The organism is Erythrobacter sp. A6_0 (genome assembly GCF_017744235.1).
Taxonomy (GTDB): Bacteria; Pseudomonadota; Alphaproteobacteria; order Sphingomonadales; family Sphingomonadaceae; genus Qipengyuania.
Window position 1 is genome coordinate 168,494 of sequence record NZ_JAGHQR010000002.1, and the last position, 111,293, is coordinate 279,786.

The window sequence follows — 111,293 nt, forward strand, 5'->3', positions numbered from 1 at the left end:
CTGTTCGGCATAGCTGCTGCGCAGATCCATGAGCCCCGACCCGCCGTTCCAGCGCTGATCGCCATAGACATTATCCCCGATCAGCATGAACAGCTGAGGATTTTTCGCCGCGATCTTCGCCCACATATGTTGGCTGCGCGACTGGTGATTGCAGCTTCCAAAGGCGAATCGGGTCAGTGTGGCGCTCTCGTCCAAAGCCACGCCCTGCGGTGCGCGCGGCAGCGCGGTCTCGCCCGCCATCGCGGAATTATAGGGGGCAAAGGGCGCGCTGGTCGGCGCGTCGGCAGCAGCGGTGGTGCAGGCAGCGGCGCTCAGCGCGAGGAGGCTGGCGGAAAGCAGGCGGCGGATCATGGTATCACTCCTGAAATCTTGGCCTAAGCCATGATGGGCAAAGATTACGCTGGCAAGTCGCCGAAATCGGTCAGCGCCGCATCGCGCAGGCCGCGCCAGACATTGCGGGCCTGCACGGTTTCGAACACGTCGTGGACACGCACCAATTGAACGCCCGCGCGCATACCTTCCAGCGCCAGCGCCACGCTGCCGCCTAGCCGCTTATCCACCGGCGCCTCGTTCGACAAGGCGCCGATCGTGCGCTTGCGGCTCGCCCCCAACAATAGCGGCTGCCCCAGCGCGTGGAACAGCGGCAGCGCATTGATGAGCGCGAGATTGTCGGCAAGCGACTTGCCGAAGCCGATGCCTGGATCGAGCACAATACGTTCGCGCGCGATCCCCGCCGCCAGCGCCGCATCGCGCCGTTCGCGCAAAGCGTCGAACACGTCGAACACCACGTTGGCGTAATCGGCGCCACCATGCAGATCTTCACCCGAAGCGCCCGGCGCATGCATCAGCACGACGGGGCAGGCTGCTTCGGCAACGACTTCCAGACTGCGCCGGTCGTGCGCGAGGCCGGAAACGTCGTTCACCATCCCCGCCCCCGCCTCGATCGCGGCTTCCATCACGGCCGCCTTTCGCGTGTCGATACTGACCGCGGCGCCCATGGCGGCGCAGGCGCGGATCGCGGGGACGACCCGCTCGATCTCGTCGCCTTCCCACAGGCGCTCGGCCCCTGGGCGAGTGCTTTCCCCGCCGATATCGATGATCGCCGCGCCCGCTTCCAGCATCGCCGCCGCGTGGTCCCGGCCCGCCTCCGCATCGTCGAGGAAGCGTCCGCCATCGGAAAAGCTGTCGGGCGTGACGTTGAGGATTCCCATCACCTGCGTCTGGTCGAGCCGGACGGTCCGCGATCCAATGGTGAGCGGCGCGTGCGCGAGCGTCAAATTCGCCCATTGCGCCTCCCCCTCCGCAGCGACACTGTCGGGCAGGCGCGCCAGCGTTTCCGCCATCGTGTCGGGCGCGGCCAGCCAGCGTTCGATGACCCGATCATCGCGCCGCAGGATCACGGCAAAGCGGCTGGCATAGACCATGCCGCCCGCCAGCCGGATCGCATTGCCATGTTCGGCCTGCGGACCGGGGGCGAAACCGATGGGGCGGATATAGACGCGGTCGGTCATGTCGCGGGCCCGGTGTTGACACTTGCGACACGGTTCGCGGTCCGATCCGTGCGATGGCGAGGGGTACGGCGGCAAGGCAATGCGGCGATAGGCATGGCTGCATCGCTAGCGAAAACCGACCGTGTAGGACAGCGCCTTACGTCCGGCGATAATCCTTCAACCCTCTCGCACGGGAACCAGCCACCGAGGCCGATGCTTTTTCCATCGAACCCTCCGCCCCCGATTCCAGGAAATCCATGCCGCACACTCTCACGCTTCAATCCATCCGCCCGATCACGCATGACGTGAACGAGCTGACCTTCATCCGGCCCGAAGGCTACGAATTTCAGCCCGGCCAGGCGACCGATTTCGCCCTCGATCGGGACGGTTGGCGGGACGAGAAGCGGCCCTTCACCTTCACCTCGCTCCCCGAGGCGGAGCATCTCCAGTTCACGATCAAATCCTACCCCTCGCATGACGGAGTCACCGAACAGATCGGCAAGCTGGAAGGCGGCGAGGACGTTCTGATCGAAGACGCCTGGGGTGCGATTTCGGATCATGGGCCGGGCACTATCATCGCGGGCGGCGCAGGGATCACGCCCTTCCTTTCGATCCTGCGCGCGCGGCAGGCCGAGCATGGCGATCTCGACGGCTATCGCCTGATCTTCGCCAATTCCTGCGAGAAGGACATCATCCTGCGCGAAGAGCTGGAGCGGATGACCGGCCTCAAGCTCGACCTCGTGCTCAGCGACGAAAATGTCGACGGAATATATCACGGCCAGGTCGACAGCGACTATCTCGACCAGGCCGATCTCGATTTCGGCGGCACCTTCTACCTGTGCGGCCCGCCGCCGATGCAGGAGGATGTCAGCACGCTGTTGAAAGCCCGCGGCGTTGCCGACGAGCGGCTGGTGCACGAAGACTGGTGACAAAGCACCCGAAACGGGATCGGGCTTCTATCCCGGCTCGCTGGCAAAGGCGCTGCGATCGAGGCCGTAGATAGCGACATCGCACACGCCCTTGTGCGTTTCCTCATAGGCGGGATGGAACGCTTCGCGCGTGAAGCCCAGCCTTTCGAGCGTGCGGATCGAGGCCACGTTCTCGATATCCACTTCGGCCACCGCCTTGCGGGCGCCGCCATCGGCAAACAGGTGCCGAAGCAGCGCCTCGCTACACTCTACCGCGATGCCCTCCCTCTGCCGGTGCGCGCAGACAATATAGCCGAGGTCCCAAACGCCCGCTTCCTCCACCGGCACCGCGACGAAGCGGCCGACGACCTCCTCGTCCGCATCCACGGCGATCCAGGTCAAGCCGGGCCATGAGGGATCGGCCAGCCAGCCCCATAATTCCTGCTCCGATTCGAAGGCTTCGCGCGTGAGATAAAGGCATTGCGCCTCGTCACCCAAAGTCGGCAACAGCGCAGCCGCATCGCCGCGCTCGAGGGCGCGCATCGTGAAGCGCGCGGTCTCGAGTAAGGGCACGCCCGGTTCGGTAGGAAGGCGCGACCGGTCCGTCATCGTTCCGCCGCGCCCGGTTCTCAGTCCTCAGCCGCCAGCAGGTAGAGCTTGCGCGCCGCGTCGATCGGCTTGATCGCGCCGTCCTGTTCGAAATGCCAGAAGGTCCAGCCATTGCAGCTGGGCGCATTCTGCAAGTCCTTGCCGAGGCCGTGGATGCTGCCCGTCTGTTTTTCGTGAGCCAGCGATCCGTCGGCACGCACCGTCGCGGTCCAGCGGCGCTGCTTGTCGAACACCTGCGTGCCCGGCGGGATCAGCCCGTTTTCGACCAGAGCGCCGAACGCCACCTTGGGCGCGGCGCGGCCCGCCTGCATGGTGGTGAGCGCGCTTTCGTCGAGCGGCAGTTCCCGCGCGATCCGTTTCCGCGCGGCGTCGCGATAGAGCCCCTCGCGCTCGCACCCGATCCACTCGCGGCCCAATCTCTTTGCGACCGCGCCCGTCGTGCCGGTGCCGAAGAACGGATCGAGCACCACGTCGCCCCGCTCGGTCGTCGCCAGCAGCACGCGATAGAGCAGCGCTTCGGGCTTTTGGGTCGGATGGACCTTGTGCCCGTTCTCCTTCAGCCGTTCGCCGCCGTTGCAGATCGGGAGCACCCAGTCGCTGCGCATCTGAAGCTCGTCGTTCAGCGTCTTCATCGCGCGGTAGTTGAAATGGTATTTCGCCTTCTCGCCCTGCGAACACCACAGCAGGGTTTCATGCGCATTCGTGAAGCGCGTGCCGCGAAAGTTCGGCATCGGATTGGATTTGCGCCAGACGATGTCGTTCAGGATCCAGAAGCCGAGATCCTGCAGGATCGCACCGACGCGATAGATGTTGTGATAGCTGCCGATCACCCACAATCCGCCGTCGGGCTTCAGAACGCGCTTGCACTCCGTCAGCCAGGCCCTTGTGAAGTCGTCGTAAGTAAGGAAACTTTCGAAGCGGTCCCACTCGTCCGTAACGGCATCGACATGACTGCCGTCGGGCCGGTTGAGGTCGCCGCCGAGCTGGAGATTGTAGGGCGGATCGGCAAAGACGAGATCGATGCTGGCATCGGGCAGCTGGCGCAGCCGCTCCACGCAGTCACCATCGAGAATTTGTCCAAGAGGCAGGGAAACCGTCTGTTTTCCCGCCGTTTTTTCCTTTTCGCGCGCGATTGTGCGCGGCTTCGTGGTCTCCAAGACCCCCATACCGAATGCCCCTGTCCTTCGTACTTATCCACAGGGTGAGTCCAATCGGAGTCGAGGTCAAGCGCGAAGCGACGGGCGGTTGGCGAAGGAGCGCAGCGCCCTCGCACGGAACGAAAGGAGTCCGCGACTAGATGTTGAGTCCCCTAGTCTTTTCGCGCCACACCATGCTGCGAGTGTGGCGCGAAGGACTCGCTGCCGGAGCGATCGAGATCGGTGAGGTCAGGCAGGCGCGAGGTCCGGATCGACGCCGGTCAGTTCGACCGAGCGATCCCACAACCGCTTCGCCAGCGCTTCGTCCCTGGCCTTGGTGCTGGCGATGGCGCGGCCCGATCGCTTGCCGCTCATTTCGCGCAAGCCATAGGGTCCGTAATACTCGCCGCCTTCGGCAGCAGGGTCGGTTGCGGCCTGGAGCGCGGGCAGAGCGCCATCGGCGGCGCTGTTGAGCGCGAGCCCGACGACCGATCCGAACACGCTGCCGAGCGGTCCGAAATGGCGCGTGATCTCCGTCTGCGCGATCCCCGGATGACACGCCATGGCGCTGACCGAGGAACCGGATGCGCGCAGCCGCCGGTCCAGTTCCTTGGCGAAAAGGAGGTTCGCAAGTTTGCTCTGCCCGTAGAATTGGGTTTTCGAATACCCCTTCGCCGCGTCGAGATTGTCGAAATCGATTCCCGCGCCGCGATGGGCCAGGCTGGACTGGACGACCACGCGCCCGCCACCGTCCTGCTCCAGCTTGTGCAGCAGGAGGCTGGTGAAGGCGAAATGGCCGAGGTGGTTGACCGCGAACTGCAATTCGCACCCGGCGGTCGCATGGTCGAGCGGCGGCATCATCACGCCCGCATTGTCGATCAGAAGGTCGATCCGTTCCTCATGCGAAGCTTCCTCCGCCGCCTGCCGCACGGATGCGATATTGGCGAGGTCGAGATGGAGGAAGGCGAGATCGGCGCGTTCGGGGCCGCTTCTGATATCCTCGATGGCTTCGTTGGCCTTGTCGGCATCGCGGCAGGCGAGGAGCACGCGTGCGCCCTTTCTGGCCAGCCCGCGGGCGATTTCGAGGCCGATGCCGGTATTCGCGCCGGTGACGATCGCGGTCCTTCCGGTCTGTTCGGGGATATCGGAATAGGCGAAAGTCATGCAAACATCTCCAATTGCGCTACCGGAGCGAAGCTGCGCCGGTGGTGGGGCGTGGGCCCGTATGTTCGCAATGCCTCGACATGCTCGCGTGTTCCGTACCCCATATTGCGCTCCCACCCGTAATGGGGGTGCGCCAGCGCCGCCTCGCGCATGATCCGGTCGCGATATTCCTTGGCGAGGATCGAGGCGGCGGAGATGCAGCGCTCCTTCGCATCGCCTTTTACAATGGCGCGCGCGGGCCAGCGCCAGCCGGGCGATCGGCCCTGCGGCGTCAGATTTCCGTCGATCAGGGCCTCTGCAACCGTCTGCCCCAGCGCCGCTTCGGCCCGCTCGACCGCCAGCGTCATCGCCAGCATGGTGGCGCCGAAGATGTTGAGCCGATCGATCGCTTCGACATCGACCACGGCGATCCCATAGACGCAGCGCGCGCGGATGCTCGCTTCGAGCTTGGCGCGCGCTGCCGCGCTCAGCACCTTGGAATCGGCGAGGCCACCCGGACATGGCTTGCATAGCACCACGGCGGCGGCCACAACCGGCCCGGCGAGGGGGCCACGTCCGGCCTCGTCCACGCCAGCGACCAGCGGCGCGGAGCCAATTCCGCCTTCAGGAGTTCCCGATAGCATGACGACAAAACCTTTCCTTGCCGCCCTTCTATCCTCCAGCGCCCTGCTCGCAAGTTGCGGCAGCCCGGCAGGCGGGGAAACCGCCGCCCAATCGACGCCCGCGCCGACGACCGGAACCGCTACCAATGCGCCGATGGGCGAGCCGCAGGTCACGGCATTCGGCACGTATAACGAGCCTTGGGCCGCGGCTTTCGCGCCCGGCACTTCGATGCTGTTCATCACCGAAAAACCCGGCACGATGAAATTCATCGACACCGAAACCCGCCGCACCGGCACGGTCAGCGGGATGCCGCGCGTCGATTACGGCGGCCAGGGCGGCCTCGGCGAGATCGCGTTTCTGCCCAGCCAGCGCGCCGCCAATGTCGGCAGCCGGACGATCTATCTCAGCTGGGTCGAAGCCGGTGACGGCGACACGCGCGGCGCGGTCGTCGGGCGCGGTACGCTCAATTGCGGGACGCAGGATGCGAGCTGTAAGGTGGAAGGGCTGGAGACGATCTGGCGCCAGACGCCCAAGGTCAGCGGCCGCGGCCATTATTCGCACCGCATCGTGTTCAGCCCGGACGAGCGCTACGTGTTCGTCTCCAGTGGAGAGAGGCAGAAGAAAGACCCCGCGCAGGATATTTCGAACACGCTCGGCACGATCGTGCGGCTCAATCTCGACGGGACGCCCGCCGCTGGCAATCCGCTCGCCGATCGCGGATCGCCCAGCGACGAGATCTGGAGCTGGGGCCACCGCAACATCCTCGCCATGGACTTCGATGCCGATGGCCGCTTGTGGGAGATCGAGCATGGTCCGGCAGGCGGCGACGAGCTGAACCTCGTCCAGAAAGGCGGCAATTATGGCTGGCCCACGCGCTCCAACGGCGAAAACTACAACGGCACGCCGATCCCGAACCACAGCCCCGACGATGGCTTCATCAAGCCGGTCATCAGCTGGACCCCGGTGATCGCCTCGGGCAATTTCTTCATCTACGATGGCGACTTGTTCGCGCCCTGGCGCGGTCAGGGAATCGTCGCGGGTCTCAAGACCGAAGCGCTGATCCGCATCGCCTTCGACGGCGACACCGCGCGCGAGGTCGGACGCGTGCCGATGGGTGAGCGTATCCGTCAGGTGGTGCAGGGCCCCGACGGCGCGATCTGGGCGCTGGAGGATGGCGACAACGGGCGGCTGCTCAAGCTGACGCCTGGCTAAAGGCGCTGCAAGGCGAGCGCGGCTTGGCCCGACGATAGCGCTATTTCATCGACAGGCCGGGGCCGCGCCCCTAATCCGCGCGGCCCATGGCGACTGCATTGCCCACCATCGTGCCGCTTTCGGCGATCGATTCCGACCTGATCGAGGATCTGCTCGACGCGGCTTTCGGCGAACAGCGCCGGGCGCGTACGGCCTATCGCATCCGCGAAGGCATGGAATGGCTGCCCGGCCTCAGCTTCGCAGCGCTCGACGATGAGGATTATCTGGTCGCCACGATCCAGCTCTGGCCCGTCGCCCTGACCGATCCCGACGGGCGGGCGCATCCGCTGCTGATGGTCGGCCCGGTCGCGGTGATGCCGGGGCGGCAGGGCGAAGGGTATGGCAAGGCGCTGATGGCCGCCTCGCTCGCGGCTGTCGATAGGCTCGGCGAAGGCTCGTCCGCCGCGCTGCCGCAGGTCCTGATCGGCGATGTCGACTATTACGGGAAATGGGACTTCAGCCCTGCGCATACCGGCGGCTGGCATTGCCCCGGCCCGTACGAACAGGGCCGCCTGCTCGCCCGCACGAACAACGCCGCCATCCTGCCGCGCGAAGGCATGCTGGGCCCCTGGATGGGCTGAGGCCTTTCGCCGGTTCGGGGAGGATTGTCTCGCCCGCCCGCATCTGCCAACGCCACACCTATGGTCTACACTCCGCCCCCCGAGCTCGCCGGTCTCAGCCTCGCGCAGATCGCCGAACAGGTCGAAGCCCGCAAGCTGCCCCCGGTCGAACGCTGGACGCCGCAGGAAGAAGGCGACAGCGGCATGCGCATCGCCGCCGACGGGACCTGGTATCACGATGGCAGCCCGATCAGGCGCGAAGCGATGGTGCGCGCGTTTTCGGGCCTGCTGACGCGTGACGAGAACGGCGCCTACTGGCTGGTCACGCCGTTCCAGAAGCTTTCGATCGAAGTGGAGGATGCCTGCTTCATCGCCACCGATTGCCGCCTGGTCGAAGATGGAATCGCCTTCCGCCTCAATACGGATGATCTGGTGGTCGCCGGGCCGGACCATGCGATCCGCGCCGCCGGAGATGCCGAAGCGCCCGCGCTCTACGTCCATGTCCGGCGCGGCTGCGAGGCACGCCTGAACCGCTCGACCTACGAACAGCTTGCCGAAATCGCGCTGGCGCGGGGGCAGGACTGGACGGTTATGAGCGGCGGCGAAACCTATTCGCTGCTGCCCCCCGCCCCGGAATGAGCGACCTGTTCGACCGGCTGGTCCGCCTGTTCGAAGCGGGCCATGCGCGCGACATACCCGACCTGATGACCGATGCGCGTTTCGCCGATGCCGAGCGGACTGCCGATGCCGCCGTGCTGATCGCGGTGACGGATCGGCCTGACGGTGAGGGTGAGCCGGGTGTCATTCTTACCCAGCGCCCCACGACCATGCGCGATCATCCCGGCCAGGTTGCCTTTCCCGGTGGCAAGCTGGAACCGGGCGAGGACGCGGTCACTGCCGCCTTGCGCGAAGCGGAAGAGGAACTGGCGCTCGATCGCGATCAGGTGCGCCTGATCGGCACCACCGATCGCTATCAGACCGGGACCGGCTTCGACATCACCCCCGTGCTCGGCGTGATCGCCCCCGACCTGCCGCTGCGCGCCGATCCGCGCGAGGTCGAAAGCTGGTTCGAAGCGCCCCTGTCGCTGGTGATGAATGCGGACAATTGGACGCGCAACGAAGTGTTCTGGAAAGGTGCGATGCGGCAATATCTCGAACTCGATTATCGGGGCTATCGCATCTGGGGCGTGACGGCGGCGATCTGTTACAATCTGTCCCGCCGCCTCGAATGGATGGAAGCGACACAGTGACCGATCTCCCCCCCGCCCCCTGGACCAAGCGCGCCGATCTGGCGCAGCTTGCCGCGACGCTGGGGCCCGACGCGATGCGCTGGGTCGGCGGCGCGGTGCGCGACACGCTGCTCGATATCCCCGTGGCCGATGTCGATTGCGCGACTCTGCATAGGCCCGAACAGGTGATCGATCTGTGCCGCGACGCCGGTATCCGCACCGTGCCGACCGGGATCGACCACGGCACCGTCACGGCGATTCTCGAAACCGGCCCGGTCGAGATCACCACGCTGCGCCGCGACGTCAGCACCGATGGACGCCGCGCGACGGTGGCGTTCGCCGACGACTGGCGCGAGGATGCGGCACGGCGCGATTTCACCATCAACGCGCTCTATGCCCATCCAGAAACGCGGGAGATTACCGATTTCTTCGGCGGGCTGGCCGATCTGGAAGCGCGCAGAGTTCGCTTTATCGGCGATGCGCGCCAACGCATTCGCGAAGATCACTTGCGCATCCTGCGCTATTTCCGCTTCCAGGCGCGCTTCGGACGCGAGACGGAAGACGAGGCATTGGCGGCCTGTGCGGACCTCGCCGAAACGCTGAAAGGCATCAGCCGCGAACGCGTGGCGATGGAATTGCTCGGCATACTCGCGCTGCCCGATCCGGTGCCCAGCATCCGCCTGATGGAGAATGCAGGCGTGCTGTGCGTGATCCTGCCCGAAGCGCGCGCCAGCGAGATCGCGGCGCTGGCGCGTCTGATCGAAACCGAGCGCGAACACGATGCCGAACCGGAGGCGATCCGCCGCCTCGCCGCGCTGCTGCCCTCAGTGCCCAGCCTCGCAGAGACCGTGGCGGCGCGGCTGCGGCTGTCGAAGCAACAGCGCGGACGCCTCGCCTGCGCGGCGGCGCGCACGTCGAACGACGCGCAATTGCCCCGTGCGCTCGCCTATCACGAAGGGATGGGATGCGCGCGCGACCGGCTGTTGCTGACCGGCGCCTCGCCCGCCTCGCTCGACGATTGGACGCCGCCCCATTTTCCGTTGAAGGGTGGGACGATCGTGGCGCGCGGTATCGCCGCCGGGCCGGACGTCGCGCGGATCATGCGCGCCGTCGAAGCGCGCTGGATCGCGGAAGACTTTCCCGGCGAGGCCCGGATCGAGGCGCTGCTGACGGAAGAACTGGCCGAACGTTAAAGGCCACCGCACGCGCGGCAACCGCGGCTTCAGGCCAGCTTAATCGCGAAACCCTATAACCGGACCCACGGTTGCATTGCAGCGCAGCATCCGTTTAGAAAGCCCTCTCCCGCCATCGCGGCGGACCGTCCGGCGGTAGCGGATTGGCGTTTCGCGTCTCGTGCCGCCCCTCATTCCCGATCCCGCTTCCGGCGCGTCTTTCGCGTCTGGGGGATCGCGTAGAAAAACACCAATCGGAGTTTCCTTTATGAAGACCCTCGCATCCGCCCTCGCTCTCGCAGTCGCGACGATCGCCACTCCGGCGCTCGCCAACGATCAGGTCGTCGCCGGTGCGACGGTCTACGGGCCCGAAGGCAATCAGGTCGGTACGATCACGCAGGTCGAAAACGGCCAGACCTTGCTCGACACGGGCACCCATCAGATTCCGCTCGCCGTCGACATGTATGGCGTGGGCGAAACCGGCCCGACCATCACCGTGACCAAAGTCCAGCTCGACACCATGATCGAACAGCAGATGGCCGCCGCCAATGCCGCGCTCGACGCAGCGCTGGTCGAAGGCGCCACGATCATGACCGCCGACAGCCAGACGCTGGGCACCGTCGGAACGGTCGAAGGCGACAACGTTCTCGTGGTTCGCGCCGAGGATGCGGGCGAATTCACCGTTCCGCGCAACTACTTCGTCGCGACCGAGGGCCAGCTGATCGCGCGCCTGACCATGGCGCAGGTCGATGCCGCGCTGGCGGATATGGAAGCCAACGCCGAAGCGGCCGCCGATATGTAAAATCCGATCCTTTCGGGATCGCATAAGGCCGGGAGCGCTGGGGGGCGCTTCCGGCCTTTTTCATGCCCCCACCGGGGAAGGAACTGCGCCCTATTCGAACCGGTTGTCGCGCGGGAAACCCTGCGGCGGCATCCGGCCCGCGCCGCCGCGCGCGACCTTCCATTGCCACATCTCGTTCTCGGTTCGCGTGCGGCCTTCCTTGCCGCCCATGGTCCAGCTGAGCCCGTCTTCCAGCTTGAAGGTGATCGCGTCCGATAGGCCGCCGTCGCGATAGCGCTGCAATTGCACGCCCTGTCCGCGCGCGAGTTCGGGCAGCTCTTCGAGGTTGAAGACGACGAGCTTGCGATTGTCGCCGACCACCGCGACGTGGTCGTCCTCCGCCGCGATCGGGCGCACGACCTGCAATTTCGCCTCGCCCTTCAGATTCACCACCTGGCGGCCCTTGCGGGTCTCGGCCAGCAGGTCGTCCGTGTTCGCGGCGAAGCCCTTGCCCGTATCGGCGGCGAGCAGCAGGCGCTGTTTGGGCCGATGGACGATCGCTGCCACGATCTGCGAACCCGTATCGATGTCGAGCGTGTTCCGAACCGGTTCCCCGAACCCGCGCGCGCCGGGCAATTTGTCCGCGCCCAGTGTGAAGAAGCGCCCCGTATCGGTGACGAGCAGCAATTTGTCCGTCGTCTGCGCATGCAGCACGAACCCTTGGGCATCGCCTTCCTTGTATTTGAACTCCTGATCGAGCGGCAGATGCCCCTTGGCACCGCGCACCCAGCCCTTTTGCGAGAGGATCACCGTCACCGGCTCCTTCTCGATCATGGCTTCCATGCTGAATTCGACCGTGGGTTCGGCTTCCGCGATCAGCGTGCGGCGCGCGCCGAGTGCGGTGTCCGGCCCGTATTCCTTGCGCAATTTTGTAAGATCGCGCTTCAGCCGCGTGCGCTGGCGGGCGGGCGAGCCGAGCAGCTTTTCGAGCTCGTCCTGCTCTTTCAGGAGATCGTCCTTCTCCTGCCGCAGCTCCATCTCTTCCAGCTTGCGCAAACTGCGCAGCCGCATGTTCAGGATCGCTTCGACCTGCCGTTCGGTGAGAGAGAATTCCTCCATCATCACCGCCTTGGGATCGTCCTCGTAGCGGATGATCTCGATCACGCGGTCGAGATTGAGGAAGGCGACGATATAGCCTTCGACCAGCTCCAGCCTTCTCGCGATCTGACCGAGCCGGTGGCGGCTGCGGCGCTGGAGGATGTCGATCTGGCTGGAGACCCAGTTCGACAGCAATTCCTTCAGCCCCATCACCATCGGCGTGCGCGTGGCGTCGAGGACATTCAGATTAAGGCCGAACCGCGTTTCGAGGTCGGTGAGCTTGTAGAGGCTTTCCTTCAACAGCTCGGGATCGACATTGCGGCTGCGGGGGACGAAGACGATGCGGATGTTCTCGTCGCTCTCGTCGCGCACGTCTTCCAGGATCGGCAGCTTGCGATCGGCGATGGCCGCGGCAATCTGTTCGATCAGCTTGCCCTTCTGCACCTGGTAGGGGATCTGATCGACCACGAGCTGCCACTGGCCCCCGCCCAGCCGTTCGATCCCCGCCTCGCGATCCTTCTCCGTGCCCGCCTCCGCCGCATGGAAGCGCGCACGCAGGCGGAAACTGCCGCGCCCGGTCTCGTAGGCGGCAGCGATCGTTTCCGGGCTGTCCACCACCAGCGCGCCGGTCGCGAAATCGGGCCCGTGGAACAGCTCCATCAACCGGGCATGTTCGACCTGCGGATTGTCGATCAGTTCCAGCGTCGCATCGACCACCTCGGCGACATTGTGGCTCGGGATATTGGTCGCCATGCCCACCGCGATCCCGCTCGATCCGTTGGCGAGCAGATTGGGGAACAGGCCGGGAAAGATCTCCGGCTCACGCTCTTCGCCGTTATAGGTCGGGATGAAATCGACCGTGCCCTCGTCCAGCCCCTCCATCAGGTTCAGCGCGGTTTTGGTCAGGCGCGCTTCGGTATAGCGATAGGCGGCGGCGTTATCGCCGTCGATATTGCCGAAATTCCCCTGCCCCTCGACCAGCGGATATCGCAGCGCGAAATCCTGCGCGAGGCGGACCATCGCATCGTAGACGCTCGCATCGCCATGCGGGTGATACTTGCCGATCACGTCGCCGACGACGCGGGCGGATTTCTTGAACGCGTCGGTCGGGTTCAGCTTCAGCTGGCGCATCGCCCATAACAGGCGGCGATGGACCGGCTTCAGCCCGTCGCGAAGATCGGGGAGCGAGCGCGCGGTGATCGTGCTCAGCGCATACACCAGATACCGTTCGCTCAGCGCGCTGTCGAAGGGGGCATCGACGATCGCGTCGAAGGGATCGGGTTCGTCCATCACGGTGGTATTGTCGGCAGCCATGCCATTCACCCTATCACCGCCCCGGCTCGGCTAGAAGCGCGGAACGCCATGCTTTCCCCATGCGTAAGTCCGGTAACACGAACTCAATGGAGATACTCTCATGGCAAAACGCGTCCTCATCCTCGCCACCAACGGTTTCGAACAGTCCGAACTGATGAAGCCCAAGGCCAATCTGGAAAAGGCGGGCATCGAAACCACCGTCGTCAGCCTCGAAAGCGGCGAGATCAAGGGCTGGGATACCGACGATTGGGGCGACAGCGTCAAGGTCGACAAGACTCTGGACGAAGTCAGCAGCTGCGAAGGCTATGACGCGCTCCTGCTGCCCGGCGGCCAGATCAATCCCGACCTTCTGCGCGTGGAAGACCGCGCCGTCGCCCTCGTCAAGGATTTCGCCATGTCCGGCAAGCCGATCGCCGCGATCTGCCACGCCCCCTGGCTGCTGATCGAAGCGGACATCGTGAAGGGTAAGACCGCGACCTCCTACAAATCGATCCGCACCGACCTCAAGAATGCGGGCGCGAACGTGGTCGACCAGGAAGTCGCGATCGACGGCAATCTCATCACCAGCCGCAATCCGAACGACATCCCCGCCTTCAGCAAGGCGCTGATCGAAGCGGTCGGCGAGACTGTGGACGAGAAGGCTCTCGAAACCGCCTGATCACACGCACAGTCCGATTTTTTTGAGAACCCCGTCGCAGCGATGCGGCGGGGTTTTTCATATGATTTGAACGCCTTCCGCAGCGTTTCGGAAACATAGGCCGTATCGTTCATTGCTTTCCAGAGGGAGAAAGATGTCGGCTTTACGCACATACCTGTTCGCCTTTCTGACGGCACTGACAGCCGCGCTCGGCGCCGTCCCGCTCGGGGCCCAATCCCAGCGCGACATCGCGCAGAGTTCCGAACCGTTCGTCTACGAAGTCGACCAGCTCGAGAACGGCGGCGGCGCGGGCACGCCGCTCGAACTCGACACGCCGATGGGTCTGGTCGAAACCTTCATGGCGGCAGGCGAGGCGCGCGACTGGACGCGTGCATCCGCTGCACTCGATTTTGCCAATCTCGATGGCACCGACGCATCGCGGCGCGAGGTCACGGCCGCGCTTTACGACCTGCTCGAACGATCGGTCGCAATCGATTGGGCCGTTCTTCCCGACCGGCCCGATGCCGTCGACACCGAGACGAGCAGCAAGGATCCGATGGCGGGCACGCCGCGGCGCTCGATCACTCTTGCCGAGATCGAGATGGACGGTCGGTCCGTGCCGATCCGCATCGCAAGGGTGCAGGCGCCGGGCGGAGAACCGGTCTGGGTGTTCAGCAGGCAGACGGTCGCCAACGTGCCCGCGCTTTACGAGACCTATGGCCCGACCCGGTTCGAGAAAGCCTTGCCCCCATTCCTGCGCGAACAGGCGTTCTGGACATTGGCCTGGTGGGAGGTCATCGCCCTCCCGCTGATACTGATCGTGGCCGCGTTTGCCGCCTTCTTCACCTATCTCGGCATCCGTCGCTTCCGCAGCCGTTTTCAGCATGACGATACGATCCATGGCGTGCTGCGCGCGGTCCACCTGCCCGCCGTCCTGCTGGCCTTCGCCGGAACGTTCGCGCTGGTGCGCGAGACGTTTTTCCGCCTCTCCGGCCCGGTCAAGGATCTGCTCGATCCGCTGCAACTGGTCCTGATCATCGCGGCGGTTCTCGGCATCGGTCTGTCGATCATCGAAGCCATGTTCGAGATCGCGACCGACAAGCGGACCGACGCGCTCGAAGATCCGGACAATGGCAACGACCGGGACTATTACACTAAACTGAGCGCGATCAGGCGGATCGTGACGGCGCTGGTGATGCTGGCCGCAGTCGGTTTCCTCCTCGTCGCCAGCGATGTTTCGAGCACGCTCGGCTTTTCGATCCTGGCTTCTGCCGGCGTGCTCGGTCTCGTGCTGGTGTTTGCGGGGCGCAAATTGCTGGGCGACATCATGTCGAGCGTGCAGATCGCTTTCGCGCAGACCGCCCGGATCGGCGATGCGGTGCAGTACGAGGGCCAGTGGTGCTATGTGGAGAAGATCGGCTTCACCCATCTACGCCTGCGGACATGGGACGAACGCCGCGTAATCGCGCCGCTCAGCGATTTCACGAACAAGAGCTTCGAGAACTGGACCAAGCGCGATGCCAGCTTGATGATGCATGTCGAGCTCGAACTCGACAATCGCTCCGATGTCGAGAAACTACGTGGCCCGTTCCGCGAATTCGTCGAGCAGGACGAGGATGTGGTCGATCCCGACGACGCGATCTGCGAAGTCGTCGGCCAAAACGCGCAGGCGATGGTCGTGCGCTTCATGGCCCGGTCGAGCGATCCCAAATGCGGATGGAAGATGCATTGCCGCCTGCGCGAACGGATGCTGGCGGTCGCAGCCGGTCTCGACGCGGCTGCGTCGAACGAACCTGCCCCGGCCTTCCTTCCCCGCGAGCGCGAGGTGCGTATGGACCTCGCTGGAAAGGACGAAAGCGAGTAGGAACGAGCCGGAGGTCTTGGCGTTACCGCGATCGGTGCTCGACCCTCGCACCGAAATCCCGCTTGCTACGGCGCGAGGATTGCTGAATGGGCGCCCGCCTTGCAAACGGTGCCGCTGTGGTCGGACATCGAGAATCTGGAGTTAGAGCCCATGCGCCGCCGGCCCCTATCGTGCGCCCTTGCCCTTCTCGCCTGCTCGGCTCCGCTCGCGGCGGCCGAGGGGCAGCCTGCCAATGACGGTGCCCAGCCCGAGCAGACCGGTCCGCAAACCGTGGCCGACGCGACGCCGCCGGAGACCGTGCCGCTGGCCGAAGAAGCGCCGGGCCGCGTGTCGGTCTCGTTCGGGGCGAGCGTGGTGGGCCAGTATATCTCGCGCGGCGTCGCCTTCGCCGATGCGACGAGCTATCAACCCTATGCCACGCTCACCGTCGCGCTACCGGAATTGACCGGCGGGGCGATTACCGATGCGAGCGTGTTCGTCGGTAACTGGAACAGCATGCAGAGCGGCAGTCCCGGCCTTGGTCAGCCGAACACCGGCTCCACGCCCGGATGGTACGAAGCCGACATCTATATCGGCGGGGCAGTCCAGATCGCGGAGCGTGTGGGCGTCAGCGCGACCTATTTCCGCTATCTCTCCCCTGGCAATTCGTTCGACGAATACGACGATTTCGACCTCACCCTGACCTTCGACGACAGCGGATTATGGGGCGAGGCGGCAGAGGCGCGCGGCTTCTCCGTCCAGCCTGCCCTGCGCATGGTGCAGGAGATCGGCCAGCCCAATCGCCCCGACGCGCTGTATATCCAGCCGTCCATCGCGCCGAGCGTGCTGCTGGGCTCTGGGGACGGCGGCGTCACCGTGTCGATACCGATGGCGATCGGCCTGTCCGACAGTTTCTACAGCGGCGTCGATGGCGGCACGCCGACCTTCGGGTTTTTCCGAGTGGGCGCTGGCGTGGCGGCCAATCCGTTCAAGGGTGCGGCGAGCGCGGTCAGGCTGACGGCGGGGCTCGATTACTGGATGCTCAACGACCGGGTGGCCAATGGGCTCGACGATACCGAGCTGGTCTGGCGAGTCGGGTTTTCGACTGGATTCTAAAAGCGAAACCCCGCCCGACTGGTTGAGGCGTCAGAACCGCCGCGCGTCGTGGCTTTCGGTCGGAACGTCCACGCTCAGCCCGTCCAGCGTCTCGTCCAGCACGATCTGGCAGGAAAGGCGGCTGGTGCGGCGCACGCCTGTGGCGAGGTCGAGCATGTCCTCTTCCTCCTCGCTCGCGGCCTCCAGCCGGTCGAACCATTCGGGATCGACCACGACATGGCAGGTCGAACACGCCATCTGCCCCTCGCACGTCCCCTCCAGGGGAAGCCCGGCGGCCTGCGCGGCGCGCAGCAGCGTATCGCCGATGGCCCCACGCGCTTCGACGATGTCGCCCTTGGGCGTACGCAGGCGCAATCCGATCGTCTCACTCATACGCCCTGCTCCTTCGCCGCCGCGTTGATCTTGGCTGCCGCCGTCTCGATTTCGTCCATCGTGGTATAGCGGCCCCAGCCCAGCCGGATCGAGGCCTTGGCCTTTTTCTGCGACAGGCCGATCGCTTCCAGAACATGGCTGGTCCGGCCCGATCCGCTGGCACAGGCGCTTCCGGCGCTGAACATCACGTCGCGGCATTCGCTCATCAGCCGGTTCACGTCGAGCCCGCCGGCGTTCTTGCCCGCCGGGCGGATGTTCATGTTTCCATGCCAGCGCGCCTCAGCGCTGCCGTTCAATTCCCAGTCCGAGAAAAGCTCGCAGGCGCGGGTCCAGAGCTTGTCGACATGATCGGCGTCCTGCTCCATCCGCTCCTTCGCTTCCTTCGCCGCGACGCCCATGCCCGCGATCAGGGCCGGTGACAGCGTGCCCGAGCGGATGCCGAATTCCTGTCCGCCGCCGGTCTGGACCTCGGCGATGTCCAATCCTTCGCGCAGCCACAAGGCGCCGACGCCCTTAGGGCCGTGAAACTTGTGCGCGCTGATCGCGACCATGTCCGCACCGGTCACTTCCATGCGGCCATACGCCTGCACCGCATCGCACAGATAGAGAGCGTTCGCGGATTTGGCCTTGCGGTGCCATTCGACCGTGGGCTGAATCGTGCCGATCTCGTTATTGACCTGCATCACGCAGACCAGCCGCGTGTCGGAGGGCAGGTCCTGCTTGGTGTTGCACTGGCCGTTCTTGGCCACGTTCAGTTCGTGGCAGTTCCCGACCGCGCGCGCCGTGTCGAGCACGGCGGCGTGTTCGATCGCAGAGACGGAGACCGTGCCGCCCGTGCCGCTGCCCCTGATGGCGAGATTGATCGCCTCGGTCGCGCCGCTGGTGAAGATCACGCGGCCGCCGGCGGGGAACAGTTCCGCCACCCGCTCGCGCGCGACTTCGATCGCGGCCTTGGCCTGGCGGCCCATGCGGTGGGGGCTGTGCGGATTGCCGAAGCCGGAACCGCCCGGCCCGTCGAGCCAGCGCAGCATTTCGTCCCGTGCCTCGGGCGCGAGCGGGGTGGTGGCTTGGTAATCGAGATAGATCATGGTCGCGCCATCTCTAACCATGTTTCGGCGAAACGTTCCACCTCGGCGCGCGTGGTGTTCCAGCCGAGGCTCACACGGATCGTGTTCGCTGCGATATCCGGTTCGACGCCCATCGCATCGAGCACGCGGCTGGTCTTCATCGTCCCGCTCGAACAGGCGGAGCCTTGCGATACCGCGATCCCCGCCATGTCGAACCGCATCACCTGCGCGGTGGCGGACAGGTTCGGCATGGCGATGGCGCGGATATAGGGGGTGGGATCGGACAGGCGATCCGACAGCGGCGTACCGCCAGCCGAGCGGCATTCGCGTTCGAACGCGTCGAACGCCCGCAGCACGTCTTCGTCGAGATAGGATTCGGAACAAGCCTCCAGCGCCGCCGCCATGCCGAGCGCGCCGGGCAGGTTTTCGGTCCCGCGCCGATAGCCGCGTTCGTGCCCGCCGGAAGGCTCCAGCATGGCGAAGTCGCGAACCAGCAGCGCGCCGATCCCGATCGGTCCGCCGAACTTATGCGCCGCGATCATCGCCATGTCGCATGGGGGCATCGTCATCTTTCCCGCCGCCTGCGCACAGTCCGCGATCAGCAATCCCCCGGCATCGGAAACCCGCTCGTGGATCGGCTCGATCGCCTGCCGGTTGCCGGTTTCGGAATTGATTTGCTGCACCGCGACGACAGGACGATCGGCCCCGATCGCCTCCGCGAGTGCCGCCAGATCGAGCTGCCCGTCGGCAAGAACCGGCAAAAGGTCAGCATCGGGCGCAGCCTGCGGCACGCAATCGTGTTCGACCGCGCTGACGAACCTCCTGCCACCCTTCGCCCGGCCCAGGGCCAATGCCGCCGCCTCGCTCGCGCCGCTGGTGAAGATCAGCTCACCCGTCCAGCCCAGCGCCGTCTTGATCCGCTCGCGCGCGTCTTCCAGCGCGGCGCGGGCCTTGCGGCCTTCACCATGCGGGCTCGATGGATTGGCCCAGAGCCCGAACCCCTCCTCCATCGCGGCGCGCGCCTGCGGGCGCAGCGGCGTGGTGGCGGCGTGATCGAGATAGATGCGGTCGGAGTTCGGGGTCGGAATGGGACGTGCTCGAAACAATTGCGAATTTGCGGGAAAACCCTATATAGCGCGCCACTTCCAGCTTGCTACCGGGCGCCCGCCACGCGCGATGCGCCGCAACCCTTTCGCACAGGTACCCCACCCGATGCCGACCGTGATCTTTCCCGGCCCCGAAGGCCGCCTCGAAGGCCGTTTCTCTCCCGCCCCGCGCCCGCGTGCGCCCGTGGCGATGATCCTGCATCCGCACCCCCAGGGCGGCGGCACCATGAACGAACAGATCACGCAGAAACTCTACAAGACCTTCGTCGATCGCGGGTTCGCCGTTTTGCGGTTCAATTTTCGCGGCGTCGGGCGCAGCCAGGGCAGTTTCGACAACGGGATCGGCGAATTGTCCGATGCCGCCAGCGCGCTCGACTGGGTTCAGCAGATCCATCCCGAAGCGCAGACCACCTGGGTCGCAGGCGTCAGCTTCGGCGCGCTGATCGGGATGCAGTTGCTGATGCGCCGTCCGGAAATCCGCGGCTGGATCAGCGTCGGCGCCCCGGCGAGCATGTACGATTTCACGTTCCTTGCCCCCTGCCCCGCCAGCGGCATCTTCATCCACGGCGCGCAGGATACGGTGGTGCAGCCCCAGGCGGTTACCAAGCTGGTGGAAAAGCTGCGCACGCAAAAGCATATCACCGTGCATCACGAAGAAATTCCGCGCGCCAATCACTTCTTCGAAAACGAGCAGAAGGAATTGATGGCCTCGGTCGACAATTATCTCGACTTCCGCCTCGACCCGAGCTGCCCGATCAAGTGAGACCGGGCGGCCATTCGGCCCGACCGTTTCGAGCGATCTACTGAACACATGAGCCCTCCCTTCACCGGGAGGGCTTTTCGCATCTGCCCCAGACCGGTTGCAACGCCGACGCAAGACGGTTGCAAACAGCAACGCGAAAGTGCTTGTCATTGACGTTACGTTGTAACATCCTCCTACCGGAAGCCTGCCACAGCATGTCGCAAATCGAGCAGGCCGCGAAAGGAAGAGGATTTTGCATATGGCTTATCTCGACCAGACCCGCCGCCCTTCTCCCGCCAGCATGGCCGGTGTGATCGCCATCCACGCCGCGGTCGGCGTGGCGATCGTCACCGGGCTGACCGTTTCGGGCACGATCGCGCCACCCGACGAAATTATCGGCGCCTTCGAGATCAAGGACATCCCGCCGCCTCCGCCCGAGCCCACTCCGGAGCCGACCACGGATACGACCGAAATCCGTCAGGTGGACCCGCCAATGGTCATCCCCAGACCGCCGCTCGACCTCCCGGTGCCCGCGCCGCGCTTCGATTCGACCGACATCATCCTTCCGCCCACACCGCCCCTTCCCACGCCCGGCCCAACGCTCGGCCTCGATCCGGTGCCGACTCCGCGCGTCACGCCGACCCAGCCTCCGGTCGGCCCTTCGGTCGGCGCGAAGCCGCGCAACGATCCTTCCGCCTGGATCAGCACGGACGATTACCGTTCGTCATGGATCAACCGCGAGATGACCGGCACGGCGCGCTTCCGGCTCGAAATCGCCGCCAATGGCCGCGTGACCAATTGCACGATCACCGGTTCTACCGGCCATTCCGCACTCGATCAGGCGACCTGCCAATTGCTGGAGCGGCGCGCGAAGTTCCAGCCGGCGCGCACCGGTTCGGGCGAGCCGATCGCTGGCAGTTACGAAAGCGCGGTGCGCTGGGTGCTGCCGGACTGATCCGCCAGCCGAAGCGGCCTCAGCGGCCCCGCTCGATCCGGTCGAGCGGGGCTTCGCCCGCTTCGTTCGGCACGGTCCAGATCGCCACGTTCATCCCCGCGACCAGCGCCAGCATCACCATCAACACCGCCTGCCGTCGATACCCGCCACGATAGGCGAACACCGCGCCCACGATCAGGGCGATGGCCAGCAGGACGACGATCGAAAGCACGGCATCGGTCATGCCCCGTATCCTAGCCGCGACGGCACGGCGAAAGGAAGCGCAAAGCTGCGGAACGCGTCCCGCCGACACCCGTTCTTCCCTCAAATGCGCCGCGATCATGCGCGCGCCACCGAAAGGCTTGCGATATGGGTATCTTCAGTTCGATCAAGGACGCGATCTTCGGCAAGGACGAGCCTGCTGAGAAGGCTCCACCCGTTGCCAAGCCCGGCACGGCTCCCGCAGGCACGCCCGCACCAAAAACCGGCAATGCCTGGGCCGACGCGCCGGTGGTCGAACGGCAATCGATCGACACCGTCGACGTCGAAAACCACCTCGATTCGATGCCCGGCGCCGATCGCCTCAATTGGCGCACTTCGATCGTCGACCTGCTCAAGCTGATCAATGTCGATTCTGATTATGCCAGCCGCAAGGCGCTCGCCAGCGAGCTGGGGCGCGAGGATTACGAAGGCTCGGCGGAAGACAATGTCTGGCTGCACAGGCGCACGATGCGCGAACTGGCGGCGCATGGCGGGAAGGTGCCGCCCGAATATCTCGACTGACGATCGGCCGGGTATTTTCGATTAATTGACAGGTCAGGGCGCGGCGCGCACACCCGCGCCCATGACATCCAAAAGCTTCGATATCACCCGTCGCCAGGCCCTCGCAGGCCTCGGCGCGACGACCGCGCTCACTCTCGGCGGATGCGCCGCCACCGCTCGTCCCGAGGCCATCGCCCAGGCACAGGCGATCGGCGCCGAACGCCTGCTGGAAGTGGTGGCGTACAATCTCCTCGAACACGAACCCGAACGCGCCACTTCGCTCGGCGTCGATACCGGGCGATACGCCGAGTTGCGCGCCCGGCTGGAAGACCAGTCCCAAACCGGCCAGAATCTCTACGCCGCCACGCTGCGCCGCGATCTTGATCGGGTCCGCGCCTTCCCGCGCGAAGGGCTGGATGCGGACACGGTAACCAATCTGGATGTCGTCCAGAGCGCCTATTCCACCGCGCTCGACGGGTTTGCCCTGCCCTATGGCGATGTCGCCGTGGGGAGCTGGCGCAACGCACCCTATGTCGTGATCCAGAATGTCGGCAGCTATCTCGATCTGCCGCGTTTCATGGATTCGACTCATCCGCTGAAGGACGGCAGCGATGCCGATGCCTATATCGAGCGGATGGAAGCCATGCCCGCCGTATTCGCGGGCGAGCTGGAACGGATGCGAGCGGCCCGCGCCATGGGCATGGTTCCGCCCGATTTCCTGATCGAGAAAGCGACCACCCAGCTATCCGAGACGATCAAGTCGGCGACGGCGGGCGATCTGTTCGCCGCCCCGCTGCGCGCCAGGCTGATCGAGGCAGGCATGCCCGAAAGCCACGCCAATCGTGCCCGCACGCTTGAAACCGGCCCGATCGCCGCCGCGCTGGAAGCGCAGCTCGCCGAATTGCGCCTGGAAATGGCGGAGGCCGATTCCGATCCCGGCATGTGGAGCCAGCCGCGGGGCGACGAATGGTATGACTGGGCCCTGCGCGCCAGCACCACCACCACGCTCTCGCCCAACGAGGTGCACGAGCAGGGGCTGGAAGAACTCGCATCGCTGCATGCGCGCATGGACCCGATCCTGAAAGAGATCGGCTATACCACCGGCACGGTGGGCGAGCGGATGCAGGCGCTCTCGCAGGATCCGCGCTACAAATTCGCCGAAGGCGATCCCGGCCGGGCCGAGATCATGGCCTTTATCAAGGACCGCATCGAATGGATCACCGCGCAGATGCCGCGCGCCTTCGACACGCTGGTCGATCCCAATCTCGAAGTCCGCCGCCTGCCCCTGGCGGAAGAACCCGGCGCGCCGGGAGCCTATGGCGGCGCGGGCAGCAAGGACGGGACGATTCCGGGCCGGATGTGGATCAATCTGAGAACCACCGACCTGCACCGCAAATACGATCTGGCCGACCTGACCTATCACGAGACCATTCCCGGCCATGTGTGGGAGGGGGAATATTCCAATCGCCTGCCGCTGATCCGGTCGATCCTGGCGTTCAACGCCTTTTCCGAAGGCTGGGCCCTCTATGGCGAACAGATCGCCGACGAGCTCGGCGCCTATGACGACTTCAAGGTCGGGCAATTGGGCTATCTTCAAAGCCTCGCCTTTCGCGCCTGCCGGATGGTGGTCGACACCGGCCTTCACCACAAACGCTGGAGCCGCGATCGGGCGCGTCGGTTCTTCGTCGAGGAAAACGGCTCGAAATACGACGAGGTGGTAAGCGAGGTGGACCGCTATTGCAGCTGGCCCGGTCAGGCCACGGGCTACAAGCTGGGCCATAGCGAGATCGTAAGGCAGCGCGGTCGGGCCGAAACGGCCCTGGGCGATGCTTACGACTTCAAGGCGTTCAACGATGCCGTCGTGCTCGGCGGGAATGCGCCGCTCGACGTGATGGCGAAGAACGTGGACCGCTACATCGCGCGGGCGCGAAGTTAGGCGGCTTCGGGCGCCGTATTGGCGAGCGCTGCGGCCTCTTCGGCCAGGCGCTTCGCTTCGCGTTCGACCAGGGCCCGTTCGCGGTCGATCTTCACCTTGCGCGCCTGTTCGGCAAGGCCGCGCCAGGTCTTTTCCGCACGCAGGCTGCGCTGGCGTACATTTTCCAGCGTCGCATCGCGCGCCTCCTTGGCGGCTTCGCGGGCGCGGCTGTCATAGAATTCGAATGTCTGGCTCATCGGCTTTGTCCTTCGGTGCACGCGCGCGAAATAGAGGCGGGAAACGGCCCGCCGATCGCGAGGGATCGACGGGCCGTTCTTTAGAAAATCAGTCCGCGGAGGAGAGATTCACCGCGCTCGCCTTGCCGTTACGGCCGGTTTCGACTTCGAAATTGAGGCGCTGGTCCTTGTCGAGCGTCTGCATGCCCGCCGCCTGAACGGCGGAGATGTGGACGAAGCTGTCATCCGAACCATCGTCGGGCTGGATGAAGCCATAACCCTTGTCGGAATTGAAGAATTTGACTGTGCCGGTCTTGGCCATGAGGTGTTCCTTTCAAGAACGAGGTATTGCCCCGCCGCGGCATGCGGCGCGGTCGTGCGTCAGGTCGTCCGAAGAAAGGAAGTCGTCGTCTAAAAAGCGCTCGGCGATAACAAAGCCGACCGGTGATCAAAAGCCGAAGTCCGTCGCAAATTTCGACGTCAGCCCGGATGGTCTAGCAGGCTTTCGCCCGTTTCCCTAACGATCATATCGGCGGGCGGAAAAACGGGTCCCCGGTCCGCGATTGCTCGCGGCCGGGGACTCTCCTCTCCAACTCGTGCGGCCGTAAGGGCGAAACCGGTCAGGCGGCGGCGGGGGCCGCGTCTCTCACGCCCTGGTCGACATGGTCCGCGAAGGGCGTGAAATTGTCGACGAAGAGCTGCACCAGCTTCTGCGCGGTGCGATCGTATTCGTCCGCATCATTCCAGGTCGAGCGCGGATCGAGGATGCCGCTGTCGACGCCCGGAACGGCGACTGGAACTTCGAAGCCGAAATTGGGATCCTTGCGGAATTCCGCCTCGTTGAGCGAGCCGTCGAGCGCGGCGTTGAGCAACGCGCGGGTTGCCTTGATCGGCATACGATTGCCGACCCCGTATTTGCCTCCGGTCCAGCCGGTATTGACCAGCCAGCAGGCCACGTCGCCCTTGGCGATCCGCTCTTTCAGGAGGTTGCCGTAGACGCTGGGATGGCGCGGCATGAAGGGCGCGCCGAAGCATGTGCTGAAGGTTGCCTCGGGCTCGGTCACGCCGATTTCGGTGCCCGCGACCTTGGCGGTGTAGCCCGACAGGAAGTGATACATCGCCTGGTCCGGCGTCAGCCGCGCGATCGGGGGCAGGACGCCGAACGCATCGGCGGTCAGCATGATCACGTTCGAGGGCGGCGGGCCCATATTCTCGTCCGACGTATTCGGGATCGATTCGAGCGGATAGGCGCCGCGCGTATTTTCCGCGAGTGTGTTGTCGTCGAGGTCGATCTCGCCATTCTCGTCCATGACCACGTTTTCGAGGACGGTGCCTTCCATCTTCGTCGTCGCGAAGATCTCGGGCTCGGCTTCCGGGTTCAGGCGGATCATCTTGGCGTAGCAGCCGCCTTCGAAATTGAAGACCGCCGTGTCCGACCAGCCATGCTCGTCATCCCCGATCAGCGTACGGCTGGCATCGGCGCTGAGCGTGGTCTTGCCCGTGCCGGAAAGGCCGAAGAACACCGCGCTCTTGCCGTCCGGGCCGATATTGGCCGAACAGTGCATCGGCATCACGCCCTGGGGCGGAAGAAGGTAATTGAGCACGCCGAACACGCTCTTCTTCATCTCGCCCGCATAGCGCGTGCCGCCGATCAGGATCAGCTTTTCACTGAGATTGACCGCGATGACCGTCTCGCTGCGGCAGCCATGCCGTTCGGGATCAGCCTTGAAGCTGGGCAGATCGATGATCGTGTATTCGGGCACGAAGCCTTCGAGCTCGTCTGCCGTCGGGCGCACCATCAGAGTGCGGATGAACTGGTTATGCCAGGCAAGTTCGTTGATGACGCGCACATTGACGCGGTATTCGGGCTGCGACCCACCGAACAGGTCGGCGACATAGAGCGCGTCCCTGTCCTTCAGGGCAGCGAGGAAATCGTCCTTCAGCGCGGCGAAATGTTCGGGCGTCATCGACGCGTTATTGTCCCACCACACCGTCTCTTCGGTTTCGGCATCGCGGACGATGAACTTGTCCTTCGCGCTACGGCCGGTGTGCTTGCCGGTTTCGACCACCAGCGGCCCATGCTTGGCGCGGCGCCCTTCGCCGTTTTCGAGAGCCGCTGCGGTCAGCTGCGCCGAATCGAGATTGGCGTGGATCGCGGCATCGGTGGCGATACCCTGGTCGGCAAGCGTGTGGGAAAGCGAAGCGGTCACTGCGTGTCTCCGGGCGGGAGTTTCGATGTCTGGGACGGACCGGCATGCGAAGAAGTGCGGGCGGCACTTGCATACGAATGCGCAGACCTTTCGCTGGCCCATAAAGCGCGCACAGGCGTCCGTCAAATTCCCCTCGGCAGGTCTGCCCCGGTTTGCGACAGATGGATGAAACGCTGCGCTTTTCACCCATTTTGACATCCTCGGCGGTCGATCCGGCAGGGCCTCGCGATTGTCTTGCCGCGCCAAAGCGATTAGCTGTGCCCTGTGACTCAGGACGCACCTCTCGAAACCGCTCAACCGGCGCCCCAGCGCACCGCCTCGCAGGCCGTGATCGCGCTGGTGGACGATGATCGCAACATTCTCACCTCGGTATCGATCGCGTTGCAGGCCGAAGGCTTCGCCACCCGCGTCTATTCCGAAGGGGAGGCGGCGCTGAAGGCGCTGCTCGAAAATCCGCCGCACCTCGCCGTCTTCGACATCAAGATGCCAGGCATGGACGGAATGGAATTGCTGCGCCGCCTGCGCGAACATTCCGCCCTCCCCGTGATCTTCCTCACCAGCAAGGACGACGAGCAGGACGAGGAAGCGGGCTTCGCCATGGGGGCGGACGATTACATTTCGAAGCCCTTCAGCCTGCGCCTTCTCCTCGCCCGCGTGCGCGCCATCCTGCGCCGCAGCGATATCGACCTGCCGGACGAGCCGGGAAGCCCTTCCGAAGCGCCCCGCCCCAGCGAAGTGCTGGAACGCGGGCGGCTGGTGATGGACCCGGCACGCCACAAGGTGACGTGGGACGGCCGCGCGGTATCCCTGACGGTGACTGAATTTCTCCTCCTCGAAGCGCTTGCGGTGCGCCCCGGCGTCATCAAGAGCCGCAATCAGCTGATGGACGCCGCCTATCCGGACGACGTCTTCGTCGATGACCGGACGGTGGACAGCCATATCAAGCGCATGCGGCGCAAGTTCCGCAGCGTCGATTCACAGTTTTCCGCCATCGATACGCTTTACGGCGCGGGCTATAGCTTCGCCGAAAGCTGACCGACCCATGGCCGATCCGGCGCGCAGCAATGTCCTGAGGGACGGGCCGGGCCCCAATCCGGCGGCGGAAAAACCGCGCTGGTCGCGGCGCCTCTCGCTTACCAGCCGCATCCTGTTCGTGAACGTGTTGCCGCTGGTGCTGCTGGGCGGCGGGGTCATTTATCTCGACTTCTATCGCAAGCAATTGCTCGACGAGCGCTTCAAACTTGCCCTGGTCGAAGCGCAGATCACGGCAGAAGCGCTGGCCGGGGCGACCGATGCGCGCCAGGAAGCCCTGTTGATCCAGATCGGCAAGGAACAGCGCCTGCGCATCCGGCTCTACGATGCGGATGGCGAGCTGGAGGGCGACAGTTTCGCCCTGTCCGCGCCGACATTCTCGATCGATGCCGTGCCCGAGGACAATCGCGACTTCGCCCTGACGCTCGATCGCTGGTTCGACCGGGTGGTGGGCGCACCGCCCCTGCCCGATTACCGCGAACCGCAGGTGGATAACGCCAATGCCTGGCCCGAACTCGACCGAGCGCGCAGCGAAAGCCTGACTCAGATCGTGCTGCGCGATGCGGCGGACGGAACGCATGTCATCAACGCCGCCGCGCCCGTCGGCCTCGACGGCGAGACGCTGCTGATCACCCGCAATCCGATCGACATCACCGAACGCGTACGCGAAGCGCGATCGACCGTGGCGCTGGTGACGCTGCTGGCTCTGTTCGTATCGACCATGCTGTCGCTGTTCCTCGCTCAGACCATCGTTAGACCGTTGCGCGAACTGGTGCAGGCTGCCGTCCGCGTGCGGCAGGGGCGCGATCGCCAGGTCGAAGTGCCCCGCCTGCCCGACCGGCGCGACGAGATCGGCATGCTGGCGCGTGCGATCTCCGACATGACATATGCGCTGCGCATGCGGATCGATGCGGTCGAAAGCTTCGCCGCCGACGTGGCGCACGAAATCAAGAATCCGCTCGCCAGCCTCAGAAGCGCGACCGAATCGCTTAACCGGGTCGACGATCCGGACCTGCGGGCCCAATTGCTCGACATCGCTACGCACGATGTGCGCCGCATCGATCGGCTCGTTACCGAAATCAGCGAGGCCAGCCGGATCGATGCCGAATTGTCGCGCGCCACCTTCGAGACGGTCGATCTCGCCAGCCTGGTCACCAACATCATCGGATCGCGCGAGAATCGCTCGGAAAACGAAGGGCGCCACGTCCTCTTCGATGCCGAGCCCGGCCGCTTTCGGGTTCATGGCGAGCCTTCGCGGCTGGAGCGGGTCATCTCCAACCTGCTCGACAATTCGGTGTCGTTCTCGCCCCCCGATGGCGCCATCACCATCGACCTTGCGCGTGCGGACAACTGGATCACTCTGAGCGTGTGCGACGAAGGGCCGGGCATCCCCGAAGCGCGGCGCGAACAGGTGTTTCAGCGTTTCCATTCGCACCGCCCGCAGGCCGAAGATTTCGGCAACCATTCCGGCCTCGGCCTCGCCATCGCGCGGTCGATCGCCGAAGCGCATGACGGAACCTTGATGGCGGAAAGCCGCCCCGACGGGAAAAACGGCGCCTGCCTCGTCCTCAACCTGCCCGCACTGCGCGAAGGATGAGCGGCGCGCGCTTCGAGCCGCTAGCCAATGTCACCTGCGTCGCGCTGGGCGATCGGGGACTGATGATCGAAGGGCCGCCGGGGAGCGGAAAATCCACGCTCGCGCTGCTGCTGATCGATCGCGGCGCGCAGCTCGTGGGCGATGACGGCGTCATGCTGGAGCGGCGCGGAGGGGACATATGGACCCATCCGCCCGATGCGATCCGGGGCCTGATCGAGATACGCGGAGCCGGGATCGTGGAGTTTCCCGCCGTTTCGGCGCGACTGACCCTGATCCTTCGGCTCGATCCGAATGCATCGCGCGTTCCCGAAATCGAGAAGCGCAGCCTGCTCGATATCGCGCTGCCTGCGATCGCCTTCCGTACGGGCGATGCCGCACAGGCGCTGCGCGCGGAACATGCCCTGCGGCTGCACGGATTGGGATGACCGCATCTAACCGCTTCCCTTTTTCGGGCGCGGCTTCGATATTCGCGCGATGACCGCCGAATCGTCCGCTCCGCAGCAGATCCTGCTCGTCACCGGCATGTCCGGGGCGGGCAAAAGCACGGCGCTGGAAACCCTCGAAGATCTGGGGTGGGAAGCGATCGACAATTTCCCGATCCGCATGCTGCCCGACCTGCTTGCCCGCAGCGAGGGCCATTGCGCGCCGCTCGCGATCGGCGTCGATGCCCGCACCCGCGGCTTCGTGCCCAGCGAGATCAGGGCGCAGTTCGAAGATCTTACCGAGCGATCCGATCTGTCGGTCGGCACGCTGTTCCTCGATTGTGTCAGTCCCGAAATCGAGCGCCGCTATAACGAAACCCGGCGACGCCACCCGCTGGCCCAGGGACGACCGGTGAGCGAGGGAATCCGCGCCGAACGTGAATTGCTCGCCCCCTTGCGCGAATGGGCGCAAATGGTGATCGACACGACGGGCTATGGCCGCAACCATCTGCAACAGGCAGTGCGGGAACGGTTTGCGCAGGATCCTTCCGGCGCCTTGACGATCACCGTCACCAGTTTCGGCTTTGCGCGCGGCATGCCGCCGATCGCGGATCTCGTCTTCGACATGCGCTTCCTCGACAATCCGCACTGGATCGACGAACTGCGCGAACAGACCGGACGCGATCCGGCGGTGGCCGCGCATATTCAAGCCGATCCCGCCTTCGACACCGCTTTCGAGAAGATCGCCGGTCTCGTCCAGTCGCTGATCCCCCTCTATGCGGCGCAAGGCCGTGCCTATCTGACGGTCGCCTTCGGCTGCACGGGCGGGCGGCACCGCTCGGTCTTTTCTGCAGAATCCCTCTTCAAGCGCCTGCTGGACGGGGGGTACGAGCCGACTCTGCTCCACCGCGATCTCGCCGCGCGGGCCGCCGATACGGTCGAAGGACCGGTTCCCTGAGCAGGCCCTTTCGGTTGACTCAGCATCCAGTCATCATCATGGGCGCAGTCTCGCTGCGAAGCTTGAACCAGAAACGGAAGTCAGCACGGTTCGCATGATTGGCATGATCCTCGTCACCCACGGCAATCTCGCCGAACATTTCATCGATGCGATGGAACACGTCGTGGGCGAGCAGGACCAGATCGCCACGGTCTGCATCGGGCCGAGCGACGATATGGAGCTGCGCCGCCGCGAAATCGCAGAGGCGATCGCGCGCACCGATACCGGCGAAGGCGTTATCGTTCTGACCGACCTGTTCGGCGGCACGCCGTCCAATCTGGCGATCTCCCTGCTCGAAGCGGGCCGCGTCGAAGTGATCGCCGGGATCAATCTGCCGATGCTCATCCGGCTGGCCGGTGCGCGCAAGACGCTCGGCGTGACCGAAGCGGTGCATGCCGCGCGCGAGGCGGGGCGCAATTACATCACGGTCGCGTCGGAATTTCTCGGCCAGCACGAAGCGCCGCCAGCGGTCGAGCGGAAGCAGGCCCAGTGAGCGGCGACGCCAGCGTCGGCGAAGAACGGCGCACGCTCACCATCGTCAACCAGCGCGGCCTGCATGCGCGGGCGAGCGCGAAATTCGTGGCTGCCGTCGCTGCCCTGCCCGAGGGGACTCAGGTCCATGTGGCGAAGGACGGGACGAAGGCTGCCGGCGGATCGATCCTGGGGCTGATGATGCTGGGAGCTGCGAAAGGCGATACGGTCGAACTGATCGTCGCCGGGCCGAATGCGCCCCGCATTGCCGAAGACCTCGCCGCGATGATCGAAGACGGTTTCGGCGAGAGCTGAGGCGTCCTCGCGAGAGATCCGCTCGATGACACGTCGCCAGATCACCGGTTTTTCCAATCCCACTGTCAAAGCCTTGCGCGCCCTGCGCGAGAAGAAGCACCGCAAGGCGGCCGGGCGTTTCCTGGCGGAGGGCCTGCGCCTTCTGACCGATGCGCGCGAATGCGGCCACATCCCCGAAACGCTGGTGCTGTCGAGCGCGCGCGATGCGCACCCGCTGCTGGACGCGCTCGAACGCGAGGTCGTAGCGGCGGGCGGCGAAGTGATCGAAACCGCGCCGGATATCCTTGCGAAAATCACGGGTAAGGACAATCCGCAGGCCGTTGCGGGTGTGTTCACGGAATTCGACACGTCGCTCGACCGGATCGAAAGATCGTCCGCCGATATCTGGCTGGTGGCACAGGCGCTGCGGGATCCGGGCAATCTGGGGACCATGTTGCGCACGGGCGATGCGATCGGTGCCGGTGGCCTGATCCTGATCGACGATTGCGCCGATCCCTTCTCGGTCGAAGCGGTGCGGGCCAGCATGGGCGCGATCTTCACTCAGCGTATCGCGCAGGCACCATGGGAGGCATTCGAAGAATGGCTTCGCGGGCCGGACGGCGGTGCTGCGGGACAATTGGTGGCCGCCAGCCTGCGCGATGCGCAACCCTATCGTGGTGCACCTTACAGCGCGCCGTGTTTCATCATGGTCGGGAACGAAAGCCGGGGCCTGCCGCAAGCGTATGAAGACGCCTGCGATCTGAGAGTCACTATGCCGATGATGGGCCGTGCGGACAGTCTCAACGCCGCGATCGCTGCGGCTGTGCTGGGATACGAGGTTCTGGAAACGATAAACGCCCGGCCTTGAAGGGCCGGGCGTTCAATGTTTTTCGAATGTCCTTAGCGCTTAGGCGCTGATCGGAGCATCGTCATCATCGTCGTCGGTCAGAAGCAGAACGCCGATACCGATCGCGCCGATGGCGAGAACGATGAATGCGGGCGTGATACTTTCGCCGCCGAGTTCCGATTCACCGGTGACGGGGGCGGTCTGCGCGACGACCGGGGCCGCGATGAGCGAAGCAGCGGCAGTGCCGATTGCCAGTTTCTTGATAAGCATAAAAACCTTTCCTTGTCTCTCACCGCAATGACGGGCGAAAGGACTGTATGTTCCGAACGATGTGGGCATTTCTGTTCTAAATCGCCGAGGCGTGCCTTGGTCACGTTCGATTGCGACTTGTCCTTAAATACGGGATGCGTCCTTCAAAGGCAAGCCGACGCAAAACGATTGGGACCGATCCGGGTACGATTTCCTATGGTTATTCGAAGATTAAAAGGCCGAACAGGACAAGCCCGTTAAAACGACGGGCTCCAAGCCTCTTATCGATCCAATCACCGGAGACATCGCTAGGCGTCTGTATCGCTCACCTTTTCCAGACGCGGTGCATCGTTTTCCGCTTCGACATCCTTGGCCGTATAGCGCGGCGTGCCTTCGACCAGCGGAATATCCTCGATCTCTCGCTTGCCGATTTCAATGCCCTTTTCCGACAGACGCCTTCCGGCGGACAGGACATTGCGTTCGAAGCTGCCGACGAATTTGTTATAGTTCGTGACTGCGGTTTCGAGCCCGCCGCCGACACGTTTCATATGCTCCGCAGCGATCGCCAGACGGTCGTACAATTCCGCCCCCGCCTTACCGATCTCGACCGCCTCGCGCGCGATCGTATCCTGGCGCCAGACCTGCGCGACCGTGCGTGCGATGGCGACGAGATTGGTCGGCGTCGCCAGCAAGACTTTGTTGCGAAAGGCAAAATCCCACAATTCAGGATCGTGTTCAAGCGCGGCGGCGACGAAATGCTCGCCCGGCACGAACATGACGACATAATCCGGCGCATCGTCGAACTGGCTCTGATAACTCTTGGAGCCGAGCGTCTGCACATGGCCCCGCATGGACCGCGCATGCTGGTCGAGATGGCGACGCCGCTCGTCCTCGTCATCCGCCTCGAACGCGGCCTGATAGGCGTTGAGCGACACCTTCGCGTCGATCACCAGCTTCTTCTGCCCCGGCACGTTGACGATCGCGTCGGGCCGCAAACGGCCCTCATCCGTGTCGATCGAGTGTTCGAGATGGAAATCGGTGTGTTCGGCAAGGCCCGACTGCTCGAGCACGTTCTGCAGCGCCCGCTCGCCCCAGCGGCCGCGCGCCTTGGGCGCGTTGGTCAGAGAATTGCCGAGCCGCTGCGCTTCGCGCCGCACTTCCTCCTGGCCCAGCCGCATCTGTTCGATCTGGCTGGCGAGCGAGGAAAAGGCGTTGGTGCGCTTTTCCTCCAGCGCGGCGACCTGATCCTCGTATTTCTTCAAGCGATCGCCGACCGGCTGAAGCAGCGCGCGAATCTTCTCTTCCGAAGACCGCTCCGAATGGCCGAAGCGTTCGGCCGCGCGCTCCAGAAACGCCTCCTGCGCTTTGCCGAGTACGGCCGAACCGGTGTTCTGGAATTCCTTCAATAATTCCTCGCGCGCTTCGACCAGCAGGCGCTTCTGCTCGTCGAAATTGGCGGTCTTTTCGCGAAGGGTCGCAAGTTCGGACGACAGCGCGCCATTGGTGCGCCGCAGATCCTCCAGCGCCCCCTCATGCGAAACCCGCGTTTCCCGCAGCTCCTCCGCAAGCGCGTCAGCCCGCCCCGCCCGCTCGCGCGCGGCTTCCAGATCGGCGAAGGTGCGCAGATATTTCGCATCCAGCTCGCGCGCTTCGGAATCGCGCGCGGCATGGCGGGCCTTCCATTCCGCCACCGGGCGCGAGCCGAAGAAGAAACCGAGCCCCAGGCCGATGAGAAGGGCGGCCAGAACGAAGACGATCGCAATACTATCCATACCCGGAACATAGCTGGAACGCTTTGATTAGGAAAGTCCGGCGACGCATCGGCACGGAACAATCCCCAGCCCCGTCCGCTCAATAGGGAAAGGAGATTTAAAATATGTCGATCAAGGAAATGATCCAGGACCACCCGCAAGTGGGCGAAGGCTATACCGACGAGCTCGGCCAGGCGGTCAAGCACACCATGTATGGTGCGGCCATCATGAACAGCTGCGCCGATGCCTGCCTCGCCGAACCCAATGCGGGCGAGCGCGCGGAATGCATCCGCCGCTGTCTCGATGCGTCCGACGCCTGCACCGCCTTCTACCGCATGGGCAGCCGCCGTACGGGCGGCAACGTGCCCGCGATCAAGGCGATGGGCGATGCGGTTCTGGTAGCGGTGAAGGCCTGCCACGAATTGTGCAGCATGCATGACGATGCGCACTGCAAGCGCTGTGCGAAAATGTGCGAGGAAATCCTGGCGGACGTGCGCAAGGCGCTCGACACGATGGACCGGTAATCAAGGCTTCCGAGAACCTTGCGGGGCTGGACTAGCGTCCGGCCCCGCGATGTTTGAGCCACAGATTGATCAAAAGGCGAAAGCCGACCGTAAACACGACGAAATAGATCGCGAAGCGGATCGCCAATTCGTCGAAACCCGTACCTTCGTCGATCCGCTTCCAGGTGCACATCAGCAAAGCGTAGAGCAGCCCCGCGACGGAGGCCGTGTGCCAGCCCATGGCGGGCGCAGGCGAAGTCCCGTCGGGCTCGTTCAAGCGGCTTCGCGCAGCTTCTTGAGCTTCTTCAGCGCCATGTTCCGCTTCAGGCGCGAAAGGTGGTCGATGAAGAGAATGCCTTCGAGATGGTCCATCTCGTGCTGGATGCAGGTGGCCATGAGCCCATCCAGATCCTCTTCGTGGGTTTCCCCTTCGAGATCCTGATAGCGTACGCGGCAATGCGCCGGGCGATCGACATCGGCGAAGATGTCGGGCACCGACAGGCAGCCTTCCTGATAGCTCGCCAACTCCTCCGCCGGATCGAGGATTACAGGGTTCACGAACACCCGCGGCTCCCTCTTGGTCGGATAGTGCATGTGCTCGTGGCCGTTATGGTGGCACACCTCGCCCTCCGCCTCCGTATCTTCGGGCTGGAGGTCGATCACGAGCACGCGCTTGGGCACGCCGACCTGGATCGCGGCGAGGCCGATGCCGGGCGCATCGTACATCGTGTCGAACATGTCGGAGACGAGCGTCTTCAACTCGTCGTCGAATTCGGTGACGGGAGTCGAGACGGTCTTGAGCCGGGGGTCCGGCACTTCGAGGATTTCACGGATAGCCATCGGCGTCAGATAAGCGCGACCCGCGCGATTCTCAAGAGACGGGTCGCCGCGCGCGCAAAGCCTGCGCCAGAGTGCCCTCGTCGAGATAGTCCAGCTCGCCCCCGACGGGCAGGCCGTGCGCCAATTGGGTGATTCGCAGCGGAAAATCCTCCAGCCGTTCGGCGAGGTAATGCGCGGTGGTCTGCCCCTCCAGCGTGGCATTCATGGCGAGGACCACTTCGTCCACCCCGCCCGCTTCGATCCGCTGCATCAGCGCGGCGATGTTGAGATCTTCGGGCCGCACACCGTCGAGCGCGGACAGGCGCCCGCCCAGCACGTGATAGGTCCCGGTGAACAGCTTCGCCCGGTCGAGCGCCCAAAGGTCCGCCACATCCTCCACCACGCAGAGCGATTTCGCATCGCGGCGCGGATCGGAGCAGATGCCGCAGGGATTGCGCGTATCGACATTGCCGCAGATGTCGCATTCGACCAGCGCCTCGCCGACCTGCGCCAAGGCCTCAAGCAGGGCCGGCAGCGCGCTTTCGCGCCGCTTGACCAGCCACAGAACGGCGCGGCGCGCGCTGCGCGGCCCAAGACCCGGCAGGCGCGCCAGCGCCGTGGCGAGCGTTTCGATTTCTTGCGATGCCATGGCCCTGTAGATAGGGGCCCGGAACGAACAGAGAAAGGCTCCGCCCTCCGCCATGCGCATAATCTTCATGGGAACGCCCGATTTCGCGGTGCCGACATTGCAGGCGCTGGTCGATGCCGCGCACGATGTGGTGTGCGTCTACACCCAGCCGCCCCGCCCCGGCGGACGGCGCGGGCGCGAATTGACGCCTTCGCCGGTCCAAAGCCGCGCGGAGGATCTGGGGATCGAGGTGCGCCATCCGACCTCGCTCAAATCCGCCGAGGAACAGGCACACTTCGCCGAACTGGACGCGGATGTGGCCGTAGTCGCGGCCTATGGGTTGATCCTGCCGAAGGCGGTGCTCGACGCGCCCGAACACGGCTGCCTCAACGTCCACGCCTCGATCCTGCCGAAATGGCGCGGCGCCGCGCCGATCCACCGCGCGATCATGGCTGGCGATCCGGTGACCGGCGTCACCATCATGCAGATGGAAGCGGGCCTCGACACCGGGCCGATGCTGGCCTTTGCCAGGACGCCGGTCGAGGACAAGACGACCGGCGAGCTGACCGAGGAACTGGCCGAGATCGGCGCGCAATTGATGGTCGGCACGCTGATCGATCTCGCCGCGCTGCATCCGCTGGAGCAGGACGACGACAAGGCGACCTATGCCGCGAAGATCGACAAGAGCGAGGCGCGGATCCACTGGTCGCGCCCGGCGGAAGAAGTGGTGCGGCAGATCCACGGATTGTCGCCCTTCCCCGGCGCGTGGTTCGAACTGGACGGCGACCGGGTGAAGGTGCTGCGTGCCGAAAAGGTCGATGGCGAGGGATCGCCGGGCGAGGTGCTGGACGCGCAGCTGACGATCGCATGCGGCGAAGGGGCGATCCGCCCCCTCGAATTGCAGCGCGCGGGCAAGCCGAAGATGGATCTCGAGACTTTCCTGCGAGGAAACAAAGTGGCCGCGGGGACCATTTTCGACTGACCGCATGACCCGCTTCGCTCTCACTCTCGAATTCGACGGAACACCCTTCTTCGGGCTCCAGCGCCAGAAGGATGGGCCGAGCGTCCAGCGGGCCGTCGAAGAAGCCGCAATGCGCGTGACAGGCGAGGAAGTGCGGATGCACAGCGCGGGCCGCACCGATGCAGGCGTCCACGCGCTCGCCATGCGCAGCCATGTCGATATCGCGAAGGACATCACGCCCTTCCGCCTGATGGAGGCGCTGAACGCACATCTACGCCCCGATCCGATCGCAGTGACGCACTGCGAAGTGGTGCCCGACGATTGGCATGCCCGCTTTTCCTGTACGGGCCGCGCCTATGTCTATCGCATCGCCAACCGGCGCGCGCCGCTAACGCTGGAGAAGGACCGTCTGTGGCAGGTGCCGCAGGATCTCGACGCGGCAGCCATGCACCGCGCCGCACAGACGCTGGTCGGCTTGCACGATTTCACCACCTTCCGATCAGTCCATTGCCAGTCGGACAGTCCGGTCAAGACGCTCGACCGGCTGGCTGTCGAGCGGGACGGAGAGGAAGTTCGCATCCATGCCGAGGCGCGCAGCTTCCTGCATCACCAGGTACGCTCGATGGTGGGATGCCTCGCTCTCGTCGGCATGGGGCGGTGGGACGAAGCCCGCGTCGGCGAGGCGCTGGCGGCGCGCGATCGCCAGGCGCTGGGGCTGAACGCTCCGCCGCACGGGCTCTATTTCGTGCGGGCGGATTATCCCGCTCCGCTTGTGTCACCGGATACGGCACCCTAGGCGAGGGGCAAAAGGAGACCCAAGGATGACCACGACAGGCAAGCAACTCTTCACCACGCTCGAAGCGGACGGCACGCTCACGCTCGAAATCGCGGAAAGCACATTCCCCGAACCCAAGGACAATCAGGTCCTCGTCAAGATGGAGGCCGCACCGATCAATCCGTCGGACCTCGCCATCCTGACCGGCGCTGCCGATTTCGAGAATGCGGACTATTCGCCCGGCAAGGTCGTGGCCAAAATGCCCGAACCGTTCAATTCGGGAAGCAAGGCGCGCCATGGCCAGCGGCTGCCGGCCGGCAATGAAGGCGCGGGCACCGTGGTCGCCACGGGCGATGGCGACATGGCGAAGGCGCTGATGGGCCAACGGGTCGCCTGCGTCCCCGGCACCGCCTTCAGCGAATACGCGATCGCGGATGCTACGATGTGCCTGCCGCTGGGCGATCACAGCGCGGAAGAAGGCGCGTCGAGCTTCGTCAATCCGATGACGGCCCTTGGCTTCGCCGAGAATGCCAAGATGGATGGGCAGAACGCCATCCTCCACACCGTCGGCGCGTCCAATCTCGGCCAGATGCTCAACCGCATCTGCCAGGAAGACGGCATCAAGCTCGTCAATATCGTGCGCAAGCCCGATCAGGCGCAGATGCTGAAAGACCAGGGCGCCGAATACGTCGTCGATTCCTCGGAAGGCGATTTCGCCGCTCAGCTGCGCGACGCGATCGACGCGACGGATGCCTTCTACGGCTTCGATCCCATCGGCGGCGGCAAGATGGTCGATCAGTGCTTCAAGGCGATGGAGCAGGTCGCGGTCGCCAAGATGACCGAATATTCGCGCTACGGGTCGAACCAGCAGAAGCGGATGTTCATCTACGGTCGTCTCGACATGGGGCCTACCACGCTGACGCCGAGCTATGGTTTCGGTTGGACGCTGTCGGGCTGGCTGCTGACTCCGTTCCTCCAGAATGCGGGCATGGAGCGCGTGATGCGGATGCGCCAGCGCGTGCTCGACAATCTGACGACGACCTTCGCCAGCTCCTACAAGAAAAAGGTCTCGCTCGAAGATATGCTGACGAAGGACGCGATCCTCGATTATCGCCAGATGAAGACCGGCGAGAAATATCTGGTCACGCCGCAGGCCTGATCGGGGGCCTGAACCCGATCGGTCAATTCCCGTCGAAAGCGCGCTGGATCGCGACGAGGTCGGTGACCTCGTTCGCGATCAGCACCTGCAAGAGCAGGCGCGCTTTCTGCGGGTTGAGCGCGCGCGCGGCGACGAAGCCGTTGCTATCGTCGTCCGGCTCGCGGTCCACCAGCCCCTCTTCCGCGCGACTGGCGCGCACCACGAACACGCCGCAATCCCGCATCCGGCGTAAGGCCGCGCGCACGGCTTCGGGGAAGTTCCCCTCGCCAACGCCCGCCATCACCACGCCGCGGGCCGCCGTGCCCACCATCCGCTCGACCGCTTCGCCCGTCAGCCCGGCATGAGCATGGATCACCGCCACTTCGGGTAATTCGTCCACCCAGGCGAAGCGCGCCGCCGCGCCGGGGCGCCAGGGCGCGCCGAACCATTCGAGCGCGGAGGGGCTGACCAGGCCGAGCGATTCGCGCGGGAAGCCGCGGAACGCTTCCGAACCGCGCGTCCTCACCTTGCGCACGTCGCGCGCGGCGAAGACGCGATCCCCCATAACCACCAGCACACCGCGCCCCGCAGCCTGCGGATCGCTCGCCACCCGCACCGCATTGGCGAAATTGCGCAAGCCGTCATACCCCACCGCATCGGCAGGCCGCATCGCGCCGACCAAAACGACGGGCTTGGTCGCAGGCAGCGTCAGGTCGAGCAGGAAGGCGGTCTCTTCCAGCGTGTCGGTCCCATGCGTCACGATCACGCCCTGGCATGTCTCGCTGGCGAGCGCTTCGAGAATGGCCTCGTGAAGCGGGATCCAGACATCGGGTCCGATATCCGCCGAATCGATATTCGCGATCTGGCGTCCGGACAGGTCCGCTTCCAATCCCAGGGCACCGACATCTTCGAGATAGGCGTCGATTCCGATTTCGCCTGCGCGATAATCCTTGGCAATCGCGGAGCCCGCGATCCCGGCAATGGTGCCGCCGGTGGCGAGGACGGTGAGCCTGGTCGTCATGTCTGTGCCCTAAAATTCGGTGCCCGAACCGGGCAATTGCATTTCATGTCCGCCGCGCTATGTGCACGGCACGCTTCCGATCGGAAAGCGGGCGCTTAGCTCAGTTGGTAGAGCATCTCGTTTACACCGAGAGGGTCGGCGGTTCGAACCCGTCAGCGCCCACCATATCCCCTCAGGTCAGTTCTCTCCACCGTTCGCCCCAGAGATCGCATCATCGATCGCAGCGCGTACTTCGGGATCCGCCCAGTCGAGATCGCCGGTCACACGCCATATCTCGCGCCCGTTCGCATCGTAGAGCACCGTGGTCGGCAGATTGCCCGACAGCGCGAAGCTCAAGGCGGTTTCGGTGTCGAGCCACGGTTCGAGATAAGCGAAATTCCGTTCGGCGAAGAACGGCTCGACGACTTCGGCGCCTTGCAAATCCTGGCTCGCGACGAGGACGCGCAGATCGCCGTCGTAATCGCTCGCCAGATCATCAAGCAGGGGCATCTCCTTGACGCAGGGCGCGCACCAGGTCGCCCACAGGTTCAGCAGAACGGGCTGGCCTTGAAGCGCGCCCAGATTGAGCGTGCGGCCATCAGGGTGCGTCAGATTGACCGCAGGCATCAGCTGCCCCGCCTGGCTGCGGTCGATTTCTCCGCTCGGCGCGGCGGACGTGGTGGCGGGAGTTTCTTGCGCCGGTTCGGCGCTATCCCTATCGCAACCGCCCAGACCGGCTAACAGAACGAGAGCGAGTGTGAGCGAGGACGAACGCGAAAAAGCGGACAAGGCGGGCTCCAATGCGATGTGGGGCGGCAGGTTCGCTGCCGGGCCTAGCGCGATCATGCGCGAAATCAACGCTTCGATCCCGTTCGACAAGGCACTCTGGCGGCAGGACATCGCGGGCAGCCGCGCCCATGTCGCCATGCTGGCGGATCAGGGCATCGTCTCGCGCGAGGACGCCGGGACGATCGATGCAGGCCTGGTCCGGATAGCCGAGGAATACGAGCGCGACGGGGTGCCCGAGGATTGGGATCTCGAGGATATCCACATGACGGTGGAATCGCGCCTGTCGGACCTCATCGGGCCTGCCGCCGGGCGGCTCCACACTGCGCGCAGCCGCAACGATCAGGTTGCGACCGATTTCCGCCTCTGGGTGCGCGAAGCGTGCGCGCGGGCCGAGGCGGGGCTCGAGGCGCTCCAGCGTGCGCTGGTCACGCGCGCCAATGAACACGCCGCCAGCATCATGCCCGGCTTCACCCATTTGCAGACCGCGCAACCCGTCACGCTCGGCCACCATCTGATGGCGTATTACGAGATGGCGCGGCGCGATCGCAGCCGCTTTGCGGACGCGCGGGCGCGGATGGACGAATGCCCGCTGGGCAGTGCGGCTCTGGCCGGAACGGGCTTTCCGATCGATCGCGATGCGACTGCGCAGGCGCTCGATTTCGCAAAGCCCACGCGCAACAGCCTCGACGCGGTATCGGACCGCGATTTCGCGATGGATTACCTCGCCGCCGCCAGCCAGTGCGCGATCCACCTCTCGCGCCTCGCCGAAGAGCTGATCCTGTGGGCCAGCCAGCCCTTCGGCTTCGTGCGCCTGCCCGATACGCTTTCGACAGGTAGCTCGATCATGCCGCAGAAAAAGAATCCCGACGCGGCCGAGCTGGTGCGCGGCCATGCCGGGCGGATCATCGGCTGCGCGACATCGCTGATGGTGACGATGAAGGGCCTTCCGCTCGCCTATTCCAAGGACATGCAGGACGACAAGCCGCCCGTGTTCGAAGCGGCGGGCCTGCTCGACCTGTGCCTTGCCGCCACGGCGGGGATGATCGCCGACAGCGAGTTCAAGACCGAACGGATGCGGCAGGCGGCGGAAATGGGCTTTGCCACCGCCACCGATCTTGCCGACTGGCTGGTGCGCGAGGCGGACATTCCGTTCCGCGAAGCGCACCACATCACAGGCGCCGCCGTGAAGCTGGCCGAAAGCCGTGGGGTGGCGCTGGATGCTCTCCCCCTCGCGGATTTGCAGGATATCGATAGGCGCATCGATGCCCGCGTGTTCGATGCCCTGTCGGTCGATGCTTCGGTCGCCGCGCGCGCATCCTATGGCGGTACCGCGCCCGATCAGGTACGGGCACGGGTCGCCGAAGCGCGCTCGGATCTGGGGATGGAGACATGATGCGCAGCCTGTTCGTCCTTGCCGGAGCCGGATTGCTCGCCGCGTGCGGCCAGCAGGCCGCGCTCGAACCGCCGCCGGGCGAAAGCCTGCCGCCCGCCCCTTACGGGACGGCGGAACGGCCCGAGGCCGAGGATCTGCTCGAACTCGATCCGCAGGCGGCACCGGAACGCAGCGTGGAGCTGCGCCGTCGCAGCGAAGAGCGCGAGGACGATCCCTTCGACCTGCCGCCGGAATGATGCTCACCACCATTTTGTAGCGAGGGGATTTCCCGGGGCGAAGCAAGGCTTGCTCGACAGCGGCGCGAAGCTTCGCCAGAGGCGCCGAATATGGATCACTTTCAGCTTCGCGACGGCATCCTCCACGCCGAGGACGTACCGCTCCCCAGGATCGCCGAAGAGGTCGGCACCCCCGTCTATGTCTATTCGCGCGCCACTCTGGTCCGCCACGCCCGCGTGTTCCGCGACGGGCTGAGCGCGCTCGACAATCCGCACATCGCATTCGCCGTCAAATCGAACCCCAATCTCGCCGTCCTGCGCGTCCTCGCGAACGAGGGCTACGGAGCGGACGTGGTCTCCGGCGGCGAATTGGCGCGCGCTCTGGCGGCGGGCATGAAGCCGGAAGATATCGTCTTCAGCGGTGTCGGAAAGACGCACGCCGAACTGCTCCAGGGACTCGAAGCCGGGATCGGGCAATTCAACATCGAAAGCGAGGAAGAGGGGTACGAGCTCGCCGCGATCGCGCGCCGCCAGGGCGTGACGGCGCGTTGCGCGCTGCGCGTCAATCCGGATGTCGATGCCGGTACGCACGAAAAGATCTCCACCGGCAAAAGCGAGAACAAGTTCGGCGTTCCCTATGACCGTGCCGCCCAGCTCTATGCCGCGCTCGCCGGGGAAGACGGGCTCGATATGCGCGGTATCGCCGTCCATATCGGCAGCCAGTTGCAGAGCCTCGAACCGCTCGAAATCGCCTTCGTCAAACTGGGTGCGCTCATCGCCGATCTTCGCGCCCGCGGCTGTTCGGTCACGCACGCCGATCTCGGCGGAGGCCTCGGCGTCAGCTATCGTGCGGAGGAAACGCCGCCCAGCCCCGCCGAATACGGCGCAATGGTGGCGCGCGTGACGAAGGATTGGGACGTGCGGCTGATGTTCGAACCAGGCCGGGTGATCGCGGCCAATGCGGGCGTGCTGCTGACCCGCGTGATCCGATCGAAGCGCAGCGGCAACGGCCCGCCCTTCGTGGTGGTCGACGCCGCGATGAACGATCTCGCCCGCCCCGCCATGTACGGCGCGTGGCACGATTTCGACGCGGTCGCCCCCGACGGGACGCGCACCACCGCCCATATCGTCGGCCCGATCTGCGAGACCGGTGACACTTTCGCGATGGACCGCGACTGCGACGCGTTGGCGGCGGGCGATCTCGCCGTGTTCCGCAGCGCAGGCGCCTATGGGGCGACCATGGCGTCGAGTTACAATTCGCGCGGCTTCGTGCCAGAAGTGCTGGTGGACGGCGATCGCTACGCCGTGGTGGCCGACCGGATCGCACCCGCCGCGATCATGGAAGCCGAGCGCGTGCCGGACTGGCTGACGTGAACGGATTGCCGCTGCTGCACCGGCTCGAAAGCGCCCGGATCGTCCTGGTGGGCGCGGGCGCGATGGCGGATGCGAAGCGGCGGCTGGTTGAACGCGCGGGCGGAACCTGCGTGAGCGAGGCGGAAGCGCATCAGGCGCGGCTGGGCTTCGTGGCGCTGGAGGACGAACGCGAGGCGGAGGCGGCGACGCTGCGGCTGAAGCGGCTGGGCCTGCTGGTGAATGTCGCAGACAGGCCGGATCTGTGCGATTTCACGCTTCCCAGCGTGCTCGAACGAGGTCCGATAACGATTGCGGTGGCGACGGGCGGCGCGTCAGCAGGCCTCGCCAAGCAATTGCGGCTGGCGCTCGAACGGATGCTGCCCGCCTCGCTCGGCGATCTGGCCACGCGGCTCGGCGAAGCGAAGCAGGCGATGCGCGATCGCTGGCCCGATGGCGGCGAGCGGCGGCGATCGCTCGACAAGGCCCTGGCAAGCGGCGGTGTGCTCGATCCGATGGATGCAGGATCCGCCGAACGCGTTGCAAGCTGGCTGTCGGAAGAAGGCGGCGCGGGCGCAGTCGGAACGGTGGACATCGCGTTGACGAGCACCGATCCCGACGACCTTACCTTGCGCCAGGCACGCCTGCTCGGCACCGCAGACCGCGTGGTGCATCCGCGAGATATACCCGAAGCGATCCTCGTCAGAGCACGTGCCGACGCGGAGCGTGTGCTATCGGATGACTGGTCGGAGGCGCAGGACGGGGACGGTCTGACGGTCGTTCTGCATTTTCAGGCATCCGACGCCTGAGCCGATCCAGCCCTTTGCCTCAGCTAAGCTGACTGCCCTCGCCTTCCAGCGCGTCGAAATAGCGCGCCATGGCTGCGGCACCTTCCTCGCTCAGGTCGATGAAGGCACGGCGGCGGTCCTGATCGTCCTGTTCGCGCACCAGCAGGCCGCTATCGATCATCTGACCGATCCAGCGCAGAGCCGTTGTCGGCGGAACGCCTGCGGCGATGCACAGGGATGTCACCGAAACGCGGCGATGTTCGACCCGCGCGGCAGTAAGGTCGAGCAGGATATCCCACGCCGGATCGGCGAAGAGATCGGCGCCCAGGAATTTCTCGCGCAGGCGGCGCTGGTGCATGATGCGGTGCACCAGCCGCGCATCGGGCAGCGCCGGGCGCGTTCGGCGGCGGGCATCGCCGCTTTCACCACGGAAGCCCAGCGCGGGCGATTCGAGCCGCGCGGCGCCGCTTTCGAAGCGGTCCAGCCGGTCGGACAGGCGCCCCAATTGTTCGGTAAGCTTGAGGAAGGCCAGCCGGTCCTCCTCGTCCATTTCGCGCACACGGCGACCGGGAAGCCGCGCCAGCGCCGCGCCCAGGGCGATCAGCCCTTCCGACTGGCGACCGCCGATCACGATCTGCGGATGCGAGCGTTCGAGGCAGCCGAAAACGTCCTCCAGCGCCGCCTCGCTCGTCAACACGATCAACTGCGCGCCCGCCCTTGCGACCCGCTCGTCCAGCCGGACCAGAGCGGCCATCTCCGCTGCGGATAGAACCGGCGCATCGACCGCCACGATATCGCCCAGTAGGCCGCCTGTATCGTCGTTCAGGCATGACAGCGCGCGCATGGCCTGAACCGCCAGCCCGGCGAGCCGCGCATCCTCCGCGATCCGACGCAGCCGCGCGGTATCGGAACCGAACAGCGACAGGCTACGCGCGGCCAATGGCGCACGGCCCGAACCACCCGGCGAATCGGATTCCGCATCGATCAGATAGGCCAGTTGCGCCATGCATTGCTCTCCGTTCAACGACGAAACGGAAGTAGAACAAAACCGGGTTATGTCAAGAATGGAGGAGGTCCATTCTGGACCTATCGGCTCCTCACGGCCTGATATGGATCGGCGTCCCGTCGGGCACCAGGCTCCAGATCTCGGCGATCTCGCGGTTCGAGAGTGCAATGCACCCGTCGGTCCAGTCGCCCTCCACCCTCTCGTCGAAGGGCATGCCGTTGGGCTGGCCGTGAATGAAGATATCGCCGCCGGGTGAACGCCCGCGCGCCTGCGCATAGGCGCGATCCTGCGCATTGGGGTATGAGACGTGGAGGCTGAGATAATAGCTCGACTGGGGATTGGCGTAATCGAGCGTGTAGCGGCCCTCGGGCGTCTTTTCGTCACCCTGGAAACGCTTGTGCCCCCGTGGCGCGTCGCCGAACTGGAGGCCGCGATAGGTACGGATCGCCTTGCCATCCTGATAGACCCACAGAGTGCGTTCCGACTTGTCGACCACGACCAGATCGGCCTTTTCTCCCGCTCGCGCCTGCTGGGCCAAAGTCGGAGCGCCAGCGAGGACTGCAAGCAGCAACGAAAGAGGGGCGAGGAAGCGCATGATTCCGTCCTAGCCCCTCATGCTTGCAATGTCGTCAATCCCGAAGGTTTCAATCCTCGAACGGGTCACGCATCAGGATCGTGTCGTCGCGTTCCGGGCTGGTCGAAACCAGCGCAACCGGCGTTTCGATCAGTTCCTGGATACGCTGGATATATTTGATCGCATTGGCAGGCAGATCGGCGAAGCTGCGCGCGCCCGCGGTGCTTTCCTTCCAGCCTTCCATCGTTTCGTAGATCGGCTGCACCGCCGCCTGATCCGCCGCATGGCTCGGCAGGTAATCGTAGACCTGTCCGCGCAGGCGATAGCCGGTGCAGATCTTCACTTCGTCCAGCCCGTCGAGCACGTCGATCTTGGTGAGCGCGATGCCGGTCACGCCGCTGATCGAACAGCTCTGGCGCACGATCACCGCATCGAACCAGCCCACCCGGCGCTGGCGACCGGTGACGGTGCCGAATTCATGGCCCCGATCGCCCAGACGCTGGCCGATCTCGTCGGTCAATTCGGTCGGGAACGGGCCGCTGCCGACGCGTGTGGTGTAGGCCTTGACGATCCCCAGCACGAAGCCGGTCGCGTTCGGTCCAAGGCCGCTGCCCGCCGCCGCCGTGCCGCTGACGGTGTTGGAGCTGGTGACGAAGGGATAGGTGCCGTGGTCGATATCGAGAAGCACGCCCTGCGCGCCTTCGAACAGGATTTTCGCGCCCGCTTTCCTCACCTTCTTCAGCCGCTTCCACACCGGCTGCGCGTATTGCAGCACGAAGGGGGCGATTTCGCGCAGTTCGGCGAGCAGAGCGGCGCGGTCGATCGGTTCCTGATCGAATCCGGCGCGCAAGGCATCGTGATGGGCGCACAGGCGATCGAGCTGCGGCTCCAGATCGTCCAGATGCGCCAGATCGCACACACGGATCGCCCGGCGGCCGACCTTGTCTTCGTAAGCCGGGCCGATCCCGCGCCCGGTCGTCCCGATCTTGCCCTTGCCCGCAGCGGTTTCGCGCAGCCCGTCCAGATCGCGGTGCAGCGGCAGGATCAGCGCGCAATTGTCGGCGATCGCGAAATTGTCGTCCGTGATGGTGACGCCCTGGCCTTCGAGCTTCTCGATCTCGGACTTAAGCGCCCACGGATCGAGCACGACGCCATTGCCGATCACGCTCAACGTGCCGGAAACGATCCCGCTGGGCAGGAGCGACAGCTTGTAGGTCGTCCCGTCGATCACCAGCGTGTGGCCGGCATTGTGGCCGCCCTGAAAACGCACCACGGCATCGGCGCGGCTCGCCAGCCAGTCGACGATCTTGCCCTTGCCCTCGTCGCCCCACTGGGCACCGATCACGGTAACATTGGCCATATGCGCTCGCTCGTTCCTTCAGGTGCTCAAACGCGTGCGGCGTTAGGCGCTGGGGCAGAGCGGGGCAAGTGGCGGTGGCGGCAAGAGCGCGGGAAACAACCGGGCGGCCCGGCCATTGATGGGGAAAGGAGACAGAATTTGACCGACTATCCCACTCTCACTCTCAACGACGAGCGCCAGATTCCCCAACTCGGCTTTGGTACGTATAAGATCGACGAAGGCGACGCGCCCGAAATCGTGAAGACCGCGCTCGATGTCGGCTACTGGCTGATCGATACGGCGGCGATCTACGAAAACGAAAAGGGCGTCGGCAAGGGCATCGGCGACTGGTCCGACATCTTCCTGCAGACCAAGATCTGGAACGAAAGCCAGGGGTACGAGCGGACCAAGAAGGCCGCGCAGAAATGCCTTGATCGTCTGGGGCGCGAGCATGTCGACATGCTGCTGATCCACTGGCCCTGCCCCGATAACGGCCTGTTCGTCGAAACCTGGAAGGCGCTGATCGAGCTGCGCGACGAAGGCAAGGCAAAGTCCATCGGCGTGTCGAACTTCCGCGAGGAAGATCTGCGCACAATCATCGGCGAGACCGGCGTCACTCCGGCGCTCAACCAGATCGAACTGCATCCCAGCTTCCAGCAGCGCGAACTGCGCAAGGTGCATGAAGAGCTCGGCATCGTCACGCAGAGCTGGTCGCCGCTCGGCCAGGGCGAAGGCCTCGACAATGACGCGATCGCCAAGATCGCCGAAGAGACCGGCCGTCCGAACAGCGCGGTCATCCTGCGCTGGCATCTCCAGCACGGACTGGTGCCGATCCCCAAGGCATCGAGCCGCAAGCATATCGAAGCCAATTTCGAAGCGCTCGACTTCGAACTGAGCGACGATCAGATGAGCCGCATCGACGCACTCGACAGCGATGATGGGCGCATGGGTCCGCACCCCGCAGAATTGAACTGATCCCTTCCAATTCTGGACGCCGACGCACCCGTCTCCTTCGCCACACGCGATGAGATCGGGTGTGGCGGCGGCAGAAAGACCGGCTGAGAGCTAGAGCGCTACCGGTTCGCTTCCATCGAGACGATGCGTGCAACCGAGCGCAAGCGCGTCATTACCATCGTCGATCGCCGCCACGGTGCGCCAGCCGATCGCGCGCAACCGCGCCGCCACCGAAGGATCGTGGTCGGTCGGCAGGAATAGTGTGTCGCGCGGCGCACCCTCCGCGCTCCCCAACGCTTCCAGCAAGGGCTCGGCATAGAGCGAGAAGCCTGTGGCCGCCTCGTCGCTGCCACGGATCGTATAAGTGCCGCCGCGCCCGATCGCGTTGCGTGCGCCCGCCGCATAGATCGTGAAACCGAACCAGCTCTGATATTCGAAACCGTGCCGCTCGGTCGGGTCCAACGTGATCCGGGCGCGCGATCCGATCCGTTCGACAATCGCCTCCAACCCCTCGATCCGGCTGGCAAGTTCGCCGCCCGCATCGAGTGCCTTGAGCTTGTCCGCCGCTTCCGAAAACGGCCCGGTCGCGTAGAGAAGCGGCAGATAGTCGTGGCCGCCCGCCGCAGCGAGTCCACCCGCATCCTTGGTGTCCAGTTCACGCCGCACCGCCTCGCGCGCCGAGGGATCGAGCGGGAATGCGCCGTCGGCCAGCACATCCACCAGATCGGGCAGCGTGAAATCGACCGATATGTCGGCGAGGCCTGCCGCCTCGAGACTTGCGATCGCCAGCAACACCGCCTCGCTCGCTGCGGCCACTGCATCGCTGCCGATGAGTTCCGCGCCCATTTGGAGGCGCTGGCGGGCGGGATCGAGCTGATCGGCGCGGAGCAGAGCCACTTCGCCCGCATAGCAGAGCCGGAGCGGCCTCGGTGCAGTGGCGAGTCCCGTTGCCGCGATGCGCCCGACCTGCACGGTCATGTCGCCGCGCAGGGCCAGCGTGCGCAGGCTGTCGGGATCGGTAAAGCGCACCATCCGCCGGGTCGCGACACCCTGCATGCGCCCGGCGAGCGAATGCTCGAACTCGATCAGCGGGGGGCGCACCCGGTCGTAGCCGTGGCTATCCATCGTATCGAGCACGGCGCGCATCGCCCGCGTGATCGCAGCCGCACGCTGGGGCAAAGCATCTTCGAGGCCGATGGGGAGAAGATCGTCTTGGTCGGTCATGCCCCGCCCCTAATCGGCGCGGAGGACGAGCGGAAGGCGAAATTCTCCCCGTCGGAAGACGGAAGGATCAGAAGGCCAGCGGCGTGACCCGGCGCACCCCTTCGATCGCACAGGCCTTTTTCACCACATCCTGCGGGATCGGCTGGTCCACGCTCAACAGCAGCACCGCTTCCCCGCCCGCTTCGCGGCGACCCAGGTGGAAGGTCCCGATATTGATCCCGTTCTCGCCAAGAAGAGAGCCGATCCGGCCGATGAAGCCGGGCGCGTCCTCGTTGACGATATAGAGCATGTGGCCGGTCAGTTCGGCTTCGATCCGCACACCGAAAATCTCGGTCAGGCGCGGCGCGTCGCTGCCGAACAGCGTGCCGGCAACCGAACGGTCGCCGCTTTCGGTACCCACGGTCACGCGCAACAGAGTGTTGTACGCGCCTTCGGTCTCGTGCCGGATCGAGCGGATGTCGAGCCCGCGTTCCCTAGCGAGATAGGGCGCATTGACCATGTTCACCGTGTCCGAATACTGGCGCATCAGCCCTGCCAGCACCGCGCCCTCGATCGGCTTGCCCGACAGAGCGGCCGCCGCGCCCTCGCGCTCGATACTGATGCGCGTCAGATTGCCATGCGCCAGCTGGCCCACCAGGCTGCCGAGGCTTTCGGCAAGGCCCATATAGGGCCGCAGTTTCGGAGCCTCTTCGGCGGAAAGGCTAGGCATGTTGAGCGCGTTCGTGACACCGCCACTGACCAGGTAATCCGCCATCTGTTCGGCGACCTGAAGCGCGACATTGACCTGCGCTTCGGTGGTGCTGGCTCCCAGATGCGGGGTGCAGACGAAGTTCGGCTTTCCGAACAGGGGCGATTCCTTCGCCGGTTCGGTCTGGAACACGTCGAGCGCCGCGCCCGCGACCTGCCCGCTATCGAGCGCATCGGCCAGCGCCGCTTCGTCGATCAGCCCGCCGCGCGCGCAATTGACGATCCGCACGCCCTTTTTGGTCTTGGCGAGGTTTTCGCGGCTGAGAATATTGCGCGTCTCGTCGGTCAGCGGCGTGTGCAGCGTGATGAAATCGGCGCGCGCCAGCAGCGTGTCGAGATCGACCTTCTCGACGCCGATCTCGATGGCGCGTTCCGCCGTCAGGAACGGATCGAAGGCGACCACCTTCATCCTGAGACCGAGCGCGCGTAAGGCGACGATCGAGCCGATATTGCCAGCCCCGATCAGGCCAAGCGTCTTGCCCGTCACCTCGACGCCCATGAAATCGTTTTTGGGCCATTCGCCAGCCTGCGTACGCGCATCGGCTGCCGGAATCTGGCGGGCGAGCGCGAACATCATGGCGATGGCGTGTTCGGCAGTGGTGATCGAATTGCCGAAAGGCGTGTTCATCACCACGACGCCCTTCGAACTGGCGGCGGGGATGTCGACATTGTCCACCCCGATGCCGGCGCGGCCCACGACCTTGAGATTGGTCGCAGCCTCGAGGATCGCCGGCGTCACCTTGGTGGCGGAACGGATGGCGAGGCCGTCATATTCGCCGATCACGGCGGCGAGTTCCTCGGGCGTCATGCCCGGCTTTACGTCGACGTCGCAGCCGCGCTCTTCGAAAATGCGCGCGGCGTTGGGGTCCATCTTGTCGCTGATGAGAACTTTGGGTTTGGTCATGATACACTCCGCCCCCTTCCAAGGGGAGAAGACCGGGTGGAAAGATACTCCGCCCCGGCCCCTTCAAAAGATTGAAAATTAAGAAGGTTTTCCTCTCCCGCTGCGGGGAGAGGCGGTCGGGCTAGGCGCCCGCCTTCACCTGCTCGTAAGCCCACTCGATCCACGGGAGGAGGCGCTTCAGATCCTCCTCTTCGACCGTGCCGCCGCACCAGATGCGCAAGCTCGGCGGGGCGTCGCGATAGCCGTTGAAATCGTATCCGACTTCGAGCTTTTCGAGCATGGACGCGATCTTTTTCGGTACGCCCGCCTGATCTTCGGCGGAGAGGCTTTCGTACCAATCGCCCTGAAACACGAAGCAGACGCCCGTATTGGTGCGCTGCGCGGGATCGGGGACCATGTTGCGCAGCCACGGCGTCGCTTCGATCCAGTCGAGAACGATCTTGGCATTGGCGTCGGCGCGTTCGAACATCGCCTTGCGCCCGCCCATCGCCTTCGCCCATTCGAGCGCGTCGATGTAATCCTCGGTCGCCAGCATGGACGGGGTGTTGATGGTGGCGCCTTCGAAGATGCCGGTGTTGATCTTGCCGCCCTTCTTCAGACGGAACAACTTGGGCAACGGCCATTCGGGATCGTAGCTCTCGATCCGCTCGACCGCCTTGGGGCTGAGGATCAGCATCCCGTGCTGCGCTTCCGATCCCATCACCTTCTGCCAGCTATAGGTCGTGGCATCGAGCTTGGGCCAATCCATCTCCTGCGCGAAGACGGCGCTGGTCGCGTCGTTGATCGTCACGCCTTCGCGGCCTTCGGCCAGCCAGTCGGTGTTCGGAATCTTCGCGCCCGAGGTCGTGCCGTTCCAGGTGAAGACGACATCGTTCTCCTGCGGGATCGACGCAAGGTCCGGAATATGGCCGTAATCGGCATCGAGCGTGTTCAGCTTGGGCAGCTTGAGCTGCTTGACCGCATCTTGGATCCAGACATTGCCGAAGCTTTCCCAGGCCGCCACGGTGGCCGGGCGATCGGGGCGCAGCATTGTCCACATCGCGCATTCGAGCGCGCCGGTATCGCTCGCGGGCATAATGCCGACGAGGTAATCCTCCGGCACGCCGAGCATCTCCTTCGACAGGTCGATGGCGTATTTCAGCCGCGCCTTGCCGAGGCTGCTGCGGTGCGATCGGCCGAGCGATTCGGTTTTGAGATTTGACGCGGACCAGCCTTTGCGCTTGGCAGTCGGCCCGGACGAGAAGAAGGGACGCTCAGGCTTGAGCGTCGGTTGGTCAGTCATGTATTCTCTCCTTTCAGAGAGCACGCGCGGCGTTGGGACCGCGTGGCCCGGGGGCGGCAATAAAGTTGCGGCGCGGCGAGTCAACGTGGAATCACGCGCTATCGACAGGGCGGTCTTACAATCGGATGGTCGACAAGCGGATGGAGCGCCTCCGGATCGCCTGCTCTCGCCCCTCGCCAAAAGCGACCCGCTGGCTTATGGCCCGCCGCGATGGATGTGACCGATCTCCGCATCGCCCTGTTCAGCGGCAATTACAATATGACGCTGGATGGCGCGAACAAGGCACTGAACCGACTGGCGGAATATCTTATGCGCCGCGGCGCTGCCCTGCGCGTCTATTCGCCCACGATCGACACGCCCGCCTTCGAACCGCAGGGCGATCTCGTCAGCCTGCCTTCGATCCCCATTCCCGGTCGCTCGGAATATCGCGTGCCCCTCGGGCTCGATGCCGATACGCGCGACGATCTCGCCGTGTTCGCGCCGAACATGGTCCACATCGCCTCGCCCGATTTCAGCGCGCGGGCCGCCGTCAAATGGGCGCGCGGACGCGATATTCCCGTGCTCGCTTCGGTCCATACCCGCTTCGAAACCTATCCGCGCTTTTACCGCATGGGTTTTCTCGAACCGGTGGTGGAAGCGTATCTGCGCGGCATCTACCGCAAGTGCGATGCACTGGTGACGCCTTCGCAAAGCATGGTTGACACGCTGCACGATCAGCACATGCATGACGACGTGACGATCTGGTCGCGCGGCGTCGATCGGTCGATTTTCGATTCCGCGAAGCGCGACCCGGAATGGCGCCGTGGGCTCGGGCTCGAAGATTGCGACGTCGCGATCGCGTTTCTCGGGCGGCTCGTCATGGAAAAAGGGCTCGGCATGTTCGCCGATACGATGGACATGTTGCGCGAACGGGGCGTGCCGCACAAGGTGCTGGTGATCGGCGACGGTCCCGCCCGCGCCTGGTTCGAGAAAGCGATGCCGGATGCGATCTTCGCCGGTTTCCAGACCGGGCCGGACCTGGGCCGAGCGCTGGCGAGCGCCGATATCTTCTTCAACCCCTCGGTCACCGAAACCTTTGGGAACGTCACGCTGGAAGCGATGGCGAGCGGACTGCCCGTGGTCGCCGCCGGAGCGACCGGCAGCGCGAGCCTGGTCGCGGATGGCGAGACGGGCGCGTTGGTCGATGCGGGATCGCCGGAAGGGTTCGCCGACGCGATCTCCCCCTATTGCCGGGACGACGCGCTGCGTCATGCCCACGGTGCGGCAGGCGAGAGGGCCAGCCGCGCCTATTCCTGGGATGCGATCAATCAGGCCGTGGTCGACACCTATCTGCGGCTGCACCGAGAGGCGAAACGGGGCGCGGATCGCTGATCTACCGCAGCACGCCTTTGCGCCGCAGCGACCAGCTGTAGATCAGAAGGAAGACCGCCACGCTCCAGAGCAGGATCGGAAACCATGCGGGCTGCATCGCTTCGAGTTCCGGCGGCATCACCGCACCCGCTTCGTAGATCGTGGTGAGCAGGATGCCCACCAGCGACAGCGCGAAGGCGATCACCGCCAGGCGGCTGCGAAGCAGCAACAGCAAAGAGCCCAGAAACGCGCCGATCGTGCCCATGCCCCAGGCTATTCTTGCCCAGAACGGAAACGCATCGAGATAGGAGATTCCCTCGGGAGGATATTGCATCGCTTCGAACCAGAACGGGCTGCGCAGATTCGAAAAGATGAAATCCGCCGCGCCGATCATATTCCACAACAATGTCACCACGCCGACCACCCAAAGGTGCCATGGCGTTGTCATCCGTCGATCCATCGTCGGCTCCCCTGTTCGGACCCCGACTGTACCTTATCCCAATCGCGCATGATGGCAAATCGGCGCGCCAATGCCTAAGTCCCCATCCATGGCCGACCTTTTCGCCGACGACCTGCCCCAGACCCGCCCTGCCGAACCGCGCGAGGACGCGCCGCTTGCCGACAGGCTGCGGCCCGCCAATCTCGCCGAGGTGATCGGCCAGGATCATTTGACCGGGCCGGAAGGCGCGATCGGGAGGATGGTGGCGGCAGGGCGCCTTTCCAGCATGATCCTGTGGGGGCCGCCCGGCACAGGGAAGACGACGATCGCCCGGCTGCTCGCCGACAGCGTCGGAATGCGGTTCGAAAGCGTCAGCGCGGTGTTCAGCGGCGTAGCGGATTTGAAGAAAGCCTTTGCCGCAGCCGACAAGGCCGCCGAGGCCGGGCAGCGGACACTGCTGTTCGTGGACGAGATCCACCGCTTCAACCGCGCCCAGCAGGACGGATTTCTCCCCTTCGTGGAGCGCGGAACGGTCACGCTGGTCGGCGCGACGACCGAGAACCCGAGTTTCGCGCTCAACGCCGCTCTGCTCAGCCGCGCGCAGGTGCTGATTCTTCAGCGGCTCGATCGTGAGGCGCTGGGACAATTGCTGACCCGCGCAGAAGAGCTGGAAGGCCCCCTCCCCCTTACCGATCCGGCGCGCGATGCGCTGGTGGCGAGCGCGGATGGAGACGGGCGCTTCCTGCTTAATCAGGCGGAAACGCTCTATAACGCGAAGCTCGACGCAGCCCTTGATCCCGCCGCTCTGGGGGCCTTCCTGCAACGCCGCGTGGCCGTCTACGACAAGGACCGCGAAGGGCATTACAATCTGATTTCCGCACTCCACAAGGCGGTGCGCGGGTCGGATGTACAGGCATCGCTCTATTACCTCGCGCGGATGCTGACCGCTGGCGAGGAGCCGCGCTTTCTCGCGCGCAGGCTGGTCCGCATGGCGGTTGAGGATATCGGCATGGCCGACCCGCATGCGCTGGTCCAATGCATGGCAGCAAAGGATGCCTACGAATTTCTCGGCTCGCCCGAAGGCGAATTGGCGCTGGTCCAATCCTGCATCTACCTCGCCACCGCGCCCAAATCGAACGCGGCCTACAAGGCGATGAAGGCGAGTTTCCGCAACGCGAAGGAAACCGGCAGCCTGATGCCCCCGCAGAACATCCTCAACGCGCCGACCAAGCTGATGAAGGAGATCGGGTACGGTTCGGGCTACACTTACGACCACGATGCGGAGGAAGGGTTTTCCGGCGACGATTACTGGCCGGACGAGATGGACGCGCAGACCTATTACCAGCCCGTCGATCGCGGGTTCGAGCGCGAAGTGAAGAAGCGGCTGGATTATTGGGGTAAATTGCGGCGGGAACGGGGTGCGGTTTAAACATTTCCTCGCCATCGACTGGTCGGGCGCGAAGGGGCCGCGCCAAAAGGGCATCGCGCTCGCCTTCGCCGATGGCGAGGGCGGCCCGCCCGTCCTGATCGATCGCGGGCGCGGCTGGGGGCGCGAGGACGTGTTTGCGCTGCTGCGCGACGATCTGCCGCCCGATACGCTGGTCGGAATGGACCTCGGCATTGCTCTGCCCTTCGCGGATTGCGGTGCCTATTTTCCCGGTCTGGAGGATAGTCCAAAAGATGCGCCCGCTCTCTGGGCGCTGATCGACGCGGTGTGCGCAGAGGATTCGAACCTCGAAGCGGGAAGCTTCGTCGCCGATCCGCGCTTCGCACCCTATTTTCGCAACGGCGCTGCAACGGGACTGCATTTCCGCTGCGACGGCGCCGAACATGGCCGTGGCCGTTTCCGCGTCACCGAACAGGCGCAGGCCGGTATGGGCTGCAAACCCTACTCCAATTTCAACCTGGTCGGCGCCGCCCAGGTCGGCAAGTCGAGCCTGACCGGAATGCGTATGCTTCATCGCCTGCGCGGTAGGCTGCCCGTCTGGCCCATCGATCCGCTGCCCGACACGGGATCGGTCGCGGTCGAGATTTACACCAGCCTCGCCGCATTGGAAGCCGGGCGCAGCGTCGCGCGAGCCAAGATGCGCAGCTTCGCCGAATTGAACGAGGCGCTGGCCGTATTGGGATCGCCGCCAGTTGGTGGCGACGGCGCGATCGACGACCATTCTTCCGACGCGCTGCTGACCGCCGCATGGCTGCGCAAGGTGGCAGGAGAAGCCCGTCGCTGGGCTCCGGCGCAGCTTACGCCCGCCATCGCCCGCACCGAGGGCTGGACTTTCGGCGCGCTATGATCGAAGGGCGTTCGCCTCGCGCTTATGACGCATCGGGCCGGTTTAGCTCAGTTGGTAGAGCAGTTGATTTGTAATCATCAGGCCAGGGGTTCGAATCCTCTAACCGGCACCATTTTTGTTTGGGCGCTCGCTTTTGCGAGCGCGATATTCTCACTTCCTTTGGTCGCTGCGGGCGCGCGGTCGCGCTTGCGGTCCGCTGGTCGCGGACCGGTTCTCGGGTGAGCGACAGCGGTCCGACGATCGTCCTTCTGGGGGCGGGTCACGCGCATCTTGGCGTAATCGACGACTGGTTGAAGCATGGCTCGCCGCCCGTACGGACGATCCTCGTCGAGCCGCGTGACGCGATGCAGTATTCGGGCATGGTGCCGGGCTGGATGGCGGGCGAATATCGCGACGAGGAGACCCGCATCGCGCTGGCACCGCTGGTGCGCGAGGCGCGGATCGACTGGCGTCGCTGCCGCGCGGTCGGGCTCGATCCCGTCAGCCGCGAAGTCCTCCTCGAAACGGGCGAGCGCATCGCTTTCGATGTCTGCTCCATCGCCATCGGCGGCGCGGGCCGGGCGGAAAATCTGGTCGGACGCGATCCGCGACTGATCGACATAAGGCCGATCGACGGCTTCATTGAGCGTTGGAGCGAAGCCGAGGACACCGCCCCGCCGCGCCGCATCGCCGTGATCGGCGGAGGCGCGGGCGGTGTCGAACTCGCTTTCGGGGCGCGCAATTCCACGAGCCAGCCCGATGTCTTGCTGATCGCAGGCGAACACGGCCTCATCCCCGGCCATCCCGCCGCAGCCCGCCGCGTGGTGGAGCGCGAGCTGGAAAGCCAGAAAATCACCGTCCTTACCGGCGAAGCGCAATTGGACGACGACGGCGCTCTCACCGTGGGCGACAAAGCGATCGAACCTTTCGACGCGATCCTCGCCGCAGTCGGCAGCGGCGCGCCCTCCTGGCCGCGCGAGAGCGGGCTTCCGGTGGACGAAGACGGCTTTATCCGCGTCGGCCCTACCCAACAGGTGGAGGGCCTTCCCCACATCCTCGCCGCGGGCGATGTCGCGCGGCGCACCGATGTCCGCGTGCGCCATTCAGGCGTGCATGCGGTCTATGCAGGGCCGGTGCTGGCGACAAATCTGCGCCGCCTGATCGCGGGGCGCAGCGATCTGGCGACGTATTCGCCGTTCGGCAAAGACTTCTACCTGTTCAACACCTGCCGGGGCACGAGCATCCTCAGCTACGGCGCCTTCGGCCTGAAGGCGCGCTGGCTGCGGCGGCTCAAGGACTGGCTGGACCGCCGCTGGATCGCGCGCTTCTCAGGCCGTTGATTCCAGGTCCTTAGCTTCCGAGCCTGCTGCGGATCGCGTCCGACAATTCGCGCACCCGATCGGCGTTGTAGCCCAGATCGCTGACGCCGACCCGGCTCGCCGAGCGCAGATCGATGCGACTGTCGGTCACGCGCGCCACCACGTCGTCGCGAAAGCCGTAAGCGAAAGTCTCGGCCACGCCTTCGACCATACCGGTCGCATTGTCGGCGCGGATATCGTCGAGGCCGATTTCGCCCATCGCGGCGACCACGGCATTCATCGCCTGTTCGCGCGTGGCGTTGCCGACCGGGATCGGACGCAGATCGGTGTAATTGGCGGCGATGACGTCGGCGTGGTTCTGCACGGCGAGATCGCCATCGACGCGATCCTTCCACAGATCGAGCTGACCCAGCGGCGTACCGTAATCGACCACGGGGTTCGCGCCCCATTCCTCGCGCATCTGCATCGTCTGCGCCGAAAAGGCGGGCGGATTCCTGAGATCGGTCGCGACGTCATGGATCGGCGGCGCGGCTTCCCCCGCAGCGCGCACGGACAGCAGGCCCATGAAGAGCACGACCGGAATCGCCAGCGCGATCGCGGCCTTCCAAACCGGCCCGCGCGGATTGCCGCGCAGGGCGAGGAACAATGCGATCAGCGCCACCAGCGCCACGATCCCCATCAGCCACGGACCCGCCGTGACCGTCATGAAGCCGAAGCCGGTCTTCCAGCCGATCAGCCCGATCTTCGGGCCGAACACGGCGATGGCGAACCATACGAGCAGCGCCAGCGCCGCCCACAGCGCGTATTTCGGCAGATTAGCCTTCAGATCGCTCATCACCCTCTTCCCCTGTAGGAGGCCACACCCTGATCGGGCAGCCACAAATCCTTCGGCGGAGCAGAGCTCTGCCAGAACACGTCGATCGGTATTCCGCCGCGCGGATACCAGTAACCGCCGATCCGCAGCCAGCGCGGGCGCATCTCGTCGAACAGGCGCTTGCCGATGCCGACGGTCACATCCTCGTGAAAGCCGCAATGGTTGCGGAAGCTGCCGAGGAAGAGCTTCAGGCTCTTGCTTTCGACGATGGTTTCGCCGGGCGCGTAATCGATCACGAGATGCGCGAAATCGGGCTGGCCGGTGACCGGGCAGAGCGAGGTGAATTCCGGCGCGGCGAAGCGCACCATATAAAGCTCGCCCGCTCTCGGATTGGGAACGTAATCGAGTTCGGCCTCTTCGGGAGAGGTGGGGAGCGGCGTGTTGGCGCCGAGAAACTTGGGATCAGGTGTGTCGCCCATGCCGCGCCTCTGCCCGCATCGTGGACGCGGTGCAAGCGAGAGCTTGGCAAGCGCCCGCTTCACTCCCTATTTAGCGCAACTTCGCGAGCTCTTTCGCACCCCAATCCCGAACCGATCCGATGATGACCCGCCTTCTCGCCTCTGTCGCCTTGCCCCTGTTCGTTCTTGCCGCTGCGGCGCCGTCCGGCGCGCTACGGGCGCAATCGGTGCAGGATTTTCAGCTTCCGCCCAATCCGACGCCAACCGCGAGCCCCACCACGCAAGGGCCGGTGGACAGCGAAAGCGGTCCGGTCACGCCGCGCCCCACGCCGACGGCCAGCCCCGCGCCGAGGCCGACTGCCGCCCCGACGCCCGCGCCCACACGGACCCCCGCTCCCCAGCCATCGCCCAGGCCGACACTGCGCCTGCCCAATTTCACGCCGACACCGGCACCGACGCGCGCGCCAGCACCAGCGCCGTCGCGCGTTCCGACCCCGCGACCGAGCGCAGTGCCCAGCCCGGCTCCGGACACTCCGCCAGCACCGACGCCGATTCCGAGCCCCGACCTGCCGCCCGCGCTGGACGACGCGCCGACCACTCCGTTACCGACCGCAACGAGCCCGGCGATATCGAGCGCGCCGACGCCCACACCGGTCGAAGCCGCGCCGGTGGAGACGACCGAAGATGAAGGCGATTCGTGGTGGTGGATCGCCGCCCTGATCGCGCTGGCGGCGGCCGCAGCAGCCTTTGCCTGGACGCGGCGGCGCGCGAACGCGGCCGTGCCCACGATCGAACCGCCTCGCGTGCGGCGCGAAGAGGCCGGGCCGCAGTCCGCGCCGACGCCCGAACCGACACCTCAGCCCCCAGCCGAGCCCGCTGCGGCTCCGGTGCCCGCCCCGACGCCGACGCCAGCTGCTGCTCCGGCCGCCGCAGCTACCGCCGCCGCCGCGCCGCTGCCCCCCATGACCGACGCGGCGAATGGCACGCCGTTCAGCGTCCGCTTCGAACCGCTGCGCCTGTCGCGCAGCGTCATGGCGGCGACGCTGTATTACCGCATCACCATTCTCAATCGCGGCGCCCGGGCACTGAGCGAAGTCGTGCTCGAAGCCGATCTCGCCTCCGCCAGCGGATCGCGCCCGGTCGACGAGCAGGTGCTGGACGAGAACAGACCGCTGACCCCGCGACAGGTGTTCGGACGGCTCGCCACCGGCCAGTCCGCCCGCTTCGAAGGGAGCGTGCAGCTCCCTCTCGCTCAGGCCGACGTGATCCGGCAAGGCAATACGGCCCTGCTCGTGCCCCTGATGCGGCTGCGGGCGACTGCGGCCGATGCGGCGCCTTTCGCGCGCACTTTCGCGGTCGGCCAGGCGGCGGGCAACGGATCGAGCCGGTTGCAGCCCTTCCGCATGGACGAAGGGCTGCGATCGTGGGAACCGCTCGCGCAGCGCGTGCTGGATCGCCCCGCACCGAAATAGGAGTTTGCCGTGGATTCGCTCGTATCGACCGACTGGCTGGCCGCGCATTGGGGCGACGAGGATATGGTGGTACTGGATGCGAGCAAGCACCTGCCCGATGTCGAGCGCGATCCCAGGAGCGATTTCGAAAAAGCGCATATTCCCGGCGCGCGCTTTCTCGATCTCGCCAGCCTGACCGACACCGCCAGTGCGGTGCCGGGCGCCCTGCCCCGGCGCGAGCAGCTGGCCGACCGGCTCGGCGCGCTGGGCGTCGGGACGGACAGCCGCATCGTCCTGTACGACGATTCGGCGATTAAGAGCGCCGCGCGTGCCTGGTTCATGCTCCGCCTTTTCGGCCATGATCGCGTGGCGATCCTCGACGGAGGATGGGCGAAATGGCGCTCGGAGGATCGCCCCGTCGAAAGCGGTTCCGTTGCGCCGGAAGAGGTCGTTTACGAAGCTCGCCCGGAGCGTCCCATCGTGCGGACGAAGAAGGACATGCTCGCCAATCTCGACAGCGGGGTGGAGCAGGTGGTCGACGCGCGCGATGCGGATCGCTTCACCGGGGCTAGTGTCGACACGGTCCACGATCTTCCGGGCGGCCACATCCCCGGCGCGCGCAATCTCTTCTTCTGCGACCTGTTCCGCGAGGACGGCACCTATCGCACCCTTCCCGAATTGCGCGCAGCGGTAGCGAAGGCCGGGATCGAACCGGATCGCCCGATCGTGGCCAGTTGCGGCAGCGGGATGACCGCTTCGGTGGTATTGTTCGCGCTGCATCTGATCGGGCGCGACGACACAGCGCTCTACGATGGAAGCTGGGCAGAATGGGGCGCGGATGCGGATACGCCCAAGGAATTGGGCACGGCTTCCTGATCGGTCCCTCTTGATTTGTGGGCGGCGTTTCTGTCGAAGGGCACGATGCGAAACCCGCCCCGATCCGTGAAGACCGCCACCACGCTTGCCGTTGCGGGCCGCAGCCCCGATCCGCACGTGGTGAATCCGCCAGTCTATCGCGCCAGCACGCATCTCTACGCCGATTGCGCCGCGCTTCGCGAAGGGCCGCGCAAGAACGAGGACGGGCGGTTCTTCTACGGACGGCGCGGATCGCCGACCCAATGGGCCCTGTCCGATGCGCTCACCGAATTGGAGCCGGGCGCGCATGGGACCGTGCTCTATCCCAGCGGGGTCGCCGCGATCGCGGGCGCGTTGATGGCGGTCTGCCGCCCGGGCGATGTCCTGCTCGTGACGGACAACGCCTACGATCCCAGCCGCTCCATGGCGACGGGCCTGTTCAAGCGCCTCGGCGTGGAAGCGCGCTTCTTCGATCCGCTCGATATCGCCGCCTACGAAGACCTGTTCTGCGAGCGGACCCGCGCGGTGTGGCTGGAAAATCCCGGCAGCCTTTCGATGGAGGTCTGCGACATTCCCGAGCTGACGCGGATCGCGCGCGACCGGGGTGCCGTCAGCCTGATCGACAACACCTGGGCGACCGCGCTGGGCTTTCCCGCATTGAAGCGAGGCTGCGATATCAGCGTGCAGGCGCTAACCAAGCATGTCGGCGGCCATTCCGACCTGATGATGGGCAGCGCCACGGCGGGCGAGCGATGGTACAAAAAGCTCCGCTCGACCGCGCAAGAACTGGGCCAGGTGGTCTCGCCCGACGATGCCGCGCTTGCGCTGAGGGGCCTGCGCACGATGCAATTGCGGCTCGAGCGGACGAGCGCCAGCGCGCTTGCCTTGGCCGAATTCCTGCTCGATCGGAGCGAGGTTGCCCATGTGCTGTGCCCCATGCTGCCCGGCGCACCCGGCCATGAGCTGTGGCACCGCGATTTCACCGGCGGATGCGGGTTGTTCAGCTTCGTCCTCAAGGATCGCGACGATGCGGCACGCTGCCGCCTGATCGACGCGCTCGACCTGTTCGGGATCGGCTATAGCTGGGGCGGGTTCGAAAGCCTGGCGCTTCCCGTCGATATCGCGCCGATCCGCGAACGGATGGCGTGGCCGCGCCCGGAATGGGAGGCTGGCGAGGATTGCGCCATTCGCCTATCGATCGGTCTCGAAGACCCGCGCGACCTGATCGCCGACCTCACGCAGGCGTTTGCCGCCATGGATCATCGATGACCGCCCCGACACCGCCCACCCCGACTGCATCCGCCACGCCGGCCATCGAACAGGCCTGGGATCTCGCCCCGCCGGCGCGCGAGGTCGAGACCAGCGTCGCCGCTGCCGAGGGCCTGCGCGAAGCGGTCTCGTCGCAGAGCGATACGGTCGGCGGCTTTCTCGATGCGGTGGATTCGCTGGCGATCAGCGTCGGCAATTTCCGCCTTTCGCTGTGGGACGTCCTCGTCGTCCTGCTGATCATCGTGGCGGTCATTACCGCCGCCTGGCTGCTCAGCAAGATGCTCCAGCGCGTGCTGCGGCGCGTGACCAAGCTGGACGATACGCAGCAATTGCTGGGCCAGAAGATCCTTTCCATCGTCGTCTGGGCAGGCGCATTCTTCATCGGGATCGACCTTCTGGGCATCGATCTGACCGCGCTGGCGGTGTTCTCGGGCGCATTCGGCCTCGCGATCGGTTTCGGGCTTCAGAAGACCTTCGGTAACCTCATCGCCGGGATCATCCTGCTGATGGACAAGTCGATCAAGCCGGGCGACGTCATCGCCGTCACCGACATGGCGGGCCAGGAAAGCTTCGGCCAGATCAGAAAAATCGGCGTGCGCGCGGTATCCGTGACCACGCGGGACCAGCGCGAATATCTGATCCCGAACGAGAACCTGATGGTCAATCAGGTCGAAAACTGGTCCTATTCCAGCAAGAACGTGCGCATGCAGGTCTATGTCGGCGTCAGTTACGAGGCCGACATGGAGCTGGCCGAAAAGCTGATGCTGGAGGCCGCCGTCGACGCCCCACGCGTGCTCAAGGCCCCGCCGCCCACAGTGTGGATGAGCGAATATGGCGACAGCTCGGTCAATTTCGTGATCCATTGCTGGATACAGGATCCCGAAGACGGCGTCGGCAATGTGCGCAGCGCGGTGCTTAAACGGCTGTGGTGGCTGTTCAAGGAAAACGACATCGAAATCCCGTTCCCGCAGCGCGATCTCAACCTGCGCGGCAACAAGCAGTTCGAGCGGCTGGTCGATGCGCTGGCGGAACGCAAGGCCGACGAAAACGGCCGCGCGCAAGAGGATGCCCAAGCCGTCAAGCCGCCGAAAGACTAGCTACCCCGCGGTGTAGCGCTGATTTCAAAAGCTTTGCTGTGCGGCGGCGCATCCATTCTGATTGGCGCCCACGCCTCACCACGCGCATCTTTCCCGCATGGTAGAACCCGGAACAATCCATCTCGTGGGCGCAGGCCCAGGCGATGCCGACCTGCTGACGCTGCGCGCCGCGCGCCTGATCGAAAGCGCCGACCTGATCGTGCATGACGGTCTGGTGGACGCATCGATCCTGGCGCTCGCGCGGCCCGATGCGCGGCTGGTCTCGGTCGCCAAACGGCGTGCGCATCATACGCTTCCCCAGGACGATATAAACGCCCTGCTCGTGCGCGAAGCTCGCAAGGGCCGCGATGTCGTGCGCCTCAAGGGCGGCGATCCCTTCGTCTTCGGGCGCGGGGGTGAGGAGATGGAGGCCGCGCAGGCTGCGGGCGTTCGGGTCGAAATCGTCCCCGGCGTCAGCGCGGCGAACGGCGCGGCGGCGGCAGCCGGCATCGCCCTGACGCATCGCGACGCGTCCAGCATCGTCAGCTTCGTGGCCGGCCAGTGCAAGGGCCTGGCGGAGCAGGACTGGGCGGGCCTTGCGGGCAAGGGCCGTACGCTCGTCATCTATATGGGCATCAAGACCGCGCCGCAGATCGCGGAGAAGCTGATGGCCGACGGCCTCGCCCCTGACATGCCCGTGGCCGTGATCGAAAACGGCGCCCGGCCCGATATGCGCGTGCTGCGCGGCCCGCTGGCGGGTCTGCCCGACATGGTGGAGCGCGAGCGGGTGGTGAGCCCGGCGCTGATTGTGATCGGCGAAGTGACGGCGCGCGACGATATACACGTTGCCGCCTGTGTGGAGGAGTTCGTCCGATGAAGCTTCTTACCGGCAATGATTTGAAAACCGGCGCGGTGACGTGGTGGACCGGCAGCGACTGGTCGATCCATGTCGAGGATGCCGTCGACGTCACCGGCCAGGAAGACGAGATCGCGAGCCGCGAGGAAGCCGCGCGCCGCGTCAATGTCCCCTACGCCATCGATGCCGAGATGCACGAGGGCAGCCCGCGTCCGGCCCATATCAAGGACCGCGTCCGGGCGCTCGGCCCGACCGTGCGGCCCGACCTGACCCTCAAACCGACCGATCCCGAAATCGGCAAGTGGGTGATCTGATGTACCGTTACGACCAATACGACCAACAGATGGTGGATGCCCGCGTGGAGGAATTCCGCGATCAGGCACGCCGCCGTCTCGAAGGCACCTTGTCCGAAGACCAGTTCAAGCCGCTAAGGCTGATGAACGGGCTCTATCTGCAATTGCACGCCTATATGCTACGCGTAGCCATTCCCTACGGCACGCTGTCGGGTGCGCAGATGCGCGCGCTGGCCGATATCGCGGAGAAATACGACCGCGGATACGGCCACTTCACCACGCGCCAGAACATCCAGTACAATTGGATCAAGCTGGAAGATGCGGGCGATATTCTCGCCCATCTCGCCAAAGTCGAAATGCACGCCATCCAGACCAGCGGGAACTGCATCCGCAATATCAGCTCCGATCATTTCGCGGGCGCTGCGGCGGACGAAGTCGTCGATCCGCGTCCCTATGCCGAGCTGCTGCGCCAATGGTCGAGCTTCCACCCCGAATTCAGCTATCTTCCGCGCAAGTTCAAGATCGCGGTGATCGCCAGCGAGCAGGACCGCGCGGCGATGCGGCTGCACGATATCGGGATCAACATCGTGCGCAACGAAGCGGGCGAACTGGGCGCGGCCTTCTATGTCGGCGGCGGCATGGGCCGCACGCCCATGATCGCGCCCTGCATTCGCGACTTCGTGCCGCTGGACCGGCTGGTAACCTATGCCGAGGCGTGCCTTCGCGTCTACAATCGCTACGGCCGGCGCGACAACAAATACAAGGCGCGGATCAAGATCCTTGTCCATGAACTGGGCGCCGAGGAATATACCCGCCAGGTCGAGGAAGAATTCCAGCACCTGCTCGATTCTGGCGTGGAACCGCCCTTCGCCGAGTTGGAGCGCATCCGGACCTTCTTCGCCGATCCCGAGTTCGACGCACACGCGAACGAGGACATCGACCGCTCCGATCCCGATTTCGCCCTCTGGGTCGATCGCAACACGATCCCGCACAAGCAGCCGGGCTACGTTTCCGCCGTCATCAGTCTGAAGCCGGTCGGCGGAATTCCGGGCGATGCCACGGCGGAGCAGATGCGCGTGATGGCCGATCTCGGCGAGCGTTACAGTTTCGACGAATTGCGCGTCATGCACACGCAGAACGTGGTCCTGCCGCATGTCAGAAAGGCCGATCTCCACGCCCTGTGGACCGCGCTCGACGCGGCGGGGCTCGGCAGTCCCAATCTCGACACGATCGAGGATATCATTGCCTGCCCGGGGCTCGATTATTGCAGCCTTGCCAATGCGCGCTCGATTCCGGTTGCGCAGAAGATCGCGCAGCGCTTCGCCGAAACGAAGAAGACCGCCACGCTGGGTCAGCTGAAGCTGAAGATTTCGGGCTGCATCAACGCCTGCGGCCACCACCATGCGGGCCATATCGGCATTCTCGGCGTCGATCGTAAGGGCGTCGAGAACTACCAGCTGTCGCTCGGCGGCAGCGAGGCGGAGGATGTGAGCCTCGCCAAGATCACCGGCCCCGGTTTCGACGAGGACGGGATCGTGGACGCGGTCGAAACCGTCACCGGCGTCTACGAACGCGAACGCGAGGGCGAGGAACGCTTCCTCGACACTTATCGCCGCATCGGAATGGGCCCGTTCAAGGAGGCGCTTTATGGCTGATCAGACTCCCCCCGCCGAAGGACGCGGACCCGATACCGGGCCGGAATCGGAGAACATGTTCCGTTATCGTGATGATACTCCCATCGCGCACGCGGCAGTCACCGTCGATGCGTTTCTCGACCAGTCGAACGCCGCCGCCGTCCGCGTCGAACCGGGCGACGATGCGCGCGATCTGATCCCGCATCTCGAACGCCTCGACCTCGTCGAAGTCAATTTCCCCGCTTTCGGCGACGGGCGCGGCTATTCCTCCGCCCGAATCCTGCGCGAGGCGGGCTACGACGGCGAATTGCGCGCGGTGGGCGATGTGCTGGTGGACCAGCTCGCCTATATGCGCCGCTGCGGTTTCGACGCCTTCGATCCCGACGCGCCGCTCGACCCTGAAGATGTGGAGGCCGCCTTCGCGCGCTGGCCCGAAGTCTATCAGAGCGCTGCCGACGCACGCACGCCGATCTGGAGCAAGAGGCACGCATGAGCGAGATGCGCGCCATCGACCGGCTCGACACGCGGCCCCGCTTTACCGATCAGGACGCGATCCGGTTGAACCGGATGTTTCGCGGATCGGAAACCGAAGACTGGCTGCGCGCAGTGCTCGAAGGCTCGCTGGCGGGCGATGTCGCCATGGTGTCGAGCTTCGGCGCGGAAAGCGCGGCGCTGCTGCATCTCATCTCGCAGATCGATGCAAGCGTGCCGGTGCTGTTCCTCGATACCGGCAAGCACTTCCCCGAAACGCTGGCCTATCGCGACGAATTGGCAGAGCGGTTCGGCCTCAATCTCGTCAATCTCTACCCCGATTTGGAAGAGTTGCAGGCGCGCGACGAGACCGGCCTCAGATGGTCCTACGATCCCGACGGCTGCTGCGATCTGCGCAAGGTACGCCCGCTGGAACGCGCACTTGCCCGCTACGATGCGAGCTTTACCGGGCGCAAGGCGTTCCAGTCCGCGACCCGCGCCAATCTGCCGCGCTTCGAAATCGACACGTCGGACGCGCAGGGGCGGCTCAAGATCAACCCGCTGATCGATTGGGACGCGGACCGGATCGCCGCCTATTTCGAGGAGCACGACCTGCCCCGCCACCCGCTGGTGGAACGCGGCTTCCCCTCGATCGGCTGCTCCCCCTGCACCCGCCAGGTCTCAGAAGGCGAAGACCCGCGCGCGGGCCGCTGGTCGGGCTGGGACAAGGTCGAATGCGGCATCCACCAGCCGGGCGAGGAACCTTTCCTTTAAGGTATTGCGAGCAGGCTCAGAGCCAGCCCTCCGTGCGATACCAGTCGGCGGTTTGCTTGAGGCCTTGCGGCCCCTCGATGCGTGGCGTCCACACGCTGCTCTGAATTGCGCGCGCAGGATCGCAGACCCAGTCCGGGTGCGCCATGTAGCCTGCCCGGTCGGGGGTCAGCTTCGCTTTGTCACCGCGTAAGGCCCTGTCGGCCTTGGCCGCGAGGCGCAGGAGCGGCGCGGGCAGATGCGGCGTGATGACGCGTTTTCCCACCGCGCGGCCGATCAGCTTGGCGAATTCGGCATGTTCGTAGCCGCCCGGTCGTCCATCGTCGGGTTCGAAAATGTTTCCGCTTCCGTCTTGTGCCCCCAGCGCGAGCAAACACCGGGCCAGATCCACGACATGGATGATCGATGTGCGGCCCCTCGGCGGCACCGGCACCACGCCGAAGCGCGCGGCGCGGAAGAGTTCGAGCATATCGTTATCGCGCGGGCCGTAGATGGCGGGCGGGCGCACGATCGTCCAGTCCAATCCGCTCGCTGCGACCCATTTCTCCGCCTCGGCCTTTGAGGCGCCATAGCGCGACAGTCCGGGTTCCCGCGCCGAGAGCGAGGACACGAAGACGAAGCGCCGGACACCCGCATCCTGGCAGGCGCGTAAAAGGTTCTGCGTGCCTTCGACATTGGCCGCGTGAAAATCCGCCGGATCGGGCGCATTGGTGAGGCCCGCGACGTGGACGACCGCTTCCGCGCCCTCGACCAGAGAGGCGAGCGAGGGGCGATCGGATAGCGTCCCTTCGATCCAATCGACACCCGATCGCACAGCCTGCGGACGCCGGGTGAGCGCGCGGATCGCACCATGACCCGCAGCCGCATCGAGCACCGCCTGCCCGACGAAGCCGGTCGCTCCGGTAAGAGCGATCGTCACTCGCGCACCATGTGATCGCGATGGACCACGGCGGCGCGCGGTGCGTAGCCGAGCTTATCGGCCTGCCCGTCTTCGCGAAGCCCCAGGATCGCGCGGCATTCGGTGCTGGTATATTCGACCAGCCCCTGCCCCAGCCGTTCTCCCTTCGGGCCGAAAATCGCCACGAGATCGCCGCGATGGAACTCGCCCTCGACCTCGGTAAGCCCCGCCGCCAGCAGGCTCGCCCCGCCCTGCAGAGCAGTGACGCAGCCTTCGTCGACGGTGAGCACGCCAGCGGGCGCCAACCGGCCCGAGAGCCATGCCTTGCGCGCGCCCTCAGCACCCTGCGCCACGAACAGTGTTCCGATGCCGCGATCCAGCGCGCGGGCCAGCGGGCGATCATGCGTGCCGTTGACGATGGCGAGCGCGATGCCTGCCCGTTCGGCGATACGGGCGGCCTGCAATTTCGCCTTCATCCCGCCGCTGCCGAGGCCGGAGGACGAGCCTTCTCCCGCCATCGCGAAGACCGCAGGGCTGACACCCTCGACCCGGTCGACCAGCACGGCCCCGGGTTCGCGCGGATCGCGGTCGTAGAGACCGTCCACGTCGGACAGCAACGCTACCGCCTCCGCGCCCGCCGCCTGCGCCACGCGCGCGGCCAGCCGATCATTGTCGCCGAAGCGGATTTCTTCCGTGGCGACGCTGTCATTCTCGTTCACCACCGGCACCACGCCCATGTCGAGCAAGCGCGACAACGTCGCGGCAGCGTTCAGATAACGGCGTCGGTCCTCCAGATCGCCCAAAGTCACCAGCATCTGCGCCGCAGTGATTCCGTGCGATTCCAAGGCATCGGCCCATAACCGCGCCAGCGCCACTTGCCCGACGGAAGCCGAAGCCTGCGCATCGGCCAGACTGGCCCTTCCGCCCTTGGCCAGCCCCAACCGGGCCGCACCCAGCGCGATCGCACCCGAAGATACGACAATCACTTCGCTGGTCTGGCGCAATTGGGCGATTTCGTCGGCCAGCCCGGCGAGCCATGCGGCGCGCGGCTCGCCTCGCTCGACCAACAGGGCCGAGCCGATCTTGATCACGATACGCCGCGCCTGACGCAATTGAGCGAGAGTCTCGATCGCCATCACTTCATGGATCCCCGCGATCCGTGCCTCAGTAGCCATTCACAGAGGCGACCATTCGTTCGCCCCTTCGTCCTCGGCGTCCTCGACCTCGCTTCCCTTGGTCTCGGTCGAGGTGCGGTCGGGCAGAAAGGCGAGCACAGCGTCGAGCAGTTCCTCGATCCCCTCGCCGCTGGCACCGGAAACCACGAAGACCCGGTCCGCGCCCGCTTCGCGCAATTCGGCAGCGAAGCCCTCGCCCAGTTCCTTGTCGGCCAGATCGACCTTGTTGAGCGCGATGAGCTGCGGCTTGTCGGCCAGATCCTCGCCATAGGCTTCCAGTTCCGCGTTCACCGTTCGCATCGCTTCCGCCGGATCGTCGCCCGCGATGTCGACCAGATGGATCAGCACCCGGCAGCGCTCGATATGGCCCAGGAACCGGTCGCCGATCCCTGCTCCTTCCGCCGCGCCCGCGATCAGGCCGGGAATATCGGCCAGCACGAATTCGCGGCCCTTGTGGCGTACCACGCCCAATTTGGGCACTAAAGTCGTGAAGGCGTAATGGCCGACCTTGGCGTTGGCGTTCGAAACCTGATTGATGAAGGTGGATTTGCCCGCATTCGGCAGGCCGAGCATGCCGACATCGGCAAGCAGCTTGAGCCGCAGCCACACCCACATTTCCTGGCCCGGAATGCCCGGCTGGTGCTGGCGCGGAGCGCGATTGGTGCTGGTCTTGTAGCTGGCATTGCCGCGCCCGCCCATGCCGCCTTCGAGGAAGACCACCCGCTGGCCGACCTCGGTGAAATCGGCGAGCACCTCTTCCTTGTCCTCGCTCAGCACCTGCGTGCCGACCGGGACCGGGATGACCAGATCGGGCGCACCGGCCCCCGTGCGGTCCTTGCCCATGCCATGCGCGCCGCGCGGCGCCTTGAAATGCTGGGAATAACGGAAGTCGATCAGCGTGTTGAGGCCGGCGACCGCTTCGAAGATCACATCCCCGCCCTTGCCGCCATTGCCGCCGTCGGGGCCGCCATATTCGACGTATTTTTCCCGCCGGAACGAGACCGCGCCGGGCCCGCCTGCGCCGGAGCGGATGAATATCTTTGCCTGATCTAGAAAGTGCATTTTTGTTTGGCCTCAGTCGCCGGCGCGCACATCCGTGCGCTTGGCTTTCCTCGGGCCTTACGGCCCTGCGGGCGCGCGGTCGCGCTTGCGGTCGCCATGCGACCGTGCTCCGCAACTTTGCAGTAAACTGGCAGTAGAGTGACGCTGGCCCCGTCGCAAGGACTACCCAAAACGGTCGGCGACCAGCCGACCGCAAGGCCAAGCGGCCGCCCCGCTGGTGCCCGACCGAAGGGAGTAACAGCACCGAGGACGTTCACGCGGAGGCGTGAACGGGAACAAAGACTCCAGGTTTATCGATGAAATCGAAAAACCTGGTGGAGCCGAGCGGGATCGAACCGCTGACCTCGTCATTGCGAACGACGCGCTCTCCCAACTGAGCTACGGCCCCGTTCCAGGTCATGCGCCGGGCGACACTTGACTTGCCGCCCGGCGGAAGGCGCGCCTTAGCGAAAGGCGCGCAGGCTGCAAAGCCTAATTCGCGGTGCCCGTACTCTGCACCGTGCCTTGCGGGGTATCGTCCTCGCCCGCATCGTTGGGGATCGGCTGCACGATCGGCTGCGAGGTGCGCGTCTCGTCGACCGGCACGACCGGAATGGGCGCGCCCGTATCCGGATCGATCACGCGGGTCTGTTCGGCTGCCGGCGTGGAGAGCGTCGCCCCCACACCGTCGAGCGTGATCACCGGCGCCCGGGCCGCGCGAGCCTCCTGCACCGCGACATAGCCCGGCTGGGACTGGCCGTAGCGCTCACCGTACTGCGCGTCCCATGCCGCCGATTCGCGCTGATAGGTTTCGTATTCCGTGAAGAACGTGTCGAAGGGCTGCTCGAACAGAGCGAAATTCGCCGCCGCAAAGCCGGCTGCGTCCATCTCGGTCGTCGCCAGAGCGCGGTTCGAGATGTCGAGCGCCGTCTGGCAGAAACTTGCACGGGCAGGAGGCAATGCGAAGAAGTTGTAGACCGAAGTCATCTGCGTCTCGCGCGCCATGATCGCTTCACGCCGATCGCGAAATTCCTTGCGATATTCGGCATCGATACGCTCGTTGACGCGCCTTAGATCGCGCTCATTGTTCTGGAGATAGGCGCTGTAGCCCTGCAGGATCGGCTCGTAGCGCGGGCCGAGGCAATTCAGCGCGGCCACGTTCCAGGCGGAACGAAAATGCCAGGTCCGCTCGTCATCGGTCAGATTGCGGTTCACCGTCTGGCGCTGACCGAGCAGATCCTTGCCGGGAATCTCCATGATATAGGCCGCGCCGCCCGGCGGCACCGGACGCAGCGGGATGACTTCGACCGGCGGGGGCGGAGGCGGCGGGGGCGGAGGGGGCGGCGGTTCGGGCGTGGCACAGGCAGCGACCCCGGCGATACCGAGCGTGAGCGTGACGAGGCGTAGCTGTGATTTGGTTGCGCGGCGCATAGTCCGGCGGCCCTCCCGTTTGCGAAAATTCGTAATGGAAACCCGTGTCGCCTTCCGATTGAACGCGGGCTTAAGCAGTAAGCGTTACAAGCCCTTGGCAATAAAGAAAATGCCCGGAACGCGCGAAGCGCTCCGAGCACGATAGACCGAGTCCTGTCTGCGGCAGTCCGCACCCCGAAGGCGAGCGGACCGCACGGATCGCTTATTCGCGATTGCCCATGAACTGCAGCAGGAACATGAACATGTTGATGAAGTCGAGATAGAGGCTCAGCGCGCCCATGATCACGGCCTTGCCGACGAAGTCGGTGCCGCGCAGATACTCGTATTCGCGCTTCAGGCGCTGCGTATCGTAGGCGGTGAGGCCTGCGAAGATCAGCACGCCGATGAAGCTGATGGCCAGCGCCAGCCCGCTCGACTGCAGGAAGATGTTGATGACCATCGCGATCAGCAGCCCGACGACGCCCATGATCAGGAAGGTGCCCATGCCGGACAGATCCTTCTTGGTGGTGTAGCCGAACAGGCTGAGGCCCGCGAAGGCACCCGCCGTGGCGAAGAAGGTCGTCGCGATCGATTCGCCGGTGAAGCGCAGGAAGATCGTCGACAGCGAAAGACCCATCACGACCGCGAAGGCCCAGAACAGCATTTGGAGCGTCCCGCGGCTCATCTTCTGGAGGCCGAAGCTCATCGCCATCACGAAGCCCAGCGGCGCCAGCGCAACGATCCACATCAGCGGCCCGCTGGCGAAGTTCACCGCGAGGCCCGACTGATAGGTGAGCATGGCGACGATGCCGGTCAGCAGCACGCCGCTCGCCATGTAATTGTAGATCGAAAGCATGTGCGAGCGCAGGCCCGCGTCGAATGTCTCGCGACGGGCAACGGCGTCGCCAGCGCGCGGAACCGAGCTGAAGCCGGTCTGCCGCCGTCCGGTGTCGTTCCAATCGGCCATGTGTCGTCTCTCTCCTAGATGCGATCCGTGCGCCCGATGCGCTCTATCGCGGATACCGGCAATATCGGGGTTCCGGCCCCATATTTCAAGCGAAACCGGACCGCTTCGACCCTGCCATGGTTAACGCCTCGCAGGGCTGCTTAAGGCATGCGAGGACGGTGGTTCAAGCTTCCCCGGCGGCATCGACCATGGCAGCTTCGAGCGCGTCCGCAGGGGTCTTTCCGCCCCACAGAACGAACTGGAAAGCGGGATAGAACCGGTCGCATTCCTCGACCGCGATCTCCACGAGCGCCTGCGCCTGCGCCAGGCTCAAAGTGCCCTCGTCTCCCAGCATCGTCGCGTTGCGATAGAGGAGGACGCCGCCATTCGACCAGATGTCGAAATGGCCGAGCCAGAGCTGTTCGTTGATGGAGCCGAGCAATTCGTAGGCTGCGGCAAGCCTGTCCTTTGGCACGCGAATTTCGGGCAGGCAGAGGATCTGGAGCACGCAATCCTCGGCGCGCCAGATGCCCTTCACCTGGTAATTCGCCCAGCTTCCGCGCACTTCGCCCGTGACCTCGTGGGCACGTGCGGCGCATGGCCAGCCCCGCGCTTCGAACAGAGCCGCCAGCATGTCGACCGGCGCCGCATCCTCGTCATTCGCGAAACTTTCCAGCGCTCTCATCGGCCCGATCCCATCCTCGTCATGCAGGCTCAATGCCGAAGAGGCAGGGCGCTTGGCAATCGAGGCCATCGCCGCTGCTGGGGAGAAACCGCGACCGGCTGGAAAGGCCTGTGCAAACGCTGTGCACAAGCCTTGGAAAACACGCGTTCGGGAGGAGTGGCGCCGTTAGTCGAGCGGGTCGATCGCCTGGCCGGAATCGCTGGTGAAGGTGAAACTGTCGATGCCCATCGACTTCAATTTGTTCATCACCTCGCGCGCGGCATCCTTGCTGGGATAGGGACCGGCCAGCAGGCGATTGGCTTCGACCCATTTGGTCACGAACGGCCCCTTCCCGTCGAGCAGCGAATCGGCCTTGCGCGCGATACGGCGCCAGTCGAACTTCAGCGCATCGCGATCGCGCCCGGTGGCGATCTGGACGTAATGGCGCGAAGGATTGGCCGGAGGCTTCGGTTTCGCTTCCGGCTTGGGCGGCGGCGGTTCGGCGCGCTCGCGCGGCGGTTCGATGGTGGTGATGTCCACCGCATTGGCTGGCCGTGGCGCACTCACCGGCTGCGTTGCCGCGAAGGCGGCAAAAGCGTCCGCGACACTTTGCGACGGTTCGGGATCGGGTGCCGGAGCGGGTGTCGACGGCGCAGCTGGGCCCATGTTCTCGGCATTGTCGGCAGGATTCAGCACTGCGACCTGAACGGGATTTTCCGCCGTGATCAGTTGGGTTGCACTCTCATCCGGATCGACTTGCGAAGGGTCGATACGGGCCACCTGGGTGGCCTCTTGGGATGCCGGCGCGCTGGCGGGCGGGAGTTCGAACTGAATTGCCGGAGCGTCCGATTGCGCGCTCGGCGCTGGAGAGGGTGCAGGGCTTGGCGGCGGCGCCGGAGCCGGAAGAGGCGCCGGAGCGGGAGCTGGCGCAGGAACGGGCGCCGGAGCAGGCGCGGAGCGAACCAGCGTGCGATCCATCGGATCGGACCCGGCGGCACGGCGCGCGGCGCGCTCCGCCTGGCGGCGCTGCTGCCGCGTCTGGCGCGCGGGAGCGGGGGTGGGGACTGGCGCAGCGGCAGGTGCGGCATTCGTCCCCATCGGCGCGCCGCTGGGTGCCAGAGCCGCGCCGGCGCCGCGTGCGACGCGCGGATTGGCAGGAGCGTAGCTTGCTATGGCGGCATCGTCGCGCCCGATCTCGTTCGCCCGCGGGAAGGCGCCGAGATTGGCGGCTGCCGCCTGCTGTGCACGGGTCAGGCGAGGCATGTAGCGCAGATAGGGCGCCATCCGTAGCGCCAGATCCGTCGGCATCAGCGCTTCGGCGATCCCCACAGCATCGTCCGCATCGCCCAGAATCGCGAGGCCGAAGGCCCGCGCCCGGAATGCCGAGCGGTCCTCACTCTCCAGCAGGGGGAGCAGCGTGGCTTCGAATTCCTGCCGGTTTCCGGTCATCGCCAGGCTGAGCGCCAGGCGGCGGCGGGTTTCGGGATCGTTGCCCTGTGCCAAAGCCGCGCGATAAAGCGCCTGCGCGCTCGCATTGTCACCAACAAGGTCGAAGGCGAGGCCGCGATCGGCGGCCATCGCCGCTTCCGGGATGCCCGCATTCTCAGCCTCGGCATAAAGCCGCAGGGCTTCGATCGGCTGGCGCTGCAAGGTGAAGCATCGCGCCAGGCCGAGCATCGCGCGGCCGTTATCGGGCGCGATATCCTGTGCACGGGCGAAGAAACCGATCGCGGCGTCGATATCGCCCACTTGCACCGAAGCCTCGCCCGCATCGAGGAGCGCGCTGAGATCGCGTGGCGAACGGGCAAGACGGCGCAGCGCATCGTTGAGATCGGCGGCCTCGCGCGGCGGAAGGGGCTGCACCACGGCCTGCGCGGATACGGATTGAGGCAGGGCGACACCCGCCGCGGCCAGGCCGATGACCGAGGCGCTCAGAAGTGACAGTCGATTCAGTGTTCGCAAACCCGCGCTCCGTTTTCGGCGGGTGCCCGATGCCCGCGCTTTCGTGTCGTTGCGATCGCGACGATGGCGGCCCCGGTCTGGCTAGCGCCTGAACCGGAGCCGATCGTTGCCCGAACGGACCGAACTATTGGTTGTTCTGGCGGCCCAGGAAGCGCGGAATGTTAAGCGCGCCGCCCGTATCGTCGTCGTCATCGTCGCGGTCGTCGGCAGGTCGCGGTGCGCTGCCGCGCGAAAGGTTGGCCATCCGCTCGAACAGCGTGCTGCCCGATCCGCTACCGCCCGATCCGCCAGCCGGACGTGCCGCGCCCTTGCCCTTGTCGCCATCGGCGGTGCTTTCGCCGCTGCCGCGTGCGGGCTTGGACTGGAGGGGGCTGCGCGAGTCGGCGGCCATCTGGTCGTTGCCAAGCTGAAGCTCGTCCTGCGCTCCCTTCCGGCCGCTTTCCGTGCCTTCCGACAGATCGAGCGTCGGACGGCGTCCGCTGTCCCGGCCCCAGCCTTCGTCTTCCATATCGGTTTCAATCGAACGGCTGTCCGTCGGGGACGCGAGCGAGGCGCTTTCCGAACGGTCGAAGCGCTCGGTATGCTCGTTACGCAGGCCCGCCAGCGGATCGACGATGTCGTCCACATCCTCGCCCTCGTCTTCGTCGAAATCCGAATAGGTTGCTGCGGTGCCGCGCGATCCCGCCCGACCGTCATCGGCGTAATTCGCCGAAGTCAGTTCCATCGGAGCGTCATCGGCCTGCGCACTGGACGGCGTAGGAGCCGGCGAGGGGACCGCTGGCGAGGGAGCGGGCGCAGTCGCGAAGCCGCCGGACATTGCATCGCTCTCGGCTTCGGCGGAGAGACCTTCGCTCAATTCGAAGGGCTCCTCGTCCTCCTCTCTCTGGCGCGGCAGGTCGAGCGCGGGGCGCTTGGGCGCGCGCGATTCGGACATGGCGAAGCCGCGCGACTGGCTCGGCATTGCCTGCCCGTCATGCTCGATACCGGTGGCGACCACGGAAACGCGGATCTTGCCGTCGAGATCGGGATTGAAGGCCGAACCCCAGATGATGTTCGCATCTTCGTCCACCAGCTCGCGAATGTGGTTCGCGGCTTCGTCGACTTCGAGGAGCTTCATGTCCTCCCCGCCGATGATCGAAATGATCACGCCCTTGGCACCCGCCATGCTGACCCCGTCGAGCAGCGGGTTGGCGATGGCGCGCTCCGCGGCTTCGAGCGCGCGATTGTCGCCTTCGCCTTCGCCGGTTCCCATCATCGCCTTGCCCATCTCGCTCATGACGGAACGCACGTCGGCGAAGTCGAGATTGATGAGGCCCGGCATCACCATCAGGTCGGTGATCGAACGCACGCCCTGTTGCAGCACTTCGTCGGCCAGTTCGAAGGCTTCCTTGAAGGTCGTTTCCGCCTTGGCGACCAGGAACAGGTTCTGGTTCGGGATGACGATCAGCGTATCGACGTGCTTCTGAAGCTCGTCGATGCCCGCTTCGGCGGCGCGCATGCGGCGCGTGCCTTCGAACAGGAACGGCTTGGTCACGACGCCAACGGTCAGCACGCCCTTCTTGCGCGCAGCTTCCGCGATGACGGGCGCGGCGCCGGTGCCGGTGCCCCCACCCATCCCTGCGGCGATGAAGCACATGTTCACGCCTTCGAGCGCATGTTCGATATCTTCGACCGTCTCTTCAGCCGCCGCCTTGCCGACTTCGGGCCGCGCGCCTGCACCAAGGCCGCCGGTGATGTCGGGGCCGAGCTGGATGCGCTTTTCGGCGGCAGCATTGCTCAGCGCCTGCGCATCGGTATTGGCCACGATGAAATCGACGCCTTCGATCTGCGCTTCCATCATGTTGGCAATGGCATTGCCCCCGGCGCCGCCCACGCCGATCACGGTGATGCGGGGACGCAGATCGTCCGACGAAGCGGGGCCGATATTGATGCTCATTCGATATTCCTCCGGCGAAGACGTTTCGCCCTAATTTGCATGGGATGCATTCTGCCACATTCCGATTCGGCGATGCAAAGGGTTAATCGCCTTTTTTCACAGTGCTAGCTCCTTCAACGGCCTGGCCGCCGCGAGGTGCCTAGAAATACTCCCGAACCGCCTGCAGCACTCTGTTTACGAGGCCGAAACCCGAATAACGCCGGGTCGGCTGATAGCCCGGATCGACCGAGCGGATATCGACCGGATCGTCCGCCGCATAAAGGCACAGCCCTACCAGCGAGGCAAAGCCGGGAGTTGCATGCGCTTCGGGCAGGCCCTGGAGGCGCGGTGGCTTGCCGATCCGCACCGGGCGACCGAGCGCGGCCTGGACGAATTCGGCGATTCCGTGCAGTTCCGCGCCCCCACCTGCCAGCACCACCTGCCCGCCCCGGCTGCCCGAAAAACCCATGTCCTTGAGCGATCGGTGCATTTCCCCTGTGAGGTGCGCCAGCCGATCGGTGACGACCGCGACCAGCTCCGCGCGTGCGATGCGGTTGTGCTCGTCCGCTCCGCGCGCGAGCGGGCCTTCGCCCTCTTCGCCCGGCGCATTGACCGGTATCATCTCGGAGTGATCGGTCGGGCTGGCCATCGCCGAACCGGATACGCATTTCAGCCGCTCCGCCTGGCTGCGACGGATCCCAAAACTGGAAGCGATCGCATCGGTGATGTCGTTCGACCCAAGGGGAATGGACTTCAGCCCCAGCAGCATCCCTGCCGAATGGACCGAGATATTGGTGACTTGCGCTCCGATCTCGATCAGCGCGACGCCCAGCTCGCGCTCTTCCGGCGTGACACAGGCATAGGCGCTGGCGAGCGGACTGGCGACCACCGCCTCGACATCGAGATGCGCGGTCTGGACCGCTTCGATCAGGTTCCTGACCGGCGCGCTTTCGGCTACCGTCACATGGATATCGACGCCCAGCGCCTCGGCATGGAGGCCCGCCGGATTGGCGACGCCGTGCGCCCCGTCCAGCGTATAATGCGCAGGCTGCGCGTGGAGGACCATGCGCCCATCGGGCTGAATGTGGTCGCGCGCGGCATAGAGCAGGTGCTCGATATCGTCTTCTTCGATGCGCCGCCCGCCGATCGCGATTTCGACGCTGGCGATATGGCTCGACAGGCCTGCGCCCGAACAGCCGATCCACACGCTCGACACGCTGGTGCCCGCGCTCGCCTCGGCCTTTTCGAGCGCCTGACGGATGGCGAGGCTGGCGGCGCGCATTTCGGTGACGTAGCCGCGCTTGACGCCTTCGGATTTGCGGTGGCTCGACCCCAGTACCACCATCGCGCCGTTCTCGTCCTGGCCCATGATCATGGCCGAGATGCGGAAGGAGCCGATATTGACTGCGCCATAGGCCCGCGTGATGCGGGGGCCAGCCATCAGTTGTCCGCTCCCGGGGCGGAAGCCCGTTGTTCGAGGCCGTTCATGCTGCAAGGCCCGCCCGTGCAGCGGAAATAGGCCTGTTCGGGCACGCGCATATCGACCGCGACGACCTTGCCGCCCAACAGCCGGTAATGCCCGTCCAGCTTGGCGAAGGAGACGAGCGCGCTCGCCGACTGATCCTCGCCTTCGGGAAGCGCGAGCATCTGGCCGGTCTTGAAGGTCAGGTTCCAGCGGCGATTGCCGACCCATTCGGCCTGTTCGACCTGGGGTTTGAGCGCAGGCGCGGCGTCGAGCAGCAGGTCCAGTTCGCCGACCTGCTTCTGTGCGCCCGGCCCGGCGATGGTGAGCTTGCCCTTGGCATTGGTGCGGCTGATGGGTTCGAGTTCGTGCCCCTCGGCATCGACCAGCATCAACCGGTCGGGCTTGGCGAGGACGGCGTGCTCTTCACGTTCGACGATGTCGACGATCAGCGTGTCGGGAAGCTGGCGCGACACGCGCGCATCCTTGACCCAGCTCAATTCCAGCAGGCGATCGCGCAGCGCATCGAGATCGACGAGAGGCATCGGCTGATCGCGCATGGCGAGCGCGCGTTCGTAAACCGTCAGCTCGTTCATTCGCTCGACGCCCGTCACCTTGACGCGGCGCACCTCGAACCCGGCATCGGACGCGGCTTCGGCCAAACGCGCATTGGCGAGCGCGGGCAGACCGGCCAGGCTGGCGACGAACCACGCAGCGGCAAGCGCCAGCGCCAGGATCGCGGCGACGAAAGCCTTGTGCAATTGCTCGTCCGTAAAAGGCAGCAGGGCCAGCATCTGGTCGAACAGGCCGACCGTGTGTTTCTTGGCGGCGCGCGTCTTCTGCGTCCGATTGCGCGCAGCGGCGGAGCGGCGCACGCCCGGGCTGGTGCGCTTGACCTTAGCCATCGGCAGGAGCCTTCACGGCGAAGTCGCGCAGAGCCGCGGCGATGATTGTCTCGACCAGCTCGCCATATTCCATGCCCGCATGGCGCGCCTGTTCGGGCACCAGGCTGAGCGGCGTCATCCCCGGCTGGGTGTTGGTTTCGAGCACGAACAGGCCGTCTTCGCCCTGTTCCTCGTCCCAGCGGAAATCGGTGCGGCTGGTGCCGCGACAGCCGAGCAGCTTGTGAGCCTTCAGCGCGATTTCGAGACAGAGATCGCGGATCGTCTCGGGAATATCGGCGGGACAGATATGGTCGGTCATCCCGTCGGTGTATTTGGCGTCGAAATCGTAGAAGCCGCTTTTCGGCTTCAGCTCCGTCACCGCGAGCGCACGCGGCCCGTCCTCGAAATCGACCACCGCCGACGTCATCTCGCGGCCCTTGATATAGGGTTCGGCGAGCAATTCGGCGAAATCCTGCCACGGGCCTTTCGCATCGCGTGCGATCGGGTTGCCGTAATTGCCATCCTCGGTGACGATGGCGACGCCCACCGAGCTGCCTTCGTTGACGGGTTTCAGCACATAAGGGCGCGGCAGGGGATCGCGCTCGAACAGGTCTGCGGTCCTAACGATCCGCCCGCCGGGCATGGGCACGCCGTGCGGCACCAGCGCCTGCTTGGTCAGTTGCTTGTCGATCGCAATGACCGAGGTGGCGAGGCCCGAATGGGTGTAGGGCACACCCATCAGGTCCATCATGCCCTGCACCGTCCCATCCTCGCCCGGCACGCCGTGGAGCGCGTTGAAGACGACATCGGGTGCGGACTCCGCGATGCGCGCGGCGACCTGGCGATCCATGTCGATCCGGGTGACGCGGTGCCCGCGCTCTTCCAGCGCCTTGGCGACGCCTTCGCCCGACATCAGCGAGACGGGGCGTTCGTTCGCCCAGCCGCCCATAAGGACGGCGATGTGGAGTTTGCGATCGAGGGTCACGGTCTGCCCACCCGGCGGATTTCCCATTCCAGTTCCACGCCCGAATTCTTGTAGACCCGGCGCTTGACCTCCTCGCCGAGGGTTTCGATGTCCTCGCTGGTGGCGTCGCCGGTGTTGATGAGGAAATTGGTGTGCTTCTCGCTCACCTGCGCGCCGCCCACCGTCATGCCCCGGCATCCCGCCTTATCGACCAGTTCCCAAGCCTTCTCGCCCGGCGGGTTCTTGAAAGTCGATCCGCCTGTCTTGGTGCGGAGCGGCTGCGAGGTTTCGCGCGCTTCGGCGATACGGTCCATCTCCGCGCCGATCGCTTCGGGATCGCCGGGCGTTCCTTCGAAGCGGGCCGAAACCACCACCGAATTGTCGGTCAGCGCCGAATGGCGATAGCTGTAATCGAGCTCGCGCTTCGTCAGCCGCATCAGATTGCCGTCCTGCATGACGACGTCGCAATCGATGAGCACATCCGCCACTTCGCGCCCATAGGCGCCGCCATTCATGCGCACGAAACCGCCCACCGTGCCGGGAATGCCGCGCATGAATTCCATGCCCGCCACGCCCGCATCGCGTGCCGCACTGGCGACGAGGATGCCATGCGCCCCGGCCCCGCAGGTCAAGGTGCACGCGTCGACCTCGATCCCGGCGAAGGGCTTGCCCAGCTTGATCACCACGCCCGGCACGCCGCCATCGCGCACGATCAGGTTCGAGCCGAGCCCCAGCGGCATGATCGGGAGCGCACCGTCGAGCCGTTCGAGGAACAGGATCAGATCGTCCAGATCGGCTGGCTCGAACAGCCAATCGGCATGGCCGCCGGATTTGAACCACACGAGCTTGGCCAGCGGCGCGTCATGCGTCAGCCGCCCGCGCAGGCCCGCAGTCGAGATCGGTGCGCTGACGCCGCCCTCGACCTCGCAATCGGGCGCTTCGCCGCTGTCCCAGTTCAAGGCATCGTCGGGCTGCGTCATCCGCGCGCCCTTTCGGCGATCAGCGCTTCGGGAAGCTCGGCGGCCCAGCGCGTGATGTCGCCCGCGCCGAGGCAGACGATGAGATCGTCCGGCTTCAACTCCGCGCCGAGCACCGCGACCAGCTCGTCCATATCGCCGACGCTGGCGGCGGAGCGGTGGCCGCGGGACTTGAGTCCATCGACCAGAGCCTGCGAATTCACGCCCTCGATCGGTTCTTCGCCCGCTTCGTAAACGGGCGTCACGAACACCTCGTCCGCTTCGTTGAAGGCGCTCTGGAAATCGTCCATCAGATCGCGCAGGCGGGTATAGCGGTGCGGCTGGACGACCGCGATGACGCGGCCCTTGGTGGCCTCGCGGGCGGCACCCAAAACAGCGCGGATTTCGACCGGATGATGGCCGTAATCGTCGATGACCACGGCCTTGCCATCGCCCACCGGAACCTCGCCCGTTTTTGTAAACCGCCGCCTTACACCGCCAAAGCTGGCGAAGCCGTTGCAGATCACTTCGTCCGGGCATTTCATCTCGATCGCGACTGCAATCGCGGCGAGCGCGTTCTGGACGTTGTGGCGCCCCGGCATGGGCAGACGCACGCCTTCGATCCGGCGATCCTCCTGCCCGCGCCGACGCACGATTACGTCGAAACAATTGCCGCCCGCATCGGGCCGGACGTTGACGCCGCAGATATCCGCCTGGAGATTGAAGCCGTACGTCACGACATTGCGATCGCGCACCAGACCGCTCACCGCCTGGACTTCGGGATGATCGATGCACAGGATCGCCGCGCCATAGAAGGGGACATTGTGGATGAATTCCACGAAGGCGGCCTTCACCCCGTCGAAATCGCCATAATGGTCGAGATGCTCGGGATCGATATTGGTGACGACCGCGATCGTCCCGTCGAGGCGCAGGAAGCTGCCATCGCTCTCGTCGGCCTCCACCACCATCCAGTCGCTATCGCCCAATCGCGCGTTCGAACCGTATTGTTCGATGATGCCGCCATTGATGACGGTGGGATCGACATTGCCGCAATCGAGCAGTGCGGCGATCATGCTGGTGGTCGTTGTCTTGCCATGCGTCCCCGCCACCGCGACGGTGGATTTCAACCGCATCAATTCGGCCAGCATTTCCGCGCGGCGCACCACGGGGATGCGGTTTTCGAGCGCGAAGGCGACTTCGGGATTGGTGCGCTTCACCGCGGTGGAAGTGACGACGACCGCCGCGCCCATCACGTTTTCCGCCGCATGGCCGATTGCGATCCGGACCCCGCGCGAACGCAGGCGCTCGACCACCGGGCTTTCCTTGATGTCCGATCCCTGCACGCTGTAGCCGAGATTGGCCATCACTTCGGCGATGCCGGACATGCCGATCCCGCCTATGCCGACGAAATGGATGGTGCCGATATCGGTGGGCACGCCTCTCATGGCTTCGACCTTTCGTGCATGTCGCGCGCCGCGCCCTGCCCCGCAGCCACGCCCTGCGAAGCGCCGCGCGCATTGTTCGCGCCGACGCGGATCACGTCCATCATTTCCGCCCCACCGAAGCTTTCGACGAGATCGGCAAGATCCTGAACCGCATTGGGCCGCCCGCAATTGAACGCCGCATGGGCCGCCTTGCCGAGCCCTTCGGGGCTGTCGGCGATGGCCTTGATCTGCTTGGCGAGTTCCTTGGCGGTGAAGCTGTCCTGCCGCACCATCCGCGCCCCGCCCGCCTTCACCATCTCGCGGGTGTTCGCCGCCTGGTGATCGTCGGTCGCGATCGGAAGCGGGATCAGGATCGCCGGCCGACCAACCGCAGTCAGTTCCGCGATCGTGGACGCGCCCGCCCGTCCGATGAAGAGATGCGCGTCCGCAAGGCGTCCGGCCATGTTTTCGAAATAAGTCCCGAGTTCGGCGGGAATGTCGTGGCTGGAATAGCGCGCGCGGACCGCTTCCAAATCTTCCGGGCGGCATTGCTGCGTCACCTGGAGTCGCTGCCGCAAGGCGGGCGGCAGCATGGCGAGCCCGTCGGGCACCACTTCGGACAGAACGCGCGCACCCTGGCTCCCGCCGGTGACAAGGACGCGGAACAGCCCCTCTTCGCTGAGCGCGGGAAACTCCTCTTCGCGCAGGGCCAGCACTTCGGCGCGAACGGGATTGCCGACCAGATGGACCTTGTCGCCATATTTGGGCTTCAGCCGCTCGACCTGAGGATAGGCGGTGGCGATCGCATCGACCTTGCCCGCCAGCAGGCGATTGACCCGGCCCAGCACCGCGTTCTGTTCATGGACGACGCTGGGGATGCCCATCGATGTCGCAGCCCACAGGGCCGGAAAGGCGGGATAGCCGCCGAAACCGACCACGGCGCTGGGCTGGAAGCTTTCGAACAGGCGCACCGCCATGTTGCGCCCTTCCCACACGGCCATTGCGCCCGCAAACCATTTCACCGGATTCTTGCCGAAGCGCCCGGCGGGCAGGATGTGGGTGGTGAGGAAATCGGGCCGTCCGGGGATCTGCGCGCCGCGTTCGTCGGTGATCAGCGCGACATGGTGGCCGCGCCGCTCCAGCTCGGTCGAGAGCGCGAAAGCGGGCAGCAAATGGCCGCCCGTGCCCCCTGCCGCGAGGACGAAGTGGCGCGCCGCATGAGTATTGTCCGGCCCGCTCATGGATAGATTTCCCGCCGGATCGTGTCGGCCTGTTTCTTCGGCGCGCGGCGTTCGTTCCAGCCGATCACGTCGGCAAGGCCGCGCGTCTCGCGTTTGAGGAAGGGATTGCGCCGCGTTATCGCCAGCAGCAGCCCGACCTCCAGACAGAGCGCGATCGTGGACGATCCGCCATAGCTGATGAGCGGCAAGGTCATCCCCTTCGATGGAAACAGCTGCAGATTGACGAGGATGTTGATGAACGCCTGCCCCGCGAACAGCGTGATCAGGCCCGCACCCGCAAGCAGGGCGAACAGGTCGTCTTCATCGATCAGCTTCATCAATACGCGCGCCACGATGGCGAGATAAACGATCACGACGAGAGCGCAAACGATCAGGCCGAATTCTTCCCCGATGACGGAGAAGATGTAGTCGGTGTGCGCTTCGGGAAGGTTCATCTTTCTGAGACCCAGCCCGTATCCGCTGCCCGTCCAGCCACCCGCCAGAAGCGTGCGCTCGGCCAGATCGACCTGGTCGAAGGCCGTGCCGCCGCCCATGAAGCTGTCGATGCGGTGGCGGGCGTTGTCATAGAGGAAATACGTTGCGACCATGGCCGCCCCGCCGATCCCGACCAGCGCGCCCATGCGCTGGACGGGCACGCCTGCGAGCAGGATCAGCACGAACCAGGCGCCGAAGAAAAGAATGGTGTCGCCAAGATTGGGCTGCATCATCAGGAGCGCCGCGACCACGACCAGCGCCACCGCCGACAGCGCGATCACCGGCAGATTGGGGTCGCGCATCCGCCATGACAGGATCCAGGCGACGGCGATCGCGAAAGCGGGCTTCAGAAATTCCGACGGCTGGAAACGCATTCCGAAATCGAGCCAGCGCCGCGCACCGTTCACCTCCGCGCCGACGATCGGAACGAGGAACAGCGCGCCGAGCATTCCTGCCGCCAGAAGCAGCCCCCCGCGCCGGGCGTTTTCGCGGCTGACCATGCTGATTGCGATCATCACGCCGATCCCGATCGCCTGCCAGGCGAGGTGGCGGTAGAAGAAATAGAGCGGGTCGAGCGTCTGCGTCGCGGTCGAAAGACGGTCCGCACTGGCGGGCGATGCGGCGGCGACGGCCACGGTGCCGAAGGCCATCAGCGCCAGGATCAGGCCAAGCAAGACGCGGTCGATCTCGCGCCACCAGATCGTCAACTCGGTCCAGCGGGAGAGCTTCTGGCCGGGACGGCGCATGCCGGGGCGGGCGGCACCGGGCACGTAGGGACGCTGCATATTCATGCGCTGAGCTCGCTGACAGCCTTGCGAAACGCCTCGCCGCGCTCTTCGAAATCGCGAAACTGGTCGAAGCTGGCGCAGGCGGGCGAAAGCAGGACGGTGTCGCCCTCTTGCGCCGCAGCGGCAGCATCGCGCACTGCCCGCTCGAGCGTTTCGCTGCGCGTTACCGGAACCCGGCCCTCGAGCAGCTCGGCGAAAGCGGGTCCGCCCTTGCCGATGGTGAAGGCGGCTTTCACGTGCGGCAATTCGGCCTCGCACTCGCCCAACCCCGGCTCCTTGGCGAGACCGCCGACGATCCAGTGGATGTTCTCGAAAGCCGCCAGCGCAGGCGCAGAAGCCGCGGTGTTGGTGCCCTTGCTGTCGTTGATGTAGGCGACACCCGAAATTTCGGCGACCCGCTCCATGCGGTGCGGCAGGCCGGAATAGCTTTCGAGCCCGGCGCGGATCTGCTGCCCGGAAAGACCGAGAATATCGCCGACCTCGATCGCTGCCGCGGCGTTTTCGAGATTGTGCGGGCCTTGCAGCGACGGCCAATTCGCCTGTTCGCCAGTCTCGACACCGCGATTGCTCAGGACATCTTCGAGAATGCTGGCTATGGTGCCTTCGGCGAATTTGCCCAAGGCCCGCGCGTCGGTAAAGCGGGCGATGGAGTTCTGACCGCTCGTCTGCATCGCGAGCAGGCGGGATTTGCTTGCGGCGTATTTCTGGAAATCGCCATCGTACCGATCCAGATGATCCGGCGTGATATTCAAAAGCACCGCCACGTCGCAATCGAGCGAATAGGTCAGGTCGATCTGGTAGCTCGAAAGCTCCAGCACATAGACCCCGTCCTCGGGCAAAGGCTGCTGCTCCAGGATCGGCAGGCCGATATTGCCGCCCATCGTGGTGGGAACGCCCGCAGTCTTGAGGATATGATGAACCAGCGCGGTCGTTGTGCTCTTGCCATTGGTGCCGGTGATGCCGACGACCTTGTGCGGCGGGAGAGCCCCGCGGGCCTGCGCGAACAGTTCGATGTCTCCGATCACCGGCACACCGAAGCTGTCGGCATGGGGCTTGATCGGATGGGTGTTGAGCGGAACGCCGGGGCTGACGACCACGCCATCGTAACCGGTAAGGTCCGACTGCAACGGGTCTGCAATGCCCGTGCGACCGACGAAGGGCGCGCGTGCGTCCTCGCGATCGTCCCAGGCCAGCACGTCTGCCCCGCTTGCCAGCAGCGCCTCCACAGTCGCCCGGCCCGATCGCGCCAGGCCGAGCACGGCATAGCGCCTGCCCTTCCAGGCCGGATTCGTGATCACCGCAGCTTCAACGTCGCCAGACCGAGGATCGCGAGCACGATGGCGACGATCCAGAAACGGATCACGACCTTGCTCTCGCTCCAGCCCAATTGTTCGAAATGGTGATGGATCGGCGCCATGCGGAAGACGCGCTTTCCCGTTCGCTTGAACCAGAACACCTGGATGATGACCGAAAGGGCCTCGAATACGAACAAGCCGCCGACGACCGCCAGCACGACCTCGTGATGGGTCGCCACCGCGATCGCGCCGAGCGCTCCGCCCAAAGCCAGCGATCCGGTATCGCCCATAAAGACCGCTGCGGGCGGCGCGTTGAACCACAGGAAGGCCAGCCCCGCCCCCATGATCGCGGCGCAGAAGATCGCCAGCTCGCCCGCGCCCGGCACGTGCGGAATGCCTAGATAGCTCGAATAGTCGACGCGGCCCACGAGATAGGCGATCAGCGCGAACGTACCCGCCGCGATGATCACCGGCATGGTGGCCAGCCCATCCAGCCCGTCAGTCAGGTTGACGGCATTGCCTGCGCCCACGATCACGAAGGCGGCGAAGACGTAATAGAACCAGCCCAGTTCGATGCCGAGATTGTTGAAGAACGGCACGTAGAGAAACGTGTTGATCTGGCCGACCACGATCCAGCTGGCGATGCCCGCCACTGCGAATTCGAGCGCGAGGCGCGTCTTGCCCGAGACGCCCTTGTGGCTCTTTTTCGTGACCTTGTCGTAATCGTCCATGAAGCCGATCAGGCCGAACCCGCCCGTCACTGCCAGGCACGCCCAGATGAAGGGATTGCTGAGGTCCATCCACAAGAGCAGCGAGATGGACATGGCGACGAGGATCATCAGCCCGCCCATCGTCGGCGTCCCGCGCTTGGCGAGGTGGGTCTGCGGTCCGTCTTCGCGGATCGGCTGGCCCTTGCCCTGCCGCACCCGCAGCATCGCGATCATGCGCGGCCCGATGACGAGCCCGATCAGCAGCGCGGTGAGCAGGACGCCGCCCGCCCGCGCCGTCTGATAGCGGACGAGATTGAGCAGCCCTTCGAACTGGAGCCATTCTGCGAGGAGATAGAGCATGCGCGGTCAGCCGTCCCGGCGTGTGAAATGATCCACCAGCTGGCCGAGGCCGACCGAGTTCGACCCCTTCACCAGCACCGCATCGCCTGCGACCACGCCGTATTCCGACAGCGCGCCGATGGCTTCCGCAGCGTTATCGCAATGGGTGAATCCGCCCGCGAAGCCAAGCGGCTGGCCGGGCGCTTTCCCCAATTCGCGCGCCAGCACGCGCATTTCCTCCCCCACCAGCACCGCGTAATCGATATTCGCGGCAGTCAGCGGCTCGGAAAGTTGCGCATGGAAGGCCGCGCCGAAATCGCCCAATTCCTTCATGCTGCCGAGCACGGCGATACGGCGTCCGGCAGGCGTATTGCCCAATTGGGCCAAAGTCGCGCGCATGCTGGCGGGATTGGCGTTGTAGCTTTCGTCGATCAGCAGCGCCTTGCCGCCCGGCGCGCTGATCTGGTGGCGCGCGCCGCGCCCCTTCAGCCCGCCCATTTCGGCAAGCGCCAGTCCGGCGGCAGCCATGTCGCCCCCGGCGGCGCGGACGGCAGCCATCACGCACAGCGCGTTGGTAATCCAGTGTTCGCCGGGCTCCGCCACGGTGAAGCACATCCGGCCTTCTGGATATTCGCAAGTGACGAGCGATCCCCCATTCGCGCTCGGGATCGCATCGAGCAACCGCAGGGTTGCATCGCGCGCACGCCCGAAGCTGACGACCTGTGCGTCGAGCTTATCCGCATGAGCCTTGAGCCGTGCGAAATGCGGGCTGTCCGCCGGGATCACCGCCGTGCCGCCCTTGACGAGACCGCCGAAGATTTCCGCTTTGGCGTCCGCGATCGCCTCTTCGCTGCCGAGATTCTCGATATGCGCGGGCGCGATAGTGGTAACCACCGCGACATGGGGGCGGACATGATCGCTCAGCTCGGCGATCTCGCCTGCATGGTTCATCCCCATCTCGAACACGCCGAAACGGCTGCGCGCAGGCATCCGCGCGAGCGACAGCGGCACGCCGACATGATTGTTGTAGCTGCGGATCGAGCGGTGCGCCTGCCCCCGGCTCGACCGTTCGAGCGCGGCGAAGATCGCTTCCTTGACGCCCGTCTTCCCGACCGACCCGGTGACGCCGACGATCTTGGCGAAAGTCCGCTTGCGGGCGGCGGCGGCAAGCGCATGAAGCGCTTCTGTCGTGTCCGCGACCAGAACGTGAGGATAATCGACCGGCCGATCGACCAGCGCGGCGGCGGCGCCATTGGCAAACGCCTTGTCGAGGAAGCGGTGGCCGTCCATCGCTTCGCCCTTCAGCGCCACGAACAGATCGCCATTGCGGATGTCGCGGCTGTCGGTGTCGATGCCCGAAACCTGGAAATCGCCGCTTGTCGTTCCGCCCGTGACAGCGGCGATGGTCTGCGCGTCCCACAGGGCCAGCGGCAGCCGGTCGGAGGGAAGGATCGGCCAGCGCTTCAATGCGGGATGACGGATCAGGGCAGCGCTCATTTCGTGTTCTCCGCAGTTGTGGCAGCGCACAGCCGCGCAACTTCGACGTCGTCGAAGGGATGGACCCGCATATTCTCTCCCGAGCCGATGATCTGACCCTGTTCGTGCCCCTTGCCGGCGACGAGGACGATGTCCCCCTCGCCCGCTTCGGCGATGGCGCGCGCGATCGCGTCGCGCCGCCCGCCGATTTCCAGTGCCTCGCCGGTGACGCCCTGCATCACAGCGGCACGGATCGCGCTCGGCTCCTCGCCGCGCGGATTGTCGTCCGTAACGATGACGAGATCCGAGCCTTGCGAGGCCGCTTCGCCCATCGGCGCGCGCTTCCCGTGATCGCGATCGCCGCCCGCGCCGAACACGGTGATTAGGCGGCCTGCGACATGCGGGCGCAGCGCCGCGATGGCGGCAGTCAGCGCGTCCGCCGTGTGGGCGTAATCGACATAGACCGGCGCACCGCTCGGCGCGATGACCGCGCGTTCGAGACGTCCGCGCACCGGCTGGAGCCGCGCGACCGCATCCCAGACCCGGTCCGCTGCGATCCCGCTGGCGAGCGCCAGTCCGGCGGAGACAAGCGCGTTCGAGACCTGATAGGCCCCGATCAGCGGCAGGCGGAAGGTACGGGTCTGTCCGTCGTGTTCGACGGTCAGTTCCTGGCCCAGCGCCGTCGCCTCGCGCGCGACCAGACGGATGCCTTCGCCCTGTTCGCCAACCGTGAAGGGGCTCAGGCCGCGCTTTTCCGCATGTTGGATGGCGCGCGCGGTCCATTCGCTGCTGTCGCTTCCGGTCCAGATTACCGCCGTCGCGCCGTCGCTCGCGACCTCGTCGAACAGCCGCATCTTGGCGAGGAAATACTCTTCCATGTCGGCGTGGTAATCGAGATGGTCGCGGCTGAAATTGGTGAAGGCGACCGCCTCGACCGCGATGCCTTCATTGCGGAACTGGGATAGGCCGTGGCTCGACGCTTCGTAGGCGACATGGGTCACCCCTTCGCGCGCCAGGCCGCTGAGGTTCGACAGGAAGGTCACGATGTCGGGCGTGGTCAGCCCGGTCGAAACGCTGCCATCGGGCGTGGTGACGCCCAGCGTGCCGATACTGGCCGCGCGTTCGCCCGCCATGCGCCAGATCTGGCGCGTCATTTCGACCGTCGAGGTCTTGCCGTTGGTCCCCGTCACCGCGACGATATGCGACGGAACGGGAGCGAAGAATTGGGCTGCGAGCTGCGCGAAGGCGCGGCGCGGTTCGGCGTCGGCGATATGGGCGGCGATATGGGCCGCGCCTTCGACATGCGCTTCGGGCCGGGCAACCACCGCCACGGCGCCCGCTTCGATCGCGGCGGGGATGAAATCCTCTCCATTCACGCGCGCGCCTTGGAACGCGCCGAACACGGTGCCGGGCGCGACCTTGCGGTTGTCGATGGCGAAGCCGGTCACTTCGGCCTCGCCATTGGCGGGACAGGCCACGCCCGCCGCGTCGCAGAGCTTCGCCAGCTTCACCGGTTCGCCTCGGGGATCAGCGGTTTGATATCCGAAATATCGATATCGCGCGTGCTGTCGGGCCGCACGCCCAGCATCGGGCCGATGCGCGGGACGAGACGGCCCACGATCGGTGCGGCGTTCCAGGCGGCGGTACGCTGGAAGCTGGAGGCGAGCGTACCCTGCGGTTCGTCCAGCATGGCAATCACGACATAGCGTGGGCGGTCCATCGGGAAGGCGGCGGCGAAGGTCGAAACCAGCGTCGACCGGCGATAGCCGCCCGCGCCCGGCTTTTCGGCGGAGCCCGTCTTGCCGCCCACGCGGAAGCCCGCTGCATCGGCATTCTTGCCCGTGCCGTAAATGGTGGTCGCGCGCAGGATCTGGTTCATCCGCGCCGAGGTCGAGGCCTTGAACACGCGGCGGCCTTCGGGCGCTTCTCCGGGTTTAAGCTTGTGCAGCGTCGCGGGGCGCCAGACGCCGCCATTGACCATCGTGGCATAGGCGCTCGCAAGGTGCAGCGGCGTGACCGCGATGCCGTGGCCGAAGCTGACCGTCATGCTGCGCAGGCGCGGCCATTTCTCGCCCGGCCAGATCGGGAAGCCCTTGGCCGGCAGTTCGATATGCGGGCGTTCGGCCATGCCCATATCCATCATGTACTGGCGTAGCTTTTCCGGGCCGAGCTTGTCGGCGATGCGCGCGGTGACGGTGTTGGAGGAATGAATCAGCGTGCTCGGCACGTTGAGGCTGGCGCCGAGAAAGTGGCTGTCCTTGATCGCGAAGCGCCCGACCTTGACCGGCGAGGCGTCCCAATGGGCACCCAGATCGCGGACCACGCCGGCATCGATCGCCGCGGCGACAGAAAGCGGCTTGAAGGTGGAGCCAAGCTCGTAGACCTGATTGGTCACGCGGTTGAACATCAGGGACGCGCCGCGTTCGTCGATCTTGTTGGGGTCGAATTCGGGTAGCGACGCCAGGGCCATCACCTCGCCCGTGTCGACATCCAACACGATGCCCGCGCCGCCCTTGGCATCGACCAGCTTCATGCCCCGGCGCAATTCGTCCTCGAGCGCGCCCTGCACCCGCATGTCGATCGACAGCGCAACCGGAATGCCCCGGCTCGCCGGATCGCTCAGCTGCTCGTCGAGCACCTGTTCCATTCCCACGCGCCCATGCCCATCCGCCGCGACATAGCCGAGAACGTGGGCCGCCATCGATCCTTGCGGATAGTGCCGGTCGTTTTCCTGGGGCATTTCAAGCGCCAGCTCGCCGATATCCTGCACGCGGTTGGCTTCTTCTGGAAGAACACGGCGGCGCAGATAGCCCGCTTTGCCCGAAGCGAGCTGTTCGGCCACCTTTGCCTCGTTCAGATCGGGGAAGATCGCCTTCAGTTCGCGCGCGATCGTCGCCGGATCGCGCACGAGCGGCGCACCGTCTTCGCCCAATGCCTCTGGATTGAACCACAGAGCGTAGGCAGGGAAGGCCCGCGCCAAAGGCACGCCGTTGCGATCGACGATCTCCCCGCGATCGGGCAGCAGCGCGTCTTCGAGCGAGGTCGCCGCCACCGCACGGTCCGATCCGCCGAGAAAGGCGATCCGCACCAGCGCCATCGTTGCCACGAAGAGGAAAGCGAGCACGATCCAAAGCACGCGCAGCTTGGCCTGCGCCAGCGAGTTCTGGCGGATGACCGCGAGCTGTACGCGCGCCTGCGGCATCGCGGCGCCGAAGCTGGTGCCGCCGGTGGCGCGCGTGATCGGGGAATAGGCGTTCACTGGCCGGTCTCCGCCAAAGCGCTCGGCAAAGCGGGCGAGCGGGCGAGACGCTGGGTCAGATTGCCCGCCGCTTCGTATCCGCCGGAATCTAGATCGCTCGCGTCCTCGCCGTTATCGCCTGCCGTATCGGTATCGGCCATCCATTCGGCGAAAAGACCTTCTTCGGCCTGCGGACGCGCCTTGGCGACGCGAATCGGATCGGGCGCGTCGAGGCCGCGCGGCAGGCCGAGCACGGCGAGTTCCCGCTCGCTTTCGAGATATTGATCGGCGCGCGGCGCGACATAGCCGAATTCGACCGCGTTCCACTGCGAAAGCTGGCGCTGGCTGGCGCGGGTCTGGAATTCGACCTCCAGCATCAGGGTCTGGCGTTCGAGCGCGATGATCTGGCGCTCCGCCAGCCGCACGTCGCTTTTCACGGCATTCACCTTGAAGGTCAGCGCAAGGAAGGCGGCAAGGCACAGGCTCAGCGCCAGCATCCAGCCGATCTGGCGGATACGGCTGCCGTGCGGGCGAGAGGGGGGAGCGCTGGCCATCAGGCTGCTTCCCTCGCCGGGGTGGCACTACGCACCGCGTGCCGCAGGACGGAAGAGCGCGCGCGGGGATTGCGTGCGATCTCGGCCTCGCCCGGTCGGATCGCCTTGCTGACGCGGGTGAAGGCGGGCTCGAAGCTGTCGACTTGGGGCAAGTGGCGCGAGGCGGCAGGCGCGCTCGACGCATCGCGCAGGAAGCGTTTGACGATCCGGTCTTCGAGGCTGTGGAAGCTCACCACGGCGAGGCGGCCGCCTTCGCCGAGCAGGGTTTCGGCTGCGGCAAGGCCCTGTTCCAGCTCGTCCAGCTCGCCATTCACATGGATGCGCACCGCCTGGAAGCTGCGCGTCGCAGGATCCTTCTTGTCGTGCGGCTTGTGACCCAATGCCTTCCTCACCACGCGGGCAAGATCGCCCGTGGTCTCCAACGGGCGCGCGGCCACGATGGCGCGGGCGACGCGGCGCGACTGGCGCTCCTCGCCGTAGAGATACAGCACGTCGGCGATCTGATCGGCATCGGCGGTGTTGAGGAAATCGGCGGCGCTCTCGCCCGTCTGACTCATCCGCATGTCGAGCGGGCCGTCATGCGAGAAGGCAAAGCCCCGCTCCGCCTGGTCGAGCTGCATCGACGAGACGCCGATATCCATGACGACACCGTCGACACAGGCCACGCCCGCGTCACGCAGCGCGGCGACCATCTGGGAGAAGCGGTGCGGGTGGAGCGTCAGGCGGTCTTCGTATTCGGCGACCATCGCCGCGCCGTTGGCGATCGCATCGGGGTCGCGATCGAAGGCGTGGACCTGCGCCCCCTTGTCGAGGATCGCGCGGGTATAGCCGCCCGCGCCGAAGGTGGCATCGACGATCACGTCGCCCGGCTTCGGGTCGAGCGCGGCGATCACCTCGTCTAGGAGGACGGGGATGTGAGGCTGGCTCACTTGCGCTTCGCCTTGGCTTCGGCCTCGGCCACCAGCGCCTGGCAGGCGGCCTTGGCGGCGGCCCAATCGTCGCCCATGCGCATCAGTTCGGCGGGGTTCCAGACGCTGAAAAACCGGCCGCTGCCCTGGAAGAACAGGCCGTTTTCGATATCGGCGAGGCCGCGCAGATAGTCCGGCATGACGAACCGCCCGCTATCGTCGAAGGGAAGCTCGGCGAAGCCGTACAGCTGGCTCGAACGGGTTTCCCGGTCGAAATCGCGCTGGAACTTGAACGCCATCTCTTCCTCGCGATCGAGCTGCGCCTCGAATTCGAGTTTGCGGGACAGGCCGAAACCGACAAGGCAGTTCCAGCGATCGTGCTTGGTCAGACATAGGGTGCGGGAATCGCTGCTTTCCTTCACCGCCTTGCGAAACAGCGGCGGAAGGACATAGCGGCCTTTATCGCCCGCAGGCGAATAGGCTTGTCCGCTATATCCCCCGAAAAGCACCCGCTTCCGCCCCCAAATACGCTCAGGTAAAAATCACCATCTCCACTCGGCACACCTTCCCCGCCGCCGAAAGCACCCACGAGCTTGCAGCGTGCCCCGAGCCGGAGGGCGCGAGACGGATTCGGTCTGTCCGATGTGCCATAGGGAATACAGCGGGAGCGCTGGGGATGGAAGGGAAAAGTAGGGGATTTTTGGGGATTTACCGATAAACTACTGTTTTTGTGTATCTTTCTCTCGGCGCCATCGTAAACGCATTCTTACTTTCGATGCTTCGGTAATCCGCCACCGATCGGCGCAAAAATGCTCGAAATCTGCGGATTTCGGCCACTCTCGCGGGCCATTCACGAGGAAAATGTCTGGAGCGGCGGGAGCCCCCAACCGGCCTCTCCCGCGATTTCCCCGAACCGGGAGTCAGGTGCCGAAGGCGTCGTTCAGGATGCCGTCCAGGGCCGCCTCGCGCCGATCCTCGCCGGAGTGGTCCTCGCCGGAGTCGTCCTCGGCTTCCCCGCCGGCGTCATGCGCCTCGCTCTCATCGAGCACGGCGGCATCGGCGACGAGCAGCGCGCGTCCCTGGCCGATCGTGCAACGCGCCATCAGGCGGCTCTGCGACAGGGTACAATCGGCCTCGCCGCCCTCCTCGCGCAGCCGGAACGTGCCGGCGATCCGCACCGGAACGGTGAGGCCGAACGCCTCGACCAGTCGCTCACCCTCGTCCTGGCCCGAGTCGAATTCGAGCTCCAGCCCCCAGCGCGCAAGGATCGGCGAGAGCAGCGCCACATCGTGCGGGCGTCTCGGGTCTCCCAGCCGGTATTCGGAATGGCGCGTCAGCATGGGATCGGCGAACACGATCACCTGTCCCCCGCCCCTCACCCAGTCGTCGAGAGCGACGTTTTCCTCTGCCGAAAGCGCCCGCGGCTGAGCCAGGACCAGGCGGCTGAGCGGCGCGAGCGTTTCGGGAGTCAGCACGTCGAGCGGTTCGAGCGCATAATCGCGCTCCAGCGCACTGCGCACCCAGTTCATTTGCCGCCCGTCATCGAGGAGGTCGGAAAACTCCACCGCCTCGTTCCAGTAGATCGGCAGTGTGGACATCAGGCCGAGGCGAGGCTGTGCCGTCTGTTCCCGCACCTGTTCCACGCCGGGATCGGCATCGGCATGAGGAGAGCAGGACACGCACGCCAGCAGGCAAGCGACGAGCGCCGTGGTCGCTCCCGGCGAGGAAGCGCGCTTATTGCGGCGGGCTATTTTCGCCTCCACCCTGTTCGGGAAGGATGGGCGCTTCCCCGCCCGCTGGCGTTTCCGGCACCGGGTTGGCCGGCAGGTCGGGAACGACCCCGGCATCGATCAGCGGATCGGAGCGCGTCGGTGTGGCGCTGGGCTGGTTGGTGGCGACCGCTTCGGGAACCGCCGTCCGCTCGGTTTCGTCGGCACGGGTTTCGATAAGATCGATCAGGCCGATCAACAGGAGCGTGCCCGCAAGTCCGGCGATTCCGACTTGGAGCCGCTGGGTCGTTTGCGCGCGCGTTCCGCCCAGCGGCACGGATGGCGCATCGCCCGAAAGGCCGGTGGCGGCGTCGACCGTACGGGCCTTGCGCCGGGGATCGAACAAGCGAGCCATGAAGCCAGATAGGGCGCGCAGGCGCATCGGGTCAATCGCCTTCGCGCCACGCCCTCAACCGCCGAATCAGGCGGCGGGTTCGAGCCAGTCGAACACCGGCAGGTCTTTCGCGCGCAGCCATTCGGGATTGTAGAGGGTAGAGAGATAGCGGAAGCCGGTATCGCACAGGATCGTCGCCACGCGCGGATTTTCGCGGCCCTGTTCCTTCAGATGCCGTCCCAGCGCAATCGCGCCCGCAACATTGATCCCGCTCGACAGGCCGAGGCACAGCCCCTCTTCGCGCAGCAGGCGGCGGACCCATTCGAGCCCCTCTTCGTCCGAAATCCGGAACTGCGTATCGATCGGTGCGCCTTCGAGATTGCCGGTGATGCGCCCCTGCCCGATCCCTTCCGCGACCGAGGAGCCTTCCGACTTCAGCTCGCCATGCGCGTAATAATCGTAGAGCGCAGCGCCATGCGGATCGGTCAGCGCGATCGCTACGGTCTCGTCGAATTCCTTGAGGCCCATGCCGACGCCCGCGATCGTGCCGCCAGTGCCCGCAGCGCAGGTGAAACCGTCGATCCGGCCTTCCAACTGCTCCCACAATTCCTTTGCGGTGCCTTCGATATGCGCCTTGCGGTTGGCGGTGTTGTCGAACTGATTGGCCCAGATCGCACCCTCGGTCTCTTCGGCGAGGCGGCGACTCGTGTGGACGAAATGGTTGGCATCGGAATATTTGGTCGGCGGAACGGTGACCAGCTCGGCGCCCAAAGCGCGCAGCGTGTCCATCTTTTCCTTGGACTGGTTGTCCGGCATCACGATGATCGTGCGGTAGCCCAGCGCATTGGCAACCAGCGCGATGCCGATCCCGGTATTGCCCGCCGTCCCTTCCACGACCGTTCCGCCGGGCTTCAATTCGCCCCGCGCCTCGGCATCGCGGATGATGTAGAGCGCGGCGCGATCCTTTACGCTCGCGCCCGGATTGGCGAATTCGCACTTGCCGAAAATATCGCATCCGGCAGCCTCGCTCGGCCCGGCGAGGCGGACGAGCGGCGTGTTGCCGATCAGGTCGAGCGTATCGGCGCGCCTATTGGCGCTAAGGGGTATGGCAGTCATGCCGAAGAGGTAGGCAGTCGCTCCGGCGGTCGCAAACTAGATGCGCTTGCAGGCCGCAAAGCGATCCGAAATCAGTCTTCCATCAGTCTTCGGGCGCGATGGTCACTTTCAACCCGTCCAAGTCGCCGGTGAAGGGGATCTGGCAGCCAAGCCGCGAATTGGCATCGCGATGGTCGGAGGATTCGAGCAGATCGTCCTCGTCCTCGCTCATGGCGGGCAGCTTGTCCTGGAAGGAAGGATCGATGTGGACGTGGCAGGTCGCGCAGGAACAGCATCCGCCGCACAGCGCCAGCAATTCGTCGAAGCCATTGTCGCGGATCGCCTCCATGACGGTCAGCCCGTCCGCGACGTCGATCTCGGATGTTTCACCTTCGCGGGTGGTTACGATCAGCTTGGGCATTGTCGCGGCCTCGTTCCTGTGGTTTGCCAGTCGCCGCGCTGCTACGGGGCGAGCGCAGTTTTGGCAAGGAGCGGCAGCACGCCGGCATGGGACTGACCGCAGAGCAATTGAGGGACGGGATCGACGCGGTTGCGGCAAAGGAGCCGCGCGTGGCCGATGCGCTTGCCAGAACCGGCTATCCCGAACCGCGCCTGCGCGACACCGGGTACAAGACCCTGCTGCGCACCATCGTCGGCCAGCAGGTCTCGGTCGCCGCAGCGGCATCGGTGTGGACCAAACTGGAGGCCGAATTGGGCGAAGATTTCACCCCCGCCTGCCTACTCGAACGCGATTTCGAAACCTTGCGCGCCTGCGGCCTGTCGCGCCAGAAACAGGGCTATGCCCGCTCGCTATGCGAATTGGTCGCGGACGGAGAGCTCGATCTGGAGAGCCTGCCCGGCGACGACGAGGCGGCGATCGCGGACCTGACCAGGATCAAGGGGATCGGGCGCTGGTCCGCGGAAATCTACCTGCTGTTCGCCGAAGGGCGCCCCGATATCTGGCCGGCGGGCGATCTCGCCGTCCAAGCAGGGCTCGGCAAACTGCTCGACCTGAAAGAACGCCCGAGCGAGAAAGAAACCCGCGCCCTAGCCGAAGAGTGGCGGCCGAATCGCGGCGCGATGGCCATCTTCACCTGGCATATCTACAACAATCCGGCGCTTTGAGCCGACGCATCGAGACGATTAGGGAGAGACACGACATGGCGGACCGCAAGGCTATCTTCATCAGCGGCGGAGGCTCGGGCATCGGGCGGGCGATCGCGATCCGCTTCGGGCGCGAGGGCTGGTTCGTGGGCCTCGGCGATATCGATGCGCATGGCATGGCGGTGACCGAGGATTTCCTCCCCGGCGGCTATTCCTACACTCACAAGCTCGACGTCCGCGATCGCGCAGCCTGGGACGAAGCGCTGAGCGGCTTCGCCATGGCGGCGGGCGGCCGGATCGACGTGGTGGTCAACAATGCCGGTATCCCGCTGGGCGGCACGCTGATGGAGAACTCGACCGACGAGATCGAACGCTGTCTCGACATCAATCTCAAGGGCGTCCTGTTCGGCGCGCAGGCGGCGTACGAGCATTTGAAGAAGACCGCGCCGGGATCGTGCCTGCTCAACACTGCCAGCGCGGCGGGCATTTATGGGACGCCGGGGGCCAGCGTCTATTCCGCCACGAAGTTCGGCGTGCGCGGGATCACCGAAAGCCTCGACGGAGAATGGGCCGATGACGGGATCGCGGTGCGCTCGCTCTGCCCCAGCTTCATCGACACGCCTCTGCTCGACAAGAATCCCAATGCCGGATCCAATCAGGACATCCGCCAGCGCGTGACCGATGCCGGGCTGGAAATCACTCCGGTTCAGGATGTCGCGGATGCCGCGTGGGACGCTGTGCATGGCGACAAACTGCACACGCTGGTGGGCAAGACCGCCAAGCGGCTGGGCTTTTTCAGCCGCTGGATGCCGGGCGTGGTCCGCAAGCAGACCCGCTCCAGCGCCCGCGGCCTGGGATAGGGTCTCGGTTAGAGAAGCGCGCCGATCGCCTTGGCCATCTTCATGTCCTTCAGGGACAATCCGCCTGCGTCATGCGTGGTCAGCGTCACGTCCACCTTGTTGTAGACGTTGAACCATTCGGGGTGATGATCGCGCTTTTCCGCGATCAGCGCCACGCGCGCCATGAAGGCGAAGGCCTCGGAGAAATCGGCGAATTCGAAGCTGCGCTCGATCGCCTTGCCTTCGCGCGAGAGCGACCATTCGGGCAATGCGCGCATCCAGCTGTCGCGTTCTTCCTGGCTCAATTCCTCGACCGGCATGATATGCTCCTGCGCTTGTGGGGTCCGCGCCTTTTGCCTATCGCTGCGCCCCATGCAAGGGGCGGGTCTCACGGCGCGGGAGCTTTATTGCCGCAGGGGCGACCGGCCGCTGTTCGGCGGTCTCGATCTGACGCTGGAGCGCGGCGAGGCGCTGCATCTGACCGGGCCGAACGGGATCGGAAAGTCGAGCCTGATCCAGATACTCGCCGGACTGCGCAAACCGTCCGATTTTCTGGCTACGCATGGCGAGGGTTTTTCGCGCGGATCGGTCGAGTGGTCGGGCTCTGTCGCCCTGCTCGACGGGCGACTGGCGCTGGACGAGGCAGTCACCTTAGACAGGGCGCTCGCCTTCTGGGCCGCGCTCGACGGTTCGGAAAAGCTGACGAGCGAGCATGCCGAGATGCTTGGCATCGAAGCGCTGATGGACGTGCCGGTGCGCTATCTTTCGACCGGGCAGAGGAAGCGCGCCGGCCTCGTGCGCCTGCTCGGCCAGCAGGCCGATCACTGGCTGCTCGACGAGCCGCTGAACGGCCTCGACGCCGATAGCGTGACAGTGGTCGAGCACCTGATTGCCGATCATCGCGCCTCTGGCGGTATCGCGATCGTCGCCTCCCACCAGCCGATCGCAATGACCGATGCAACCGCTCTCGATCTGAGAGATTATTCGTGGTGATCGGAACGCTCCTGCGCCGCGATCTCGCGACGCTGCTGCCCGGCGGAAGGCGTGGCGGTACGCTGCTGCCGCTCCTTTTCTTCCTCGCCGTGGCGATGCTCTATCCCTTCGCGGTCGGGCCCGAGCCGCAAATGCTCGCCCGTACCGGCGGCGGCGTGATCTGGATCGCGGCGCTGCTGGCGGCGATCCTGCCGCTGGAGCGGTTGATTGCCGCCGACTTGGAAGCAGGCATCTTCGATCAGCTATCGCTGCGCGGCATATCCGAGGAATGGGCGATGGCGAGCCGGCTCGTCGCGCACTGGCTGGCCTTCGGGCCGCTGCTGCTCCTCGCAACGCTCCCCGCCGCCGCGCTTCTCGGCCTGTCGGGAGAAACGGTTCGCGTGCTGCTGCTGGGCCTGCTCGCCGGAACGCCCGGCCTAGCCGCGATCGGCCTCGCCATCGCGGCGCTTACCGCTGCCCTGCGCCAAGGCGCGGCTCTCGCCGGACTTATGGTGATCCCGCTGGCGATCCCGATCCTGATCTTCGGTGCAGGCGCCCTGTCGCGCCCGGACACGGCGGGATTAGCCCTGACGGCCGCCATCAGCCTGGGCCTGTGTGCAGTGACGCCGTTCGTCGCCGGAGCGGCGATCAGAGCCGCACGCGAAGGCTGATCGCGCCGTTCAGTAAGGTGGCTTGTCGAGGCCCTTCGGGCTGCCGGTGAAGATCTCGTTCCCGGTCTCGGTGATGCCGATCGAATGTTCGAACTGGGCGCTCAACGATTTATCACGCGTCACGGCGGTCCAGCCGTCGTTCAGCACCTTGGCATGCGGGCGGCCGCCATTGATCATCGGTTCGATGGTGAAGAACATGCCCGGCTTCAGCAGCGGCCCGGTCCCGGCCTTCGCCGCGTGGATCACTTCGGGCGCATCGTGGAACAAGCGGCCGAGCCCGTGGCCGCAGAATTCGCGCACCACGCCATAGCGATACTGGCGGGCATGGGCTTCGATCGCGGCGCCGATATCGCCGACACGAGCGCCCGGCTGCGCGGCCTCGATGCCGAGCATCAGGCATTCGTACGTCACTTCGACCAGCCGCTTCGCCTTGAGCGAAGGTTCGCCTGCAAAAAACATCCGGCTGGTATCGCCGTGCCATCCGTCGAGCAGCGGGGTCACGTCGATATTGAGAATGTCCCCGTCCTTGAGTGGCTTTTCACCGGGAATCCCGTGGCAGACGACGTGGTTGATCGAGATGCAGCTGCTGTGGGTATAGCCGCGATAGCCGAGCGTAGCAGGCGCAGCGCCGCCATCCAGCATCAGCTCGCGAATCTTGTCGTCGATCGCGGCGGTGGTCACGCCCGGCTCGACCATCGGGGCGACCTCGTCGAGGATCTGCGCTGCCAGCCGTCCGGCGCGGCGCATGCCTTCGAAACCCTCTTCGCCATGCAGCTTGATGGTGCCGTCGCGATAGACGGTCTCGCGCCCGTCGATTTCCTGATATTCTGTCATGGCGCGCGATGTAGCGATCAATCGCCCGAAATGCGAGCTTGCTTCTGCGGAGCCCGGCTGAAGGCCTCGACATAGTCGGGATCGACCGCGTCGATGACGGCGGAATCGACCGGAAAGGTAAATTCGTACGATCCCTCGGCATAGGGCCCGGCGACATAGGGGCCGATCAGAATGCCGATCCTGTGGAAGGTCTGCGTGTTGCTCGATCCCAGAAGCACCGTCACTTCGCGCGGTTCGGGACATGTGTTGAAGGCGTTGTCCGACTGCGGATCGACCGCTTCGCCGCGTCGCTTGGCCCGTTCCGCGTCGAGAGCGTCGCAGAATCTGCCCCACAACGCAGTCTTGAAGGCGGCGGCGCTGCGGAACAGGTCGAGCGGGGCGCGGGCGGTATCGGCCCGCTTGTCCCAAACCAGGCTGTCATACCCGTAATTGGGATGCGCCCCGCCGGTATAGGAATAGATCAAGGCCGAAAGGCTCAGCCAGTCGGTAATGTCGGCAACCGTCTCCCATTCCTTTTCCGCAGCGTGAGGGCGAAACTCCCACCCCTCCCCGCGCGAGGCTGCCTGATCCTCCGCCGCCATTGCCTGCGCTTCGCCAAGCGCAGTCTGCGCCTCGCTTTCGAACCGCACCGCCAGCTTGGGAATGGCATTCGCCGCTGCGGGCCAAGTGTGGGAAAATTCGACCCGCTCGTTCTCAAGCTCGACAGCGCCAGGCTCGGCATCGGTATCATTCGCGGTAGCGGCGACCGATCGATCGGTCGTGGAGCCTGCGCCCTCTTCCAGACCCACTTTGGCCTCGTATTCCTGCGCTTCGCTGCAGGCGCCGCTTGCCAGCACACTCGACAGCAGCAAGGGAATCAGGAACAGGCGCATCGGGGTTGGGTTTCCTGTGCGAAGATTGACGTGAGGAAATAGAAGTATGAGCGGCACTATGAACGCGGGCGAAGCATTGATCCAGCCCGATCGCGGGCAGGACGCGATCGCGATCCACCTGACCGATAAGAACGGGTTCGAGGGTTTCGCAAAAGGCTTGAACGCCGCCCAGCGGACCGCACTCGAGGCGCAGAAATTCGACGGGAGCGGCTATCAGACGGCGATCGTGCCTGATGGGGAAAGCTGGTTCGCCGTCGGCGGCGTGGCCGATCCGCAAAGCCTGTCGAGCTGGTGTCTGGCCAAGCTGGCCGAGGTCCTCCCCGAAGGCACCTATCGTCTGGCGAAGGATGCGTCGGGCGGCGATCCCGGCCCGGCCCTGCATGGCTGGCAGACCGCGCAATACGTGTTCGATCGCTACAAAAAGCCGGAAAAGCCCACCGGGCCCCGCATTCTCCTGACCGAGAAGGCAGGCCGCATCGATGCGGTCCGCGCCGAGGCCGAAGCCGTCTGCCTGGTGCGCGATCTGGTCAACACGCCCGCAGAGGACATGGGGCCGGAAGCCCTGGAGGAGCGGATAGAGGCGCTTGCGAAGACCCATAGTGCCACGCTCGAAACAGTGCGCGGCGATGCGCTCGAACGCGGCTACCCCATGGTTCACGCCGTCGGGCGGGCTGCCGCGCGCCGCCATGCGCCGCGCCTGATGCATCTGTCCTGGGGCAAGGAAAGCGACCCCGTGCTGGCCGTGGTCGGCAAGGGCGTCTGCTTCGATTCGGGCGGGCTCGACATCAAGGGCGCATCGGGCATGATGCTGATGAAAAAGGACATGGGCGGCGCGGCGCATGCGATCGCGCTGGCCGGACTGGTGATGCAGGCCGGGCTCAAGGTGCGGCTGCATCTGCTGGTGCCCGCGGTCGAGAATGCGATTTCCGGCGAAAGCTTCCGCCCCGGCGACGTGCTGTCGTCGCGAAAAGGGCTGACTGTCGAGATCGGGAACACCGATGCCGAGGGTCGCTTGATCCTGGGCGATGCCCTGACCCGTGCGAGCGAGGAGAATCCCGATCTGATCCTCGACTTCGCCACGCTGACCGGCGCGGCGCGCGTGGCGCTGGGTCCGGACCTCCCCGCCCTGATGGCCCGCAATGATGCGACGGCGGATGCGCTGATCGCGGCGGGCAAGGCTCATGACGATGCGCCGTGGCGTCTGCCTTTGCCCGAAGCCTATCGTGAATATCTCGCCTCCGACATCGCGGACACCAATAATGCGGCAAGCAACGGCTTTGCCGGGGCCAGCGTTGCCGGATTGTTCCTCGACAAGTTCGTCGGCGAAGGCATCGATTGGGCGCATTTCGATACCTATGCTTGGCGCCCGCAGGCCAAGCCCGGTCGCCCAAAGGGCGGCGATGCCTACGGCCTGCGCGCGGCGTGGCACATGCTCAAGGATCGCTACGGGTCGTAAAAGGACGCAACGCCCGGTCATGCAGCCGAACTTGCGAGCCGCGCCCGAGGCGGCTAAGCGCGCCAGATTCAATCCATCAACAGGTACGATCGCCCGATTTCCGTGAGCAGGCCCGCAGACTATTCGCTTCCGACCGAAACGGTGGGCCTGACCGGTCCGGTGCGCAAACCCGCGCCCGGCACGAAGCCCTTGCGTGGCGATCTGGCGCATATCGCGCTGGCGGGCCAATATCTCGCGACGCAATATGTCGTTCCCCTCTGCCGCAAGATAGGCCCGAACAGCGTCCACTTGCGGCTCGCCATGCGCGAAGACGCGGATATCGGGGCGAGTCTTCCAGCCGGGACGCCTGTCGAGTTGCTCGATTGCGCGGGCGAATGGGCGTGGATCGCCTGCGGACCCGAAGGGCCGAGCGGCTATGTCCAGCTCGGCACACTCGAACCGACGGAATAGCCCATGGCCGACCGGATCTTCATCGACGGCGCCGCCGGAACCACCGGCCTGGAAATTCTCGACCGCCTGAACGGCCGTAGCGAGTTCGAGCTCATCCAGCTCGACGAAGCGCACCGCAAGAGCGCGGAGGCCCGGCGCGAGGCGCTGAACGAGGCGGATATCGCGATCCTGTGCCTCCCCGACGATGCGGCGCGCGACGCGGTCGAACTGCTTGATCCCTCAAAGGGCACGCGCATCATCGACGCATCGAGCGCGCATCGCACCACCGAAGGCTGGTGCTACGGGTTTCCCGAACTTGTCGGCCGCGAACGCGTGGCCGATGCGCGCCGGGTCAGCAATCCCGGCTGCTATCCCACCGGTTTCCTCGGCCTCGTCGCTCCGCTGGTGCGCGAAGGACTTCTCCCCGCGGATTGGCCTTTCACCGTCAACGCCGTCAGCGGCTATTCGGGCGGCGGCAAGGCCCTGATTACGGATTTCGAGAGGGACGACGCGCCGGGCTTTCGCGCATACGGGTACGATCTTCGTCACAAGCACCTGCCTGAAATGCAGGCGCGGGCCGGATTGGAGCATTCGGTGCTGTTCGCCCCTGCGGTCGTGCCGGTCTATCGCGGCATGATCGTGGAAGTACCGCTGCATCTCGGCGCTATGGCGGGCGAACCCCATGCCGACGATCTGCGCGCTAGCCTGGCCGATTTCTACACCGGATCGTCAGTCGTGTCGGTGCGTCGCGACGGAAACCCAAGCGAACTCGTGCTTCAGCGGGAGGCCGAGCCTTGGGACGGGATGGAATTGTTCGTTTTCGGCAATGAGGGCGGCAGCAACGCCCGCCTCGTCGCCCGGCTCGACAATCTCGGCAAGGGCGCGAGCGGTGCGGCGATCCAGAACCTCAACCTGATGTGCGGCCTGCCGGAAACGACGGGCCTGTCGCTCTAGCCTGCCTGTTTTTCAGGCAGCGCTCGCCCGGTGTTTGGGCAGCAGATCGTCGCATGAGGCGATCGGATTTCAAGCCCGGCTCGCCCGACTATGCAAAAGATACCGGAATGCGCCCTTTGCCGCGCGCTTTCGATCCTCTAGGCTCCCTGCCAGCGGGTCGCAACGATCTGGCACGATTCTTGGTAACCGATCCTTAAGGATCGCCCGGATCGGCGAACCGCGCAGCGCCGAAACGCCTTACAGGTTGGGGGAATTCCCGGTTTCATGAAGAAGATCGAAGCGATCATCAAACCCTTCAAGCTCGACGAGGTGAAGGAGGCGCTGCACGAAATCGGCGTGTCCGGCATCACCGTGACCGAAGCGAAGGGGTTCGGCCGCCAGAAAGGCCACACCGAACTCTATCGCGGCGCGGAATATGTCGTCGACTTTCTCCCCAAGGTGAAGCTCGAAGTCGTCGTGAGCGACGATATCGCCGAACGCACCGTCGAAGCGATCGCCGCCGCCGCTCAGACCGGCCGGATCGGGGATGGAAAGATCTTCGTCTCCTCCCTCGACAGCGCGCTGCGCATCCGCACCGGTGAACGCGACGACGACGCCATTTAACGCCGCCATCCAAGCGACATCCCGCCGCAAGGCGCAACTCGAAACCAGCAAGGAAACTGATTACATGAGCAATGCAAGCGACGTCCTCAAGCGCATCGCAGACGAAGGCATCGAATGGGTGGATCTTCGCTTCACCGATCCCAAGGGCAAGTGGCAGCACCTGACCATGGTCGCCAAGACGCTCGACGAGGATCAGCTCGAAGACGGGCTGATGTTCGACGGCTCCTCGATCGCGGGCTGGAAGGTCATCAACGAAAGCGACATGATCCTGAAGCCTGACCTCGAGCGGGTCTATGTCGATCCCTTCAGCGCCGAGCCGATGCTGATCGTGTTCTGCGACATCGTCGAACCGTCGACCGGCGAATGGTATGCCCGCGACCCGCGCACCACCGCCAAGCGCGCCGAGGCATTCCTGCAGTCGACCGGCGTGGGCGACACCGTCTATGTCGGCCCGGAAGCCGAATTCTTCATGTTCGACGATGTCCGCTTCGAAGACGGCTATGCCGGTTCGGGCTACACGCTCGACGATATCGAGCTGCCGACCAATTCCGGCCGCGAATACGAAGCGGGCAACATGGCTCACCGTCCCCGCGCCAAGGGTGGCTATTTCCCCGTCGCGCCGGTGGACAGCGCGGTCGACATCCGTGGCGAGATGGTCTCGACCATGATCGAAATGGGCCTGCCCTGCGACAAGCATCACCACGAAGTCGCCGCCGCGCAGCACGAACTGGGCCTCACCTATTCGACCCTGGTCGAAACCGCCGACAACATGCAGATTTACAAGTATGTCGTGCACCAGGTCGCTCATGCCTACGGCAAGTCGGCGACCTTCATGCCCAAGCCGATCAAGGACGATAACGGTTCGGGCATGCACACCCACTTCTCGATCTGGGATGGCGGCAAGCCGACCTTCGCTGGCAATGGCTATGCCGGCCTCAGCGACAATTGCCTCTATTTCATCGGCGGCGTCATCAAGCACGCCAAGGCGCTGAACGCCTTCACCAACCCGACCACCAACAGCTACAAGCGTCTGGTGCCGGGCTTCGAAGCGCCGGTCCTGCTCGCCTATTCGGCGCGCAACCGTTCGGCTTCGTGCCGCATCCCCTACGGTGCGGGCGAGAAGGCGAAGCGCGTGGAATTCCGCTTCCCCGATGCGATGGCCAATCCCTACCTCGCCTATGCCGCCTTGCTGATGGCGGGCCTCGACGGGATTACCAACAAGATCCATCCGGGCGAAGCGATGGACAAGAACCTCTACGATCTGCCGCCCGCCGAACTGGCCGACGTGCCGACCGTGTGTGGTTCCTTGCGCGAAGCGCTGGAGAACCTGGAGGCCGATCACGACTTCCTGCTGAAGGGCGATGTCTTCACCAAGGACCAAATCGACGCCTATATCGAACTGAAGTGGGACGAAGTCCTGCGCGTCGAAACGACGCCGTGCGCGGCCGAGTTCGATATGTACTATTCCGCTTAACCTTTAGCGGTTAAAGGCCAGCCTTCACCGAGCGGGGCGTCCGGGGCAATCCGGGCGCCCCAATTTTTTGTCCGGCTGCCTTAGGATCCTGTCGCGAGCGGCTTTACTCGGCAAAAAACCATTTTCCTACAGGCCCATTGCGCGCCTACTTGCTCCGCCTCCCTCGATTCGGCGCTGGAGGCCCCCGATGATCCGCAAGCCTCTGTTCGACTTGATCCGCCGCCTGCTCGGCCGCCCCTTTCGGCAGGACGAGGTCGATCTGATCGACGCGGCACTCGACGATCTCGACGATCCGGATTCCAAGTTTCTCCACCCCCACACCATCGGCCCCGGCGGTATCGCGCTGATCAAGCAGTTCGAGGGCTGTGCCCGGCGTCGCGACGACGGAATGGTGGCCGCCTATCCCGACCCCGGGACGGGCGGCGCTCCATGGACGATCGGCTGGGGCTCGACCGGGCCTGGAATCGGACCGGATACGGTATGGACTCAGGACCAGTGCGATGAACGATTCGCCCGCGATCTCGAAGGATATGCCGCCGAAGTCGCGGATGCGATCGGCGATGCTCCGACCACGCAGGCGCAATTCGATGCGCTCGTCAGCTTCCATTACAACACCGGCGCGATCGGTCGGGCGAGTCTGACGCGACTGCATCGCGCCGGCGATCACTCGGCGGCGGCACGCGAGTTTGCCCGCTGGAAATACGCCGGCGGAAGGGTTCTGCGCGGCCTCGTGAAACGCCGGGACGCAGAAGCGCAGCTTTACCGATCCGACCGCTAATCCTTTTCTCGGACGCTCGTCTCGACTCGTCGTTACTGTGGAACCGGGTGCGAAATACGCCGTTGGGTTTCCGATCAGGAGTTAACAAATGCGTATTCTTACCAGCAGTGTAGCGATCCTCGCTCTCGCCGCGACAGGCGCGATCGCCCAAGGAAACGGCAAGGGCAACGGACAGGGAAATGGTGGCAACGATCGCGGCGGCCCGCCCGCCGCTGCCCAGGCCGGACCCGACGCGAAGGGCAATCGTGGAAACGGCAACAATAAGGGCAATGGCAACGCCGAACGCGGCGGTCCGCCGGTTCAGGCCGAACGGGGCAATGGAAACGCGGGCAACCCCAACGCGCGAAATGGCAATGGCAATGGAAACGGCAATGCCGGTGTCCGCACGCTCGAACGCGGCAACGGCCAAGGGGCAGCCAAGCAGATCGAGCGCGATTTGCGCGGAAATAACGGCAACGGAAACGGCAATCGCAACGCTGCGAACAATCGCGGCAACGGCGCGAATGACGGGCGCATTCTCGATCGCACGCTCGACCGGACCCGGGACCGCTATATTCAGACCGAAGGCCGTTATGGCGGAACCTTCGGCTATGCGCCCTCGGTGATCGACGGGTGTCCGCCGGGATTGGCGAAGAAGAACAATGGCTGCCAGCCTCCGGGCCTTGCGCGTCAGCGCGCGCCTTACGGTTCGATCTACCAACCCTCACTTTTCGGGTTGTCGGGTTATGATCGCGGCAATTACTTCTACGACGATGGCTATCTGCTGCGGCGCAGTGGGTCGGATATTGCCGGTTATATTCCCCTGCTCGGCGGTGCGCTGGCGATCGGAAACCAGTGGCCGAATTCCTACGGCAGCAGCAGCCTTCCCGATTATTACGTCGATTATTACAGTCTGGGCGGGCCGCAGAACTATCGTTACGCGGACGATGTGATCTATCGCGTCGATCCGACGACGAGCGCGATCCAGTCGATCGCGGCGCTGCTGACGGGCGATCAGTTCACCGTCGGCCAGCCGATGCCGCGTGGCTACGACGTCTACAACGTCCCCTCCGCCTATCGCGATCGCTATTACGACACGCCCGAAGCCAATTATCGCTACTCGGACGGATATGTGTACCGGGTCGATCCGCAGACCCAGCTGGTGGCCGCAGCCATCGACCTGCTGACCTGAACCGGAGTTTCATAATGTTCAATCGCACTTGGCGCTCTCTGGCGCTCGTCACTCTGCCTGCCAGCCTGGCTCTCGCGGCATGCAGCTCCGAACCGGGGGAAGCCCCTGCAACCGAAGCGACCGATCGGGACACGGTCGCTCAAGCGATCGCCTCTGCGGGCAATCTTTCGACACTGTCCGGCGCTCTTACCGACGCGCAGCTTGCCGGAGTTCTCGATGGATCGGGCAGCTATACGATCTTCGCTCCGACCGACGAGGCGTTCGCGGCCCTTGGCGAAAGCGGCCAGCTGCTGCTCGAAGTGGAACAGCGCCCGCTCCTCGTCGGCCTGATGCGCGAACATATCGTTCCGGGCCACATCACGCCCGACGCAATCGGCCAGGCGATCGACGCGGAAGGTGGCCCCGTCACCATGACAACTATGGGCGGCGGATCGCTGACTTTCTCACGCGAAGGAGACGCGATCAGCGTTTCGCGCGATGGCACCAACAGCGCGACCTTCGCAAGCGAGGGCACGGAAGCCGGAAATGGGGTCGTCATCCCGATCGATGCCGCTCTGATCCCTCAGGGCGCTACGAATGCCGGTGCCAGCGACGAGACCGGTGCCGCCGCTCAGTAATCGCGGCTGATCTCAGCCACCACGCTTTCGCGGCCGATCGTCGATACCGAAGCGAGCAGCGCCAGCCAGCTCGTGATTCGGAATTCGACTTCGGTCGCGGAATAGCCTCTGCCGTCGGTGATTATCTCGACATAAAACCGGCGGCCGAAATTCTTGCCCAGTGCAATTCCGGTTCCGCGATCGAGCGCCGGATCCGCGCTGACGATACGCAGCCGATCGAGCCCGATCGCGCTGCGCAATTGATTGATCGGATCCATCCCGCCCCCACCACGCAAGGACGCGACCGCCGCGCCCAATTGCAGCGCATCGGTAGCGGACAGGTTCGTGATCGATCCTCCGAACAGAAGGCGGGCGAGAATTTCCTCTTCGGGCAAAGCCGGGTTCGAACTGAAAGTGATTTCTGGTTCTTCCGAACTGCCCACGACGCGCACCTCCACCTCGATCCCGTCGCGCTCGCTTTCCGCACGGATATCGAGGCTGGGATCGATGGGGCGCGTGACGTCGAACTCGATCATTCCGCGCGACAATTCGAACCGTGTTCCGGCAAAGGTGTAATCGCCTCGCACGACGCGCGCCTCGCCCCCGATGCGCGGATTGTCCGTCGTTCCGCGCAGACGGATATCGGCGCCCCATTCGCTGTCGAGCCCCATCCCGTCAACGTCGATGCGATTGTTGCCGCGCGCATCGATCAGGTACCGCCAGGGCCGTCCGGGGGCCACGCGCTGGCCGATATCGGCGGGCCGGTTGATCTCGCGCGTGGCGATGCGGGGCAGGCGCATATCCTCGGCAGCCGTGGCAAGCCGCCAGCTCGCGCGGTTGATCCGCACTCTGCCTGCGATGGTCCCGCCGAAACCGTCGGAAACAATTCGCAAGGGGCCGGTCACCGTCGCTTCGATCCCGTTGGCGTCGAGCAGTTTCGCGTTCGCCGCAGCCGCCTTGAGGTCGAGCTTGGGTCCGCGTGCTT

The 111,293-nt window shown here is 65.3% G+C and carries 117 protein-coding genes and 3 tRNA genes (2 of these 120 running past the window's edge); 57 read left to right on the plus strand and 63 right to left on the minus strand.

The annotated features are described in order from the left end of the window. Together J7347_RS06515 and folP are read right to left on the minus strand one after the other, a co-directional pair. Positions 1-351: the beginning of an alkaline phosphatase D family protein gene (locus J7347_RS06515; RefSeq protein WP_209161391.1), read on the minus strand. 801 nt of this gene lie to the left of the window's left edge; only the first 351 of its 1,152 coding nucleotides appear in the window; it begins with the start codon at positions 349-351; the stop codon falls past the left edge of the window. Between the two features lie 44 nt (positions 352-395). Beyond that, on the minus strand, positions 396-1,511 hold the full coding sequence (folP, locus tag J7347_RS06520) for a dihydropteroate synthase (RefSeq protein ID WP_209161392.1): 1,116 nt from the start codon (positions 1,509-1,511) through the stop codon (positions 396-398). 236 nt (positions 1,512-1,747) lie between these two features. Here folP and J7347_RS06525 point away from each other — a divergent pair, with 236 nt between their 5' ends. Further along, a complete protein-coding gene (locus J7347_RS06525; protein WP_209161393.1) occupies positions 1,748-2,419 on the plus strand; it encodes a flavodoxin reductase in 672 nt (223 codons plus the stop codon). A gap of 27 nt (positions 2,420-2,446) precedes the next feature. Here the strand turns inward: J7347_RS06525 and J7347_RS06530 are convergent, their stop codons facing one another. From J7347_RS06530 to J7347_RS06545, 4 genes are all read right to left on the minus strand, one after another. Then, positions 2,447-3,007: a GNAT family protein gene (locus J7347_RS06530; RefSeq protein ID WP_209161394.1), complete on the minus strand. Its 561-nt coding sequence runs from the start codon at positions 3,005-3,007 to the stop codon at positions 2,447-2,449. Positions 3,008-3,027: 20 nt separating this feature from the next. After that, the gene (locus J7347_RS06535) at positions 3,028-4,173 is read right to left on the minus strand and encodes a site-specific DNA-methyltransferase (RefSeq protein ID WP_209161395.1); all 1,146 of its coding nucleotides are present in this window, start codon (positions 4,171-4,173) and stop codon (positions 3,028-3,030) included. A 219-nt stretch (positions 4,174-4,392) separates the two neighbouring features. Continuing rightward, positions 4,393-5,307: an oxidoreductase gene (locus J7347_RS06540; protein WP_209161396.1), complete on the minus strand. Its 915-nt coding sequence runs from the start codon at positions 5,305-5,307 to the stop codon at positions 4,393-4,395. Next, on the minus strand, positions 5,304-5,930 hold the full coding sequence (locus J7347_RS06545) for a ribonuclease HII (RefSeq protein WP_209161397.1): 627 nt from the start codon (positions 5,928-5,930) through the stop codon (positions 5,304-5,306). Before J7347_RS06545 ends, J7347_RS06540 begins: the two co-directional genes overlap by 4 nt. Between J7347_RS06545 and J7347_RS06550 the strand changes: the two genes are divergently transcribed. The 6 genes from J7347_RS06550 (at position 5,929) to J7347_RS06575 (ending at position 10,924) form a co-directional block, all read left to right on the plus strand. After that, complete coding sequence (locus J7347_RS06550; RefSeq protein WP_209161398.1) at positions 5,929-7,122, plus strand: PQQ-dependent sugar dehydrogenase; 1,194 nt, start codon at positions 5,929-5,931, stop codon at positions 7,120-7,122. The genes J7347_RS06545 and J7347_RS06550 overlap by 2 nt on opposite strands. An 86-nt stretch (positions 7,123-7,208) precedes the next feature. Then, positions 7,209-7,742: an N-acetyltransferase gene (locus J7347_RS06555; RefSeq protein ID WP_245173890.1), complete on the plus strand. Its 534-nt coding sequence runs from the start codon at positions 7,209-7,211 to the stop codon at positions 7,740-7,742. A gap of 60 nt (positions 7,743-7,802) precedes the next feature. Further along, positions 7,803-8,360: a DUF1285 domain-containing protein gene (locus J7347_RS06560; protein WP_209161399.1), complete on the plus strand. Its 558-nt coding sequence runs from the start codon at positions 7,803-7,805 to the stop codon at positions 8,358-8,360. Continuing rightward, entirely contained in the window at positions 8,357-8,971 is a 615-nt protein-coding gene (locus J7347_RS06565) for a CoA pyrophosphatase (protein ID WP_209161400.1), read from the plus strand. The genes J7347_RS06560 and J7347_RS06565 overlap by 4 nt, the downstream gene beginning before the upstream one ends. Continuing rightward, positions 8,968-10,143 (plus strand): CCA tRNA nucleotidyltransferase, encoded by a 1,176-nt coding sequence (locus J7347_RS06570; protein ID WP_348521581.1) that lies wholly within the window; start codon positions 8,968-8,970, stop codon positions 10,141-10,143. The genes J7347_RS06565 and J7347_RS06570 overlap by 4 nt, the downstream gene beginning before the upstream one ends. Positions 10,144-10,390: 247 nt before the next feature. Continuing rightward, positions 10,391-10,924 carry a hypothetical protein gene (locus J7347_RS06575; protein ID WP_067683560.1) on the plus strand — a complete coding sequence of 178 codons (534 nt, stop codon included), beginning with the start codon at positions 10,391-10,393 and terminating at the stop codon, positions 10,922-10,924. 90 nt (positions 10,925-11,014) lie between these two features. On the opposite strand, the gene parC is transcribed toward J7347_RS06575, so the two are convergent. Then, complete coding sequence (gene parC / locus J7347_RS06580) at positions 11,015-13,315, minus strand: DNA topoisomerase IV subunit A (RefSeq protein ID WP_209161402.1); 2,301 nt, start codon at positions 13,313-13,315, stop codon at positions 11,015-11,017. A gap of 100 nt (positions 13,316-13,415) precedes the next feature. Between parC and J7347_RS06585 the strand changes: the two genes are divergently transcribed. The 3 genes from J7347_RS06585 (at position 13,416) to J7347_RS06595 (ending at position 16,911) form a co-directional block, all read left to right on the plus strand. Further along, positions 13,416-13,973 carry a type 1 glutamine amidotransferase domain-containing protein gene (locus J7347_RS06585; protein WP_067683554.1) on the plus strand — a complete coding sequence of 186 codons (558 nt, stop codon included), beginning with the start codon at positions 13,416-13,418 and terminating at the stop codon, positions 13,971-13,973. 133 nt (positions 13,974-14,106) lie between these two features. Further along, positions 14,107-15,816 carry a mechanosensitive ion channel family protein gene (locus tag J7347_RS06590; RefSeq protein ID WP_209161403.1) on the plus strand — a complete coding sequence of 570 codons (1,710 nt, stop codon included), beginning with the start codon at positions 14,107-14,109 and terminating at the stop codon, positions 15,814-15,816. Between the two features lie 150 nt (positions 15,817-15,966). Beyond that, positions 15,967-16,911: a hypothetical protein gene (locus J7347_RS06595; RefSeq protein ID WP_209161404.1), complete on the plus strand. Its 945-nt coding sequence runs from the start codon at positions 15,967-15,969 to the stop codon at positions 16,909-16,911. A 30-nt stretch (positions 16,912-16,941) separates the two neighbouring features. Here the strand turns inward: J7347_RS06595 and J7347_RS06600 are convergent, their stop codons facing one another. Genes J7347_RS06600 through J7347_RS06610 form a run of 3 tightly spaced genes read right to left on the minus strand, consistent with a single transcriptional unit; the run spans position 16,942 to position 19,456 of the window. Further along, the gene (locus J7347_RS06600; protein WP_209161405.1) at positions 16,942-17,283 is read right to left on the minus strand and encodes a 2Fe-2S iron-sulfur cluster-binding protein; all 342 of its coding nucleotides are present in this window, start codon (positions 17,281-17,283) and stop codon (positions 16,942-16,944) included. Then, positions 17,280-18,371 (minus strand): cysteine desulfurase family protein, encoded by a 1,092-nt coding sequence (locus J7347_RS06605; RefSeq protein ID WP_209161406.1) that lies wholly within the window; start codon positions 18,369-18,371, stop codon positions 17,280-17,282. Before J7347_RS06605 ends, J7347_RS06600 begins: the two co-directional genes overlap by 4 nt. Then, positions 18,368-19,456: an aminotransferase class V-fold PLP-dependent enzyme gene (locus J7347_RS06610; RefSeq protein WP_280635682.1), complete on the minus strand. Its 1,089-nt coding sequence runs from the start codon at positions 19,454-19,456 to the stop codon at positions 18,368-18,370. Before J7347_RS06610 ends, J7347_RS06605 begins: the two co-directional genes overlap by 4 nt. Positions 19,457-19,562: 106 nt before the next feature. On the opposite strand from J7347_RS06610, the gene J7347_RS06615 reads away from it, so the two are divergent. Both J7347_RS06615 and J7347_RS13430 read left to right on the plus strand, forming a co-directional pair. Beyond that, entirely contained in the window at positions 19,563-20,219 is a 657-nt protein-coding gene (locus tag J7347_RS06615) for an alpha/beta hydrolase (RefSeq protein ID WP_067683539.1), read from the plus strand. Between the two features lie 238 nt (positions 20,220-20,457). Further along, complete coding sequence (locus J7347_RS13430; RefSeq protein WP_280635683.1) at positions 20,458-21,153, plus strand: energy transducer TonB; 696 nt, start codon at positions 20,458-20,460, stop codon at positions 21,151-21,153. Positions 21,154-21,172: 19 nt separating this feature from the next. On the opposite strand, the gene J7347_RS06625 is transcribed toward J7347_RS13430, so the two are convergent. Then, positions 21,173-21,376 (minus strand): hypothetical protein, encoded by a 204-nt coding sequence (locus J7347_RS06625; protein WP_209161408.1) that lies wholly within the window; start codon positions 21,374-21,376, stop codon positions 21,173-21,175. A 125-nt stretch (positions 21,377-21,501) separates the two neighbouring features. Here J7347_RS06625 and J7347_RS06630 point away from each other — a divergent pair, with 125 nt between their 5' ends. Both J7347_RS06630 and J7347_RS06635 read left to right on the plus strand, forming a co-directional pair. Then, complete coding sequence (locus tag J7347_RS06630; protein ID WP_209161409.1) at positions 21,502-21,915, plus strand: DUF3597 domain-containing protein; 414 nt, start codon at positions 21,502-21,504, stop codon at positions 21,913-21,915. Positions 21,916-21,976: 61 nt separating this feature from the next. After that, positions 21,977-23,830, plus strand: a complete 1,854-nt coding sequence (locus J7347_RS06635) for a DUF885 family protein (RefSeq protein ID WP_209161410.1) — start codon at positions 21,977-21,979, stop codon at positions 23,828-23,830. Here J7347_RS06635 and J7347_RS06640 read toward each other — a convergent pair. The 3 genes from J7347_RS06640 to J7347_RS06650 all read right to left on the minus strand — a co-directional run bounded on the left by J7347_RS06640 (position 23,827) and on the right by J7347_RS06650 (position 26,255). Continuing rightward, positions 23,827-24,066: a hypothetical protein gene (locus tag J7347_RS06640; RefSeq protein ID WP_067683529.1), complete on the minus strand. Its 240-nt coding sequence runs from the start codon at positions 24,064-24,066 to the stop codon at positions 23,827-23,829. The genes J7347_RS06635 and J7347_RS06640 overlap by 4 nt on opposite strands. An 88-nt stretch (positions 24,067-24,154) precedes the next feature. Continuing rightward, positions 24,155-24,367, minus strand: coding sequence for a cold-shock protein (locus tag J7347_RS06645; RefSeq protein WP_067683527.1), 213 nt, complete (start codon positions 24,365-24,367; stop codon positions 24,155-24,157). Between the two features lie 298 nt (positions 24,368-24,665). After that, positions 24,666-26,255: a phosphoenolpyruvate carboxykinase gene (locus tag J7347_RS06650; protein ID WP_209161411.1), complete on the minus strand. Its 1,590-nt coding sequence runs from the start codon at positions 26,253-26,255 to the stop codon at positions 24,666-24,668. Positions 26,256-26,582: 327 nt separating this feature from the next. Here J7347_RS06650 and J7347_RS06655 point away from each other — a divergent pair, with 327 nt between their 5' ends. The 7 genes from J7347_RS06655 to J7347_RS06685 all read left to right on the plus strand — a co-directional run bounded on the left by J7347_RS06655 (position 26,583) and on the right by J7347_RS06685 (position 31,936). Then, on the plus strand, positions 26,583-27,290 hold the full coding sequence (locus J7347_RS06655) for a response regulator transcription factor (protein ID WP_209161718.1): 708 nt from the start codon (positions 26,583-26,585) through the stop codon (positions 27,288-27,290). 7 nt (positions 27,291-27,297) lie between these two features. After that, positions 27,298-28,884: a stimulus-sensing domain-containing protein gene (locus tag J7347_RS06660; RefSeq protein WP_209161412.1), complete on the plus strand. Its 1,587-nt coding sequence runs from the start codon at positions 27,298-27,300 to the stop codon at positions 28,882-28,884. Then, a complete protein-coding gene (locus tag J7347_RS06665; protein WP_209161413.1) occupies positions 28,881-29,309 on the plus strand; it encodes an HPr kinase/phosphatase C-terminal domain-containing protein in 429 nt (142 codons plus the stop codon). The genes J7347_RS06660 and J7347_RS06665 overlap by 4 nt, the downstream gene beginning before the upstream one ends. A 49-nt stretch (positions 29,310-29,358) precedes the next feature. Further along, positions 29,359-30,264 (plus strand): RNase adapter RapZ, encoded by a 906-nt coding sequence (gene rapZ, locus J7347_RS06670; RefSeq protein WP_209161414.1) that lies wholly within the window; start codon positions 29,359-29,361, stop codon positions 30,262-30,264. A gap of 94 nt (positions 30,265-30,358) precedes the next feature. Further along, on the plus strand, positions 30,359-30,796 hold the full coding sequence (locus tag J7347_RS06675) for a PTS sugar transporter subunit IIA (RefSeq protein ID WP_209161415.1): 438 nt from the start codon (positions 30,359-30,361) through the stop codon (positions 30,794-30,796). Next, positions 30,793-31,089, plus strand: coding sequence for an HPr family phosphocarrier protein (locus J7347_RS06680; protein ID WP_209161416.1), 297 nt, complete (start codon positions 30,793-30,795; stop codon positions 31,087-31,089). The genes J7347_RS06675 and J7347_RS06680 overlap by 4 nt, the downstream gene beginning before the upstream one ends. A gap of 25 nt (positions 31,090-31,114) precedes the next feature. Next, complete coding sequence (locus J7347_RS06685; RefSeq protein ID WP_209161417.1) at positions 31,115-31,936, plus strand: RNA methyltransferase; 822 nt, start codon at positions 31,115-31,117, stop codon at positions 31,934-31,936. Positions 31,937-31,975: 39 nt separating this feature from the next. Here the strand turns inward: J7347_RS06685 and J7347_RS06690 are convergent, their stop codons facing one another. Together J7347_RS06690 and rmuC are read right to left on the minus strand one after the other, a co-directional pair. Beyond that, complete coding sequence (locus tag J7347_RS06690) at positions 31,976-32,185, minus strand: hypothetical protein (protein ID WP_067683512.1); 210 nt, start codon at positions 32,183-32,185, stop codon at positions 31,976-31,978. Positions 32,186-32,472: 287 nt separating this feature from the next. Then, positions 32,473-33,936, minus strand: a complete 1,464-nt coding sequence (rmuC, locus tag J7347_RS06695) for a DNA recombination protein RmuC (protein ID WP_209161418.1) — start codon at positions 33,934-33,936, stop codon at positions 32,473-32,475. A gap of 104 nt (positions 33,937-34,040) precedes the next feature. Here rmuC and J7347_RS06700 point away from each other — a divergent pair, with 104 nt between their 5' ends. Next, on the plus strand, positions 34,041-34,439 hold the full coding sequence (locus J7347_RS06700) for a ferredoxin (protein ID WP_067683508.1): 399 nt from the start codon (positions 34,041-34,043) through the stop codon (positions 34,437-34,439). Positions 34,440-34,470: 31 nt separating this feature from the next. Here J7347_RS06700 and J7347_RS06705 read toward each other — a convergent pair whose 3' ends face one another. The 3 genes from J7347_RS06705 to recR are packed head-to-tail and all read right to left on the minus strand — an operon-like array spanning position 34,471 to position 35,886. Further along, complete coding sequence (locus J7347_RS06705) at positions 34,471-34,695, minus strand: hypothetical protein (protein WP_209161419.1); 225 nt, start codon at positions 34,693-34,695, stop codon at positions 34,471-34,473. After that, positions 34,692-35,258, minus strand: a complete 567-nt coding sequence (def, locus tag J7347_RS06710; protein WP_209161420.1) for a peptide deformylase — start codon at positions 35,256-35,258, stop codon at positions 34,692-34,694. The genes J7347_RS06705 and def overlap by 4 nt, the downstream gene beginning before the upstream one ends. A 31-nt stretch (positions 35,259-35,289) precedes the next feature. Continuing rightward, positions 35,290-35,886, minus strand: coding sequence for a recombination mediator RecR (gene recR / locus J7347_RS06715; protein WP_067683606.1), 597 nt, complete (start codon positions 35,884-35,886; stop codon positions 35,290-35,292). A gap of 52 nt (positions 35,887-35,938) precedes the next feature. On the opposite strand from recR, the gene fmt reads away from it, so the two are divergent. The 3 genes from fmt to J7347_RS06730 are packed head-to-tail and all read left to right on the plus strand — an operon-like array spanning position 35,939 to position 38,760. Then, the gene (gene fmt, locus J7347_RS06720; protein ID WP_209161421.1) at positions 35,939-36,847 is read left to right on the plus strand and encodes a methionyl-tRNA formyltransferase; all 909 of its coding nucleotides are present in this window, start codon (positions 35,939-35,941) and stop codon (positions 36,845-36,847) included. 4 nt (positions 36,848-36,851) lie between these two features. Further along, a complete protein-coding gene (gene truA / locus J7347_RS06725; RefSeq protein ID WP_209161422.1) occupies positions 36,852-37,622 on the plus strand; it encodes a tRNA pseudouridine(38-40) synthase TruA in 771 nt (256 codons plus the stop codon). A gap of 25 nt (positions 37,623-37,647) precedes the next feature. Beyond that, positions 37,648-38,760 (plus strand): zinc-binding dehydrogenase, encoded by a 1,113-nt coding sequence (locus J7347_RS06730; RefSeq protein ID WP_209161423.1) that lies wholly within the window; start codon positions 37,648-37,650, stop codon positions 38,758-38,760. 22 nt (positions 38,761-38,782) lie between these two features. Here J7347_RS06730 and J7347_RS06735 read toward each other — a convergent pair whose 3' ends face one another. Beyond that, positions 38,783-39,760 carry an asparaginase gene (locus J7347_RS06735; protein ID WP_209161424.1) on the minus strand — a complete coding sequence of 326 codons (978 nt, stop codon included), beginning with the start codon at positions 39,758-39,760 and terminating at the stop codon, positions 38,783-38,785. A gap of 89 nt (positions 39,761-39,849) precedes the next feature. Here J7347_RS06735 and J7347_RS06740 point away from each other — a divergent pair. Beyond that, positions 39,850-39,925: transfer RNA gene (locus J7347_RS06740), tRNA-Val, on the plus strand. A 12-nt stretch (positions 39,926-39,937) separates the two neighbouring features. Here the strand turns inward: J7347_RS06740 and J7347_RS06745 are convergent. Next, on the minus strand, positions 39,938-40,528 hold the full coding sequence (locus tag J7347_RS06745; protein WP_245173891.1) for a TlpA disulfide reductase family protein: 591 nt from the start codon (positions 40,526-40,528) through the stop codon (positions 39,938-39,940). Positions 40,529-40,544: 16 nt separating this feature from the next. Here J7347_RS06745 and argH point away from each other — a divergent pair, with 16 nt between their 5' ends. The 4 genes from argH (at position 40,545) to J7347_RS06765 (ending at position 44,295) form a co-directional block, all read left to right on the plus strand. Next, entirely contained in the window at positions 40,545-41,921 is a 1,377-nt protein-coding gene (argH, locus tag J7347_RS06750; protein WP_209161426.1) for an argininosuccinate lyase, read from the plus strand. Next, positions 41,921-42,157: a hypothetical protein gene (locus tag J7347_RS06755; protein ID WP_156502117.1), complete on the plus strand. Its 237-nt coding sequence runs from the start codon at positions 41,921-41,923 to the stop codon at positions 42,155-42,157. The genes argH and J7347_RS06755 overlap by 1 nt, the downstream gene beginning before the upstream one ends. 90 nt (positions 42,158-42,247) lie before the next feature. After that, positions 42,248-43,510 carry a diaminopimelate decarboxylase gene (lysA, locus tag J7347_RS06760; protein ID WP_209161427.1) on the plus strand — a complete coding sequence of 421 codons (1,263 nt, stop codon included), beginning with the start codon at positions 42,248-42,250 and terminating at the stop codon, positions 43,508-43,510. Continuing rightward, the gene (locus tag J7347_RS06765) at positions 43,507-44,295 is read left to right on the plus strand and encodes an NAD(P)-dependent oxidoreductase (RefSeq protein ID WP_348521582.1); all 789 of its coding nucleotides are present in this window, start codon (positions 43,507-43,509) and stop codon (positions 44,293-44,295) included. The genes lysA and J7347_RS06765 overlap by 4 nt, the downstream gene beginning before the upstream one ends. Positions 44,296-44,314: 19 nt before the next feature. Here the strand turns inward: J7347_RS06765 and J7347_RS06770 are convergent, their stop codons facing one another. The 3 genes from J7347_RS06770 to J7347_RS06780 form a co-directional block, all read right to left on the minus strand. Beyond that, positions 44,315-45,280, minus strand: coding sequence for a winged helix DNA-binding protein (locus J7347_RS06770; protein ID WP_209161428.1), 966 nt, complete (start codon positions 45,278-45,280; stop codon positions 44,315-44,317). 91 nt (positions 45,281-45,371) lie between these two features. Beyond that, positions 45,372-45,875, minus strand: coding sequence for a L,D-transpeptidase family protein (locus J7347_RS06775; protein ID WP_209161429.1), 504 nt, complete (start codon positions 45,873-45,875; stop codon positions 45,372-45,374). A 49-nt stretch (positions 45,876-45,924) separates the two neighbouring features. After that, a complete protein-coding gene (locus J7347_RS06780; RefSeq protein ID WP_209161430.1) occupies positions 45,925-47,214 on the minus strand; it encodes an adenylosuccinate synthase in 1,290 nt (429 codons plus the stop codon). A gap of 138 nt (positions 47,215-47,352) precedes the next feature. Here J7347_RS06780 and J7347_RS06785 point away from each other — a divergent pair, with 138 nt between their 5' ends. Further along, positions 47,353-48,168, plus strand: coding sequence for an aldo/keto reductase (locus J7347_RS06785; RefSeq protein ID WP_209161431.1), 816 nt, complete (start codon positions 47,353-47,355; stop codon positions 48,166-48,168). 90 nt (positions 48,169-48,258) lie between these two features. Here the strand turns inward: J7347_RS06785 and J7347_RS06790 are convergent, their stop codons facing one another. The 3 genes from J7347_RS06790 to J7347_RS06800 all read right to left on the minus strand — a co-directional run bounded on the left by J7347_RS06790 (position 48,259) and on the right by J7347_RS06800 (position 52,304). After that, positions 48,259-49,371: an ATP phosphoribosyltransferase regulatory subunit gene (locus J7347_RS06790; protein ID WP_209161432.1), complete on the minus strand. Its 1,113-nt coding sequence runs from the start codon at positions 49,369-49,371 to the stop codon at positions 48,259-48,261. A gap of 67 nt (positions 49,372-49,438) precedes the next feature. Further along, positions 49,439-51,022: a phosphoglycerate dehydrogenase gene (gene serA, locus J7347_RS06795; RefSeq protein WP_209161433.1), complete on the minus strand. Its 1,584-nt coding sequence runs from the start codon at positions 51,020-51,022 to the stop codon at positions 49,439-49,441. A 121-nt stretch (positions 51,023-51,143) separates the two neighbouring features. After that, positions 51,144-52,304: a phosphoserine transaminase gene (locus J7347_RS06800; protein ID WP_209161434.1), complete on the minus strand. Its 1,161-nt coding sequence runs from the start codon at positions 52,302-52,304 to the stop codon at positions 51,144-51,146. Between the two features lie 210 nt (positions 52,305-52,514). Between J7347_RS06800 and J7347_RS06805 the strand changes: the two genes are divergently transcribed. Next, entirely contained in the window at positions 52,515-53,675 is a 1,161-nt protein-coding gene (locus J7347_RS06805; protein WP_209161435.1) for a glycosyltransferase family 1 protein, read from the plus strand. A 1-nt stretch (position 53,676) separates the two neighbouring features. Here J7347_RS06805 and J7347_RS06810 read toward each other — a convergent pair whose 3' ends face one another. Then, positions 53,677-54,102 (minus strand): hypothetical protein, encoded by a 426-nt coding sequence (locus J7347_RS06810; RefSeq protein ID WP_209161436.1) that lies wholly within the window; start codon positions 54,100-54,102, stop codon positions 53,677-53,679. A gap of 100 nt (positions 54,103-54,202) precedes the next feature. Between J7347_RS06810 and J7347_RS06815 the strand changes: the two genes are divergently transcribed. The 4 genes from J7347_RS06815 to J7347_RS06830 all read left to right on the plus strand — a co-directional run bounded on the left by J7347_RS06815 (position 54,203) and on the right by J7347_RS06830 (position 57,706). Beyond that, the gene (locus tag J7347_RS06815; RefSeq protein WP_209161437.1) at positions 54,203-55,522 is read left to right on the plus strand and encodes a replication-associated recombination protein A; all 1,320 of its coding nucleotides are present in this window, start codon (positions 54,203-54,205) and stop codon (positions 55,520-55,522) included. Continuing rightward, positions 55,512-56,387, plus strand: coding sequence for a hypothetical protein (locus J7347_RS06820; RefSeq protein ID WP_209161438.1), 876 nt, complete (start codon positions 55,512-55,514; stop codon positions 56,385-56,387). The genes J7347_RS06815 and J7347_RS06820 overlap by 11 nt, the downstream gene beginning before the upstream one ends. A 36-nt stretch (positions 56,388-56,423) precedes the next feature. After that, positions 56,424-56,499: transfer RNA gene (locus J7347_RS06825), tRNA-Thr, on the plus strand. Between the two features lie 106 nt (positions 56,500-56,605). Continuing rightward, positions 56,606-57,706 carry an FAD-dependent oxidoreductase gene (locus J7347_RS06830; protein WP_209161439.1) on the plus strand — a complete coding sequence of 367 codons (1,101 nt, stop codon included), beginning with the start codon at positions 56,606-56,608 and terminating at the stop codon, positions 57,704-57,706. Positions 57,707-57,716: 10 nt separating this feature from the next. Here the strand turns inward: J7347_RS06830 and J7347_RS06835 are convergent, their stop codons facing one another. The 3 genes from J7347_RS06835 to J7347_RS06845 form a co-directional block, all read right to left on the minus strand. Beyond that, positions 57,717-58,520, minus strand: a complete 804-nt coding sequence (locus tag J7347_RS06835) for a DUF1499 domain-containing protein (protein WP_209161440.1) — start codon at positions 58,518-58,520, stop codon at positions 57,717-57,719. Beyond that, the gene (gene queF / locus J7347_RS06840) at positions 58,520-58,978 is read right to left on the minus strand and encodes a preQ(1) synthase (RefSeq protein ID WP_209161441.1); all 459 of its coding nucleotides are present in this window, start codon (positions 58,976-58,978) and stop codon (positions 58,520-58,522) included. The genes J7347_RS06835 and queF overlap by 1 nt, the downstream gene beginning before the upstream one ends. Before the next feature lie 217 nt (positions 58,979-59,195). Then, complete coding sequence (locus J7347_RS06845; RefSeq protein WP_209161442.1) at positions 59,196-59,744, minus strand: hypothetical protein; 549 nt, start codon at positions 59,742-59,744, stop codon at positions 59,196-59,198. Here J7347_RS06845 and J7347_RS06850 point away from each other — a divergent pair. The 9 genes from J7347_RS06850 to J7347_RS06890 all read left to right on the plus strand — a co-directional run bounded on the left by J7347_RS06850 (position 59,737) and on the right by J7347_RS06890 (position 67,636). Then, a complete protein-coding gene (locus J7347_RS06850; protein WP_209161443.1) occupies positions 59,737-60,429 on the plus strand; it encodes a hypothetical protein in 693 nt (230 codons plus the stop codon). The genes J7347_RS06845 and J7347_RS06850 overlap by 8 nt on opposite strands. A 9-nt stretch (positions 60,430-60,438) precedes the next feature. Further along, the gene (sseA, locus tag J7347_RS06855; protein ID WP_209161444.1) at positions 60,439-61,284 is read left to right on the plus strand and encodes a 3-mercaptopyruvate sulfurtransferase; all 846 of its coding nucleotides are present in this window, start codon (positions 60,439-60,441) and stop codon (positions 61,282-61,284) included. Positions 61,285-61,329: 45 nt separating this feature from the next. Further along, positions 61,330-62,532, plus strand: coding sequence for a cystathionine beta-lyase (gene metC / locus J7347_RS06860; RefSeq protein ID WP_209161445.1), 1,203 nt, complete (start codon positions 61,330-61,332; stop codon positions 62,530-62,532). Continuing rightward, positions 62,529-63,629 (plus strand): mechanosensitive ion channel domain-containing protein, encoded by a 1,101-nt coding sequence (locus J7347_RS06865; RefSeq protein ID WP_209161446.1) that lies wholly within the window; start codon positions 62,529-62,531, stop codon positions 63,627-63,629. The genes metC and J7347_RS06865 overlap by 4 nt, the downstream gene beginning before the upstream one ends. A 97-nt stretch (positions 63,630-63,726) precedes the next feature. Next, positions 63,727-64,485, plus strand: coding sequence for a uroporphyrinogen-III C-methyltransferase (gene cobA, locus J7347_RS06870; protein WP_209161447.1), 759 nt, complete (start codon positions 63,727-63,729; stop codon positions 64,483-64,485). Further along, positions 64,482-64,778 carry a DUF2849 domain-containing protein gene (locus tag J7347_RS06875; protein WP_209161448.1) on the plus strand — a complete coding sequence of 99 codons (297 nt, stop codon included), beginning with the start codon at positions 64,482-64,484 and terminating at the stop codon, positions 64,776-64,778. Before cobA ends, J7347_RS06875 begins: the two co-directional genes overlap by 4 nt. After that, on the plus strand, positions 64,778-66,412 hold the full coding sequence (locus J7347_RS06880; protein ID WP_209161449.1) for a nitrite/sulfite reductase: 1,635 nt from the start codon (positions 64,778-64,780) through the stop codon (positions 66,410-66,412). Before J7347_RS06875 ends, J7347_RS06880 begins: the two co-directional genes overlap by 1 nt. Positions 66,413-66,467: 55 nt before the next feature. Beyond that, a complete protein-coding gene (locus tag J7347_RS06885; protein WP_209161720.1) occupies positions 66,468-66,884 on the plus strand; it encodes a DUF934 domain-containing protein in 417 nt (138 codons plus the stop codon). After that, on the plus strand, positions 66,881-67,636 hold the full coding sequence (locus J7347_RS06890; protein ID WP_209161450.1) for a phosphoadenylyl-sulfate reductase: 756 nt from the start codon (positions 66,881-66,883) through the stop codon (positions 67,634-67,636). Before J7347_RS06885 ends, J7347_RS06890 begins: the two co-directional genes overlap by 4 nt. A gap of 16 nt (positions 67,637-67,652) precedes the next feature. Here J7347_RS06890 and J7347_RS06895 read toward each other — a convergent pair whose 3' ends face one another. The 28 genes from J7347_RS06895 to J7347_RS07030 all read right to left on the minus strand — a co-directional run bounded on the left by J7347_RS06895 (position 67,653) and on the right by J7347_RS07030 (position 97,976). Further along, positions 67,653-68,552 carry an NAD(P)-dependent oxidoreductase gene (locus J7347_RS06895; RefSeq protein WP_209161451.1) on the minus strand — a complete coding sequence of 300 codons (900 nt, stop codon included), beginning with the start codon at positions 68,550-68,552 and terminating at the stop codon, positions 67,653-67,655. Beyond that, positions 68,549-69,667 (minus strand): glutamate 5-kinase, encoded by a 1,119-nt coding sequence (gene proB, locus J7347_RS06900; RefSeq protein ID WP_209161721.1) that lies wholly within the window; start codon positions 69,665-69,667, stop codon positions 68,549-68,551. The genes J7347_RS06895 and proB overlap by 4 nt, the downstream gene beginning before the upstream one ends. A 39-nt stretch (positions 69,668-69,706) precedes the next feature. Continuing rightward, positions 69,707-70,768, minus strand: coding sequence for a GTPase ObgE (obgE, locus tag J7347_RS06905; RefSeq protein WP_067680085.1), 1,062 nt, complete (start codon positions 70,766-70,768; stop codon positions 69,707-69,709). Between the two features lie 312 nt (positions 70,769-71,080). Continuing rightward, a tRNA-Ala gene (locus tag J7347_RS06910) sits at positions 71,081-71,156 on the minus strand. Positions 71,157-71,239: 83 nt separating this feature from the next. Next, positions 71,240-72,178: a hypothetical protein gene (locus J7347_RS06915; protein ID WP_209161452.1), complete on the minus strand. Its 939-nt coding sequence runs from the start codon at positions 72,176-72,178 to the stop codon at positions 71,240-71,242. Between the two features lie 202 nt (positions 72,179-72,380). After that, positions 72,381-73,124: a Bax inhibitor-1/YccA family protein gene (locus J7347_RS06920; RefSeq protein WP_067685132.1), complete on the minus strand. Its 744-nt coding sequence runs from the start codon at positions 73,122-73,124 to the stop codon at positions 72,381-72,383. 163 nt (positions 73,125-73,287) lie between these two features. Continuing rightward, positions 73,288-73,788: a YbjN domain-containing protein gene (locus J7347_RS06925; RefSeq protein ID WP_209161722.1), complete on the minus strand. Its 501-nt coding sequence runs from the start codon at positions 73,786-73,788 to the stop codon at positions 73,288-73,290. Between the two features lie 165 nt (positions 73,789-73,953). Continuing rightward, complete coding sequence (locus tag J7347_RS06930; protein WP_209161453.1) at positions 73,954-75,729, minus strand: SPOR domain-containing protein; 1,776 nt, start codon at positions 75,727-75,729, stop codon at positions 73,954-73,956. 124 nt (positions 75,730-75,853) lie between these two features. After that, positions 75,854-77,665: a cell division protein FtsZ gene (gene ftsZ / locus J7347_RS06935; RefSeq protein ID WP_209161454.1), complete on the minus strand. Its 1,812-nt coding sequence runs from the start codon at positions 77,663-77,665 to the stop codon at positions 75,854-75,856. Between the two features lie 139 nt (positions 77,666-77,804). Next, the gene (gene ftsA / locus J7347_RS06940; protein WP_209161455.1) at positions 77,805-79,085 is read right to left on the minus strand and encodes a cell division protein FtsA; all 1,281 of its coding nucleotides are present in this window, start codon (positions 79,083-79,085) and stop codon (positions 77,805-77,807) included. Next, on the minus strand, positions 79,085-80,011 hold the full coding sequence (locus J7347_RS06945; protein ID WP_067682448.1) for an FtsQ-type POTRA domain-containing protein: 927 nt from the start codon (positions 80,009-80,011) through the stop codon (positions 79,085-79,087). The genes ftsA and J7347_RS06945 overlap by 1 nt, the downstream gene beginning before the upstream one ends. Then, on the minus strand, positions 80,004-80,975 hold the full coding sequence (locus J7347_RS06950) for a D-alanine--D-alanine ligase (RefSeq protein WP_067682538.1): 972 nt from the start codon (positions 80,973-80,975) through the stop codon (positions 80,004-80,006). Before J7347_RS06950 ends, J7347_RS06945 begins: the two co-directional genes overlap by 8 nt. Next, entirely contained in the window at positions 80,972-81,934 is a 963-nt protein-coding gene (gene murB, locus J7347_RS06955; protein ID WP_209161456.1) for a UDP-N-acetylmuramate dehydrogenase, read from the minus strand. The genes J7347_RS06950 and murB overlap by 4 nt, the downstream gene beginning before the upstream one ends. Continuing rightward, complete coding sequence (gene murC, locus J7347_RS06960) at positions 81,931-83,355, minus strand: UDP-N-acetylmuramate--L-alanine ligase (RefSeq protein ID WP_209161457.1); 1,425 nt, start codon at positions 83,353-83,355, stop codon at positions 81,931-81,933. Before murC ends, murB begins: the two co-directional genes overlap by 4 nt. Then, positions 83,352-84,575 (minus strand): undecaprenyldiphospho-muramoylpentapeptide beta-N-acetylglucosaminyltransferase, encoded by a 1,224-nt coding sequence (gene murG / locus J7347_RS06965; protein WP_209161458.1) that lies wholly within the window; start codon positions 84,573-84,575, stop codon positions 83,352-83,354. Before murG ends, murC begins: the two co-directional genes overlap by 4 nt. After that, complete coding sequence (locus tag J7347_RS06970; RefSeq protein WP_209161459.1) at positions 84,572-85,840, minus strand: putative peptidoglycan glycosyltransferase FtsW; 1,269 nt, start codon at positions 85,838-85,840, stop codon at positions 84,572-84,574. The genes murG and J7347_RS06970 overlap by 4 nt, the downstream gene beginning before the upstream one ends. Continuing rightward, positions 85,837-87,135, minus strand: a complete 1,299-nt coding sequence (gene murD, locus J7347_RS06975; protein ID WP_209161460.1) for a UDP-N-acetylmuramoyl-L-alanine--D-glutamate ligase — start codon at positions 87,133-87,135, stop codon at positions 85,837-85,839. Before murD ends, J7347_RS06970 begins: the two co-directional genes overlap by 4 nt. Beyond that, positions 87,132-88,202: a phospho-N-acetylmuramoyl-pentapeptide-transferase gene (mraY, locus tag J7347_RS06980; RefSeq protein WP_209161461.1), complete on the minus strand. Its 1,071-nt coding sequence runs from the start codon at positions 88,200-88,202 to the stop codon at positions 87,132-87,134. Before mraY ends, murD begins: the two co-directional genes overlap by 4 nt. 6 nt (positions 88,203-88,208) lie before the next feature. Next, entirely contained in the window at positions 88,209-89,678 is a 1,470-nt protein-coding gene (gene murF, locus J7347_RS06985) for a UDP-N-acetylmuramoyl-tripeptide--D-alanyl-D-alanine ligase (protein WP_209161462.1), read from the minus strand. After that, positions 89,675-91,168 (minus strand): UDP-N-acetylmuramoyl-L-alanyl-D-glutamate--2,6-diaminopimelate ligase, encoded by a 1,494-nt coding sequence (locus tag J7347_RS06990; protein WP_067682469.1) that lies wholly within the window; start codon positions 91,166-91,168, stop codon positions 89,675-89,677. Before J7347_RS06990 ends, murF begins: the two co-directional genes overlap by 4 nt. Beyond that, a complete protein-coding gene (locus J7347_RS06995; RefSeq protein WP_067682543.1) occupies positions 91,165-92,859 on the minus strand; it encodes a penicillin-binding protein 2 in 1,695 nt (564 codons plus the stop codon). Before J7347_RS06995 ends, J7347_RS06990 begins: the two co-directional genes overlap by 4 nt. A gap of 53 nt (positions 92,860-92,912) precedes the next feature. Continuing rightward, positions 92,913-93,449, minus strand: a complete 537-nt coding sequence (locus J7347_RS07000) for a hypothetical protein (RefSeq protein ID WP_067682472.1) — start codon at positions 93,447-93,449, stop codon at positions 92,913-92,915. Continuing rightward, the gene (gene rsmH, locus J7347_RS07005; protein ID WP_067682475.1) at positions 93,449-94,378 is read right to left on the minus strand and encodes a 16S rRNA (cytosine(1402)-N(4))-methyltransferase RsmH; all 930 of its coding nucleotides are present in this window, start codon (positions 94,376-94,378) and stop codon (positions 93,449-93,451) included. Before rsmH ends, J7347_RS07000 begins: the two co-directional genes overlap by 1 nt. Next, complete coding sequence (locus J7347_RS07010) at positions 94,375-94,866, minus strand: division/cell wall cluster transcriptional repressor MraZ (RefSeq protein ID WP_209161463.1); 492 nt, start codon at positions 94,864-94,866, stop codon at positions 94,375-94,377. Before J7347_RS07010 ends, rsmH begins: the two co-directional genes overlap by 4 nt. Positions 94,867-95,277: 411 nt before the next feature. Further along, a complete protein-coding gene (locus J7347_RS07015) occupies positions 95,278-96,036 on the minus strand; it encodes a Gldg family protein (RefSeq protein WP_209161464.1) in 759 nt (252 codons plus the stop codon). Positions 96,037-96,091: 55 nt separating this feature from the next. After that, on the minus strand, positions 96,092-96,481 hold the full coding sequence (locus J7347_RS07020) for a hypothetical protein (protein WP_156502075.1): 390 nt from the start codon (positions 96,479-96,481) through the stop codon (positions 96,092-96,094). A gap of 66 nt (positions 96,482-96,547) precedes the next feature. Next, on the minus strand, positions 96,548-97,576 hold the full coding sequence (locus J7347_RS07025) for a cysteine synthase A (protein WP_067682484.1): 1,029 nt from the start codon (positions 97,574-97,576) through the stop codon (positions 96,548-96,550). A gap of 82 nt (positions 97,577-97,658) precedes the next feature. After that, the gene (locus J7347_RS07030) at positions 97,659-97,976 is read right to left on the minus strand and encodes a 2Fe-2S iron-sulfur cluster-binding protein (RefSeq protein ID WP_067682486.1); all 318 of its coding nucleotides are present in this window, start codon (positions 97,974-97,976) and stop codon (positions 97,659-97,661) included. Positions 97,977-98,062: 86 nt separating this feature from the next. Between J7347_RS07030 and J7347_RS07035 the strand changes: the two genes are divergently transcribed. Then, the gene (locus tag J7347_RS07035) at positions 98,063-98,680 is read left to right on the plus strand and encodes a DNA-3-methyladenine glycosylase 2 family protein (RefSeq protein ID WP_209161465.1); all 618 of its coding nucleotides are present in this window, start codon (positions 98,063-98,065) and stop codon (positions 98,678-98,680) included. Between the two features lie 35 nt (positions 98,681-98,715). Then, on the plus strand, positions 98,716-99,519 hold the full coding sequence (locus J7347_RS07040; protein ID WP_067682491.1) for an SDR family oxidoreductase: 804 nt from the start codon (positions 98,716-98,718) through the stop codon (positions 99,517-99,519). Between the two features lie 8 nt (positions 99,520-99,527). On the opposite strand, the gene J7347_RS07045 is transcribed toward J7347_RS07040, so the two are convergent. Further along, entirely contained in the window at positions 99,528-99,818 is a 291-nt protein-coding gene (locus J7347_RS07045; protein WP_067682547.1) for a 4a-hydroxytetrahydrobiopterin dehydratase, read from the minus strand. Between the two features lie 52 nt (positions 99,819-99,870). On the opposite strand from J7347_RS07045, the gene ccmA reads away from it, so the two are divergent. Together ccmA and J7347_RS07055 are read left to right on the plus strand one after the other, a co-directional pair. Next, positions 99,871-100,491 carry a heme ABC exporter ATP-binding protein CcmA gene (ccmA, locus tag J7347_RS07050; protein WP_209161466.1) on the plus strand — a complete coding sequence of 207 codons (621 nt, stop codon included), beginning with the start codon at positions 99,871-99,873 and terminating at the stop codon, positions 100,489-100,491. Continuing rightward, on the plus strand, positions 100,488-101,141 hold the full coding sequence (locus tag J7347_RS07055; protein ID WP_209161467.1) for a heme exporter protein CcmB: 654 nt from the start codon (positions 100,488-100,490) through the stop codon (positions 101,139-101,141). The genes ccmA and J7347_RS07055 overlap by 4 nt, the downstream gene beginning before the upstream one ends. Before the next feature lie 9 nt (positions 101,142-101,150). On the opposite strand, the gene map is transcribed toward J7347_RS07055, so the two are convergent. Together map and J7347_RS07065 are read right to left on the minus strand one after the other, a co-directional pair. Then, entirely contained in the window at positions 101,151-101,975 is an 825-nt protein-coding gene (gene map / locus J7347_RS07060) for a type I methionyl aminopeptidase (protein ID WP_067682497.1), read from the minus strand. A gap of 17 nt (positions 101,976-101,992) precedes the next feature. Then, complete coding sequence (locus tag J7347_RS07065) at positions 101,993-102,847, minus strand: DUF4163 domain-containing protein (RefSeq protein ID WP_209161468.1); 855 nt, start codon at positions 102,845-102,847, stop codon at positions 101,993-101,995. A 58-nt stretch (positions 102,848-102,905) separates the two neighbouring features. On the opposite strand from J7347_RS07065, the gene J7347_RS07070 reads away from it, so the two are divergent. From J7347_RS07070 to J7347_RS07105, 8 genes are all read left to right on the plus strand, one after another. Next, positions 102,906-104,303: a leucyl aminopeptidase family protein gene (locus tag J7347_RS07070; RefSeq protein WP_209161723.1), complete on the plus strand. Its 1,398-nt coding sequence runs from the start codon at positions 102,906-102,908 to the stop codon at positions 104,301-104,303. 102 nt (positions 104,304-104,405) lie between these two features. Further along, positions 104,406-104,753, plus strand: a complete 348-nt coding sequence (locus J7347_RS07075) for a hypothetical protein (RefSeq protein WP_209161469.1) — start codon at positions 104,406-104,408, stop codon at positions 104,751-104,753. A 3-nt stretch (positions 104,754-104,756) separates the two neighbouring features. After that, positions 104,757-105,686 carry an N-acetyl-gamma-glutamyl-phosphate reductase gene (gene argC, locus J7347_RS07080; RefSeq protein ID WP_209161470.1) on the plus strand — a complete coding sequence of 310 codons (930 nt, stop codon included), beginning with the start codon at positions 104,757-104,759 and terminating at the stop codon, positions 105,684-105,686. A 264-nt stretch (positions 105,687-105,950) separates the two neighbouring features. Beyond that, on the plus strand, positions 105,951-106,289 hold the full coding sequence (locus J7347_RS07085; protein WP_209161471.1) for a P-II family nitrogen regulator: 339 nt from the start codon (positions 105,951-105,953) through the stop codon (positions 106,287-106,289). A 64-nt stretch (positions 106,290-106,353) separates the two neighbouring features. Then, a complete protein-coding gene (gene glnA / locus J7347_RS07090) occupies positions 106,354-107,763 on the plus strand; it encodes a type I glutamate--ammonia ligase (RefSeq protein WP_209161472.1) in 1,410 nt (469 codons plus the stop codon). 187 nt (positions 107,764-107,950) lie between these two features. Continuing rightward, a complete protein-coding gene (locus J7347_RS07095) occupies positions 107,951-108,541 on the plus strand; it encodes a lysozyme (RefSeq protein WP_209161473.1) in 591 nt (196 codons plus the stop codon). A gap of 88 nt (positions 108,542-108,629) precedes the next feature. After that, on the plus strand, positions 108,630-109,712 hold the full coding sequence (locus J7347_RS07100) for a hypothetical protein (protein ID WP_209161474.1): 1,083 nt from the start codon (positions 108,630-108,632) through the stop codon (positions 109,710-109,712). 14 nt (positions 109,713-109,726) lie between these two features. Beyond that, positions 109,727-110,329 (plus strand): fasciclin domain-containing protein, encoded by a 603-nt coding sequence (locus tag J7347_RS07105; RefSeq protein WP_209161475.1) that lies wholly within the window; start codon positions 109,727-109,729, stop codon positions 110,327-110,329. Here the strand turns inward: J7347_RS07105 and J7347_RS07110 are convergent. Next, on the minus strand, positions 110,323-111,293 hold the final stretch of the coding sequence (locus J7347_RS07110; RefSeq protein WP_209161476.1) for a translocation/assembly module TamB domain-containing protein. Its footprint extends 3,265 nt past the window's final position; only the last 971 of its 4,236 coding nucleotides appear in the window; the start codon falls outside the window, past its right edge; the stop codon is at positions 110,323-110,325. The genes J7347_RS07105 and J7347_RS07110 overlap by 7 nt on opposite strands.

Excerpts from the sequence above, each read along its gene's own strand:
- J7347_RS06815 (WP_209161437.1), top strand. The coding sequence starts at position 54,203 with ATGGCCGACCTTTTCGCCGACGACCTGCCCCAGACCCGCCCTGCCGAA.
- J7347_RS06810 (WP_209161436.1), bottom strand. The coding sequence starts at position 54,102 with ATGACAACGCCATGGCACCTTTGGGTGGTCGGCGTGGTGACATTGTTG.
- J7347_RS07065 (WP_209161468.1), bottom strand. The coding sequence starts at position 102,847 with ATGCGCCTGTTCCTGATTCCCTTGCTGCTGTCGAGTGTGCTGGCAAGC.
- J7347_RS07000 (WP_067682472.1), bottom strand. The coding sequence starts at position 93,449 with ATGGCCAGCGCTCCCCCCTCTCGCCCGCACGGCAGCCGTATCCGCCAG.
- argC (WP_209161470.1), top strand. The coding sequence starts at position 104,757 with ATGGCCGACCGGATCTTCATCGACGGCGCCGCCGGAACCACCGGCCTG.
- J7347_RS06755 (WP_156502117.1), top strand. The coding sequence starts at position 41,921 with ATGCGCAGCCTGTTCGTCCTTGCCGGAGCCGGATTGCTCGCCGCGTGC.
- J7347_RS06525 (WP_209161393.1), top strand. The coding sequence starts at position 1,748 with ATGCCGCACACTCTCACGCTTCAATCCATCCGCCCGATCACGCATGAC.
- ccmA (WP_209161466.1), top strand. The coding sequence starts at position 99,871 with ATGCAAGGGGCGGGTCTCACGGCGCGGGAGCTTTATTGCCGCAGGGGC.
- J7347_RS06625 (WP_209161408.1), bottom strand. The coding sequence starts at position 21,376 with ATGACCGATGCCGTGCTTTCGATCGTCGTCCTGCTGGCCATCGCCCTG.
- J7347_RS06690 (WP_067683512.1), bottom strand. The coding sequence starts at position 32,185 with ATGCTTATCAAGAAACTGGCAATCGGCACTGCCGCTGCTTCGCTCATC.
- proB (WP_209161721.1), bottom strand. The coding sequence starts at position 69,667 with ATGGCGATCGAGACTCTCGCTCAATTGCGTCAGGCGCGGCGTATCGTG.
- J7347_RS06575 (WP_067683560.1), top strand. The coding sequence starts at position 10,391 with ATGAAGACCCTCGCATCCGCCCTCGCTCTCGCAGTCGCGACGATCGCC.
- J7347_RS06590 (WP_209161403.1), top strand. The coding sequence starts at position 14,107 with ATGTCGGCTTTACGCACATACCTGTTCGCCTTTCTGACGGCACTGACA.
- folP (WP_209161392.1), bottom strand. The coding sequence starts at position 1,511 with ATGACCGACCGCGTCTATATCCGCCCCATCGGTTTCGCCCCCGGTCCG.
- truA (WP_209161422.1), top strand. The coding sequence starts at position 36,852 with ATGACCCGCTTCGCTCTCACTCTCGAATTCGACGGAACACCCTTCTTC.
- J7347_RS07040 (WP_067682491.1), top strand. The coding sequence starts at position 98,716 with ATGGCGGACCGCAAGGCTATCTTCATCAGCGGCGGAGGCTCGGGCATC.
- J7347_RS06675 (WP_209161415.1), top strand. The coding sequence starts at position 30,359 with ATGATTGGCATGATCCTCGTCACCCACGGCAATCTCGCCGAACATTTC.
- lysA (WP_209161427.1), top strand. The coding sequence starts at position 42,248 with ATGGATCACTTTCAGCTTCGCGACGGCATCCTCCACGCCGAGGACGTA.
- J7347_RS06615 (WP_067683539.1), top strand. The coding sequence starts at position 19,563 with ATGCCGACCGTGATCTTTCCCGGCCCCGAAGGCCGCCTCGAAGGCCGT.
- parC (WP_209161402.1), bottom strand. The coding sequence starts at position 13,315 with ATGGCTGCCGACAATACCACCGTGATGGACGAACCCGATCCCTTCGAC.
- J7347_RS06970 (WP_209161459.1), bottom strand. The coding sequence starts at position 85,840 with ATGAATATGCAGCGTCCCTACGTGCCCGGTGCCGCCCGCCCCGGCATG.
- J7347_RS06775 (WP_209161429.1), bottom strand. The coding sequence starts at position 45,875 with ATGCGCTTCCTCGCCCCTCTTTCGTTGCTGCTTGCAGTCCTCGCTGGC.
- J7347_RS07020 (WP_156502075.1), bottom strand. The coding sequence starts at position 96,481 with ATGGCTCGCTTGTTCGATCCCCGGCGCAAGGCCCGTACGGTCGACGCC.
- J7347_RS07070 (WP_209161723.1), top strand. The coding sequence starts at position 102,906 with ATGAACGCGGGCGAAGCATTGATCCAGCCCGATCGCGGGCAGGACGCG.
- J7347_RS13430 (WP_280635683.1), top strand. The coding sequence starts at position 20,458 with ATGGCTTATCTCGACCAGACCCGCCGCCCTTCTCCCGCCAGCATGGCC.
- J7347_RS06730 (WP_209161423.1), top strand. The coding sequence starts at position 37,648 with ATGACCACGACAGGCAAGCAACTCTTCACCACGCTCGAAGCGGACGGC.
- J7347_RS06545 (WP_209161397.1), bottom strand. The coding sequence starts at position 5,930 with ATGCTATCGGGAACTCCTGAAGGCGGAATTGGCTCCGCGCCGCTGGTC.
- rapZ (WP_209161414.1), top strand. The coding sequence starts at position 29,359 with ATGACCGCCGAATCGTCCGCTCCGCAGCAGATCCTGCTCGTCACCGGC.
- queF (WP_209161441.1), bottom strand. The coding sequence starts at position 58,978 with ATGGGCGACACACCTGATCCCAAGTTTCTCGGCGCCAACACGCCGCTC.
- J7347_RS06805 (WP_209161435.1), top strand. The coding sequence starts at position 52,515 with ATGGATGTGACCGATCTCCGCATCGCCCTGTTCAGCGGCAATTACAAT.
- J7347_RS06865 (WP_209161446.1), top strand. The coding sequence starts at position 62,529 with ATGACCGCCCCGACACCGCCCACCCCGACTGCATCCGCCACGCCGGCC.
- J7347_RS06640 (WP_067683529.1), bottom strand. The coding sequence starts at position 24,066 with ATGAGCCAGACATTCGAATTCTATGACAGCCGCGCCCGCGAAGCCGCC.
- J7347_RS06600 (WP_209161405.1), bottom strand. The coding sequence starts at position 17,283 with ATGAGTGAGACGATCGGATTGCGCCTGCGTACGCCCAAGGGCGACATC.
- fmt (WP_209161421.1), top strand. The coding sequence starts at position 35,939 with ATGCGCATAATCTTCATGGGAACGCCCGATTTCGCGGTGCCGACATTG.
- J7347_RS06915 (WP_209161452.1), bottom strand. The coding sequence starts at position 72,178 with ATGCGCCGCGCAACCAAATCACAGCTACGCCTCGTCACGCTCACGCTC.
- J7347_RS06945 (WP_067682448.1), bottom strand. The coding sequence starts at position 80,011 with ATGGCTAAGGTCAAGCGCACCAGCCCGGGCGTGCGCCGCTCCGCCGCT.
- J7347_RS06800 (WP_209161434.1), bottom strand. The coding sequence starts at position 52,304 with ATGACTGACCAACCGACGCTCAAGCCTGAGCGTCCCTTCTTCTCGTCC.
- J7347_RS06530 (WP_209161394.1), bottom strand. The coding sequence starts at position 3,007 with ATGACGGACCGGTCGCGCCTTCCTACCGAACCGGGCGTGCCCTTACTC.
- J7347_RS06550 (WP_209161398.1), top strand. The coding sequence starts at position 5,929 with ATGACGACAAAACCTTTCCTTGCCGCCCTTCTATCCTCCAGCGCCCTG.
- J7347_RS06635 (WP_209161410.1), top strand. The coding sequence starts at position 21,977 with ATGACATCCAAAAGCTTCGATATCACCCGTCGCCAGGCCCTCGCAGGC.
- recR (WP_067683606.1), bottom strand. The coding sequence starts at position 35,886 with ATGGCATCGCAAGAAATCGAAACGCTCGCCACGGCGCTGGCGCGCCTG.
- map (WP_067682497.1), bottom strand. The coding sequence starts at position 101,975 with ATGACAGAATATCAGGAAATCGACGGGCGCGAGACCGTCTATCGCGAC.
- J7347_RS07095 (WP_209161473.1), top strand. The coding sequence starts at position 107,951 with ATGATCCGCAAGCCTCTGTTCGACTTGATCCGCCGCCTGCTCGGCCGC.
- J7347_RS07085 (WP_209161471.1), top strand. The coding sequence starts at position 105,951 with ATGAAGAAGATCGAAGCGATCATCAAACCCTTCAAGCTCGACGAGGTG.
- murF (WP_209161462.1), bottom strand. The coding sequence starts at position 89,678 with ATGAGCGCTGCCCTGATCCGTCATCCCGCATTGAAGCGCTGGCCGATC.
- J7347_RS07030 (WP_067682486.1), bottom strand. The coding sequence starts at position 97,976 with ATGCCCAAGCTGATCGTAACCACCCGCGAAGGTGAAACATCCGAGATC.
- J7347_RS06780 (WP_209161430.1), bottom strand. The coding sequence starts at position 47,214 with ATGGCCAATGTTACCGTGATCGGTGCCCAGTGGGGCGACGAGGGCAAG.
- J7347_RS06685 (WP_209161417.1), top strand. The coding sequence starts at position 31,115 with ATGACACGTCGCCAGATCACCGGTTTTTCCAATCCCACTGTCAAAGCC.
- J7347_RS06890 (WP_209161450.1), top strand. The coding sequence starts at position 66,881 with ATGAGCGAGATGCGCGCCATCGACCGGCTCGACACGCGGCCCCGCTTT.
- J7347_RS06630 (WP_209161409.1), top strand. The coding sequence starts at position 21,502 with ATGGGTATCTTCAGTTCGATCAAGGACGCGATCTTCGGCAAGGACGAG.
- J7347_RS06735 (WP_209161424.1), bottom strand. The coding sequence starts at position 39,760 with ATGACGACCAGGCTCACCGTCCTCGCCACCGGCGGCACCATTGCCGGG.
- ftsZ (WP_209161454.1), bottom strand. The coding sequence starts at position 77,665 with ATGAGCATCAATATCGGCCCCGCTTCGTCGGACGATCTGCGTCCCCGC.
- glnA (WP_209161472.1), top strand. The coding sequence starts at position 106,354 with ATGAGCAATGCAAGCGACGTCCTCAAGCGCATCGCAGACGAAGGCATC.
- def (WP_209161420.1), bottom strand. The coding sequence starts at position 35,258 with ATGGCTATCCGTGAAATCCTCGAAGTGCCGGACCCCCGGCTCAAGACC.
- J7347_RS06535 (WP_209161395.1), bottom strand. The coding sequence starts at position 4,173 with ATGGGGGTCTTGGAGACCACGAAGCCGCGCACAATCGCGCGCGAAAAG.
- obgE (WP_067680085.1), bottom strand. The coding sequence starts at position 70,768 with ATGCACTTTCTAGATCAGGCAAAGATATTCATCCGCTCCGGCGCAGGC.
- mraY (WP_209161461.1), bottom strand. The coding sequence starts at position 88,202 with ATGCTCTATCTCCTCGCAGAATGGCTCCAGTTCGAAGGGCTGCTCAAT.
- J7347_RS06555 (WP_245173890.1), top strand. The coding sequence starts at position 7,209 with ATGGCGACTGCATTGCCCACCATCGTGCCGCTTTCGGCGATCGATTCC.
- serA (WP_209161433.1), bottom strand. The coding sequence starts at position 51,022 with ATGACCAAACCCAAAGTTCTCATCAGCGACAAGATGGACCCCAACGCC.
- J7347_RS06660 (WP_209161412.1), top strand. The coding sequence starts at position 27,298 with ATGGCCGATCCGGCGCGCAGCAATGTCCTGAGGGACGGGCCGGGCCCC.
- murG (WP_209161458.1), bottom strand. The coding sequence starts at position 84,575 with ATGAGCGGGCCGGACAATACTCATGCGGCGCGCCACTTCGTCCTCGCG.
- J7347_RS06880 (WP_209161449.1), top strand. The coding sequence starts at position 64,778 with ATGTACCGTTACGACCAATACGACCAACAGATGGTGGATGCCCGCGTG.
- J7347_RS06700 (WP_067683508.1), top strand. The coding sequence starts at position 34,041 with ATGTCGATCAAGGAAATGATCCAGGACCACCCGCAAGTGGGCGAAGGC.
- J7347_RS07105 (WP_209161475.1), top strand. The coding sequence starts at position 109,727 with ATGTTCAATCGCACTTGGCGCTCTCTGGCGCTCGTCACTCTGCCTGCC.
- J7347_RS06595 (WP_209161404.1), top strand. The coding sequence starts at position 15,967 with ATGCGCCGCCGGCCCCTATCGTGCGCCCTTGCCCTTCTCGCCTGCTCG.
- J7347_RS06925 (WP_209161722.1), bottom strand. The coding sequence starts at position 73,788 with ATGAGAGCGCTGGAAAGTTTCGCGAATGACGAGGATGCGGCGCCGGTC.
- J7347_RS06835 (WP_209161440.1), bottom strand. The coding sequence starts at position 58,520 with ATGAGCGATCTGAAGGCTAATCTGCCGAAATACGCGCTGTGGGCGGCG.
- cobA (WP_209161447.1), top strand. The coding sequence starts at position 63,727 with ATGGTAGAACCCGGAACAATCCATCTCGTGGGCGCAGGCCCAGGCGAT.
- argH (WP_209161426.1), top strand. The coding sequence starts at position 40,545 with ATGTGGGGCGGCAGGTTCGCTGCCGGGCCTAGCGCGATCATGCGCGAA.
- J7347_RS07035 (WP_209161465.1), top strand. The coding sequence starts at position 98,063 with ATGGGACTGACCGCAGAGCAATTGAGGGACGGGATCGACGCGGTTGCG.
- J7347_RS07025 (WP_067682484.1), bottom strand. The coding sequence starts at position 97,576 with ATGACTGCCATACCCCTTAGCGCCAATAGGCGCGCCGATACGCTCGAC.
- J7347_RS07045 (WP_067682547.1), bottom strand. The coding sequence starts at position 99,818 with ATGCCGGTCGAGGAATTGAGCCAGGAAGAACGCGACAGCTGGATGCGC.
- J7347_RS07100 (WP_209161474.1), top strand. The coding sequence starts at position 108,630 with ATGCGTATTCTTACCAGCAGTGTAGCGATCCTCGCTCTCGCCGCGACA.
- J7347_RS06875 (WP_209161448.1), top strand. The coding sequence starts at position 64,482 with ATGAAGCTTCTTACCGGCAATGATTTGAAAACCGGCGCGGTGACGTGG.
- ftsA (WP_209161455.1), bottom strand. The coding sequence starts at position 79,085 with ATGGCTGGCCCCCGCATCACGCGGGCCTATGGCGCAGTCAATATCGGC.
- murB (WP_209161456.1), bottom strand. The coding sequence starts at position 81,934 with ATGACGCAGCCCGACGATGCCTTGAACTGGGACAGCGGCGAAGCGCCC.
- J7347_RS06645 (WP_067683527.1), bottom strand. The coding sequence starts at position 24,367 with ATGGCCAAGACCGGCACAGTCAAATTCTTCAATTCCGACAAGGGTTAT.
- J7347_RS06790 (WP_209161432.1), bottom strand. The coding sequence starts at position 49,371 with ATGACCGACCAAGACGATCTTCTCCCCATCGGCCTCGAAGATGCTTTG.
- J7347_RS06540 (WP_209161396.1), bottom strand. The coding sequence starts at position 5,307 with ATGACTTTCGCCTATTCCGATATCCCCGAACAGACCGGAAGGACCGCG.
- metC (WP_209161445.1), top strand. The coding sequence starts at position 61,330 with ATGCGAAACCCGCCCCGATCCGTGAAGACCGCCACCACGCTTGCCGTT.
- J7347_RS06995 (WP_067682543.1), bottom strand. The coding sequence starts at position 92,859 with ATGCCGCAGGCGCGCGTACAGCTCGCGGTCATCCGCCAGAACTCGCTG.
- J7347_RS06770 (WP_209161428.1), bottom strand. The coding sequence starts at position 45,280 with ATGGCGCAACTGGCCTATCTGATCGATGCGGAATCCGATTCGCCGGGT.
- rmuC (WP_209161418.1), bottom strand. The coding sequence starts at position 33,936 with ATGGATAGTATTGCGATCGTCTTCGTTCTGGCCGCCCTTCTCATCGGC.
- J7347_RS06560 (WP_209161399.1), top strand. The coding sequence starts at position 7,803 with ATGGTCTACACTCCGCCCCCCGAGCTCGCCGGTCTCAGCCTCGCGCAG.
- J7347_RS06920 (WP_067685132.1), bottom strand. The coding sequence starts at position 73,124 with ATGGCCGATTGGAACGACACCGGACGGCGGCAGACCGGCTTCAGCTCG.
- J7347_RS06585 (WP_067683554.1), top strand. The coding sequence starts at position 13,416 with ATGGCAAAACGCGTCCTCATCCTCGCCACCAACGGTTTCGAACAGTCC.
- J7347_RS06565 (WP_209161400.1), top strand. The coding sequence starts at position 8,357 with ATGAGCGACCTGTTCGACCGGCTGGTCCGCCTGTTCGAAGCGGGCCAT.
- J7347_RS06605 (WP_209161406.1), bottom strand. The coding sequence starts at position 18,371 with ATGATCTATCTCGATTACCAAGCCACCACCCCGCTCGCGCCCGAGGCA.
- J7347_RS06885 (WP_209161720.1), top strand. The coding sequence starts at position 66,468 with ATGTTCCGTTATCGTGATGATACTCCCATCGCGCACGCGGCAGTCACC.
- J7347_RS06665 (WP_209161413.1), top strand. The coding sequence starts at position 28,881 with ATGAGCGGCGCGCGCTTCGAGCCGCTAGCCAATGTCACCTGCGTCGCG.
- murC (WP_209161457.1), bottom strand. The coding sequence starts at position 83,355 with ATGAGAGGCGTGCCCACCGATATCGGCACCATCCATTTCGTCGGCATA.